We start from the raw sequence: 115343 nt of genomic DNA, 5'->3' as shown, positions 1-115343 counted from the left end.
TCTTTCCTATTTATCCTCTTTATGTCGAGAAGCGATTCTATCGGCATTCCCTCAAATAGAAACTATCTCTCCTGACATCACACAATCAACAAAAGAGATTTTCGGCCATTACCAATGTAATGATGCGATGAAACTTGCCCGCACATTAAAAATACCTCCTAGAACCATTGCTGAATCCATAGTTAATCACATCTCCAAAAATAGTTTCTCCTCTATCGAAATTGCTGGTGCTGGATTTATTAACTTCACATTTTCAAAAGAATTTCTAAACCTAAGTTTACAGTCATATTCTCAAGACCTATCTTTAGGATTTCGTGTTAAAGATCCTAAAAAAGTTGTTATAGACTTTTCTTCTCCAAACATTGCTAAGGACATGCACGTAGGCCATCTACGTTCTACAATTATCGGTGATTGTTTAGCTCGCATATTTACTTTTGTTGGTAATGACGTTTTAAGATTGAATCACATTGGTGATTGGGGAACAGCGTTTGGCATGCTAATTACTTATCTTCAGGAAGAATCCTCTGAGGATATCGAAAATCTTGAAGATCTAACAATTCTATACAAAAAAGCACACGCTCGTTTTGCTGAAGATGCAGAATTTAAGAAACGATCACAAACAAATGTTGTTGCTTTGCAATCAGGAGACCCCAAAGCACTAAAACTTTGGGAACGCATTTGCGAAATTTCTGAACGAGCTTTTCAAAAGATTTACAATGTTTTAGACATTAACATAGAGAAACGCGGGGAATCTTTCTATAATCCTTTTCTTCCTGAGATTATCAAAGACTTAGAAAAGAAAAATCTCATCACAGTTTCCGATAATGCCAAATGTGTTTTTCATGAAGGTTTTTCTATCCCTCTAATAGTACAAAAAAGTGATGGCGGCTACAATTACGCCACTACCGATTTAGCCGCTATGCGTTATCGTGTAGAGAAAGACCATGCGGATAAAATTATTATTGTTACCGACATGGGACAGTCTTTACATTTTCAACTTCTTGAGGCTACGGCATTAGCTGCTGGATACCTTCCTAATAAAGAAGTCTTCTCTCATGTAGGTTTTGGCCTTGTTCTTGATTCCGAAGGGAAAAAATTCAAAACTCGTTCTGGAGAAAATATTAAACTCCAGGAATTGTTAGACATTGCTATAGATCAAGCTGTGGCTACTTTAAAAAAGCACCGTCCGGAGATGTCTGATGCAGAAATTACGGAACGAGCTCCTGTTCTCGGTATTAATGCTATCAAATACGCTGATCTTTCCTCTCATCGTGTAAGCGACTATATTTTCTCTTTTGAGAAGATGCTTCGTTTTGAAGGAAATACGGCAATGTTTATTCTTTATGGTTATGTACGTATCCAAGGAATAAAACGGCGGTTAGGCATTGAAAAACTTAGCTTAGAGTCTACGGCAAATATTCGAGAACCTGCTGAAGAGGCGTTAGCTTTAGCATTATTACGCTTCCCAGAAGCTATTGATATCACTCTTAAAGAGCTCTGCCCTCACTTCCTAACTGACTACCTTTATATGCTTACAAACAAGTTTCATGCTTTTTTCAGAGACTGCCATATTGAAGGATCTCCTCATCAAAAAGAACGTCTCTATCTTTGTGCTCTTGTTGAAAAGACCCTAGCTACGGGTATGCATCTATTAGGGTTACAAACTTTAGATAGATTGTAAGTTTAGAAAGCTACTGGATCCAAGGACAACAAGTGAATCTTTGCTCCCAAAGAATTAAGTTTGTCCACCCAATTGTAATATCCCCGATCTAACAACTGGGTGTTTTTTATTAAAGATGGGCCACCCTCTGCAATGAGGGCTGCCATAATATAGGCAAATCCCGCACGCAAATCGGGAATAACAAGTTGAGAAGCTTTCAGCGGTGTCACTCCGTGAATGACAGCACTATGGGGGAAATTGCCAGTTGCATAACGACAAGCCTTTGAGCTTAAACACTGGTAGAACAGCTCGCAATTAGCCCCCATTTGCTGTAAACCGTGTAAATACCCTAGCCGATTCTCATGCACAGTTTCATGAATCACAGAAGATCCTTCTGCCTGAGAGAGAAGAACTGAAAAAGGTTGTTGCCAATCTGTAAGAAATCCAGGATGTACGTCCGTTTCTAATACAACACCACCTTTTAATGGTTCGTTATAAAAGAATTCGATTCCTGTTTCTGTCACTGAAAACCCTCCTCCTATAGACCGTAAGGCTTTAAGAAAAGGAATCATCAGATATTGCTCGGCATTTTCTACAAAAATGCGTCCCCCAGTAAGCACGGCAGCCATACCAAACGAAGCAACTTCTATCTTATCGGGGATCACCCAATGATCTACATCATAAAAATCATCACAACCAAAAATTTCTATAGTCCTATCATTATCTGTAGTAATCTCCACTCCTGCTTTTTGTAAAAACAAAATAAGATCCAAGATTTCTACTTCTAAAGCAGCGTTCTTGATGATCGTTCTGCCTTGAGCACGGACAGAAGCTAATATCAAATTCTCAGTAGCTCCTACGGAAGGGTAAGGAAGAGTAATATAAGCCCCGATAAGACCTTTAGGGGCAGCAGCTTGATATCCACGACCATCATAGACAACCTTTGCTCCTAGCCGTTCTAAACCGTCAAAATGAAAATTTAGAGTCCTTTCCCCTATAGCATCTCCCCCAACACAGGGGACCATAACACCTTCCGGACAACGAGCTAGTAGAGCTCCTAATAATAAAATAGGAATACGATTTACCCGAGAAAACTGTGCGGACACTTCGGACATATGAATCTCAGGCGTATGAATTTCTATGACTTCTGCTTGTTTATCCCAATGTACTATAGAACCTAAAGAACGGCACAATTCAACAGTTAAACGTACATCTCCTATATCAGGGACATTACGTAAAACGCATTTGCGATCCGATAATAATGACGCAACAAGTAACTTGGTTGTAGAGTTTTTTGCCCCAGATACCCGCACAGAACCTTCTAACACACAACCACCAAAAACTTCAGCTGCTGTCATTTCTTACTCCTCATTATCGCTTTCGCTTCATCTTAAAGAAACGTTAACTCCACCCAAAGTTATTTTTCCACGCAAACTTTTCATTTTTTTAACAAATCTCTCTAATTCACAATAGTTAAAATTATTAAAACAAAAGTTGGTTTAATTATTTAAATAAAACTAGAGATATTAATAAATAATTTGTTTTACAATCTAATTAAAATAGAGTTTTTTTATTTAGTTGTTAAATCATGTCGAGTCCAATTAATAATCAGTCTATAACGAATGTCGCAACTACTACGACCACAACTCCTGTAGTAACGACTTCAACAACCTTCGGGGGACATGTTGTCTCTACTACAGGGACTGAAGCTGCGGAAACAACATCGCAGACTGTTAACACAGCAGCAGAGCAAGCCGTATCTCAAGCAGAGTCCGACTCAGGAGCGGTAGTTTTTACAACTGAAAGAAGTATATCAACAACATCCCCATCTACAGGAAGCGTTGGGACAACTGCTACAGCAGCAAATGTATTAGGGTCTCAGATTCTTGGACTTGGAAGATCTAGAAGCGACAGTACATCCAGTAGTGATAGTGACGCCTTATCTGATATTTCAAGCACACCCTCATCGCAAAACTCAGGAGACATTAGTAGTACAGAAGATCTCGCAAGCGCTTCAGGAGATTTGGACTTAGGAGACTTAGCAGGGCTTCGAGGGACAGAAGCTGCCGACGGTGCGGAAAGACCTGATGGTCCTGGTGGTCTGCCGAGCATGGAGCTACCTAAATATGATCCTACTGACAAAGCCTCTATTATCAGGTTCCTATCCACCCCTTCTGTACAGGCGAAATTACAGACAAAAGCTAATCACATCGTCTACATGGACGAGTCTCGCGGAAGTTTTATTTTCGTAAGAAACGGTGATTGGAGTACTGCAGAATCCATAGCTGTAACTAATGGAAAAACAAAGGAGCCGATTACAGACGTTAAAGATCTAGAAATGTGTATCGCAAAGTTTTGCGTAGGCTACGAAACTATGCAAGCAGATTGGACAAACAACATCCAACCACGCATAGCAGGACAAACCGGAGAAACCGGTAATTATAATCACCTGCTTATGAGCATGAAATTTAAAACCACTGTTCTCTACGGCCCATGGAATGCCAAAGAATCGAGTGGCAATTATACACCTTCTGTATGGCGTCGAGGAACTAAATGTGATTCTGGAGCCATCTGGGGTGATGTTGGTGGTCTGAAAGGAATTAACTGGAATAACGTACAAAGACCAAACGAGGGCACTTTATTCTCTCGAGAAACTCCCTCCCCCACTCAACAGCAACCACAACCTATTCCTTATGCTCAACCTGTTATCAACGTTAACTTGGGAGGCATCAGTACTAGTGTAAACGTAACTGGTGGAACAACAACGACTACCGTCAACTCAACAACTACGCAACCTACAGACACCTCTGGAAATGGTATTAATAATGACCAAAATGTAGACGATGCAAACCTTGACGATGTAGAAACAGAAAGTACCGGCACTCAAGAAGAGCCTAGTATTCACTTCTTTGATGAAGGCAGTGGCGTTGATAACTTGGAACCAGCTCCTCCTGTACCTCCTGGACCTCCTGGACCACCACCACCAACTCAAGGGGGTGTTAATATTACAGGAATGCCAAAAGAAAGCTTGCAGCAAGTTCTGCAAAATGTTCGTCAACATTTAGATACAGTCTATGATCAAAATGGCGCACATCACCAAGGGAACCAAGATTTGGGTACTGTTGTCAGAACATCGGAAAATGGTACCTACAAACCTACAGTATTGTTAAATAATAACCAAGGTGGTGGGGGCGGAGTAGTCCAAAGACGAGAATCTAATGATAATGAAGGTGGCGAATTAGGAAATATCTTGGGTCGTGTCCGTGAGCACTTGGATGTTGTTTATCCCGAGGGCAGTAAAGGAGAGGCAATTGTTGTAAATCAAAATCTAGGGGGGGTAATTCGAGACATTGAAGCAGGCAAAACTCCAAAGCCTACTCAACCTGAAGGAATATTCTTTGCAAAACGAGTGAATGTAGACGAAAATGGAAAGATCGTTGGTAATAACTCCAGAACAGAGACTGGATCACGCACAAATAATTTAATGGGAGCTACATCTGGAGATGGCCCCGGAGGCTTAGAACATTTATTACCTCAGCTACGAGCCCATCTGGATGAATCGTTTGATCCCCAAGGGAACCTAATTACCCCTCAAAAAACAAACGTAGGGAACCTTATTAAAGCCTTCCAAGAGCGGACAGGATCCGGTGGTATTGTTGCACCAGTGCCTGCCCAAGCTACGGTAATTACAAGCAGACCTGTCCAACAACAATCTGCAACAATTTCCGTACTTTCGGAAGCGCAAACAGCCGAGACAGCCGCTCCTCGAGAAGCTCCCGATCTCCATGGTGCTGCTCGAGATGTAGCAAGTAGTTTATCTAACTTATTAGAAACTGCGACTCCCTCGGCGGGCAGGCAAGTATCCACCCCAGCTCCACAACAACAGGTAGCCTCGTCGACTCCTGTAACAGGATCTAGACAAACAGCAGCTTTGACAAGAAGAGAAGCTCCTTCAGGCATTCTCGAAGCAGCTGGGAACGTCACACAAGCGTTAGGTAATGTTGCTAAAAAACTTCAGATGTTCGAACAGGGATCACGACTACTACAAAAAGCTCTTGACAGCGCCGATACTGAATCTACGCAAGGGAAACAGCTAGCTGATGCGGCAAGAAACCTGACCACACAGTTATCCAAAACGTTATCTAAAGCTACGGGATCTCCTCCCCCACCACCTCAACGACGCTCGTAGACTATAGACACCTAAGGCTTTTCTCTAATATAGAAAAGCCTTAGGCCATGTTATGGTATACCTCATCAACATCATCAATCTTCTCTAACCATTCAATCAAAGCAAGATTTGCTTCACCGTCTTGTTCATCGCAATCTACGAGACGTAAAGGAACATAAATCAGCTTTTCCTCAGAGCATGACACACCTAATGCAATTAACTTCTCTTTTACAGAGGCTAATTCTACAGGGTCACAGAGTACAAGGGAATGCTCATCATCATCATTATCAAGATCTTCAGCTCCTACATCAATTACATAAGATAGTAATACAGCCTCATCTATTGAACTCTTAGGAACGTAACATGCTCCCTTACGAACAAAGTTATAAAGAACACTGCCTGGTTCAACCAGAGATCCTCCTCGCTTATTCACAGCTATACGCATATCAGAGGCAGTGCGATTTTTATTATCCGTCATAGCTTCCACGATAATCCCCACACCTCCATGACCATAAAGCTCATAAGTCACATTTTCAAAATTCTTCTGATCTGCAGAAGTTGCTTTCTTCAGGTTTCTTTCAATATTTTCATTGGGGATATTTTGATCTTTCGCTTTTTGTATGACCATACGTAAACGCGCGTTTGTTTTAGGATCAGGACCACCCATTTTCACAGCTGCCATTAACTCTTTTATCGTTCGGGAAAAGATTTTTCCCCTCTTATGATCAGCTCGTTCTTTACGATATTTTGTATTTGCCCACTTACTATGTCCTGCCATCTTTCTTACCTATTCTTGATTTATATCCTTGCAACAATACGTAAATATTTGCTTTTTCCCACGCTATGGCACTTTCATATAACGGAAAACGCTTCTCGCATTCTTTAAATTTCTTCCCATGAAAAATCGTTCTTCCAGAAGGAGAATACTCAAGAGGAACTACGCTATGGACCATTTCATGGTAAATAATATATTCCATAAAAAATAACGGAATATCATCACTATCTAAAGAACGGTGTATGCGTATCAGTTTTTCTTCCTCATGATAAGATCCTAAAACCGCCCTAAGCGCACTACCTGACCGTTCACGACCAAACCACCCGATTTTTAAATTCAAAAAACCTTCAAATAATCTCAAATTTAAATCTTGGTATATTTTCTCTAAATTATACACTTTCCCTGGAGTGTAATCGACAGGAATAGAAGATCTTATAAGCTGAGGACGGACTATTTTTGACGGATTCATGGAACAAGATTTAGAGATAAGACGTGCTCGAAAAAAATTTTTAAGAAGTTTACGAATTTTCTGAAACGACATGCAACACTAGGACTTGCTAATATATTCTAGCAAAACCACCTAAAGTTGTTTTTCCATGATAATTTTTGCAAGATACCCTATCTCATCTTTATAAAAATGCTTTTGTCTTCCCACCTCAATAAAACCAAAACGTTTGTACAATGCTATAGCCGGGTTTTCTTCATACACCTCTAAGTAAAGGATCTCTAAGTGAAAACGTGTCTTTGCTAAGTGACAAAGATTATTCAATAACGCAGTTCCTACACCTTTATTCCGATAAGGTTCACCAACAATAATAGAAACCAATGCATGATGAGATACTTTAATATAAGGGTTTAAAATAAGAGTAGCTACTCCAGCAACTTTGCCCTCATACACAGCAGTCAAGCTGCTATGATAACGATAAAAACCTACCCAAAAGTTTACGCTATCATGAATTTCTTCTTCCGTCTTTAAGGGGAACCCTCGAAGTATCTTAGGATCATTTAACCATTGTCGCATGTACACAGCATCACTAGGAAGTGTATAACGTATATCTAATCCAGGGACTCCTGTGTCTTTGTTCTCTGTCATGAGATTTCTCCATACTCTGCTAAATACGCTTTGATGAAATCGTCTAGCAATTCTCCGTCCATCATAGCCTGAACATTACCAGTCTCATGTCCTGTGCGTACATCCTTGACCAGAGTATAAGGCTGAAAGACATAATTACGAATTTGCGAACCCCAAGCAATTTCTTTTTTATTTTTTCTATCAAGAAGCTGCTTTTCTAAGCGTTCTTGAAGAATTTGTTGATATATTCTCGCCCGTAGCATCTTCATACAACTCTCGCGGTTCTGAATTTGACTACGTTCACGCTGACAAGAAACAATGATTCCTGTCGGTATATGAGTAATTCTTACCGCAGAATCCGTAACGTTAACATGTTGTCCCCCAGCCCCTGAAGATCGGAAGGTGTCTATGCGCAAATCATTCGGACGGATGTCTATCTCTATCTCATCATCAATCTCAGGATACACATCTACCGAAGCGAAACTTGTGTGACGTTTAGCATTACTATCAAAAGGAGAAATACGCACAAGTCTATGAACACCTCGCTCAGCCTTAGTATAGCCGTAAGCATAGTCTCCGGAAAACTTTACAGTAACGTGCTTACTCCCGGCGACATCACCTTCTTGACGATCTATAACTTCTACTTTCCACTGATGTTGTGCAGCCCAACGACAATACATCCTAAAAAGCATTTCTACCCAATCACAGGATTCTGTACCACCAGCACCAGCATTAATTGTTAAGAAACAAGGATTCTTATCGACTTCTCCAGAAAGCAAACGCTGAGTTTCCCACTCTGAAAGGATGTTCTCACAAATAGCGAATTCTTTTTCTAAATCTTCTCGAAGTTCAGGATCCGAAGAAACATCGTCATCATTTAAGAAAAACGCTAAATTATCAACTCTGACTTTGAACTCTTCATAATGGGTAATCTGTCGTTTCAACGACGCGATGCGTTCCGAGACTTTCCCAGCACTCGTGACGTCTTGCCAAAAGTCTTCTTTTAAGGTCTGTTCTTCTAAAATGGAAAGCTCTTGTCTCTTACCTTCAAGGTCAAAGAGACCTCCCGGCTAATGCCAACCCGGTCAACAGGCCTTCTAACCGTTTATCTAAACTTTCATACATTACACTACTCTCAAAAAGGCTTAATATTAGAATTCTAGAGAAGCAAAAACAATAAAGTCAACGTGTCCTACCGCCTAGAATTTTTCTAAAATTTCTTTCTTGGTTACTTCTTATTCCTTACTTTCCCTTAACCCACTCCAGATTGGCATCTAAAGCCTTAATAACGAGTTGTAGAGGAGTGAATTCTGTTTTTTTGTTTTGACGAGAAACCTTCCTGAAAGATAAAAAAGTTGCGATGAAGAGCTTGTGTCTCTTCGTACCACCTTTACTAGGAGTAACCGATGAGTCAAAAAAACAAAAACTCTGCTTTTATGAACCCTGTCAATATCACCTCCGATTTAGCAGCTATCGTTGGCAAGGGCCCCATGCCCCGCACTGAAATTGTAAAAAAAGTATGGGACTATATCAAACAACGTAATCTACAAGACCCCAAGAATAAAAGAAATATTCTTCCCGACGAAGCCCTAGCTAAAGTCTTCGGTTCTAAAAACCCTATCGATATGTTCCAAATGACAAAAGCTCTCTCCTCTCATATCATAAAATAAAGTCAAGAGTTGGCTCTCTTTCAGGATCCTCGTCCTCTAGGACGAGGAGAAAATGTATTTATAGTGTTGCTGTGGTCTTAGCTTCTTTATCCTTAGCTGTTGGGGTTCCTCTAGCTGCCTTTTCATGGGCAAATTTTATAGAGCCGAATTGTCTACAAACATCCTGGTTAACTTGGAAGCTGCCTAAAAAGTACTCTCATCTTCATGGATTGCGCATAGCTCAAATTTCTGATTTACACTTTCATAAATTCGTTCCAAAAAAATTTCTTAAAAAGGTTTCTTTAAAACTGGCCAATTTTTCTCCTGACATTCTCTTGTTTTCTGGAGATTTTCTTTGCCGAGCACAAATCGAAGACCGCCCGCGACTAGAAGCTTTTTTAAATACTTTACATGCCCCTTTAGGGACATTTGCTGTGCTTGGAAATCACGACTACCAATCATACATCTCCCGCAATAGCCAAGGGAAAATAGATATGATTTCGATGAAAAATAGCCAACCGTTAAAAAGAGCTTTCGTTTCAATAAGCCAAGGGCTTTTTGGTTCTAGAAGCTATGAATACGCCCCGAGTCTTGAACAGCAAGAACCTAATACAGAACTTTTACATTTACTAAAAAATACTCCTATTCGCCTACTACATAATGAAAGTCTCCAAATTCCCGATATGTTAAACATAGTGGGATTAGGAGATCTGTTTGCTAAACAATTTGAACCAGAAAAAGCGTTTTTCAACTATAATCCAACCTTGCCTGGCATTATTCTCTCTCATAATCCTGATACTGTGTACCAACTATTAGATTATCCTGGTGATATTATATTCTCTGGCCATACTCATGGACCACAAATTTCTATCCCGTGGCCGAAGTTCGCTAATAAGATTATAAATAAAACTTCTGGATTAGAAAATCCTGATCTAGCTCGGGGCCACTTCTTCTTTTCAGAAGAAAAAAAACAACTATATGTAAATCGTGGTCTTGGAGGGTTTAAAAGGTTACGCTTTTGCTCTCCTCCTGAAATTTGTTGTGTACGGTGTATATATGGATCCTAAATGTTCTTTGATTTTACTTAGTGGGGGTAAGGGAGAACGGTTTGGAGCAAATCAACCCAAGCAATACCTGCCTTTTCAAGGGGAACCTCTCATCCTCCATGCATTAAAAATGGCATTGCGTATCCCCGAAATCTCAGAAATTATTGTTGTTTGCGATGTAAACTACGAAAGTATTTTTGAAGGTTATCCCGTAAAATTCGCCAGATCAGGGACACGTCGTCAAGATTCTGTATTTTCCGGACTACAACAAGTCTCGCATCCTTGGGTTTTAGTTCATGACGGTGTACGACCTTTTATCTATCCCGATGAAGTTACAGAACTTATCACAACAGCACATCAAACGGGAGCCGCAACGTTAGTCTCTAGCGTTCCATATACCATCAAACAACGTAATCCTGTAAAAACTTTAGACCGAGATGCGTTATCCATTGTCCATACACCTCAATGCATCAAGACACAAATACTCTTAGAAGGCCTTGAACTGGCTAATAAAGAGAGAATTACTCTAGTTGATGATACACAAGCTGTGGAACTTCTTAACTTGCCTGTTGCTTTAGTATTCAATAAACATCCACAGATAAAAGTTACTTATCCAGAAGACCTAACCTTAGCTCATGCTTTGTTATGACACAAATCGTTATACTCTTAGCCTACCAGGGAACTGCCTATGCTGGGTGGCAAAGACAACTTAATGATCTCTCCGTACAAGAAGTTATAGAGAATTCCTTAACAAAGGTGGCAGGGAAGCGTATTATTGTGACTTCTTCTGGTCGTACCGACGCAGGAGTCCATGCCTTTGGTCAAGTTGCTCATTTTTCACAACCTGACCACCCACTATTTTCACAAGCTTCAGGCATTAAAAAAATGCTTAATGCTATTTTGCCCAAAGATATAGTTATTCGCGACGTTGTTCTTGGAGACGATAAATTCCACTCGCGATTTTCAGCTATCGCTAAAGAATACCGCTATTTACTAACAAGATCTCCAAAGCCCCTCCCCTGGGAACGTTATTTTTCCTATTATCCACGACATAATCTAAAAACAGATCTTATGCAAGAGGGGGCTAAGTACCTACTAGGGACTCAGGATTTCGCGTCTTTTGCAAATCACGGACGTGACTATACCTCAACTATAAGAACGTTATTCAACTTAGATATTGTAGATAATGGAGAGACAGTAACCATCATCTGTAAAGGCAGCGGATTTTTGTATAAAATGGTAAGAAATATTGTTGGATCTCTATTAGATATTAGCAGGGGAAAATATCCTCCTGAATACATTCAAGAGATATTAATACAGAAAAATCGTAGAAAAGGGCCGCCAGCAGCTCCTAGCCACGCCCTATCTTTATACCACGTATGTTACCCTAAACCCTATAATTGGTTCTGTACTCCAGAGTGTAACATCAACTCTTTAAAAGAAGAAAAATAATAAAAATCCTTATTATAGAAATCTTTGTGACTGTCTCGAGATAATGGCATAATAGCATTCACAGCGATCAGCGTTGCTGGAATACCTGAAAGGGCTCGCAAGCCTTTCACACTATCTTCAAAACCCACAACCTTTTCTCCTTCTTGAACAAAAGCCTGATAGGCATATTGATAGCTGTCAGGATACGGCTTAGGCCGGTCATAGTCTTCTCGTGTTACCCAAAATTGAAACTGATTAAGAATTGGTATAACCTCACAAAAACGCTGCGTCACCACATGTGAAGAATTTGTCACTACTCCGATAGTTTTATTCTCAGCTAATAGGAACTGTAAAAAATCTTCCACACCAGGAAGTAGGGGAGGAACTTCAGTTTGTATTAACTCCTTATAGATACGTTCGCGATCATAAAAACACTGTGGAAAAAAAGACTCGGTATCAGGGAAAAGCTCCAAAAACTTCTGTTTGAAAACTTCTCTTCCTAACATTGAAAATAAATAATATGTAGAGAAATCCATAGAGGTATCTAGTCCACGTTCTCTACACGCTGTTAAAAATGCTCGGTAGTATAAAGGTTCGGTATCAATGACCAAACCATCAAAATCAAAAAAGAACACCTGATAATCATGGATATTCATGGCTACCTTAACTAATATCACCTTGTATTTTTCACTAACTACATACAACAAATCTAAAACATAGTTAAATAAGTTTAGAAGTTAGGCTTTACTTTCTTAAAACAACTACGCGGAATTCTACCCCATGCTTAGGATTCTTATTAATATAAGTTTTGGATTATTGTTATTTCCTCTAATCTGTGCGTGTTCTACTGCAACAGAAACATCACATAGACACATACGCGCAGGAAGAATTACATCACAACAGGGGCACTCTGTCATTATATACCCAGAAATAAAAGCCACCCCCCCACCGAAATACCACTGGCCGACTCCACAACAATCGGTAATTACCGCTTACTCATTTCATTGCCACGGCTCCTTAAGTGCTAAGGAAACAGAACAGGGAACTCTCTATGACTGTGATGGATTAAATCATAGTTTGTGTAAAAAATTTTCTATACACCCAAGAATCATCGACATTACGCGTCTACTACACAAACAGTACCCACTATCTATAGTGGAAGGATTCTGTTGTCATAAACATTTCCGTTTTTTAACAGCTTCCGGGGGATCTCTATCTACCAAGCATCTCTCTGGGGATGCCTCTCTTTTGTTTACAGAGAAAGATATCCGTCTGGAGACACTCAGCTCTATCTTAAGTCCTCTTTATAAAAAAAAATACATCTATCCCTGCTTTATAGATTTCACTACTACGAAGACCACCGTCGGGAATGAGGAATTCCTCATTACCCTAATACCAAAGGATACAGGGAACTACTTATCCATAGAAATGTTGTATGATCTAGAAACAACAAGGCCTATAGAAGTCCCTCCATCTCCCCTAACTTAAGAGATTTCCCTTGCGCTTATTAGAAAAGAAAACGTACAGTGTAGTCTCACTTTGTGCCGGCGTGGCGGAATGGTAGACGCGGTAGACTCAAAATCTACTCTTAGCAATAAGGTGTTGGTTCGAGTCCAATCGCCGGCATAAGTTTTTTTCTTAGTTTTTTCAGGTTGCTAATAAATTCGTTAGTAGTTTTTTTTAAGAAAAGCTATATGCCGAACCGGTTGCTTCCTATGAAAGAACAAGCTCTCCTACTCCTCCTAAAAAAAAAGAAAGGATTTTTCTTAGCTATTCTTGATCTTACAGAAACCGAGACTTCGCTCACTCCCATAGAACTTGAAAAAGTATTGCAGCAGAAAAAAACACTCCTATCTTGTATAGACAAGGTTGATAACGAAATTAAGGAATTTCGGCATAGTTTTACTTCAGTACTTCCCCAAGATATTCAAGATGAGCTCTCCGACATTCGAGGAATCATCACAAGAATCCTTGATACGGATAAACTCAATTATCTACAGAGAAAAAAAGAGTTAGGGATTTATGAGCAACAACGATTGTAAGTCATATTCTTCGACACAGGAGCTGATGGAGATCAAATCTCGCATCACACAATCGTATAAAGAAGCAGACACAATTCTCACAGCAATTCCCGATGGAATTATCCTCATCTCAGAAGTAGGCAATATCCTCATTTGCAATTCACAAGCTCGAGAAATTCTCGGTATTCCTGACGAACTCGAAATACTACACAGACCCTTCACAGATTTTTTCCCAGAAACCTTCTTTGGATTTTCCCTAAATGAAGCTCTCTCATCTCTTCCTTCACCAAAAACTCTACGCCTAACCTTATCAAAAAACGATCAGGATCGCGATGTAGAGATATTCGTAAGAAAAAATTCTTTAAATGGTTTCCTCTTCTTATTAATTCGAGATCGTTCTGAATATAAACAATTAGAAAATGTTATCGAAAGATATAAAAATATTGCAGAGTTAGGGAAAATGACGGCAACCTTAGCGCATGAAATTCGTAATCCTCTGAGTGGTATTGCTGGATTTGCCTCCCTATTAAAAGAAGAACTCCCCTCTCCACGTCATCAACGCATGTTATCCTCTATCATTGATGGAACTCGTTCCCTTAACACACTAGTTTCATCCATGCTGGAATACACGAAATCACAACCGCTAAATCTCAAGGCTATAGACCTACAAGAATTTTTCTCTTCACTCATCCCTCTACTATCGATCACATTCCCCTTTTGTAAATTCGAACGTGAAACCTCGGCCTCTATAGTCCGTTCTATAGATCCTGATAGAATGAATAGCGTAGTATGGAATCTTGTAAAAAATGCTGCAGAAGCCACGGAATCTCCTATGACGTTGACATTACACACATCAGGAGACATTTCGGTAACCAACCCGGGCCAGCTCCCTCAGGAGATTTTTGATAAGCTATTTATTCCTTTTTTCACAACAAAAGCCCAGGGGAACGGTTTGGGGCTAGCAGAATCCTTAAAGATCATGCGTTTGCACGGTGGTGATATTCACGTAGAAAATGCTAACGCGCATGTCACTTTTACTTTAAAACTTCCCTAACCCCAAAACAGATACTTATAGATCAATCGGAGAAGTCCATGTGGCTGGTCGATATCTTCCGGTTAGCATGCCAGCGTAAACGTTAGAAGAGACTGTTCGTAACACACTCTCACTGATATCGCTCATTTCTAAAATCAACGGGCCATTAAGACCACTTCTTGCTTCTAGTAGCCCCTCTACGATTCTTACAAACCGATGCCAAGTAATATTCCCGACACTTTCAAAATTGAGATCCCCTAAAGGATTTGCTGCCCCCGGTGTTGTTCCTTCACTGTGGCCGATACTTCCTAAAACTAAAGGAATCCTACCGGAAAAGTTGGACACAACCTTGAAGAACTGCTGTTCTTCCTCAGATAAGTTATACAATAACCCCCCATTTCCACTGTGCATTTTCTGCAATAGGGAGAATAGGAAACCCGACCATTCTAAGTAGTTGTTAAAAATCTGAAGATTGGTCACATAACTATAGCAAGTAGATAACCATTGAGAAAGTTCCGCAGATGCATCGCGAAGTTCAGAGAACTCGATCGACAACTGATCGAATAGTTCATTTAAACTAGTTTGTTCATCAGCTTCTTGGACCAAATCCCTAGCTCTTTGTGAGATACACTCTATTTGCTCTAGAGTGAAATATCCTAACAGAGAGAAGAACCACTCACGCAAGCAACGTTGTTCGATAACAGCACGTTTTTGCTGATCACTAGCATCAACAGGAAGTTCTGCTTCTAAATACACTCCGGGGCGTAGGCTTCTACAAGAGATTCCTACACCCAAGTTTCCAAAGAATCTTGGAGCTGTGAAAGCTAGCATTTCCATCAAGTCTCCTAAACTTTGTATTGCAGATTTACTTCGCTGCTTAATATTGGAAGATAAGGCAACTAACTGAGAACCTAACATCCGTAAAGCTCCCTCATGACTGTCCTCACCTATTCTCTGTGCGTCTCTAAGAAGACGTTCTAATTGATTATTTTCTAATCTCAAGCGCGAGGTCTCTTCCAGATTACTTAAATGACGCTCCAGCATCTCCTGTTGTAATTTAGCAATCTCCTCTTGCAATCTCTCTTTCTCTTGAGCATGACGGCATCGTAAATCTTGAAGCTCTTTAATAAGTCTCTCTTTTTCTTGTTCATTTTGCTGTAGCAGACCTACATTTATACGATTTTTCTCAATAGCTTCTAACATACCCGTATTGAGATTCAGCTTTTCTTGTTCTAATCTATCAATCTCGGGTCGTAAGACATCCACGGCATGTTTTAAATTCATTTCATTTGTTAAAGCATGCTGTAAACTTTCGAGATTCTCCTCATTCTGAAGAACCGTACCACGCAATTCCTCCGCCTCCATTTTAAGAGCGGCGTTTTCCTCATCTCTGGAAAATATCTCTTTTCTGATTGCAGCGTAGCGTAGTCCCATATCCGTTAACTCTGTACGTGCAATAGCAAGTTCTTCAGACATGTTCATTCGCTCATTGATAACAGCATCTAAATCCGCTGTTAATCTTCGGATTTCCTTTTGAAGAGCCTCGATCTGCGTATCAGAACCAGGATTACTCTCAGTTGTTAAAACAAGTTCTCGCAACTCATCATTTTCCTGTCGTAGACGTTGTTGTTCTTCTTCGTGTTTTTTAAGATCATCTGTTAAACCCCGTATCTGGTGATTTAACACCCTCTCTCTTTGTTCTAAAGCTGCAAACTCTAAGGAACGTCTTTCACTTTCTTGAATTCCCAAAGTGATACGGTTATTCACTTCAGTAGCTTCATCAAGAAGCCCCCTATATTTTATAACTTCCTCTTCCAACTCATGGACAACTTGTTCTTTAACCAATAATGCATTGCGATACCGTTCGATATCCTGTTGGGTGTATTCTCCACCAAGAGGACGATCTCGTAATCTTTCCACCTCCTCATGTAGTGCTTCCACTTCCTGAGTAAGCGCTAAAAGAGTCGCTTCTTTCTCACGTAAATTATTCGTTAACTGATTTATGTTTCCTGAAGAACGCAGGAACATTTCTCTGTATTCACTGTTGAATGTGGTCCGCTCAGCTCTAGATTCGACAACCGCCTCAATTTTCTTATCTAAATCAATACGTCTGCTTGTCAATTCTTCTTCTTGCTTAGCTAAAGAGGTTAATGACCCATAAATTAGAGAAAGACGGACTAATAAAGCATTTCGCTCCTGTAGCAAAGGATGAAGACCATTTACCAACCCTGCACGTTGTTGACCGCTACTCGAGTTCTCTGCAATTTGATCCTCTAATAATCGAATATTTTGATTAAGAACATTTAAAGTAGATTGTAAATCTAAAAGTGCCTCTGTTTGATTAGATTTTTCAATTCCAGTGTCAGCGAGCTGTTGAATTAATAAATCTCTTTCTTGATGTAAGATCAGTAAGCGTTCATCAGGGTTCGCCTCAACCGTTCCTTGTATATGATGATTGTAGGAACGATACAAAAGCTCAAGCTCATCACTAATACGCTCTTGCATTTCACGGAATGCTGATAAATCAGATAAAACAGGATACCTGTTTTCTGTGTTAGAAGATAAAAGACGGTATAAAGCAACTTCCTTCCTACGTAAATCCCTATCAAATTTTGCTAAAAGTGTCTCTCTTTCTTGAATTATTAATTCTGGATTGCCATTAGGGTCAAAACCGTTTATGGCTAAACTACGCGCATTGGTAGTCGCTAACAACCCTTGAAGCTGTGTTTGCAAATCCCGAATGTTCACTTGTTGTACGGTTGTTTTTTTACTCGGCTGCATTGACAAATGCAGTAACAAACTCGTGACTAGTAAAACACCACCAATAGCGATAAATGTTATACCAAAAAGTGCTGGGGTAGTTGGAAGTAAAGTAAGTACTAAAACTCCAGCACAGATGGTAAGCAGAGATAAACAAAATAATCCGATATAAGAAACTCTCTGACATTTTTCTTTCCAGAGGGATGGTATCTCGCCTCTCTCTAAAGGAGTTAAGTCTGAGAATAAAGATAAACGAGAACCTAAAGTTTCTGGAAGCGACGAAGAAACTGAGGTGTTTGATATTGAAGAAGACATGCTACAAACGCCCTAAATAAAAAATAAGCTGAAAAATTTTACAATCTTAAATAACTATAAATCAATCCAAAAAGATTTATTTCTAAGAAATAGATGAAAAATGGAACTAGTTAAATATTCCTTTACGAAGATTTATTTAATTTAGTAATAAGAATTCTTAACTTAGAAACTAATAAACGCCCTATGACTATAGAAAAAGTATTGATAGTAGATGACGAGCCCTTGTTAAGAGACTTTCTTTCGGAGCTTCTTCTAACGAGAGGACTCTCTCCGTTTACCGCTGATAACGTGAAACAAGGCTGTCATAAGATCAAAACAGAGAAGTATGACCTAATTATTTCAGATATGAACATGCCTGATGGGACAGGAATCGACATCATCAAAACCTCTAAAGAATTTGCGCCTCATACACCTGTTCTTGTGATCACAGCCTATGGAACAATCGAAAATGCTGTAAAAGCAATGCATCACGGGGCATTTAACTATCTCACAAAACCCTTCTCATCGGAAGCGCTGTTCGCTTTCATAGCAAAGGCTGAGGAATTACAAAACCTTGTAAATGAGAATCTTTTGCTAAAATCGCAAATTTCCTCAGAATCTCATCCTCTAATCGCCGAAAGCCCCGCAATGAAGGATTTATTATCTAAAGCAAGAAAAGCAGCGGACAGCTCTGCAAACATCTTTATTCATGGCGAATCTGGTTGCGGGAAAGAAGTCCTTTCGTTTTTTATTCATAGAAATTCCCCTAGAGCCTCACGCCCCTACATAAAGGTGAATTGCGCTGCTATTCCGGAAACGTTGTTAGAATCCGAGTTTTTTGGCCATGAAAAAGGCGCTTTCACAGGAGCAACAGTAAAAAAAGCAGGGCGTTTTGAGCTCGCACACACCGGAACCCTTTTACTAGATGAGATCACGGAAGTGCCTATAAATCTTCAAGCCAAACTACTCAGAGCGATTCAGGAGAAAGAATTTGAACACCTTGGAGGGACTAAAACCTTATCGGTAGATGTTCGTATCCTTGCTACATCTAATCGCAATCTTAAAGAAGCTGTAGATCAAAAAATTTTCCGACAAGATTTGTTTTATCGCCTTAACGTTATTCCCTTGTACCTCCCTCCATTAAGAGAAAGGAAAGATGATATTCTCCCCCTATCACAGTACTTTCTAGAAAAATTCTGTAGATTAAATAATAAACCAGTGAAAACACTTTCGGAAAGCGCTAAATCTGCTCTTCTCGACTATCCTTGGCCCGGGAATATCCGCGAACTCTCCAATGTATTAGAGAGGGCGGTAATCCTAGAAAGTCCCACCCACCTGACCGATACTATGCTCGCTCTATCCTAAAAATAGGGAACACTGTCCTAGGGAGTTTTTCTTGAGTTTCTGAGGAACTTCTGCTAAGCTCTCCGATCTCAAAGGTCTCACATCCCTTACTTAAGGGAGCCTTAGGCACCGATAGCTCAATCGGATAGAGTACCTGGCTTCGGACCAGGTGGTTAGAGGTTCGAGCCCTCTTCGGTGCGTTAAAAGTTTTTAGAATAAAGCTTTCCCCTCTTATAATAGCAGATAGGAGAAACTCTTTTTCTTTTTCTGATTTTTCATCTCCATATGTTGTATCAATCTTTCCACCATAAGGAGACAGCATGCACACCCCTCAGCGTCGAGAAACTAAACAAAAAAAAACTCTAAAACATGAGGTTGCCAACCTAGAAATTACAGGCAAGTCCTTTCACGTATCTCAACCACTACGCCAACTCATCATTGAAAAGAGCAATCAGCTACCTCCACTAGATGCTATTCACATAGTGTTGACCTCACATAAAGAGAAACAAGGGACGGAAGTACATCTTACCGCTACGAGAGGGAAAGAGAGATTCCAGGTAAAAACACAACATAACAACCCTTATAGTGCAGTAATTTCGTCTTTCAAAAAAATCCGCACTTTAGCAAATAAACATCAGAAAATACGCCAAGACAAGAAAAAACACGATATAGGTCTATCTAAAAAAGAAGAGCAAATCCTTGAGCTTGAAGAGGATATTCATCTCTACGATGATATATTACCTTTAGAAACTATGGATGCCTGGGACTCTCTAAAGTATTACGGTTATATTCCCGGATCGGCAAAAAAAGTTCTCTGTAGAAAGAAAATCAATCTCCCTGTTCTTTCTGAAGATGAGGCGATTAAGAAATTCGAAGCTTCTCAAAATAAAGTGCTAGTCTTCCTAAACGAAAAAGAGCATAAGATTCAGTTAATCCACAAACAAAACGATGACAATTATGTCCTCATCGAACCGATTATCGCACCAGGATTCCACATCTTTTAATGATCAGGTCACGACGAACACAGATTCTTTAACCATTTTTGACCCAATACGGGATAAAATCTTGGCATCCACACCTGAAGAAAAGGTTCGTCAAGAGCTCATTACTTGTCTCGTTGAGGAATTGCACTACCCCCCGTCCCTAATTATTATAGAAAAAGGTCTTAAGACTTTATTTCCTCTTCTTTCTCGTAAGGAGATACGCCTACCTCGACGTCGTCCAGACCTCTTAGTTATCACACCAGCAACATATACGGATGTAGAAGGGAAAACTTATAACTTAGGAGAGCCTCGCCCCCTGTTGTTGATTGAATGCAAAGCACGAGTGATTAACCAACAAACACTCAACCAATTATTAGGCTACAACTATATTATCGGATCCCCGTGCGTCTCTATTGTTTGCTACAAAAAACAACAAACAGGATTTCTCAATCCCAAAACACAAACTTTAGATTTTTATCCTGGATTACCTTGCTATTCCCAACTTATCTCCTATTATCTAATGCTAAACTCTGTACAACCTATAAACTAAAAATATGCATACCCTGACGCCTGCAATTACTCTCAAAAATCTTCCCCAAGGGAAACACCATTGCATAACTACAATATTTTCCCCCCTAGGACTTCTTACATTTTTTGCAAAGCAAGGGCAATCTTTATACTATGATTTTCGAGACGCTCTAATTCCGCTTTCCTTAGGGATCTACAGTCTTGATCATTCTCCTCCAAAAATGCGCAAACTACTATTTGCGGAAGTGAAAAATACCTTTTCGGCAATAAAATCCGAACTTCCCCTACTACAAGCTGCAGGGAAAATGACACAAAGCATTTTAGGATCACAGTGGCAAGAAAAACCCTCTCAAGAACTTTTTTCTCTTTTTTTAAATTTTCTCCACCGCTTACCGGAAAGCAAAAATCCCGAAATGTTTGCAGCTACTTTCCTACTCAAACTTTTACAATATGAAGGGATCCTAGATCTCTCAACAACATGCGCATCATGTAAAAAAACTATTCTGTCTTCATCTTTTTATCGTCATAAAGGTAGGAAATTCTGCATAGAACACCGCCCAAAATCTGCTGTGATTATAGAAAATGAAGAAGAGCAAATCCTTCACGCACTCGTGCATGCAAAGAGATTTCAAGATCTTCTAAATCTATCAAATTTCCATTTGGAATTTTCAGAAAAGATTACCCTCATGTTTGACAGTGTTTTTCATGAAGATAAACATAAGAAGTTACCGCAGAGTAATGGTTCCACCTGAACCACTCTGCACTTCAAAGACCAGGGTAACAGGAGCTATGCCCACTAAAGAATTATGATAGGTTTTTCTCCAAATTCCTCGACCACGCTTCTCGAAATCCCCTTCCAACATCACCTTACCTTTTGTAGAAACTTTGGTATGAACAATTACCCCAACATTCTTCGGTAAAGTCAATGTGAGAGGTTCTGCTTCGTTACTTAAGGAGATAGTCGCGTTTCTTTCCCATTTACCACGGAAATCCAAGTCCATTTTACATGAGGAGCAAGAGATCATTAAAGAAATCAACTCCGGGTATCTCCCCGTTAACTTTGCTCTTAAAAATCCAAAAGACCCGTTATAAACAATAGATTCTAATTTTGGGAAATCTCCAGACACATCAAAATGCACACGCTTCTTACGCTGAGCATGAATTTCCATAGTTTCCATATCCGGAAACTCTCCAGAAAAATTAAATCGATCTATATGAAATTTTTCATCTTCGGAGATGTAGTGCTCAGAACAAACCGGGAGACTTAATGAGGTTATAAACGAAAATACAAATAGAAAAATAGAAAGAAACCGCAAGGTTTATACCCCAAACTCGAAACTATACTCACTATGAAAATTCAAGATAAAGAAATCAAGGAGAAGAGCCCTATTCGCAACTTCTATTGCGAAAGAGGGGACTCGAACCCCTAAGGAAAGCTCCACTACCACCTCAAGATAGCGCGTATACCAATTCCGCCACTTCCGCAAAAAAGATAGCTTAACGAGGGGATCCCCTTTACCTCAAGAAAAAAAATGTTTCCGACTGAGTAAAAATGAAGTACATTAGAAGAAGCTTGAACAACAACTTTTAGGAATCATGCGTTGTACTGCCCACTGCACAGCTTCGTCTTATAATTTACACGTGCTCTTTCATTTACTTAAAACTCGCTTCCCTACGGTTTTATCTAGGGAGTATGTTTTAGTATCTTCGGAAAATCCTGAAGAATGTGACAAAATTGCTGTATTTTTCCCCTTTGGCGTTGCTGTTTTCTGGGGTTGGGAGGAATTTGAAGAAATTAAAATTCTTCAATCTATTGTTACAGCTTCTCCCGAAATTCTTCCCCAACCGGAGATAGACAGCTACAACTTCCATTATGGGGAAAAATTGCAAATACGTAGAGATAGACTCATCCTAGCAGATTCGCAACTCAATACAAAACTAGCCATATCTTTTGGTCTTGCTCAGTCAGTAAAACTCACTATATTTGAAGCTACCATCTATAAAACTATAGAAGATTCTAAACGCCTTCCCCAAGATCTAGCAACAAAAGGGAAAATTTCTATGCCGAGGAAGGCTATTGCCAAAAAAATTGGCAAACTTTTTTTAGACAAAGCCTCTGTAAATCTCCACTCTGATATTCTTGATGAACCTGACTTTTTCTGGGAGCATCCAGAAACACAACCCATCTATATTGACGTTCTTAACTGCTTAGATATTAACGCAAGAATCAATGTTCTCAATCATAGATTAACCATTCTTGGAGATGTACTAGAAATCTTAAATGACCAACTCAATCACCAACATTCCTCATCACTTGAGTGGACAATCATTTGGCTAATTATGCTAGAAGTTTCTGTGGCTTTACTTAAAGACGTATTCAATGTCATTTAAACAACTGATACAAAACCTGCCTACACATCTATGTTGTAGTCTCATCCATCTTTACAGATGGACAATTTCTCCTCTATTAGGAAGCCCATGTAGGTTTTTCCCAACCTGTTCTCAGTACGCTTTGCAAGCTTTAAAACATCATAAGTGTATTAAAGGGCTCTGGTTGATAATAAAAAGAATAGGAAAATGTGGGCCTTGGCACCCAGGGGGAATCGATCTCGTCCCTATGACGACTTTGGAGGAAGCTTTAGATGTTTCCCAGGTAACAAACGATGATGACTTAGGTGATTCACACGCATAATTTCTTCAATAGTTACGCCAAAACGGCGTGCTATTAACCATAAAGAATCCCCCTCTTTTATAACATAGTCTTCGTAAACAGTTTTTTCCTCTGTCAAACACTCCTCAGCCTTCTTGGCTTCAACAATAAAAGAACGCGGTGTCTCGACAATTCGATTAATAAAATCCTGAGTATAAGGAGATTCCTTAGGGAGAAGATGAACAAATGTTTTCAAATCCTCATCTGTAAACTTATGCAATACCCAATCTTCATCATAAACCAGAAGCAATAAAGCAGCTAAAGGTTCGCCTAAACTTGTATAAGTAAATAAAACTTTTTGTCGTTGTTGAGGGGAAATGGCTGTTGCTCGATTATTCTCGTTACATAAAGAAAAAAAAATCTCCTCCCCATTACGTATAACCATTCTTGCTAAAGAAGCCACGGAAGATACACGCTCTTCAGCACCACAAAGTAATGTTCGCAAATAAAGAAATTCTGGAGTGTGACAAAAATGGTACAAACAATCTTCGTCAACAATACCCTGCTCTAAATTTTTAGAAATAGCAATAAACAACCCTCGTGTAGTGAAAGGATAGCGCTCGAGAGATAAATAACGTCGTACTAAACCGTACTCTTTCTCATCAATATTCGGAAGCAACCATGTTTTCCCCTTACTACGCAACTGAGTGAATGTCAAAGGATGAGAAAGAGCTCCTTCCACATCTACATCATAAGTATGAATAGCGACACTCAACGCCCACAACTTTAATGGTCTCCCATAAAGCAAATGATCCTCATCCAACAAGCGATACAATTCTTCAAGAGAAGCTTCAGATAACCTTTCCAAAAAATCTTCAGGGATTTTTTGCACTCGACAGTTCTTAGCTACTAAAGGACCTGAAAATAACCGTAGTTTATAAATGTCCTTTCTGAAAATGGTTGAGTAAAACAAAAGTAAAAAAACAATATTTAATACTGCGCTTAAAACTAATGCTTGCTTCAGCCATCGAATCGTTTTTCGCCTAGTCATTAAAGATCACCCCAAAAAGCCGAGTTCCTCTCTAAGCATTAAAATACTTGCCACTATACACTCCTCCTCGTAAAATCTGTCACAAAAATGTCTCACCTTTACTATTCATGCGAGTTTCTTTATCCTTATTACAAAGATTTTTTTCTTCCCCCCTCTCTGTCAAACAAATTATAGAAGCTTGTGATCATATAGGCATCGAAACTGAAATAGAAACACTTCTTAGTTGCTCATTCTCTTCAATTATCACAGCAAAGATAATAAAAACTATCCCGCATCCCAATGCGGATAAACTCGTGGTTGCAACCCTTTTTGACGGAAAGCAAGAACATCAAATCGTCTGTGGAGCTCCTAATTGTCGTCCTGATATCATAGTTCCTTTAGCTCTTCCAGGGGCAAAACTCCACGATCACGAAGGAAATCCTTATACAATAAAAAAATCTAAATTGCGTGGCATAGAATCCCAAGGTATGTGCTGTGGCGCCGATGAATTAGGATTCTCTCATCTTCAAAAAACAGAAAGGGGATTATTTGAATTTCCTGAAAACACCCCCTTAGGAGAAAGTGCATGTGCCTTACTTGCTGATACATTTATCGAATTCTCCCTAACTCCTAATCTAGGCCACTGCGCCTCTCTTTTAGGCCTTGCTAGAGAAATTGCGCATGTAACAAATGTGGACTTCATTCTACCTCAAGAGTTTTCATTTTCTCCTTTAGAAATAATTACCAAAGAAAACCCTTCTCATGACCAAAGTATTTGCCCTATTTTCTGCTGTGTAAAAATTTCTGGAGTATTTTCAGAAACCTCTCCTCAAGAGCTACAACATGCTCTCAGTCAACTCAAACAAAAATCTATTAATACCATTGTAGACATCACTAATTACATCATGTTGACTTTGGGGCAACCTCTCCACGTCTATAACGCAAAAACTGTAGATATCGATTCCTTACGAGCTGAAAAAGCAAAAGAAAAACACTGTCTAAAACTCTTAAATAATGAAGAGGTGCTGGTCCCACAAGGAACAGCTATTATCTGTGATAAAAACCATACTGTAGGTTTAGCAGGTGTCATGGGAAGCTTGGATTCTTCCTTCAATGAAGTAACTACAGACATTATTTTAGAAGCCGCGTATTTTCTTCCAAAGGCTATACGCGCCTCTCAAACACATATTCCCCTGCATTCTGAAGCTGCATACCGATTTACACGAGGTATCGATCCGAATAATGTTCTTCCTTCTCTCTACGCGGCCATCCACTACATACAAAAGCTTTTCCCGAATGCTAAGGTGGCTCCCATCCATGTTTTAGGTTCTATACCACAATCTCCTACTCTAACACTACGCACCGAAATGATAGAACAAGTGCTTGGAGTAACTCTTAGTAATTCTCAAGTACACGACGAACTTATCTCTTTAGGCTTTACTGTTACTTCTCAAAACACAGGGATTCTCTCTGTGCATGTGCCTTCGTATCGTCATGACATCCGTGAAGAAATCGATCTTGTTGAAGAAATTTGCAGAACGCAGCCATGGAAAATAGAGAAGAAAAAAACTCCTGCCACTTATAGCCCGATATATGCTTTTAAACGAGAAATTGTAGATTTCTTAGCACAATCTGGGCTGCAACAATTTTTCACTTGCGACCTTTTAGATGTAGAGACTGCAGCATTACATAGGCAAGAACCTGATTATATTTCACTGCAAGGCTCTAAACACGCTACTGTACTAAGAGATTCTTTGCTGCCTGGACTATTAAAAAGCACGGCAACAAATTTAAATAGACAAGCTCCATACGTACACGCTTTTGAGTTGGGGACTATTTACACTAAGAAAGATGCCCAATATCAAGAAACGCAAAGTTTAGGAATTATCCTATCAGGAGAAGCAGAAGAACTATCTTGGGTATTTCATGAGCGTACTTTATCTTTCTATTCAATAAAAGGATGGCTAGAGAGATTATTCCGCCATTTCCATATTTCTTCGGAGACTTATACAATTCGTCCTAGTGAACACCCGAATTTCCATCCCTATCAGCAAGCGGAGCTCTATCTTCACAAGCATATGTTAGGACGATTTGGGACATTACATCCTCAGCTATGTAAAAAAGCTCAAATCAAGCATCCTGTATTCTTTGCGGAGCTCTCCGTGGACTCTCTTTTACATACACAAAAGAAAGCCATACCTCGATACCAGCCCTATCCTATTTACCCCTCTTCATTCAGGGATATAACATTGACCGTTGATGAGTCTGTTCCAGCAGATTCTTTACGGAAGAAACTTTTAAGTTTCCATTCTAAATGGCTTGAAAGTGTTTCCATTATCAGTATATATCAAAATAAGAACCCTACCATGCAAAATAAAAATGTTTCCCTACGTCTCGTATTCCAAGACAAGGAAAGAACATTATCTAACCAAGAAATAGAAGAAGAACATGAGCGTTTACTTGCTATGCTTAACGAGCAACTAGACGATACAAAAGGAACGATCGATTCATGAAACAGCTGCTTTTTTGCATTTGCGCACTCTCCTCTTTTTCATGCTTTACCTATGGGTCTACTCTCAAACAAGATCCTTCAGTTATGAAGGAGACTTTCCGAAATAATTACGGAATTATCGTATCAGGAAGAGATTGGATAAAGCGAGGCTGTGATGGAACAATCACTAAAGTTTTAAAAGATGGATCGACTCTTTATGAAATTTACGTTCAAGGTCTTCTTCATGGCGAGATAACACTCACCTTCCCACATTCTACAACGCTATCCGCAATAAAAACCTATGACCGGGGCAGACTCGTTTCTCATAAAACATTCTTTTCTAATGGTCTCCCATCTCAAGAAGAAGTCTTCCAAGAAGATGGATCTCTTACTGTGACTCGCTGGCCGGATAATAAAAACAACGACACGATCACAGAACCGTATTTTATTGAAACTACCTATCAAGGACGAGTAATTGAAGGCAGCTATTCTTCCTTTAACGGGAAATACACCTCAACTATCCGGAATGGAGAAGGTGTTCGTTCTAACTTCTCTCCAAATAATGTGCTGCTTTACGAAGAAACATTCAACGATGGGGTTATGGTAAAAAGAACCACCTTCTATGCTACCAGAGATCCGGAAACGATTACCCATTATGTTAATGGCCAGCCTCATGGTTTACGTTTAACTTATCTTCCTGGTGGGATCCCTAACACTATTGAAGAGTGGCGTTATGGATACCAAGACGGAACAACAACAGTGTTTAAAAACGGTTGTAAAGCTGCAGAGATTCCTTTTGTAAAAGGATCTAAGGAAGGGTGTGAATTACGCTATAACGAAGAAGAAGTAATAGCAGAAGAAGTATCTTGGAGAAATAACTTGCCTCATGGTATGAGGAAAATCTACGCTGCCGGCGTTTATAAATGTGAATGGTATCACCGTGGACGCCTAGTCTCAAAAACAAAATTCGAGAGACTCAATAATGCGGGATAATGTAGTTTTCCATGTCCGAGAATCTTTACTTAGTTTCTGACGATTCTAAATTTTCTCTATCGCAAGCCTGTTCTCAAGGCTTGCAGATAGCAAAATATCCTCCCTTACAAGTCATCGTTCATTTCCAAAACAATGCTGTTGTAAAAACTCAGTTATCGGTATCTCCAGTATTTTCTTGTTTATTTTTAGGCCCTGGCTCTCATAAAGCTATGGAAGAAATAGTTTTTCTATGTGCGAAATACTCTCAGAAAATAGACATTCCACGTTCTTCTTACATCAATACATCCATTCTAAAGAAACAACAAGAAATGATACTCAACTGTATTGCTACGATTCCTTTCGGGGAAACGCGCACCTATGGAGATATTGCTAAAGCAACAGACACACACCCTCGTGCAGTAGGAGCAGCGTGTAAGCATAATCCTTTCCTTTTGTTTTTCCCATGCCACAGAGTGATAGGAAGTAGTGGCGAACGCCATTACTGTGCAGGAGAACAGATCCAAGACATCCTTCTCAATTTTGAGGGATCTATAAGTTAATCTTGTAATTTAGGATCTAGAGCGTCTCGAATACCATCTCCTATCAATGCTATAGCAATAAGCAAAGCGGTAAGCATGATGGCAGGAGGCCAAAGAATACAGCTTTCTGAAGGAAAAGCTGTAACTCCTTCTTTCATAAGATTCCCCCAAGATGCAGAGCTTTCCTCTCCGAGGCCTAAAAATGTCAACCCTGCTTCGCAGCTAATCATTGCCATCATAGAAAATGGCAGTAGGGAAATAATAGGGACAATTGCATTAGGAAGTATCTGATGCACCATAATGTGATAGTGGCTGTAACACATATTTGTAGCCGCTAACACATAAGACATATTGCGTTGTTTTAAGGTTTCTATTCTGATGTATCTGCTAAATCCAGTCCAACCGAAACATCCAAGCAAGACCGTATCTAAAAATAAGGATTTTTGCTGAGTTATAGAAACAACTAGCATCAAAATAAACAACATAGGCATGGTTTCCCAAATCTCAGTAAATCTAGAAAGAACCATATCCGTAGTTCCGCCAAAATACCCAGAAACTAAACCAATAACCGTACCAATAAATAAAGCGATGGCAACGGAGATCCCTCCGACAACCAAAGCAATACGAATCCCGAAAATTAAAGAGGCTAAAAGATCTTTGCGATTAATTCGTGTGAGCTGCCACCAACGTACATGCTTATTCATCTCACGAGAGCCTCCCGCATCATCTTCCCAATGAAATGAACTCAGCAACGGGCTGATAAGAATGCGGAGTTTTTCAGATTCTTCATTAATCCACGCACGTTTATCTTGAATAAAGTTAATCGTGCTATGAATTTTATTGTATTCCTCAAGAACTCGACGTGTACTTAACAGATGCTTACGGAAAGGTTCTGCTTCTTCTTCTATCGAAGAATACGCTGAAAGTAATCTCTCATTATGATCTTTATTATATAAAGCTAGGTTTAAATCATGTTCGACTCGAGTGAGCGCCATAAGAAAAGGACGATACTCATCTATTGCCTTATACCAAGTTTGTAATGCAGATTCATAAGAAGCATGCAACTTGTGCAGTCTTCGTTGTAAACGCTCCAAACATACCTGCTCATTTTTCATCTGTGAGTAGTACAGCGTTGGTATTTGTGAACCTTTGTACCCCTCATACGCCACACAATACCTTTGTAATTTCTCGTGCTGTAATTTACGGTATTTTGACTTTATCAAAATCCCCAACTGCTCGTACTTACTCATGTATGTCTTTTCTAATTCCCAAGTACGCACATCTTTAGGAAGTAAAATGATATTTTCTATTCTGCTACTAGCAATTTGCGAAAGGATTTTTTCTGCTCGCAGTTTTTTAAGATTCTCATCCCCAGAGGGGTCTTGAATATTCCCTTGATGTACAAAGATAAATCCTATTACTTGAGCAATGGTTAAAATCCCAATAATAGCCCTGCGAGTTCTTCCCCTAAAGAGCTTGCATGCTATAAAGAACAACGGCAGAGTCGCCATCAAAACATTAAAAAAAAGATCTATAGCCTTAGTATAAAAACCTGGGAACCATAAATATCTAAATAGGGGGAAAAATAAAGATCCTTCCCATGTAACTAAAATAGGTTTACTACTCGCAAATAGAGGTGCATATACACCTACAAGTGCTAATGCGATAACAAACTTCCATGACAGTGAGGCGAGGAAATTCTTATGGTATGCCTGAAAGAATCTGCGATAAAAAGAAGTCGGGGATTCCATTATCTAAACCCTCTTACCTCCTAGCTGCACCCTTGGATCTAATAGCACATAGCAAATATCTCCTATTAAATAACCTAATAGAGATAGAGTGGATCCAACGAGGACAGAAAACAATACCACATTATGATCACGATTTAAAATGGCCTGATAGAAAAATCTCCCAAACCCATCGATATCAAACAGAGTTTCTACAACTAAAGCCCCTCCTAATATGGCTCCCAAAGATGAAGCCAATGAAGTAATCAAAGAAGAAGCTGCGTTCTTCCCTACGTGCTTTACAAGAATATCATAACGAGACACACCACGAGCTCGTGCTGCACAAATATAGTCTTCCCCTAGGATTTCTAAAAAGATCGACCTACTTAACCGTGACTGAGAAGCAAATGCCCCATAACTTACAGCACAAAAAGGAAGAAAGCTATGAGCTAAAGTATCTAAAATCTTACCCAAAGAACTCAATTGATTGAAAATTTCCGGAGAGGATTTTAAGCCGCTGTATGGCATAGGAATAGAGGTAAATGGTATGGTTTTATTAATAACAAAATTATCAATAATCCAAGGAACAGCCACAAAGACAGGAACAGAGAATAGAAACAGGAAGATAAAATTCAGCGTATGATCAATCCAACGGTTTCTATTTAACGCCATAATCATTCCAAATACTTGACATAAGATAAACACTAGAGTCATAGGGAAAACTGATAGCGTCAACGAAGAACGTAAACGTTTAACCACTTCAGAAACCACCGTTTTATGCGGATCATTACGTAAGGTTCCAAAATCCAAACGTAAAACACGCGACATATAGCGAGAAAAACGTGTTTCTAAAAAAAAGGTCTTCCAAGAAAAGTGCTTATAGGGAAAGGCTTCCATACCTCCTTCCTTACGGAACCACTCCTTTAAAAAATCTACCTTAATCCCAATATCTTCTTCAGAAAGAAGCTTAACAAGCAAGGCGTTGCTTTTGGAAACTCTTTCATTATAAGCATATTGTTCTGGGGATAAGCCTGGTCCAACTATTCCCTGACGGATAGCTCCACGAATAAATAAGTCTGCGGCAACATGACGATAGGAAGATGTTTTTGTATTGTCGTTAGCTTCAAATAATAATGCAGGCATAATAAATTTTGCCCTATCACCCCAGTAAATCTTTAATTTAGAAAAAGATTGCTTTTTAGATTGCTTGTTTGTGAAGCTATCGACTATTTTTTCTATCCCGCTCTTTACCTTAGCGTGTGAAATAGCAGGACGAGTATTAAAGAAAATGGGTAGAGTCAAGCCATAATGCTCTCGAAACTGTAAATAGCGATCAGGACCTTTGTATGTACGAATCTTATCAGACTTCCCTGCATCTCCAAAGGAATCGACAGATTGATCTTCGATAACATCTCCTGGAGCCGCATTCAATATAATGAAATTAATTGAAATAATTGCAAAAAGCGTCAAAGGAATTAATATGAGACGTTTTAAGATATACTTAAGCACTCTTCCTCCTTCCTGTCTAACCAAACCGTATGAAGATTAACCATTTCGTCTTGAGCGTCGGGGATTAAATCTGTTCTCTGTTTGGGGACAAAGACGTTTTTCACGTAATCTTTATAAAGCAAAGAAAAAGTGCGAGAGTATAGGAAAGCATAAGGAGATTCTTCATGAATAACTTCGTGAAAACGATGGTATAGATCCATACGTTTACTGGCGTCATATTCATAGCTAAGTTGATCTATAATTTTATCAGCTTCGGGATTATGGAAACCAACGACATTGGCTGAGCCTTTTTCCATTGCACCCTCAGAATGCCAAAGGGCTCGGGGGTCCTCTGGAGGAGATCCTAGACACCAGCCTGTAAGCAAGGCATCGAAATTCTTTTCTTCAAATGCTTGGGATAGGTCAGCGGTATCTAATCCTAATAAACTACACTCAATGCCTATCTCTTTACAAACAGTAGCTACATATTCTGCAATAGTGCGGCCTGTTATACTTTTGACATAGTAACAAAGGCGGAAACGAAAAGGAATAACAGCTCCGTCTATCACTTTTTCTCGGATACCATCGCCGTCAGCATCTATCCATCCCTCTTCTTCTAAAATACGCGCAGCCTCTTCTGGAGAATAATGCCAACCTTCGATCTTTTGATTATAGGCAGGAGAAAAAGGCGAGAAGGGCCCGCTAATTACATGAGCGCGACCATCTAAACACTCTTCTATAATCCTGTCACGATCTATGAGCATATTCATAGCGCGTCGCACTTGACGATTCTCAAAAAATAATGAGTAACAATTCCAACCAATGTAAGCGTAAGAGCGATCTGGGTAAACCATCTCACGAATAGCTTCGCCTTTGGAAGCTTGATTTTTATAGGCCGAGGTTTTCATAAAACTCGCTAGATTATCCACGTGATTTGGTGGTAAATAAGCCAAGTCTAGTTTCCCCGATTTGAAGTCCTGAAATAATGAGTCTGAGTTATCTTTAATATAAACATAACGTTTCTCAACTAGAGCTTCTTTAGGGTTATAGTGGTTTGGATTTCTCGTGAAGATCAGTTTTTCATCATCCATTCCAGAAAAATAAAATGCACCACAGCTCACAAGATAGTTAATAGACCAGTGTGAGGAGAAGTTTTGAGCCCATACCGAATCTTTACGATAGGTGTCAGGATCAGAGTCATCTTTAACGATCTTCTCTCCATTAGCAAAATACTGATAAACGAAACGTGGAAGGGGTTGTAGACATAAAGTATTAAAGAAAGCTGAGTAGAGCACTTTCTTCTCCTCTTTGCCCTCTTCATTTACAAGAGTATGTGCTTTCCAGCGCACTATAAATTTTAAATCATTTTCTACTTTGATAGAGACTATATCTTCAAAATATGAACGCAAAGCTACGGCGCGCATCTCTGCAATATAAGGATTCATCACAGCATCATAATAGAATTTGAAATCATAAGCCGTGACAGGATGTGGCTGCATAAAATGATCGGCTAGCTGTACATGTTTAGGGAAACGCAAAGGATCAATAGGTACCCAAAATACATTAGGACGTAAATAAATATGAAATTCACGATCACCAGAGTCGTCTGAAGCCATGTGTTCTTCTATTTTTAAAGCCAGACCGGGGGCAAATTTTTCGTGTTTCCCCACATGAGCATTTGCTAACCCAGGAACGCATAAATCATACAATTTTACGACATAATCATAACCGTTGAAAGGGCTCAAATTATCTGGTTTACCCACATGAGCTGTACGTAAAACGCCTTTAGGAACAAAATCATCTCCGACAAGTTCGTCTAAAGTTTTTTCCATGTAAGGGTCTGGGGAAAGTAGATTAGGATAACGAGGATCTCCAACTTCTATAAAAGCACAACAAGTAGTTGCTGATAAGGAAGAAGAACGTGATGTATTTAGAGATCGCGTAGCATTATTTTGCTTCACGATGCTTAGTAATTCTTGGATGTCTTCTTGTACATCTCGAACATTCATTTTGATCAACTTGATGTCTTTTTCAAGCAAATCAGACGACCAGTATAACAAAACCAAAGAGGCAACGACTACACACTTTAAAATTTTGTCTATTACACACCGTTTATTCATATAAAACAGATCCTCTGCCAAAGACTACTGCACTCTGACAGTTCCTGAAAAACATGTCTTTCAGCCTTTAAGCTTTTCAAGACTCTATCACCCGGCCATTATAGCAAACTCTAACAAAATCAGCTAAAATTTTTGAGATAACAAAGTTTTATCAAAACAACAAAAAAAATATTTACTTGTTAAAAACGTAAAAAGCACCCTAGATTTACTTATAGAAACTCTTTCTTTTTCTAGACAAATTCTATTTCGTTGCCTTCGATACTGTCTAATCGCAAAAATCTAGTAAATTTTTTCTTATAATCTATGCATCACATTGCCATCAGGATGAAGCCAAAGTATGGTGCAGTAAAAATTAGGTACAAAATACGTTACCGTTTACCGACTTTCTATCTTTCCTTCTTCAAAGTTTAAAATACATTCCCAATTAGGTCTTATGAATTAAAGTTTTCTGATATTAAACGTGAATCAAATAAAAACCTAAACATATTACTTGATCTGATCTTAAACAAAAATGAAAGATCTTTTTGAAAAGGTTTTAAATAATCTTCTTTATTAATGCAATAATTTAATCCATGTGGAAACTAGATCTGTAATAGACTATGCGATCCTATTCCTCTTTTAAAAGTTTTAAAATAAAACAGATCGCGGATGTGAATTTATTCTATTTTTCATGACCTAATTGGACAGTAGGATATTAATATGTCTAGAATATGGTCGAGATCCATATCAAGAGCGACAAACCTGTAGAAAACAGTCTTGCAAATCTACACCAGGCAATTTGGCACTTATCAAACGGAAATGGGGAGCTCAAGGACTTATTAAGTTATCTTAAATTGAATACGAGCAAGTGAAATGGACTTTAGGCGAAGTCGTTTGAGATGATGTTCAGAACGAGAAACAGGGGGGCTCCCCCTGTTTCATCAACACAAGTAGAACTCTTAATGATGATGCTCGACAGTGCTATTACCACTTTCTTTGTTTTCAGATTCAGTATCTCGATCACCATTCTCGCTTACTTTTACTTCATCGTTTTCATCAGCAAAAACAGTAGTTCCACAAGCACATGAAGAAGCTAAAAGAAGCGCTAAGATTAATTTTTTCATTTCTATTCTCCTTGTTGTATATGCCAGAAAAAACACCCCTTAACCATATCTAGAAAAACTAAAAACATGGAAAATCGATGCTGGCATAAAGGTTTCTACGGATTCTATGAAAAAACAAGAATAATGCGCAATTAAAAAAACCTAACGATTCGATGTTAATTTATGTACTTCTCACTATTGTACGAATAAATAAATCCCGCATTATCTTATAAACGCAACCGTTAAATTTTACTACTTTTAGGATTTATTTATTCTTAGGAAAAGCTTTCAGGGACTATTTCAAAGGTGTTTGTTAAACCGCAAATAAAATCTCGTCACCCACTATCAGTAAGCGGTTTATGTCTGTAGTACCCATGACCATTCTCATAGACAATCTCTTGTTCTACAGATTCCGTTTTGGAATGAGTGTTATCATTAATTTGCATCTAATCAGAGAAAATAGTGGTCCCACAAGTACATCTAGAGGCTAACAAAAGCCTGAAGATTAATTGGTTCATTTCTATTCTCCTTGTTGTATATGCAAGAAAAAACACCCCCTTAACCATATCTAGAAAAACTAAAAACAGAGTAAGGAGAACAAGTTTGATATAAAAATTGCCGAATATTTTACGAAGAACACGTATAACGGAAGAATTTAAAAAATTACATGCTTCTCACTATAGCAATAGAAAATATATGTTTCATTATCTCGAAAAATTAGATTTGTATCCATGAATCCCTCCCCCCTTTTAGGTCTAATTTTGCCTTTCAATCTTTAGAAGTATAGGGATATCGGGTATGAAAATTTATAAACTTAAAAATAATTTCACGTCTTCAAAATCTCTAGGGAATGTTATTAGAAGTCTGATTGACATTGATAGATTGGTCTATATCTGTGGCAATAAAAAAGGATCCTCTTAGAAAGTGACATTTGGCTAAGAAGATCCTTATAAAGGTATTTTACTCTAAAAACGTGCAGAATCTAATCTCAGAAAGACTTTCTATTCTACTCTAGAGCAAGAACCACCTGTACAGCCGCCCTCTTCTTTACCTTCGTCTCCGCAAGCAACTCTATCCATAGATACTTCAAAACTACATACGCGTGATGTCGCACAAGAAGTTAGTAAAAGTAGGGCTAGCATGAGTTTTTTCATTTTATTCTCTTTATTTTAAGTTAGGTTGATTGTACATATACTCTATTCTATAGCAAGTGGAACATAATCAAATAGATTTCACACCATTTAAGCAAAAAGAGTATCCCTATTCTTCTTTCTGTTGTGGCAATAGATAGATACCGTAAAAAAGTATCAGAATACCCAAAAGTAAAGAAAGTATCGCCACAGGAACGGGCATCAACCCTAATGATACACATCCTTGAATAAACATCTCAGAAATTGCACAGGACGTAAAAGAAAGATAAACCGCTCCGGATCCGCATAATGCCAATACCAGACCAAAAATAGCCACAGCACTTGCTATTTCATAACGTGTGCGAACAGAAAAGCGTGCACGCCAAGAGACACTCATCCTATCACAAAGACCACTGTGCGTCATTGTATTATTACTTACACCAATACTTTTCATAAATAAGATGCTCTATAAACAAGTAGAACTATTATAAATAACAAGAACAAAAATCAATAACTATTATATTCTATACCATAGAATTTGATTAGCTTTCTTGATTTCTTGTAATCTCTTTTCTTTAATTCTTCGTATATACGTAGGCCTTTTGCATTCATCCCTTGTTGAAAATAAAGGATCCCGAGCTTAGTCATCGTCTCTACGTCTGTGGGTTTTAGCTTGAGAATCATCTCATATTCTTGAATCTCTTCCAAGGGCATTTGTAAGTCATGATAACTATAAGCTAATTGGGTGTGGACCCAGGCATTTCCTGGGGCATATTCATTTAAAATTTTAAATTCTTCTATGGCACGCTGAGCCGTTGCAAAAAATTTTTCTTGAACATCTTCTCCATATCTGCCCGGAGGAACCCAGTAACTAACATCAAATTCGGGATATTTTCTAGGATCTGCATACAATCCAGAGAGAGCTACATAAGCATCTGCTAAGGATACATGAGCTCCTAAATCTACAGGAATAGATTGTACGACTTTAATGTAGGCCTCTATTGATTTCTGTAATAAACATTCCCTGAACAAAAAGTAGTCTTTCCAGAAACAAAAACAGCTGAATTTTCTCATGAAGTCATGCTTGGGAAGAAAACTTAGCATACTAGATAAGAGTGTGTATTCTTGATTTTGTAAATCAATAGCAAGTTTGGTTGCCGAGGAAGCTAAATGTGTTTGCTCTTCAACAATGTTATGCTTCCCCTTAAATAAAGTCTGAGCATTTCTTAAATAGTCAGTTGCTAGATTTTCAAAAAAATCTGGTTTCCCCGACAGTATGTACAAACGAACAACAAGACAGACAAATAGGGTAAGAAAAAAACACGCCAAGCAAAATGCTGGAATAATAGTTTTCCCAGAAAACAGAAAAAAATAAAGGAAGACTCCCAACTCCACACCCATTAATAATAAACATCCAAATAACAATAAGCTGTGTCGAATAAGATATTGGCGTAATTTTTGGTGTGTTTTTTTACATAAAGCTTCTAGAGTTGGGAGAGCATTATTTAACTTCATGTATTTTACAAACTCATCTTAATTTTATGGGAAATTATGCAACTAATTGTTTTAATGCAATAGCCCCAATATTATTAAATAATAAAGCTTGTTATGGTTTCAACTTATCTACTAGCAAATTTTGGCGGTCCGCGTCATTCTAATGATGTTGAAGTTTTTTTAACTTCATTACTTACTGATCGTGATGTTACCGGAGGATTCCTTCCTTCCTTCATTCACAAGCGGTTATTTTCATTTATTGCTAAAAAACGCACACCTAAGGTTCTCCCTCAATACAATTGTATTGGTGGATTTTCTCCCATATATCAAGATACAGAGGCTCTTGCAAAAACTCTATCTTCACATTTAGATGCTCCTGTAATTACCTTTCATCGCTATTTACCTGACACCCATCAACAGACAATACAACAGTTAAAAACTCTAGGAGATCTTCCTGTTGTTGGTGTTCCTTTATTTCCACATTTCACTTATGCTGTTACAGGAAGTATTGTGAGATTTATCCACAACCATCTACCATCACTTAATATCTCTTGGGTATCTCATTTTGGGAATCACCCTCAGTTTATTTCATGTATGATTGATCATATTCTGGAATTTTTACAATCTCACGATATCCCTACTAATGACTGTTGTCTATTATTTTCTGCCCATGGGCTTCCTATGAGATATGTGAATAAAGGTGACCCGTACAACGTACAATGTGAGAAATCCTTCGCAGCCATTTCTGAAAGATTACCCGATATAGAAACCTTTCTGTGTTATCAATCTAAATTTGGACCTGGCAAGTGGTTAACACCATCAACAAAAGAGATATGCAAAACACTCAAGACTAATAAAAAACACGTTCTTATTGTGCCTTTTGGATTTACATCAGATCATGTAGAAACCCTTTATGAAATAGAAAAAGAGTACATTTCCATTCTTATAGATAGAAAATACCAAGCTCTACGTATCCCCGCGATTTACCAATCTCCTCAATGGGTCCAATCTTTAGCAACAATTATTAAAAGCACTCGGCATGTAGAGAAAAACAGCTTAATAAAATCGTGATGTTCTAAGGAAGACGGTATTGCTGTTTGATGGTTTGGTACTTGCCCGACCGTATGCTTTTCACTAATCCCATATTAAAACCTTCCAACAAGTTATTCTTCTCACCACGAAGAACTACTAATCTTAGGCCGTCTTGATTCAAAGGCTGGGAAATAATTTTTAAGCGCCCTTTATATGCAGTGTCTATCAATGCTGTGACTTCTATAATAGGAGCTAGCAAAGCATCATAACATCCGGAAGATAAAGCTTCTAAAGCTATGGGGACGTGTTGATAAGGGGTCAAAACTGCATCAGGGATATCTTGGCCGACAAGCATGGAGGCATCAAATTTATATACCCCAATAAGTTTACCACGCAGGTCTTGGATGGATTTGTAGGGAGATCCTTCAGCAACAACAAGTACCGGACCTGTCAGCAGTATCGGTTCAGAAAATTGATAATGATCCAGCATCTCTGCTGTCGGTAGTATCGATGTGAAAGCTCCGGCAGTTTTTTGATCATCAAGATTTTCAAAAAGATGAATCCAATCTTGATTTATAACATTAATATTAAGGTTCTCACGGTAATTGACCTCGGATACAAGATCATTCAAGAAAGCGTTGATATTTGCTGTGTAAATTCCAAATTGTTTGGGGAACCAAGTAGTATCTCTTCCTACTAATAATTCTTTCTTTTCTCTAGAACAACCTAAGAAAACCAAAGGAAGGAAACACAAAAGAGCTAGGAAATACAGTTTTAAGGAATTCTTGATTTTCACGCTAACTCACGCCTCGGATTCCAGACTTATTTTTCGCATCATATTCTACACAAGAAATTTTATCCAGCATGCTCTCCAAGATAAATTTTGAATAAAAACTTTTCGAAAGAATGGCCTAGGGGCTAAAAAATCTGTTTATCAAAACAGAAAACATACTAGCTGTTTAATATTAAGAATTTTATAGAGAAATTTTTCATAATTCTAATTAGAACTATCTTCGAGAAAATATTCTGATAAACATGTGCCCCCCAGTTTCCTATTACGTTTTAGTATTAGACCTTCAACAAGAATAGGTTCTATAGAAGCATTTTCTAAAAATAAGCAGCCTTGTTTATCTAAAATCCCACCTACAACAATATCACGCAATACTGCGGCAAGATAGCTATCTTCAAGATTATAGGGAGGATCTATGTAAATGAGGTCAAAAGACATGTTCTTTTTGGCCAACCGTTGAATTGCTGATCTTGCCTCTTGTTTTATAATTGTAATCGGCAAATTAGGATTCAAAAGTTGGCTATTTGCACGAATTAATCGAACAGATTGTGCAGAAGAATCTACAAAAGTTACCGAAGAAGCCCCGCGACTTAAGGCTTCAAACCCCACAGATCCCACTCCAGCAAAAAGATCTAAAAATATAGCGTCCTCAACATAGACAGAACAGATGTTAAACACGGCCTCTTTTACCACGCCACAAGTCGGACGAACTGAAGGATTAGAGAAAGTTTTTAAAGACTTTCCTTTGTATTTGCCAGCAAGAATTTTCAAATTATAACCTGAGGGGTAAAATCTATATAATCAGCAGCCACTAATCTATATTCTATAGTACGAATTTGTCCAAATCCCTCTAAGGGGGCACGCACTTTATGCATATGACCAAATAGACAATGAGAAACTCTTCCATCAGCTTCTAGCATCTGTGAGACGGGTCCCGAAGATCCATCACTACTAATGGGCGGATAATGCGTCATAACAATAATTTGATCGATATCCTTAGGGACAGCTTCTAAAGCTCTTTGCAATCTTCCCAGTTCCCTTAAGAAAATTTTCTCATCTTTCTCGCTATATTCCCGAGATTTTTCAGGAAGTGAAGATTGGAAACATTGCGAAGCTATTCTTATAGTGGGGCTATCCCAAAGTCTTACACCTACAACAGCCATGTTCGGTTGTATTATGGAAAAACCTTGAGCTAGATAGTACAAGTTTTCAGGAAGTACTTGCGCTATTTTAGTTACTGATGCAGAACTCCAGTAATCATGATTCCCACGAATCATGTACTTAGTTCCTGGAAGAGATCCTAGAAAGGAGAAGTCTTCTTTCGCTTCTTCAATATGCATCGCCCAAGAAATGTCTCCCGGAAGCAAAACGATATCCTCGGATGAGACTGTCTTTTGCCATCTTTCACGGATTTTTTCGTGATAGGAAGCCCAAGGCTGACCAAAAACTTCCATTGTCTTTTCTGGGACTCCAATAGCCAAATGTAAATCCGCTATACCATATATCTGCATAAATCAGGGTAATCCGTGGACTATCAATGTAAGAGGATATTCTACTCGATATCGTGCTAAAATCTCGATAGAGAAAAACAGGAAAAGTATTTTATTAATTATACAAATCTTCCATCAAAATATATAATTATTAGGAATCCTAGTTCCCCGAGGAATGATAATAATTCCATCCCTAACAACTAGCTTCCCATCTGGAGAATCATAATCTTTATATCCTTTAACATTAGTCAATTTCACTCCGTGGCCGATCCTACAATTCTCATCAATAATTGTTTTATAAATCTCACAATTATCACCTATACCTAAAGGAGTCTGCAACGTATTCCCATAGCGGTCGTTCCCCATAACAATAGAATGGTCGATAACAGAATTTTTTCCTATCACACCACGAATTCCCACAACACTATGAGATACCTTACTAGAATCGATAACAGCGCCTTCACAAAGCAAAGAATTCGAAATCATAGAATCAGAAACTATAGTCCCAGGAAGATGATGATTTTTACTATAGATCATTCCTCTATCATCGTAACAGTTCAAGCCACGAACTTGGGGTTTTGGCCTTTGAGTTAAAGCAATATTTGCTTCGTAATAAGATTCGATGGTACCAATATCAGTCCAATAACCATCATAAAGAAAAGTTTTTACAGAGCCCCGTTTTATTTGTGCTTGAATAAGATGCTTACCAAAGTCATCACCTTGCTCTTCTAGAAGTAGTTGGAACAGACTTTCTCTTCGAAAAAGGTATATTCCCATATTCCCTAAAAAATTGCCGTGTTGAGGATCTAGCTTATGTCTATGACAATCCATTGGTGAGAGTCGGAAACGATTTAGGATCTCTTTTTCCTGAGGTTTTTCATAGAAATCTAAAAGATTTCCATCTTTATCTATTTGTAAAACACCCATTCTCAAGGCATCTTTTTCTTGTATTGGCTGAGCAACGATTACCATGTCTGACTGTGCATACAAAGCGTAATCTACTATCCTACGGAAATCCATATTATATAGTTGATCTCCGGACAAGACTAGAAAATACTCTATCTCCGTATCTTCCAGATAGAGAAGATTTTGACGAATAGCATCTGCAGTCCCCTGATACCACACTTGACTCCCATCTCGGCCCTCAGGAGCAAGGAGATGTATCTGATCTTGAAGTACACCGTGATAAAAATAGGTCTTCATGAGGTGCTGTTGTAAAGTATACGTAAGATACTGACCTATCACAAAAATCTTAGAAAATCCCGAAGCTATAGCGTGTGAAATAGGCACATCGATTAATTTATACCTACCTCCAAAAGACACAGTTGGTTTACAACGCCAACATGTGAGAGGAGATAATCTCCTTCCTTCACCACCGCATAAAACAATAACACCAACCTTATCTCGATAAAAATGAGAAACTTGATAACTTGAGGGATAGCCCTGAAAATCATTTTCTATCATTTGCCCTGCCTTCTGTAATTCCAATTTTAAATTAGAATCAAATAAAAAGACTACACAAACTAACTAGAATATAATTATGTTAAATTAATAATAAAACCAAGCTTTTGTTATTTAACAAAATAAAAACGAATAATGTTACAAACTTTCTAAAAGTGCAGAAGCTATGGCCGCGTCCGCTTCTTTTAATTCGCATTTGGACAGTAAAGACTGAACTAATTCTTCAAGAGTAAATACTGATCGTAATTTTATCCCTGCATCTTTCAAGGCATCTGCTCCCCCGACCTGTCGATCTAGAAAAACCAAAGATTCTCGAATATTTAAACCTTCATCTTCTAGAGCCTTAGCTGTTTCTAAAATTGATTGACCTGAAGCGACAACATCGTTAATTACTAAGCACGTTTGCCCAGGAGAAAACAGTCCTTCAACTTTTATTCTATCTGTTTGGCTCGATCGTTTTAGCTCTTTCCTCCTCAATACCATGGAGATATTGTATTTCAGAGATATGCAGGTAGCTAAAGCAAGAGCAGTATAGGGAACACCACATAATAAGCTACTATTAAAAGAAGGGCGTAGACGCCAAATCAGAGAAGCTATAGTTTGTAAAACATTGGGACAAGAAATAACTAGACGCATATCGACATAAATAGGAGTTTTTTGACCATCTGATAGATTGAAGTCACCGAATTGTATTGCGCCTATACGATATAGGTTAATCACAGCATGATCACGAAGTTGCTTTTCTTCAAAGCTCATCATTACCAAGTATCCTCTCGTTTTTTTGACAAAATACAAAAACTCTCATTATAAGCACAAAGATATGCTTATTCGTTTATTTTTTGGTATTCCTCTATCTAAGGGACTAGAGAAAATTCATGAGTATCCCTTAACTGTGGCTATCTTTCAAAGAAAAGAATACTTAGGAATCTATAGCCCTGCGCAAGCTTCTTTACCAGTTGCAAAACTCCATACATATTACCAACAAGCTCAGGAAATTCTAGAAAGAGTATTACAAGAAAAATATCTCGCTAGGGAAGAGACTTCCCTGCTGGTTTTTCCTGACATTCTCATTGGCAAATAAGTCTCATCTAAAAAACTATTTCGAAGTCCGTACTTTATTGCCGATTACAACAATAGAGCAATTCTCTATTGATACGAACAAAGACTATGAAACTATTTAATTGATAAAGATCAATCACCTTAGGATCTGCTAAATCGTAAAGTGGAGAACAAGATCTACAGTCTTATAGCTAAGACTGTAGGCTTCAGGATTCTCACCTAACATTTAGATGGTTCTAAAAAATAGAAATGGAGTGACCTCTCAGCCTATTCTTTTAAAGAAAGTAAAAATTCTGCGTTACTATTTGTCTTTTTTAATCTACCTAACAACAGATGCATAGCGTCAATAGCAGTAAGATCAGCAATTGCCTGTCGGAAAAGGTAAACTTTTTCTAATTCACTAGGGTGATAAAGTAATTCTTCTTTTCTTGTACCACTCTTAATAAGATCAATTGCAGGATAAGTTCTTCGATCAGAAAGACGACGATCTAGTACCAGTTCCATATTTCCTGTACCTTTGAACTCCTCAAAAATGACTTCATCCATTCTAGAACCAGTATCTATCAACGCAGTAGCTAGGATGGTTAATGATCCGCCGCCTTCGATATTTCTTGCTGCTCCGAAAAATCTCTTAGGCTTATGTAGAGCACTAGCGTCTACGCCTCCTGTTAAAATCTTTCCAGAATGTGGTTGCACGGTATTGTAAGCTCGCGCTAAACGTGTAATAGAATCAAGAAGGATCACTACATCCTTGCCATGTTCAACTAAACGTCGAGCCTTTTCTATAACCATTTCTGCAACTTGAATATGTCTTTCAGGCTGCTCATCAAACGTAGAAGCAACAACTTCACCACGCACCTGTCGAATCATATCAGTAACTTCTTCTGGGCGCTCGTCAATTAACAAAACAATGAGAACAATATCAGGGTTATTGACTGCAATAGCGTGCGCTATGCTCTGTAAAATTACTGTCTTTCCAGAACGTGGAGGAGCCACAATAAGTCCCCTTTGCCCTTTCCCTATGGGTGCCGTAAGATCTAACAACCGTTCAGCGAGGTGCTCCTTCCCCATTTCCATAACAATTCTTTCATTCGGGTATAGAGGGGTCAAGTTTTCGAATAAAACTCGTTCCTTAGCTTTGTCTGGGGTAGATCCATTAATCTTATCTACCTTTAATAGGGCAAAATACTTTTCCTTATCTTTTGGAGAACGTATTGTGCCTATAATTGTGTCTCCCTTCTTCAAATCAAATCTGCGGATTTGAGCCGGGGAAACATAAATATCTTCAGCAGAAGGGAGATAGTTATAAGTAGGTGATCTTAAAAAGCCAAACCCATCAGGAAGAACTTCCAAAACCCCTTCCCCGATTAAAAGCTCATCTGAACGTTCAGACTTTGCTTTAACGATCTCAAATACCACTTGAGATTTAGTGAGAGACCCGATGTTCTTCACTCCATATTGACGAGCCAATACATTAAGCTCTTCAATTCCCATCCTTTGCAATTTGGCAATTTTTGTAATAGTTACAGGCTGGTTTTCATTAACTACATCTGCAACTACTGCACATTCTCCCGCAAAAGACTTCTCTTGCACCCCAGGACACGCATGTTTTCTATTCTCTTTGACCTTTGGCAAGACTTCTGAAGAACGTTCTTCTTTCATAATGCTCCCTTTAAAGCGTAAAAATATTCTTCAACTTTATGACGTAATTCTTCTTTAGTACCGTTATTTTCTATAATAATATCGGCATGCATCATTTTTTCCTCATGAGAAGAAAACCGTGCACATCTCTGATAAAAATTTAAATCAGAACAATTAGTTTTTTTGGTAAACCTTTCCCTACGAATATTCTCATCAGCTGTAATTAGAATTACACGATCAAACCATCTCGCATAATGTATTTCGTACAACAAAGGCACCTCAGCAATGAACAGAGGGTACTTTCGCTCTTTAGCGACTTGACAATACTGCTCTTCAATAATTCGACAAACTTCAGGATGTAAAATAGCTTCTAAAGCTTGCAGCAGATCTAAATTACCAAAAACTTTTTCTGCTATGACTTTTCTATCAAATGTATTGTCAATAACAACTTCTGGCCCCAGGAGATCTATAACGCGACGACCTATATGCGAGTGAGGAACAAGGAAACTATGCGAAACTTTATCAGCACTAATTACATAGGTCCCCAACTCTTGAAAAACCCTACACGCCTCAGTCTTTCCTGAAGAGAGATCCCCTGTAATAGAAACTTTTAGTAATTCTAACATTCTGCCCAATTTTTTCCAATTAAGATATTCACAACTAATGGGACAGATAAAATCATTGCAGATTCCATTATATCTCGCACTAAAGTTTGCACTTCTTCTTTTTCTTCCTCAGGGACTTCAAAGATCAATTCATCATGTATTTGTAACAGCATACGGCTTCTTAATTTGCGTTTTTCCAACGCATCAGCAAGTTGTAGCATAGCTAATTTTATCAATTCAGCCGCGCTACCTTGAATGCGGGTGTTAACGGCAAGACGACCAGAAGCCGCACGAGAGTTAGAAAACTCTGTCCAACTATCTATTATTCTTTCTCGTCCCAGTAACGTCTTTACATGCAAATTTTCACAAGCTTGGCTTATCGTTTCATTAATAAAACGAGCTACTGCAGGATAACGATCAAAGTATGCATCTATTAACTTTTGAGCTTCAGAAACACTGATTTTTAGAATCTTAGAAAGTCCATAAGCTTGTTGCCCATAGATAATACCAAAATTTACAGTTTTTGCTTGCATGCGCTGTTGCTTGGTGACTTCTTCTAAAGGGACATGAAATACCTGAGAAGCTGTAAATGTGTGCACATCTTCTCGCGACTCGAACGCTAACCTCAACGACTCATCTTGACTCAAATGCGCCAGGAATCTTAACTCAATTTGAGAATAATCTGCAGATAAAAAATAATTATTCTGACGCGTATCACAGAACGCTTTTCTTAATAATCTCCCTCGCTCAGAGCGTATAGGAATATTCTGTAAATTTGGATCCTGACAAGCCAATCTACCTGTTACTGTTCCCATCTGATTAAATGTCGGGTGTATCCTAGAAGTATGAGGATCTATTTGCCTAGGCAGAGCTTTAACATAGGTAGATAGTAACTTCTCAATAGATCTAAATGCTAAAATTTTTTCAACAATTTCGTGCTCTCCTAATAAGGCTTCCAAAACTTCTGCCTTAGTAGATCGAGCTTTATCCATAGGTGTTAGGCCCAATTTATTATATAAAACATCCGACAATTGCTTAGGAGATTTAATATTAAAAGAAGTCCCAGCTACTGTGTAAATATCATCAGTAAGAATTGCCAACTCCTCTGATAAAGTTCTCTCAAGCTCTTGAAGATCGTCCACATCTAGTGGCATCCCATTTCTTTCAATAGTAAATAGGACTTTTTCTAGGGGCATTTCCATGTTGAAAAATAGATCTTCTACTCCTTTTACCTTCAATTCTTCTAACAGCGATTGTTTTATTTTAGGCAGATGAGAAACAAATTCTCCAAAATGTTCGGCAGGTTTGGCAGGAGATTTCAATATAGGGAGACTTAATTGTCCCCATTCCTTGCCATACTTACCTGCAGACTTCACTAACCCGTGATCAACAAGAAGTGTTTGGTAAGAAATCTTAGCTCCACCGTTGATCAAATGTTCCGCTAAGGCTAAATCAAGGGCTATATTACTAATGTGAATACCAGCATTTCTTAACGCATGATTATCCCTCTTGATATTATAACCATAAAATTCAGTATCTTTTCTTTTAAAGAAATTTTTTAATGGAGTGATGACATCGTCTTGAGCATTTTCTATATCAACGTAATAAACTTGTTCATCGCAGGCTAAAGCGACTCCCATTAATGTAAGAGAGGGAAGAAAATTCCCCTTATACCCCACAGAAAAAGCAACACTCTTTCCCTGTAAAGTAGACAAAACACGAACTAGTGGCTTACTACTATTAATTATCTCAATATCTATGTTTGACGCTTCCTTGACTGGTTGCACTAAGGTTTTAAAACCATGCCGCATATAGAAGGTATTAATTTCTTCCTGACGCACCTTATGTAGAGGAAACTCAAATCCACTTATGCTTATAGGAAGAGGTATATTGTTATCTAATACAGCGAGGTCCTTACTTAATAACAATACATCTTTTTGCTCAGAGATCATTTTATGAGTGGAACCTGTCAATTCATCAAGATGTTCCAAAATACCTTCAACAGAATCATATTTTTGTAACAGAGCTGTAGCTTTTTTAGGTCCACAACCAGATACTCCAGGAATATTATCCGAGGTATCCCCCACCAAAGCTAGATAATCGGATATTCTACTCGGGGGGACACCGTAGATATCTACAACACTATTTTCATCGACAGGAGGCCTATCTTTCCAAGGATTCAAGGCAACAACATTCGGGCCTACAAGTTGAAGTAGATCTTTATCTGCAGTACATAGGCAAACTTCACATCCCTCTGAAACTGCCTGCTTTGTGATACTAGCTATAACATCATCAGCCTCGACGCCTTCTATTTCTAAATAACGCAACCCGAGTAAATTACAATATTCTTTAACTACAGGAATTTGTTGGTAGAGATTTTCATCTTTTTTCTCCCGATGAATTTTATAATCAGCATAAATTTCTCTACGACTTTTTTTGTTGTTTGGACCATCAAACACAGCCACCATATGATTAGGAGAGAATTCTTTAATTAATTTATTAATAGAACGAATAAAGCCAAAAACAGCCTGAGTTCCTTCTCCTGAAGAATTTTTCATATCAGGGAGAGCAAAATATGCTCTAAAAACAAATCCCGAAGCATCTAAAATAAAGATCTTTCTCACTAATTCTCTCCGCCCTATTAATCAGAATCACGAATCTAAGTAGTAAAATGTATTTCTGGAATTATCTAAACTTGGGAGCAACTCATGTTGAATCTTTCCCGTGATTAAAGGGCTGTTCGTTATTGATGACATAACTTTTTTCAACCAGCCATCACCGCCTAAACCGATCACGCGGTAGTTATTTTCAATTTTGCAATCGGCTACTAAATCTTGTAACACTTGTTGTTTAGTTACGTTCGCCACATCAATGTAACCTTCTTCTAAAGCCTTTTCAGGTGAATATAAACGGGCACCCAACACACTAACAAGCTTATCTTTAGTTAATAGCGGCCGATTTGTTACCACAATATCAACAAATTGACCATAAAGATAATCTATAATTTCTTGACGAATTTCACGATCTTTAGCTGTCCACTCTGTATAAGGATTCATAGGGGCCTTATCTTTGCCAGCTATAAGCAAATCGCTTTGGACACCATAACGAGATAAACCTTCTTTTACATTAAAATATGGCCCTGAAAGCACTCCTATAGACCCTATTAAAGAAGACGATGTAGAATAAATTTTATCCGCAGCACAAGCAACATAATACCCACCAGAAGCACAAAGACCGTTTACAAAAATGTAAACAGGACATTGAGTGCGCTGTTTCCAAAACTGAATTATTGAATACACGCGAGAAATTTCGAACACCTCTCCTCCAGGGCAGTCCATATCAATTATTATGCCCTTCACTCTGCCTTTGTACGGTGTGGAATCTAATGTTGTAATTGCCTCTTGAATTATTTTTGCTGTATGTTTGCTAGAAGCAATAACATCCTTCATTTCCAATACAGCAATAATCGGAGCATCTTTGCCAACATCTTTGACCTCTCCCTTAGCGTCAGGCATATTCACAAATTGCGAGTCATTCATTCCAGAGGTAGAAACAACCAACATTAAAGTAACAAAGAAGGCAAGAACTACACCTAGAGATAAACCTAGAATTGATAGGAAGCCTTTAGACACAAAATGCCAAAACGTTTTCATAAACACCCGTAAGGTCAAAAATTTATAGAACAAATACAATAAAGTATGTGAGGGAAGGCTTAAAGATCAAAAAAAATATGAATAAAAAGGGCTTTTACGCCCTTTAAATTATAGCGTAGCCACTTCTTCTTGATTAGAATTTGCTCCAGTAGTCTTACTGATAGCCACATCTGACACTATGGAATCTGCTTCTAAACTCGCAGCAACAGCATCAGCTTCTTTAATGTTGTACTCTCTTCCTATGAAAGCAACAACAGCTATCCAAACGACCATAATTAAAAGAAGCACTACAGCAATCACATTGAGACTTGCTGCAACAGATGAAAAGATAATCAAAAGCCCCTGATAAATCAATGAGCCTCCTGATTTCCCTATCCGAGATACAACACCGTCAATAGCAGCTTTACCAAAGTTCTTCTGATCATTAGGCAAGGGAACAAAAGCCATTTCCTTAGTTTGATCAAAGAATGTGAATTTAGCAGCACGAGAAAATACGTTTTGCATGCCACCTATCCACGCAGCTATCACCAAAGGCGCTGTATTGAAAAGACCACCAAAAATCAGAACATCTTGCTTAACAGCAAATATAGCCCCAAAGAACAACACGCCTGTTACCAACATAACTATTGGCGTAGTCAATGCTCCTACTGTCCAACCCCACTTCCGGATACTTTGTCCAGTAAGGAAAATAGCAGCCAAAACGGAAACAATCCCTATCAAAGTGGTAATCCTACTCATATAGCTATTGAATTCAACGTGAGAACTATAAATTTGGCTAACTTGATCTTTCCAAACAACTTCGAATAAGTGAATAACAAGGTTGTACGATAAAACTATAATCGCAAGACCTAACAAGTATCGAGAACGAATAAGATAAAGGAAAAGATTCTTCGCCTTAGCTTTCGTCTTTTTCTTAGCCTTTGCACTAGCTACACTCTCTTCAACTTGAGGCAACTCTTCTGTTACAGGTCCTGAAGATGAATGAGCTGAGAAATTATAGGTATGTTTTGTGAGAAGGTGAACTTTTCTATAAAGCCAGATCATACTTAATCCAGCTAAAACGATTAAAATGGTGAGATTAAGCATAACCTCATGCCACTTATCCTTTACGAAAGGACAAACAAAGAACGTGTGCCGTCCCATCCAATAGGAAATTTCTCCAGCAAATACGGAAGATAGATTTAACCCCGTATTAATTAAGGCATAAAACCGTCCCGCTTCCTTGATACTAGTTACTTCATTAGCTAGCCCCCAAAAGAGGGTTGAAAGAATTACTGAACTCCATAGTTCTGACATGACATAGTAGAGGCTATAGCTCCAATAGCGAATCATGACAATAAACCCACGTAGTCCTTGTGGCAGTAATTCTTGTAATTTATCCGCAACAGAATGCAAGTGTATAGCATCCCCCATCGGATAAATAACTACGGCAAATAAGAAAAAGAAACCTAGAAAAGTACCTATGAAGGAATAAAAAACGGTGTCTCTTGGACACCGATTACTTAACCAACCGTACACCATAGTAACGATAACGGCTCCAGGCACTATCCCCCAAACTTTCAAGAACGGTATAACTTCCGCACCCGCGTCAGACCCTACCACCACTAAAGTATCTTTCATACTTTTCAGGAGGCAATAATTAAATCCCACGAAAAAGGCTAGCCAGAAAAGAGGAATAAATTTTGGAAATTCTGATCGATATATGGGGCAGAAGTACGCCCGCAGTCTTGAAAAGGGTTTCATCTCTGATGACTGCATAAACTCCTTCCCAAAATTATAGAGCATAAAGATTTGTAAACAGATGGTAAATCATGCCTAAAAGATTTTGAACCTATACAGTTCTTATAATACTTGTTGCTGAGCAAACGGCAAGGCATATTTAAAAGACTACAACAAAATGCAAAGGACCATTCTAGCTAAACACAGCCTAAAACACAAGCTGTTCCTTCGAGATTCTTTTTCCCTTATTTAAAGAAAAGAATTACCACAACCTCTAGTGAAAACACTGTTTTCTGTAATCTATTACTCTCTCTAGAAAGTACAGAAACCCAAGGACAATCAGCGGTGCTAGCCCGATTACAGGAATCTGCACACCTGCAGTGACCCCAAGTAAAATGATAAATTGAACTACTGTGAAGATCTTTCCAAAAAAGAGGGCTCGGTAATCATATCCCTTCCATCCTCTAACAATACAAAGGTAAATTGCAAATAAGACAAGAAATATATCTCTAGCAAAAATAAGGAGGAGGTGCTCAGGAGAAAGGGATCTTTCCCAATAAAGAATGGCTACACAGACAAACACAAAGAATTTATCAGTGATAGGGTCCAACATAGAACCGAAGCGACTAGTAGCTTTGTAGCGACGAGCAAGATAGCCGTCTAACACATCGCTGGCCATGGCTCCCAAAATTACTAATAGACGTAGATGAATCTTTTCTTGGTAAAAGAATAGGGCTAGCCACACACGTGATAGAGAAAGTAAGTTACAAAATTGTCTCATGATTTTGGCTAACGCGATCTTTATTAAGGAATCTTATAAATAATCTAAAAGAGCTTATTATAGGATAAGCCAACTCTACAGGCAAGAAGAGAGTTCTTTTCCTTAATGGCTACCTGCTAGATTACCTTCATGGATACCTATTTGATATTTTAGAAAATTTTTAAAGAAAAAGAGCAACTAGTCAATTTTATTACGAACTCTGTTGAAAAAACGGAAAGAGAGGGATTCGAACCCTCGGTACCCTTTAGGGGTACGCGTCCTTAGCAGGGACGTACTTTCGACCACTCAGTCATCTTTCCTTAAGTCAAGGAGTATATAGAGTTCCCTAGTGAAAAACCTTACCGTCCTCCTGTTCAATGAAGTAGAATAATTCCTATCTTTAATGAAAGCAAGTTAACTTTTAGGCCATGGTTTCTGGCTTATCTTTTAAATCCCATAGAAAAGAGTGGGATAAGCAAAAGCTCAGTTCTAAAAGAAGAGGCTTATTCTATTGCAAGCTAGTATTAGTGATCTAGTAATTTCTATCGCTTATTTTTCAGCTTCCTCTAAACGCTTAACGGAAACTTTATTGGTTTCGCAAGCTTTATAACTTGAGCATATATTTTCGATATCCTAACCTGATCTCTAACAATGCCTGCACTTAGATCATGTCATAAAAACCATGTCAACTCAAATAGAAAAGACTCCTCCCCCTACCCTACCTAGCCCACCTAATTCTAAAGAATCAGAAATGATTGTTCTAGGTTGCATGTTAACAGGAGTTAACTATCTTAACTTAGCAGCTAACCAGCTTAATGAAGACGATTTTTACTATCTTGAACATAAAATCATTTTTCGAGTTCTTCAGGATGCCTTCAAACATGATAAACCCATAGATGTGCATCTGGCTGGAGAAGAACTTAAAAGAAAAAATCAACTCTCGGTAATCGGAGGTCCTGGCTACCTAATCACTTTAGCAGATTTTGCAGGAACAGCAGCCTATATTGAAGAATATATCCAGATCATTCTTTCTAAATCGATCTTAAGAAAAATGATCCAAACTGCTAAGGAAATAGAGAAAAAAGCTATAGAAGAACCAAAAGACGTTGCTGTTGCTTTAGATGAGGCTCAAAATGCTTTATTTAAAATCAGTCAAACAACCTCTCTCTCACAATACGTTCTCGTTGCTGACAAACTGCAAGGCTTGACCTCTTCTCAAGACAAACCTTTCCTTATACAGCTACAAGAGAAGCAAGAGTTTTTTCAACAATACGCTCAAAGCGGCGATGCCTTACCTATCTCTGGTATTCCCACGCATTTCATCGATCTCGACAAAATGATTAATGGTTTTTCCCCATCGAATTTAATGATTCTTGCAGCCCGACCTGCTATGGGGAAAACTGCTCTTGCTTTAAATATCGCAGAAAATATGTGTTTTCAAAATCAACTTCCCATAGGAATTTTTTCTCTAGAGATGACTGTAGATCAGCTAATTCACAGAATCATATGCTCTCGGTCTGAAGTAGAATCTAGAAAAATCAATGTTGGCGACTTATCTGGACAAGATTTTCAACGTATTGTTTCTGTTGTAAACGAAATGCAACAACACACCTTGCTTATAGATGATCAACCCGGATTAAAAGTGACTGATCTTCGCGCCCGAGCTAGAAGAATGAAAGAAAGTTATGATATTCAATTTTTGATTATTGACTACCTACAGCTTCTTTCCGGATCAGGGACCTTACGTTCTGTAGAAAGTCGTCAAACTGAGATCTCTGAGATTTCAAGAATGCTAAAGACTTTGGCAAGAGAGTTAAATATTCCTATTCTCTGTTTATCACAGCTATCTAGAAAAGTAGAAGACAGAACTAACCACAGACCTATGATGAGTGACCTCAGGGAAAGTGGAAGTATCGAACAAGATTCCGACTTAGTTATGTTCTTATTGCGTAGAGAATACTATGATCCAAATGATAAACCTGGAACAGCTGAACTGATAGTGGCTAAAAATCGTCATGGTTCCATAGGTTCTGTGCCTTTAGTTTTCGAAAAAGAACTTGCAAGATTTAGAAACTACGCCGCTTTTGAATTCAATGGTTAAAAACAAAAGTTTTTATAATTTCAGCTTTGTATATTTTATAAAAATTCCAATCTAGGAATATTAAACAAATTCGTTCTATTTCTTTGACCAGCTAGGACAAAATCGTTAGTGGACCACAAAATATCTTTGTAGTAACATTTTTCCTATTGTTTCCTGTGAGAAAAATAGATGCCGCAAACCTAAGGTTTACTTAGTGTGTTGAGATTGTGGATAAGTACAACAGAGAAACAAAGTGTGCTTAATTAATTTTAGGTATCGAAGGAATGGTTGTAGTTTCAATCCAACTATTCTAGTGATTTTTTCCTAATTGAGAAAAAATCTTACCACACACATATTCATACGCTAACAAATAAAAAAGACTATGTCATCTGTTAAGAAAAAACGAAGACTTAAAATCGCTAAACATAAGCGTAACAAAAGACGCCGAAGAGACCGTCATAAAAATAAATAATTGCTAGTTTATGTGGACTCATCCAATTAATTACGATGTCATTGTAGTTGGAGCTGGGCACGCAGGTTGCGAGGCTGCATTTTGTTCTGCAAAAATGGGGGCCTCCGTACTAATTCTATCTTCAAACTTAGATACTATTGCTAAGTTAAGTTGTAACCCTGCTGTTGGTGGTATCGGAAAGGGGCATATTGTGCGAGAAATCGATGCTCTGGGCGGTATCATGGCAGAGGTTACTGATCAGTCTGGGATACAATTTCGTATCTTGAATCAGACAAAGGGTCCGGCCGTCCGTGCGCCAAGAGCTCAAGTTGATAAGCAAATGTATCATATTCATATGAAACGCTTATTAGAGAGATCTCCTGGCCTACATATCATGCAAGGTACAGTTGAGTCTTTGCTGGACAATGAGAATGTTATTCAAGGCGTCACAACAAAAGAGGGTATTGCTTACTTAGGGAAAACAGTTATTCTGTCTTCCGGGACGTTTATGCGTGGTTTAATTCATATTGGGGATCTTAATTTCCCTGGAGGGCGTCTTGGAGATCCTGCAGCAACAGGATTATCACTAGCATTAAAAGAACGTGGTTTCCCAATCAGTAGATTAAAAACAGGCACGCCTCCACGTTTGCTTGCTTCCTCTATAGATTTTTCTGTAACCGAAGAACAACCCGGTGATCCAGGCGTAGGTTTTGTGCACAGAAATGAGCCATTTGTCCCCCCCTTACCTCAAGTATCGTGTTACATTACCCACACTACAGAAAAAACTAAGGATATTATTGCGGCCAACATTCACCGTTCAGCTCTTTATGGAGGACGCATTGAAGGCATAGGCCCACGATACTGTCCATCTATTGAGGATAAAATTGTAAAATTTGCGGATAAAGAACGTCATCATATCTTCATAGAACCTGAAGGAATTCATACTCAGGAAGTCTACGTAAACGGTCTGTCTACGTCTATGCCTTTTGATGTACAATACGACATGATCCGTTCAGTCCTTGGGTTAGAAAATGCTATCATCACTCGTCCTGCTTATGCTATTGAATATGATTATGTTCATGGAAATGTTATTTACCCTACCTTAGAAAGTAAGCTAGTAGAAGGCTTATTTTTATGTGGACAGATCAATGGAACAACGGGATACGAAGAGGCTGCAGCTCAAGGATTGATCGCTGGTATTAACGCGGTAAACAAAGTACTCAAAAAACCTGCTTTTATTCCTTCGCGGCAAGAATCTTATATTGGAGTTATGTTAGATGATCTGACAACTCAGATATTGGACGAGCCTTACCGTATGTTCACAGGGAGAGCAGAGCACCGTCTTCTTCTAAGACAAGATAACGCCTGCTTACGTTTGTCTCACTACGGTCGTGATTTAGGATTATTAAGTAAAGAGCGTTACGAGATTTTTGAAAATCAAAAACAAATTATAGAAGAAGAAAAACTACGTTTAAGCAAGACATTTAAAAAGTATGGGAATTCTGTCGTTTCCTTAGCAAAGGCTCTGTGTCGTCCAGAAGTATCCTACGACACGCTTAAAGAAGCATTCCCTGAAGACATTCGGGACTACGGTTCTACGCTTAACGCTTCATTAGAAATGGAAATTAAGTACGCAGGATACATAGATCGCCAGAAAGCTTTAATTCATAGTCTATCAAAATCAGAGAATATGATTATTCCTGAAGATATAGACTACCAAAGTATTTCTTCTTTAAGTTTAGAAGCGAGAGAAAAGCTAGCAAAATTTACCCCAAGAACTATAGGGTCTGCATCAAGAATATCAGGAATCGCCTGTGCTGATATTCAAGTGTTGATGGTTGCTGTAAAAAAACATGCTCACCAATAAGTGTATTTTCTTAAATCTATCCGGGAAGACTATCTTTGAGCAACTGCAAATAGAAGAAGCCCTTCTTCGTAACTACAAAGAAAACGTTTGTATTATTAATTTTAATACGCCGGAAGCTGTAGTTCTCGGCATTTCCAGGCAACCTAGTGAAGACCTTTATATCTCCGAATTACGATCTGATAATATACCTATAATTAAGCGCTACAGCGGTGGTGGCACAGTATTTATCGATAACAACAGTTTATTCGTAACCTGGATTATGAATTCCTCCCAACATATGGTGCATTCTCAAGATCTAATGCAATGGTCTTACGGTATCTATGCTCCTATCTTCCCAAAGACATTTGCCCTACATGAAAATGATTATACCTTGGGAGAGAAAAAAATTGCGGGTAATGCTCAATATATCCAGAAATCTCGTTGGGTGCACCATACGACATTTCTCTGGGATATGGATATAAATAAACTCTCACGTTATTTACCAATACCCCAAAAGCAACCATCATACAGAAAACAACGTCTACACCAAGATTTTCTGACAACTATTCGTCCGTGGTTCCCTACTAAAGAAAGTTTTTTCAACCAACTAAAAGCCTCCGCAAGTAGTAGTTTTGTCTGGGGAACTCTTTCAGAAAATGAACTGAAAGAAATCTTAGAAAAACCACACAGGAAATCCACAATCTTACTGTAAAATTATTTCTGATTACGCAGCAGAATTCACTATTTCGACTTTGCTGAAGAAATAGTTAATTTCTATAGAAGCGTTTTCCAAACTATCAGAACCATGGACTGCATTAATTCCTATAGACTCACCAAACTGAGCACGAATAGTTCCTGGAGCAGCTTCTTGAGGATTTGTGGTCCCCATAATTTCTCTATTACGAGCTACAGCATTATTACCTTCAAGAACCATCACCACTACAGGACCAGAAATCATAAAATCTACTAACTCTTGGAAAAACGGGCGCGATTTATGAACAGCGTAAAAGCCTTCTGCCTCTTTCACCGATAAATGCAACATTTTCATAGCAGCTATGCGAAATCCTGATTTTTCAAAGACAGCAATAATCTCACCAATATGAGCCTTACCAACAGAATCAGGTTTGATAATTGATAGCGTTTGTTCCATGTATATATAATCTCCTTAAACAACATGTAGTAAATGGTGGAGGAAATTATACCACTATTTTCAGGAAAGTCTAGCTCTTGTTCAACCCCTGTAAATTCTTTTTTAAAGCAATAGGAAGAATTTCTGCTATTGACGCATGATCCGGGAGCTCGCTCATAGCTTCGGCGATCATTCTCTCTGCCGAGGATTTTGGATAGCCTAATGCTGCTAAAGCTTGTATTCCCTCTTCCATACAAGAAGATTTTGCTGGTTCCCAAGAAGCAATTATTTGTGAATCTAAAGGGAGTAAGTCTGCAAGCTTTTGCTTCAAATCTACCATAAGTTTCTCCGCTGTTTTCTTACCTATACCCGGAACAGAAGCTATAGCTTTTATATCCTCAGCACGAGCTATAGAACACAATTTACTAAGAGAAAATGTATTTAAAATCGCCAAACCTGTCTTAGGTCCCACTCCTGAAAATGAAATTAACATACGAAAACACTCGCGTTCTCCACGAGTATTAAATCCATAAAGAACATGCTCAGTTTCACGAACAACAGTATAAGTATAAACTATAAGCTCTCGGTGTAGTTGACTTGACAGTTCGATAAGCCATCTATCAGGAGCAAAAATACTAAATCCTAATCCCTGACTTTCAATCACCATAGTTCCTGAACTGATATAAGTAAGCACACCACGAATATAGTCGTACATCATCGAACTCCCAAACAAGTATACGCAGAAGTATGCGCGTGGCATATCGCTAATGCAAATGCATCTGCAATATCCTCACAATTCGAATCTAAAACATCAGGAATATTTAAAATCTTGCTAACCATAAGTTGCACTTGCTGTTTACTTGCATTTCCCTTACCTACAACAGCTCTCTTAGCCACATTGGGAGTATATTCAAAAACGGGAATATCTCGTAAAGCAGCAGCTAAAACAAGTACTCCTCGTCCCATGCCTAACTTTATAGCACTTTGAGGATTCTTATGAACATATTGGGTTTCCAGCACAACAGCATCGGGAGTGACATTATCTAATACTCCTGATAATGTTTGAAAAAGCTGCTTATAACGTTGTGTTAACGAATCTTTGGAAGATAACCGAATAGACCCATAACTATGGGCTCGGATCTTGTAACGCTGCTCAACAAGGATAATTGCATACCCAGAAACTAAAGTTCCAGGATCTATCCCCATAATCAATTGCGTCATAAACAAGTCCGTATGTAGGCTTCTAAAAAGTTCCCCTAATGGGATATGTAGAGTTTATTCTATGTTAGTTATATATAATTACAACTAGAAATTCTTACGTAAGATTTCTAAGAACCACATTGTGATTCCTGAATACATTGACTACAGTCTAAATCTCTTCCTAGAAGTCGTTTTAAATGAGACACATTCAAAACATCCTCAAGTCCCAACTGCTTACTAAGAGTCTGTATATGGCAGTGCTGCTCTTCAACAAGGTCTTGTAACAGGGCTATCTCTTTCTTCTTCTGTACTAATTCATCGTGAATCTGTACGATCTTTTGCGCTTCTACATTTGTATAATCAGAATTTCTGTAGTATTGCAGCTCTAGATTTAACCTTGCTATTTCTTCTTGATACTTTGTAGTTGGATCCTCTTGTAACAGACATTCTGCATGCCTTTGTTCAAACATATCTGTTTCAGGGATCCTAGATAAGGTTACCTTGTCTAACTGTTCCTCGAGGATCTTAATTTTATGTTCATAACAGAGACGCCTTCCTTCACTAATCTCTGTTTGTTGAACACTTTCTACCAAATCTCGTTTCAACTCATCAATGATATCATTTTGGTGACGAACTTGTTGCAACTTCTCAGCAAGGCGATGTTGTAACCAATTGTTTTCATTTTTCAACTTCTCAATTTCAGAACTTCTCATCTCATCTCGAGATGTAAATTCTTTCTCTAAAGCTGAAAATCGATACTTCCATTCAGAATGCATATCTTGCCCGTTAGAAAGGACTGCTTGCACAACTTCTGATTTATTAGAAAGAAGTTGTCCACTCATTTTGCTACAAATGTCTGCTAAAGCAGTACATGCGTATTCCCATTCCATAATGTCTGCATCTTTCCATCGACAGAGCAACAGAAGCATAGATCTCGAATATATGTCGTAATGATTTGAGGAAGAACGGGTGGAGTTGCTAGACCACATAGAAGTTAGATGCAGCTTAATTGCCAATAAGAGCCGCCGCAAAGGATACCTCTAAGATATTAATTAGATTTTTCTGGCTTATAGCACAGGAGAGAGTTATTGTCTCAACTTCACAGCCAAGAAAAAGAAATCAGAAAAATATAGAAAATCTAAGTTTATATTTCCTAGTGTGAATACAAAACTTTAGAGTGTCATAAAAAATTAAATGAAGATAAAAAATCTAATAACCTTCTCTATATGCAAAAATGAACACATAGATTTGAGTTAAGATCTAAACAAAAAGAAAAGCTGCTCAGAACAAGACTCGAACTTGCACGGGCCTACGCCCAAGGGATTTTAAGTCCCTAGTGTCTACCATTCCACCATCTGAGCAATAATGAAGAGTCGCATCAATTATTAACTAAATAAATGACAAGACTCGAATTATAATTTCTGGACGCCTTTGCTTGAAAGAAAAAACCAAAAATACAACTCAGAATCTTATCAAATGCTACTTTCTAGATCAATGGTTTTCAAAGAGAAGACGAGTAAAAATACCCTAAAGAATCGTTACTCATCTTCTGTTGGGGAAGACGAGGGCAAAGACTGTTCGCAAGCGGTCGCTGTCTCTATTTCTTCTTCAGGGAAAATAATTGTCTGATCACCTGACAATAAAGCATTTATTACATCGGAACTTTCAGTAACTAATGCTTGTAAAGATTCATCCAAATCCGCTGAGGTCGCTGTAGGATCATCAGAGACGGCTTGAGAAATGATCTCAGAAATTAATTTCGCTGGAGGAGGTAATAACGAAAACTTCTTCTGCTCACCCAACTTATTTTCCTGAGATTCTTCCCAAAGTTCTTCCGTAACAGTATCAATAATCTCTTGAGACGATCCTACTACTTCCGATACTTCCTTATTAGTTTTTTTACGCCCTTGTTTTTTCTTCTCTTTCCATTTATCTCCCTTATGCTCCTTTTTCTCTTTTCTAGTTGTAGAATGAGGAGCAGGTGCAACAGGAGTTTCTAATGGAGTTTCAACTGCAATGGTTTCCGAAGTGCTTTCTTCCACAACTGTTACAGGAGCTGCTTTAGGCAACTTAATTAAAGCTTCTCGACCTCCTGCAATTTTAATACCACGATCTAAACCTACAGCTTTAAGATTGATCTTAGTATCTCGGACTTCCATTACTTCATAATCGCCAGCAGGAACGATAAACGGTTTGCTGTGATCACAATTGCGGAAAAAACACGTATTCCCTAAAGAGATCACTTCAACTGCTTCAACAACAAAAGGATCTTGAGAAAGATGCTTGGTGTTACGAACTGACAGTTTGTACCCTTCCCTCGAAGTAATAACAGTTTCAATAACTGGATCTCTTGTAAAATACACGAATTTAACCTTTTATTTAGAGTTCTTTGCTACATACTCTAATAAATCAACTATGCGGGTTGCATATCCTATTTCATTATCATACCAAGCAACTAGTTTGAAAAAGCGATCGGTTAACGCTATTCCTGCGCCAGCATCAAATATAGAAGAATATTCGCATCCTATAAAATCAGAAGAAACTACTTCTTGATCTGTATAACCTAAAATCCCACTTAAATGAGTTTCTGAAGCCTCTTTAACAACCTTACATATTTCTTCATATGTCGTTGACTTCTGCAATCTTACAGTAAGGTCAACTACAGAAACATCAGTCACAGGGACTCTAAACGCCATTCCAGTTAATTTATTCTTGAGTTCAGGCAAACATAGAGCAACAGCTTTCGCAGCTCCAGTAGAAGCAGGAATGATATTTTGAAAAGCGCCTCTACCACCTCTCCAATCTTTTTTTGAAGGACCGTCTACAACGCTTTGCGTAGCTGTAGCGGCGTGTACGGTGGTCATTAGCCCCTCTTCTATACCAAAACTATCCAATAAAACCTTAGCTAAGGGAGCAAGACAATTTGTAGTACAGGAAGCATTAGAAATAACTAAATCTTTTTCAGGATCAAATTTATGTTCATTTACTCCCATTACAAATGTTGGGACATCACCTTTTGCAGGAGCTGTAATCAAAACACGTTTAGCCCCAGAATCGAGATGTTTTGCTGCATCTTCTTTTTTAGTGAACAAACCGGTACTTTCAATGACAACATCTACACCTAAATCCTTCCAGGGAAGCTTTTGAACGTCAGATTGAGCCAACAATTGAATTCTACGACCATCAACAACGAGACAACCGTTTTCATAAGATACTTCTGATGGGAAACGGCCGTGAGTAGAATCGTGTTTAAATAGGTATGTTAAAGCCTCTCCTGGGACAAGATCATTAACAGCTACAACTTCGATAGAAGAATTTCTTTTTAAAAATTGTCTTAAAACTAATCTTCCTATCCGACCAAAACCGTTAATTACAACCTTCATCGCTCTTGCCTAGTAGTCAGTATTACAAAAAAAACAGTCTAATTAGCTAAAAATTCTATAATACACTTTTTTGCATTATCACCAACTCTATTTTGCATTTTCAAAATACGAGTGTAGCCACCATTTCTAGAGACAAAACGAGAGCCTAATTCATCGAATAGCTTATTGATCACCTTACGATCTACGTTATAAACCGACAAGTCACCACCTTTAGCCTGACGAGCTTCTTTGCTTGTCAACTTATTGTATCGAATCATTAGCCTAGCAACAGCTAAACGTCTTGCAGCCAATGTATTTTTCTTAGCCAAAGTAATCATCTTATCTGCACAACGACGCAACTCCTTTGCTTTAGGCAAAGTAGTTTCTATTCTTTCTTGGTAGATTAGAGATTTTAACATGTTAGCTAACATACAACGATTATGCGCAGAAGTACGACCAACTCTAAATTTCTTTCTAGCGTGTTGCATATACTTAATTATCCCTTACCGTTTTTAGACCGAATCTTATCGGCATACCACTTCATTTTTTCTTTTACGTTGTCCAAACCAACGCCGAACTGACTAAGATCCATTCCCAATTCTAACTTCATTTCTTTTAACTTGTTCTTAATCTCACAAAGAGACTTTTTACCAAAGTTTCTGAACTGTAGCAAGCGAGGTTCTGGCATAATAACCAACTCACCTATGGTTTCAATGTTTGCATTAGACAAACAGTTCGTGGATCTTACAGATAGCTCGATCTCGTTAATACCCAAAACTAACTTATGAAGAATATCGTCTTTATTTTCTTTTTCGATAGAAATGGCTTCTTCAAAGACTATCTTCTTCTCATCCATTTTTTCAAAAATGGAGAAATGTTTGGTTAAAATTTGTGTAGAAAAGGCTAAAGCCTCTTTAGGAGATACTCTACCATCTGTTTCTACATGCAAAATCAAACGATCGAAATCTGTATCTTGACCAACACGAGTGTCTTCTACAAAGTAATTAACCAAGACAACGGGTGAGAAAGCTGCGTCTAAAACAATTTCATTTACACCCTTATCCTCAAGAATAATTCTTTCAGATGTAGTATAACCTCTGCCAAAAGCAACTCTTAAAGTAATATCTAATTGCATAGGCTGTGTTACAGTGAAAATCACATGATCGGGGTTAACAGATTCAAACCCGCCTTCTTGCAACAAATCAGCCAATGTAACAGCCTTTTGACCACCGCAGGCAGCCAAATCAGAGGCGTCTATAGAAATTCTAGACTTTAATAATTGAGTACGACGACCATTTTCACTATCTTGGAAAGGATATTTCTTTAATAAAGCTCCTTTCAAATTCAAGATAATATTTGTTACATCTTCTATAATTCCGTTAATTGCCATGTACTCGTGAAGCACACCAGTCATAGAGAAAGAAATAATTGCAGGAGCCTCCAAACCTATGAGTAGCGCTCTTCTCAAAGCATTACCTAAGGTATGCCCCATCCCCCTTTCTAAAGGCTCTGCTATAAAACTCGCCTGCTTATCAACCGATCCCCCGCTACCTTCTACAGCCATCATTTTGACTGACTCTGGCAATTCAAATTTATCGTAAAGTAAATTTTGTGAACAATCCGACATCCCTTTCTCCTCCCCTAAAACTACACTCTGCGCCTTTTTCTAGGCCGACAACCATTGTGAGGAACAGGAGTTTCGTCACGGATGACAGAAACAACTAAACCAGCGGCTATGAGAGCGCGGACTGCAGATTCTCTACCAGCTCCGGTGCCTTTTAAACACACTTCGACTTCCTTAAGTCCAGAATTCATAGCAATTTTTGCAGCGTCTTGTGCAGCCACCGTTGCAGCAAAAGCAGACGACTTACGAGATCCGGAATATCCAACTTTTCCAGCTGAAGCCCAAGAGATAGTATTCCCTGCAGGATCTGTTATAGACACAATCGTATTGTTGAAGGTAGCCTTAACATGAACAACGCCTGAAGGAATATTCTTTAACTGTTTTCTTTTTACGCCTTTTTTCTGCGCTTGATGTTTAACCAAAACACGTTCTCCTAAAAAAATTATTTCTTCTTACCTGCGACCGTTTTACGCTTACCTTTGCGCGTGCGAGAATTTGTTTTTGTTCTCTGTCCTCTTACAGGCAATGAAAGACGATGTCTTTGCCCACGATAAGCGTGAATAGAGATCAATCTTTTAATGTCTGACTGCACACGACGTCGCAAGTCCCCTTCAACTACATAATCTGATTGTAGGAGAGAATTGAGGCGGCCTATTTCCTCCTCCGTCAATTCAGCAGCCCTAGCTTCAGGATTTAATTGCAATTTTGCAATAATCTCTTCAGAAAGAGCTGGCCCTATACCATAAATATATGTAAGACTTATTTTTAGTTTTTTCTTCGCAGGAATATCAATTCCAATGATGCGTGGCATACGCAGGGCCTCCCTTAAAGTAGTATAAGCATCTTAGGTCAAAAATTGTTATTTTTCAATGCCTTCCTTTGACACGATCTTTTTTCAAAAAACTATCGTACCGACGCATAAGTAAAAAGGCATCCACTTGTTTCATCGTATCCAAAACCACACCAACCACGATCAACATTGCTGTACCGCCCAAAAAATAACTCACATTAGTATCTACATTAAGAACGCGTCCCAAAATAGATGGCAAAATGGCAATAACAGCTAGGAATACCGCTCCTAATAAAGTAACGCGGTTCATGGTATATTCCAAATACGTTTGTGTAGGCTTCCCTTGTCGAATTCCAGGAATAAAGGCATTATTCTTTTTCATTTCAGAAGCAATTTGTTCCGGATGGAACTGTGTTGCTGTCCAAAAATAAGTAAAGAATATTATAAGCAGAACGTAACATGAAGAATATACCCAGCTACCTGGGGATAACATCATAGCGACTCGCTTAAACCACGAAGAATCCGAAGACATGAATTGCCCTATAGTCGCAGGGAACATTAGCAAAGACGAAGCAAAGATAACAGGTATAACGCCTGCATAGTTAACCTTTAACGGCAAATAGGACCCTCCTCCAGGGATTTCTCTCCTACCAATTACTCTACGTGCGTATTGCACGGGAATTTTTCTCACACCTTCTATAATCAATATCGTTGTGACAAGAACAAATACAAAAATCAAGCACAACAACAAGAGTGAGAACAAACCTAATTGAGAAGGATCTTGCGAACCAAGGTTGAGCTTATTTACTATTGATCCCAAAACAGATGGGAACGAAGCTAAAATTCCAAGGCTAATAATTAAGCTAACACCATTCCCAATACCCCTATCAGAAATCTGTTCGCCTATCCACATGAGCAACAATGTTCCTGTTGTCATAACAATAACTGTTGTCAGATAGAATATCCAAGGAGCTCCGAATAACTTAGATGACAACAAAGTTGGAAGAACAATACCAGGAATCGACATGTTCATTTTTAAAGCAAACTTAGCAAAAAGTAGCGATTGTATAAATGCTAATCCAATTGTAAATAAACGAGTTAATCTACCTATCTTTCTTTTACCTTGATCAGGGCTTTCCCGCATTTCCCTTTGTATAGATGGCATAAATACTAGGAGAAGTTGCACTATAATAGATGCTGAAATGTAGGGGACCACACCTAATGCAATAACCGTCATTTGAGCAAAGGCTCCTCCAGAAAAAATATCAGCTAACTGAAATAAATTCTGACTAGAACCTAGTAATTGTTTAAAATAGGCTACAGCGCGTTCTCCGTTAATTCCTGGAACAGGGATGAACACGCCAACCCGGCAGGCCGCAAGCAAAGCAAATGTAAAAAATAACTTTTTCCTTAACTCAGCAATGGAAAATATCTGTCGTAAAGTTGTCATAGTCGAGCCTGAAAATTCTTATCTTTAAGCAACACCAATAAGGTTTCGTACTCCTTGAGACAACACTACGTTAGCGTCCTTCCAGATAAACGTTTTCTCTAATTCGCCTTTAACGATCACTTTTACTCTAATCGCGTGCTTATCTATGGCTTTTTTCTGTTTCAAAGCTTCTAAAGTAATTTCTTCTCCCTCGTTGAACAAAACATTCAAACGTTGAGTCGTGATTTCTTCTACACATTTATCAAAACGTGCGTGAGAAAATCCTCTCGTAGGGACTCTTCTATAAAGAGGAACTCCGCCCCCTTCATAACCAAAGCGACGTTTATAACCAGAACGGCTTCCGTCACCTTTATGGCCTCGGCAACTTGTCTTACCGTGACCAGAGCTAGGCCCGCGGCCTAATAGTTTTGTTCTTCTCTTACGCGGTGAAGGATCTTGTAACGATTCTAATTTAATCATGTGTCACTTTTCTCCTTGTTAAAACGTCTTTCCTGCTAGAAAGACTCAAGAGAGCTTTAAAAGCAGCCTTTACTTGGTTCATAGGGTTATTTGAGCCCAAACTTTTAGCAACAATATTCTTAACCCCAGCCATTTCCAAAATCAAACGAATTCGAGAGCCTGCCACAATTCCAGTTCCTGGCTTAGCAGGCTTCAAAAGCAGTTGAGCTCCGTCCTGATCAACTAGAACCTCATGAGGAATAGAGTCACCTTCCAAAGATTCAATGGTGATTAGATTTTTTCTAGCAGCTTCTCCGCCTTTACGAATAGCATCTGTTAACTCATTAGCTTTGGCAAAACCGTAGCCCAAGCGTCCCTTACCGTCACCCACCAAAATAAGCGCGGAAAAACTAAATTTACGACCGCCCTTGACCACTTTTGAACAACGATTGACAACAAGAACTTTCTCCTCTAGCTGATCTTCTTTGTGAGAATTCTTTGATAACGTCATCTCTTTAAACCTTCATTAAAACTGTAATCCGCCTTCCCTAGCACCGTCAGCTACCATGGCAATAATTCCATGATACTTGAAAGGGCCGCGATCAAAAACAACTCGATCTACTTGAAGACTTTTCCCTATCTCGGCAATTTGAACTCCTAACGCTTTAGCAACGCCTTGATTCTTTTTAATTAATCCGGCAGCCTTATTTGATTTGGCCATAGTTGAGACAGAAGCCAAAGTTTTGCCAATAGAGTCATCAATTAATTGTACATAGATATGCTTGTTAGTTTTCACAACAGACAAACGAGGCTTCAAAGAAGAACCTCTCAAGACTTTACGCACTCTTAAAGCCCTACGAACCTTTTTTTCAGACTTCTTGAATAACGAATTTTCCATAACTTAACTCTGCCTTGCTATACTATTTTTTACCTGTTTTTGCCGCTTTTCCAGCCTTGCGACGGACATATTCGTTTTCATAGCGGATACCCTTACCTTTATAGGGCTCAGGTTTACGTTTAGCACGGATATTAGCAGCGAATTCCCCAACTAGCTGTTTATTTATCCCCTTCACAGATATTAAAGTATTCTTTTCAACACTAACTTGAATATCTGAAGGGATAGGGATCTTCGTAGGATGAGAAACCCCAATAGACAAATCTAAAATAGACCCCTGAACGGAAGCTCTAAAACCAACCCCAATCATTTCCAAACGCTTCTCGAATCCTACACTAACCCCTTGAACCATATTGGAAATTAACGCCCAAAATAAACCTTGCATGCGACTCGGTCTGTCAACCACATGAGGGGCAGGGTGAACAAAAATCTCCTTACCTTTTATGTCGATGACTACTTCTGGAGCCAATACTTGTTTTAAAGAGCCCTTAGGACCTTTTACTAAGATTTCATTATTTTGAATGGAGACCTCTACTCCTTGAGGGAGCACAATAGGGTCTCGAGCTTTACGAGACATTCCTTACCGTCCTATAAATTCTTTTATCCTGTTACCAAACTAAACAGAGTAGTTCACCACCAATATTTTTAGCCCGAGCTGTTGACCCGTCCAAAACTCCTTGCGATGTGGAGAGAACGGAAATACCCATATTTCCGAAAACATAAGGAATCTTCGCTGCAGGGACATAAACCCTTCTAGAGGGCTTAGAAACCCGCTTTAATTGGCGTATCACAGGCTTACGGTCATTAGTATATTGTAAAAAAATACGCATTGTACGCTTACGATGCTCTTCTTTCACCAAATAATGTGCTAAAAATCCGTGTTGTTTCAGAATTTTTACAATCGCTTCACGCATTTTGCTGTGTTCTAAATCTACGTACAAATGCTCTGCCTTCAAAGCATTTCTGATCCTTGTTAATAAATCGGCTATAGTATCACTTGTCATGCCCATACTGATCTTATATCTCCCCTATTGAGCCTTCTTAAAGCGCAAACCCATCAACTCTAAAAGAGCGGTGCATTCTACATCTGTTTGTGCTGTAGTTACCCAGGTAATATTCATTCCTTGGGTTCTCTTAACGCGATCTAAATCCACTTCAGGGAAAATCTGCTGATCGTCCAGTCCTAATGAATAACATCCGCGTCCATCTCCTTTACTTGAGAAACCACGAAAGTCGCGAATTCTAGGAGAGACAATGTTACAAAAACGATCCATAAAATCGTACATACGTTGGCTACGTAGTGTTACTTTTGCTCCTATGCCTTGTCCTTCACGAAGCTTGAAGCCAGCGATAGAATTTCTAGCCTTTGTCACCAAGGGTTTTTGTCCAGAAATCATAGAAAGTTCTTCTAAATGAGCTTGGAAAAGATTTTTATCTTTAGCAGCTTCTGCAAGACCCATACTTATTACAATTTTTTTAAGAACAGGGATTTGCATGGGATTGCTATATCCAAACTTTTCTTGGAGGGTCTTTCGGATCTCTTCGGTATATAGTTTTTTTAACCTGCTCATATTAACCTTTTCTCTCTTTCACAGAACGATATAGCTTGGAGGTGCCATCAGGAGATTTATTCCACAACTCTCGTCCATTCTCAGTAACTTTGACAGAAAGTTTTGCTGGAGCTCCGTCTATACTTAAACGAACGTTAGAAATATGTATCGGAGCTTCAATACTAATCCTTTTACCTTTTGGATTTTCTTGACTACGCTTGATATTTTTCGTACGAACGTTGACTCCTTCAACGACCACTTTATTTTTTTCTCTGAGACAAGATAAAACTTTACCTTGTTTGCCTTTGTCGTTCCCGGCTAGCACATAAACAGTGTCGCCAACACAAACACTACGTCTTTTCATATCTTTTCTTATCCTTAAATCACCTCAGGAGCCAAAGAACTAATTTTCACAAAGCCACGATCGCGAATTTCTCGAGCTATCGGACCAAAAATTCGTGTTCCTTTGGGATTTCCTTTTTCATCGATAATTACACAGCTATTAGTATCGAATTTCAAAGAAGAACCATCTTTTCTAAGAATATTGCGGCGCGTTCTAACTATTACAGCTTTAACCACATCACCCTTTTTTACAGAGCTATCAGGCTCAACATCTCTAACAGAACACACAATGACATCACCCACTGTAGCGTAACGTCTTCGAGAACCGCCTAAAACTTTAAAACACTTTACTCTTTTAGCCCCAGTATTATCGGCAACTTTTAATTGACTTTCTTGCTGAATCATAACTGTATCTACCCAATGTTGCTAATCTACCAAACTAACTTACACGCTCAACAACACGCCATCTTTTTAACTTAGATAGAGGTCGTGTTTCTTGAATTTTAACTTTATCGCCTTCAGAAACACCTAGACCATCATGCGCATAAAACTTCTTAGAGTCTCTAACAACTTTGGCATACTGAGGATGAGAATATATCCTTTCAACTCGAACAACCACGGTTTTATCCATTTTTGACGAGACAACAACACCAATTTTGGTTTTTCTAAGGCCTCTTACTTCACTAGCCATCGACTTTTCCTTCTTTTTCTTGTTTGACCGTCATAGATCGAGCTATGGTTTTCTTATACATAGAGAACAAGTGCGTCTTTACTGCTTTATTTTGTAAAGCGGCCTCGGCTCTTAAAGAAAAAAGAGCTTTCTTATTTTCATGGATAAACGCGTCCAACTCAACTAGACTTTTTTGTCTAAGCTCAGCTAATAATTTCTTCTTTACTGCCATATAAACTTATACCCTTTCAACCCGCTTAACAAAACGTGTTCTTATTCCCAATTTTGCTGCAGCTCTTCTTAAAGCGTCCTGAGCATCTTCTCTTGAAACATTAGCAACTTCAAAAAGAATCCTCCCTGGGCGAACTACTGCTACCCAATGATCTGGAGCGCCCTTACCTTTACCCATACGAGTCTCTGCAGGCTTTTTAGTTACGCTTTTATCTGGGAAAATACGAATCCAAACTTTTCCCCTACGTTTTAAATATCTATTGATAGCAACCCTGCAAGCTTCTATTTGCCGACTAGTTACCCAGCCTCTTTCCAAGGTCTGCATTCCAAATTCGCCAAAGTCAACAAAAGTAGCCCCCTTGCTTAGGCCTGCAAATTGACCTTTTTGCTGTTTGCGAAATTTTGTTCGTTTAGGCATCAACATAATAATTCACACACTCTTATTTACAGCTACTGTACCACTGGAGCAGAAGCACCAACATTGGAACTAGCTGTAGAGGCTTTTTCCCCAAGATTAATCCAAACTTTTACGCCGATAATTCCGTAAGTAGTTGCTGCAGATGCTGTGGCGTAATCAATATCAGCTCTCAACGTATGTAGAGGAACACGACCGTTTTTATACCATTCAGAACGAGCAATTTCAGCGCCTGCTAATCTTCCAGAAACCTGTATTTTAACACCTACAGCTCCTGCATCCATAACAGACTGCATAGCTTTTTTCATTGCACGTCTAAAAGAAACACGGCGTTCAATTTGTCTAGCAATATTGTCTGCAACTAATTTTGCATTCAATTCGGGGCGTTTAATTTCTGCGATTTCTACCCAAACTTCTTTACCAGTAAGCTTTCTTAGCTCTTCTTTTAAAAGATCTACCTCAGCGCCTTTTTTTCCGATAACTAGTCCTGGACGAGCTGTCTGGATTGTAACTTCAATCTTACCGCTCATACGTCTCACAACAAAGCCCGCAGCCCCTTGACAAGAGGGTTTTTTTCTTAAGAATTCTCGAATTTTAACATCTTCAATAAGAAATTTACCAAACTCTTGCTTGTTTCCGTACCAAAGGGAGCGCCACTTCTTGGTAACGCCTGTACGAAAACCGATTGGACATCCTTTCTGACCCATAATTTCTCCTACCGCTCCTTCTCACCAACAATAACAGTTAAGTGGCTAGTGCGTTTTAAAATTGGGGATCGGCCTCCCCGACTTTTTGATTTAGCTCGCTTATATACAGGGCCTGCATCCACTCTGACTTCGATAACGTTTAATTGCTCACGTTTTACATTGTCATGAAGCTCAGCATTAGCTACAGCGCTATCCAAAACTTTTTTTAGACATCTTCCAGCTTTCAACTGAGAAAAACTCAACTGCTGCTGAGCTTCCGTAACACTTAAATTTCTCATAAGCCCAGCGGCTAGTCGGGCCTTGCGAGGCTGAACCCGTATGTAGCGGGCGGTCGCTTTAAACATGACTTGTCTCCTTTAGACTTACCCTTTCTTCACGGGATGACTTTTAAATATTCTTGTTGGAGAAAACTCTCCCAACTTATGCCCTACCATAGTTTCCGAAACAAAAACCGTTAGAAACTTTTTCCCATTATGAACCTCAAATGTGTGGCCTATCATTTCAGGGGTAATCATAGAACGACGAGACCAGGTTTTAATTGGAGTCTTTTTCTCCAATAAGTTCATAGCACGTACTTTTTTTATTAGACTGTGATCAACAAAAGGACCCTTTCTTAACGATCTACTCATAATCCCTATTTCCTACGATCTTTAACTATCCACTTATTGCTTTTACGCTTATCACGAGTTTTTAATCCTTTCGTGACTTTACCCCAAGGAGTACGAGGAATATAACCGTTATGACGGCCTTCACCACCTCCATGAGGGTGATCAACAGGGTTCATAGCAGTACCACGAACAGTTGGACGAATACCTTTCCAACGTTTTCTTCCTGCTTTACCATCAACACATAAATTGTGATCTGAATTAGAAACTTCGCCAATAGTAGCTCTACAACCTTCATTTAACATGCGAAATTCGCCTGAAGGCATTTTTAATGTAACATATCCCGGAGTTTTAGCAATAACCTGAGCAGCCAAACCTGCTGATCTTACCAATTTCCCTCCAGAATAGGGTCTCATCTCAATATTATGAACAGTTGACCCTAAAGGCATGCTTTTTAAAGTCATACAACAACCCAATTTGAAAGGGCTGCCTTCTCCCGAGATCACTTGATCTCCTCTTTTTATGCCTTTTGGAGCAAGTATGTAACGCTTTTCTCCATCAGCATAACTCAATAAAGCAATGTAGGCAGAACGATTTGGATCGTACTCAACAGAAACTACCTTAGCTTCAATACCATCTTTATTGCGCTTAAAATCGATAACTCGATACAGGCGCTTAGCCCCTCCACCACGATGACGGCAGGAAATGTGACCTAAATTATCACGACCACCGGAACTCTTTTTGAAAAATGATAGCTTCTTATTTGGTCGAACGCTTTTTCTAGTTTTTTTCCCTGACAACTCTCCCTGTGTGGTCAGCTCATCAAAAGCCGGAAGAACCAACTGTCTAGTCCCTGGAGTTACTGGCTTAAACTTTTTAAACATGTTTTTCTTCCCTCTAATATATTACCCGATAGAATGGCCTTCATAGAAGGTCACAACTGCCTTCTTAAATCCAGCAGTCTTTCCTTTTCGCTTTCCGCGAAACATTCGGGCTGGCTGAGGCTTCACACATATCGTGTTTACACTTTTAACTTTTACTTTTTTATCCGCATAAATAGATTCCAAAGCTTGAGCAATTAAAGGCTTAGTAGCGTTACAATCCACGATAAACGTATATTTTGGATGCTTACAGTAACTACCTTTCTTTTTGCCCTCACCATTCCCAAGACTTAAACCTTCTAGTGTTTTAGCCTTCTCGGTTACATAATGCCGTTTGATTACATCATAAGGATCTTTCATGTCCTAAAATTCCCTTTTAATCTTTCATTCCAGAAATAAGATGCCCGGAGAGTCTATTAAGAGCCTTTTCGGAAACCACTATATTGCGGGCAGAGACTAGGTCATATCCATTGATATTCATTCCATACGTAAAACCGCGCACAGCAGGCAAATTACGCAAGCTTAGTCTTAAACTTTCGTTATTTTGAGCATGCTCTAAATCATCGATAAAAAGCACACCACGACATTCCACATTACAGGATTTTAAAAATCTCAAAGCTTCTTTTGTCTTTGGAGAAGTTAAACTGCTGGTGAACACACTGTCATCAGCTACAATCAAACGATTCGCTTGAATCTTTTGAGATAGCAACAAACGAATTGCTGCTCGTTTCTCTTTTTTATTAATGCGAACATGTTGATCAAATTTAGGCTTAGGGCCGAAAACAATACCCCCTCCTCGAAACTGAGGAGACGCTAAACACCCTTGACGAGCATTTCCCGTACCTTTCTGTCTAAAAGGCTTTTTAGTAGAATGACTTACTTCTGAACGATTTCTCGTACATGCGGACCATTGCCTCTTGTTGGCGCGGATCGCCACAAGATAGTCCTTCACTAATTGAAGTCCACTTCCTTCCTCAGCAAAAAAGGCATCTGGCAATTCCACCTCTCCTGCCTTATTCCCAAAAAAATCAAACTTTGATAATAAAACCATTAGGACCTCTTCTGTATTACCCTTTTGCTCTGGAAGAACGCCTGACGACAACAACAGAACCTCTAGGGCCAGGAATTGCCCCCTTCACTAGCAACACTTTTTTCTCTAAATCTATTTTTACCACTTCTAAATTCTTAACGGTTACATTCACAGTACCCATATGGCTAGGACGCTTACTTCCTGGGAAGCACCGTCCAGGAGTCGATCGCATCCCTATAGAACCGGCATGACGATGGAATCCTGAACCGTGGCTTTGAGGACCTCCACGGAATCCAAATCTTTTCATGACTCCTTGAAATCCTTTGCCTTTAGAAACACCGCTAATATCTACGGAAGAGACGCCTTCAAAGACTTCCAAACCAAACTCGCTTCCTAAAGAAACCTCATTAACGGCTTCTTCTGAAAGGCGAACTTCCTTTAACAGACGAAAAACACGAGAACCAGACTTTTTAAAATGCCCGAGACTGGGTTTATTCACACGTTTTTGCAATGTTTTTGTTGGGACATTGATTTCATTGGCGCCCATTTGAATAGCGTTGTAACCATCTGTTGAATCAACTTTTATCTGAGTAACAACATTGGAACTCATGCTAATTACTGAACACGCAACTAGATTTCCATCTTTGTCAAAGACATGAATCATGCCTTCCTTTTTCCCCATTAAACTAAGCTGAGATCGCATATATAATTACCCACTAATACAATGGTTGTCCGCGCTCAGGCGAGAGCAACCAGGCAAATCGTTATAGCATTTTTATTCGTAGAATTCCCTAAAAAGAAAAGGAGCCTTTTCCTTAAGAAAATAAAGGGACAGGTTATCAGAGGGAGAAGATTTTTACAATAAGAAAAAACGGGAATGCCTTAATGAGAGAAAGATAAAAAGTTCTTATAAAATCTTAGTTTGCTAATAAATAAAAAAATCGCTTCTAGGTTTTCTAGAAGCGATTTACAATATTGTCGAAATTGACAAATCTTTTTCTTACGAATGAGCCCACGCGGTGTAAAGACCGATACCACTAGAAATTGCAACAGCTCCTGATGTTACCGCCAATCGAACTGCAGCAGTGCATGGGAAAGGAATTAATTTGACGATATCTGCTATTAATTCAAATGCTTTTTCTAAAATCGATAGTATAGCTTTTTTAACAACCGCAAGATGTGACTCTCTTAATTCTCGAGACACTTGATTATAAACATCGGCCGTCAAAGCCTCGCCAACTCTAGCATCTTCTAATCCCGCAACAGCACGTTGATATGCACGGTTTTCATACATTAAGGAAGCAGCTCCCCCGATAACACTGGCAGCGTGGTTGGCTGTCATCATGTATGTTACGGCATCGCCAAATCCTGCTTTCATTTCTTTAGAAAGGAAAGATTGGTGCGCGAGCTTGTTTGCTAACAGGACCGGGCGACATACGCCGAATGTTCCAATATATGTAGCCGAACCGACTGCAGAACACCCCTCGCTAATCGCGGCTAATACATGATCGCTCTTAGTCAGATAGATTTTGTTATAAGGCAGCCCCTTCTCGGGGTTGCCCAAATCGTGGTCAGATTCTGAAGAGAAACATTTCTTGACGTGAGCAAAGCAATTCTTTGAAGAGTTAATGCAACCGGGGATTGCGCCGTTAAACACGTTACCTAAAGCCACAACAGATCTAGCTGTACTTAAAGTTCCGGCCACATTTCTAGCTGTCTCAAGAGAAGCTCCCATATTTCCTGAACTTTCAATAACGCCACAACTAAACTCAGAAACTGATTTAGCAAATTTAAAGGCTTTATCTAAATTTTTAGTACCGCCAACAAAACGTGCTAGATGATTATCTCCGTTAGTAAAAAACAGCTTCAAGCAATTGCCAGCTACACCTTTGCCGGTTTTTTTCGCTGCTGTTTGCATAAACACGTTTCGGCCTGCCATAACAAGGGCAGTCACTTGTGGTGTTACAGATGCCATATTCACCTCCCTAAAATTAAAAGGTTTTTCTTAGCAAAATAAAGATTTTAAGCCCCAATTATAACATAAAAGCAACTTAATAAACGAATTATCTTGACTAAAATCGAAATTAAGAACTTAAGTTAAATGATAATTTTAATTTATGCCCGGAGTGCCCGTTCAAAAAACTTTTTGAATCCATCACCCCTTTGCCTTCAGGTTGGACTTCTCTCAGGCAAATGGCACCTTCAGCACACGCAACAAGAAGCTCTTGTTGATCTGACAAGATAATATCCCCTGGATCGCCATAAACACCCCTACTAGAAAAAAGAGAGGCTTTACGAACAACCAAACGCCTTTCTGGTTTATCTTGATAAGAATAGAGCGTCCAAGCTCCAGGAGCTGGAGTGACACCCCGTATTTGAGCATACACCTTCTCTGCAGGACGATCCCAAAGAATAAATCCTTCTTCTTTTGATAGCTTTGGAGCTATAGAGGCTTTGGATGAATCTTGTGGCGTATGAGTGATTGTTCCATCAGAGATTTGTTGTAAAGTTTGTATTAAGATGTCCCCACCTTGATTAGCCAAAGCTTCGGCAAGCTCTCCTGCTGTCATATCAGGCCCTACCGGGATAATAGACACGTTGGCAACATCTCCGGTATCCATACCTGCATCCATACGAATTACAGTATTTCCTGACTGTGTGACACCGTCCATAATGCAACGCTGTATAGGAGCAGCCCCACGGTAAGCTGGTAATAGGCCTGCATGCAAATTATAACAGCCATATTTCGGAATATCCAAAACCGTTTGCCTTAGAATAGCTCCGTAAGCAACAACAATAAAAACATCCGCCTCAAAATCTCGTAATTGTTTGATAAATTGTGGATCCGAAGCCTTTTCTGGTTGTAAAAGAGGGATATTCTTGGATAAAGCTAACGTTTTAACAGGAGAAGGAATAAGTTGGGACGAACGTTTTTGCGGTTTATCTACACGAGTAACAACAGCGATAACATTTACTTGATGATGTAATAAATCCCCTAAAACTGTGGCAGCAAATTGTGGCGTGCCAAAATAAACAACCTTAAGATTCAACCAGAGCTCCTTCTTTATCTACGCCCTCCTCTTGGAAAGCCTCTTTAGCAGCTCCACGCTCGATTCCACGTTTACTTGAATTCTGACAAAAATGAATAAAATTTTGGACTTCGGGAATGTGGCCGTACTCTTCTTGAGCTTCTAATAAAGCTTCAAAGAAGCCGTCCTCAGAACGATAAACTTTCTTAAACACCTTGATCAAAGCCAAACGTGTTTCAAAACCAACCTGCCGTCTCTGTAAACCAACTTTATTTATTCCACCTAACTGATAGGGATTCCCTGTGCCTATAGTATATGGCGGAACATCTCTTCGAACACCACTTAAAGCTCCGACCATAGCGTGCGCACCAATACGAACAAACTGATGGACACCAACCATACCGCCAATAATAGCGTAATCTTCTACCACAACATGACCAGCCAATTGCGCATGATTACTTAAGACCACATAATTGCCAATTGTACAATTATGAGCTACATGAGCCCAAGGCATGATAAGACAATTATTTCCTATAGAAACTGTTGTTCCTTCAAATGTAGAAGAGGTAATAATAGCGAATTCTCGAATTTCACAATTTTCCCCTATGGTAACATAGGTCTTTTCGCCCTGATATTTTAAATCCTGAGGTTTGTTACCAATCATAGCGGACGGCCAAATCGTTGTACCTCTGCCTATAGTCGTGTGCCCATCAATATAAGCATATGATTTAACAACTACATCATCACAAAGGGTCACCGTAGATTTAATAACAACATAAGGCTCAATAACAACATTCCTTCCGATTTTAGCCCCGGGTTCGATAATTGCTGTTGGGTGAATGTTCGTCATACGTCTCCGTTAATCTAAAGATTTCTTGTCTACAAGAGCAAAGCTTAGTTCTCCCTCAGCAGCAACCTGAGAACCCACACAAGCTCGTACCGAAGCTTTCCCTCCCTTCGACGAAATCAATGAAAATTCAGCGCTCAATGTAAGAACGTCGCCGGGCTTAACTGCCTGACGAAACTTCGCTTTTTGTATCCCCAAAAACAAAGCCAGTCTTTTATTTCTGTCATTTTCTAAAACTAAGCCCAGCAAAACTCCGGCTGCTTGCGCTAAAGATTCTAATATTAACACTCCTGGCATGATAGGCGCTTCGGGGAAATGCCCTACAAAAAAAGGCTCGTTTATTGTTACATTTTTTTGAGCAACAATGGACCGTCTCTCTAAATCATAAGACAACACCTTATCCACAAGCAAAAAAGGATAACGATGTGGGAGTAAGTTTAATAATTCTCGTAATTTAATTACAGACGACTCTTTCATTTAGCACTCGTTTCTTAGGGTTGTAACACTTCTAAAATCTTTCTACCCAAAGCAATGTTTGAAGAATGTCCCGATCCCACAGCAACAATATGAGCAACAAAAGGTCTGCCTACTAAAGATAGATCACCTATCAAATCCAAAATCTTATGCCTTACGGGCTCATCTGAAAACCGTAACTGGCCGAGACTAATAACACCATCATCTTTAAACACTACAGCATTTTCTAAACATCCGCCTCCAATCAAACCTCTCTCCATTAAAAAACATAGCTCATTGTATAGAGCGAATGTTCTACAAGGAGCTATTTCTTTACGAAAAGACTCTTCCGTTATAACAAAAGAACGGTACTGTGTCCCTATGGTAGGACTTTGCGGATAATGTAGAGTGTAAGAAATCTTCAGCTCATCACAAGGAAATGCAGCAAGAAAAGTATCCTGCGCTTGATAGTACACAGGCTGCGATAGCCTAGCAATGGTGACCTTATCATTCTGTGTACAAACCCCTGCATCATCTATTAACTGCATAAAAACATGAGAACTTCCATCCCCGATGGGGATTTCTTCTTCATCACAACGGACTATAACATTATCAATATTACTCGAACGCAAAGCAGCCATGAGATGTTCAACAGTAGCAATGATAGAATCTCCTGAAGACAAGGTAGTACTGCGACCTGTATTACATACATGAGGAAGTAATGCGGGGATATGTTCCCCTAAAAGATCGGAACGGGAAAAGACTATTCCAGTGTTTTCTTTAGCAGGTTCTAAAGTTATAGTCGCGGACTTTCCAAAGTGAATTCCCACACCTGAATAACGTACTTCGCGCCTTAACGTTCTTTGAGCTCGTTCTAACATGCAAAAACCTGACAAAGAGTGTTCGTATATTATCCTTTTTCTTTTTTAGCAAGCAAGCGATATCCAAAATAACATCCCATACATCCTATAGACAACAAAGATAGCAAAATCATAGGAAGATCTCCCCATAATGCATACAAAGTGGAATAATTTTGAAGGGGAAGAGCTACTTGTAATACTCCCGGGGATGCTTTTCTAGAATGCGTTTCATAAGGCAACATTTTTATAATCCTTCCCAAGGCGTCTGCTGCAACAGTAACTCCGGTATGACAAGAGCGGATACAAGGCATGCCCAACTCTTGATTTCGCAAAATCCCATGATAAAAATGTACTTGTGGAAGCCTTGATAAAGGATACCAGCCATCGTTAGTCAAGTTTACAAGGAGCTTAGCCCCTTCTTTCTTATAGTTACGCAATAAGGATCCAAAAGTCTCCTCATAACAAATAGAAACCCCCATTTTAGGCAAGCTATTGATCTCAATTACTCCGGGACGTGTTCCGGGAAGACGTTGACAGGATAATGCATATTCAGGGAAATATTTCTTACATACTGCCCAGCCAAGTTTGCCCCCAGGGATGTATTCTCCTCCAGGCACTAAGACTCGTTTATCATATCCAACTAGCTCTCCATGTTGAGAGATACATTCTGCTGAGTTGTACAGGTGTAGTTTAGATTCTCGTTCTTCCCAACGTTCTAATCCCATAAGAATCGGACAATCAAAATGGTCTGAAAGAGCCTGCATCCAATCTATATTTGCGAGTAGCTCATCTTGATGTTTAAAGTGTGTCAAAGGAGAGAGTATGATTTCACTATCATCGTAAGGATAAATCTTTCTATCTCTTCCAAAAGGGACCGAAACCTCAGGGAAAATAAGAAGATCTATGGGCTTTCTTACAACAGAAGAAAGACTAATTAATCTTTGCCACGCCATAGCTGGCGAGCCTGACCACGACCCTTCTAAAAGAGTTGATGAGGCAGGTTGTACAACAGCAACATGCAGACTCTCTTCATTTGAAAAAGTAGTTTTGAGGTATTCGTAATGTAGTCCGCCTAACATATACGGAACTAGTAAACATCCCAACCATGCAAATCGAGAAAACCTCTTTTTTAATAACACTTGATAAAAACTTATTCCGGTAGCGACTATAAAGAAACTCTCTCCAGACCAACCAAAAAAACCGCCAAACTGTCGTCCATAGGCACTAGCAGTAATTGGCCAACCCAAGTAGTCCAGAGACATTCCTGAGCAAAAATAGTAGAATCTTACCATTTCGATGGCAATCCACAAACCTGGTAAACACCAGAGAATTTTGCCATGGTTTTTACGTATCACATAGAATAATAGAGAAGAAAAAGCAGTGAATAGTAGGGCGAGTAAGCTAGTTAGTACACCCCAAACGATGTAAATAAATTTCCCCACATATAAATCGGAAAGCATCCAAGAAAAATGCACTCCATTTATAGTGGCAGACCAAAGAAATAATAAAAATGCTAGATATTTCCAAGAAAGATAAGGTGGTTTTTGTGGCTCTAAGCTATACCACAAAAGTCCGTAACCTATAGCACTTCCTAATAAAGAGAAAAACCAGCTCAAATCAGGTTGAGCGAAAGCTATGAGAATCCAGGAACAAAAAAAACTAAGAATTCTGAACAAAACGTTCCTATTTATTCATATTCAACCGAGATTGTCTACGCTGATTAGCTTCATCATAGCGACGTTTTTCTTCGGGGGTCTCAGGAACAACCTGATGAACAGGAGTAGGAGCGTTATTCTCATCTACAGAAACAAAGGTAAAATAGGCAGAAGTAATATGACGCCTCTCTTGTTTATAGATATTTTCTGCCCACACTTTAACCCCAACTTCTAACGAAGTTTTCCACGTACGATTAACAGCGGCCTTACAAATTAGATTCTCTCCCATATATGCAGGAGCATAAAAACACAGGGCATCAACAAAAGCTGTGACACAAATTCTTTCGGCATGCCTTTCAGCAACTACAAGAGCTAAACGATCTAACAAACTCATTAACAAACCACCAAATACAGTGTTATTTGCGTTTAGATCGTTCGGGAAAATTTTATAGATATGACCGTCTATACAACTAAAAGATACGGGCTTTTTCTTAAGCATTAAAAATTCCCCTAGGAAGAGACAACGTTCTCTACTTTTTGTTGGATAGTATCTTGAGGCCTAAAGAAAATCAAGAGATTACTTGAAGAGCGGTTTCTATTTTTTACTAGCTGGAATTTCAAAGATTTCAAATAAACTTTTACAAAACAAAAGTGTTCTACAATCCAATAAATGGGTTATTGACTTGCGTAAAACCTATTCCTTTTTGTCTATGTTTGATCTCATGTCTTATAGAAAAGAGTAAATCGGGATCAAAATCCATTTTAGATGCCCACTGCAAATAGGAAAGGGGGATTTCAGAGAAACAACGTCCTTTATGTTTTCCTAAAGGCATATATTTCATCTTTATCGGTTTTGATAGCATTTGCTTTAGTTGTTCTATCGTGCGGAAACGCTTACAGAAGTGTTTGAAAATACTGATATTGATCTCAACATCTTTCATAGCGCGATGATTACCGTCATAAGGAACATTAAAGTGTACAGCTAGGGATTCCAAAGAATTATTAGGGCTGTCTCCGTATTCTTTAGCCAATCTCAAGGTGTCGATAATGTAATACTTAGATAAGAAGCTCTCCCCTATCCTTTCCGCTTCTTGACTCAATACCTGGAGATCAAATCCTACGCTATGGCCTACTATATAGTCTCCCTCTTTCAGAAAAGACTTAATCTTTGGAAATACTTCAGCAATCCTAGGTTGATCTTTTAACATCGCATTAGAAATATGATGTATTCTCTGTGATTCGGCAGAAATTACACGGTCAGGATTGATTAAAGTTTCCATAGAATCAATCACGCCATCAAAAGTGAAACGCATCGCAGCAAATTCAATAATACGATCTTTCTTTACATCCAACCCAGTCATCTCACAATCTAAGCAAACAAAAACTGTATCTTTTAGTAAAGTCATGATCCTATTTTATTCCTTCAGCAATTTTAACAATATCGATGGCGGGGCATCTATGCTAACTTCTCTTTGAACAGTGGTTAGCGCATGAATCTGCACCTGTATCATCTCTCGAAATTGCGGCAACCTTATGCTTTCTGGCCATTCCACGCATAGAATATCATCCTCGTCAGCATCTTGAAAAAGATCTGATTGATTTTCCTTAATGGCATCTATCCGATAAAAATCATAATGGCAGATTCTTCGTGGTTCATTACCATATACATGCAAAAGAGAAAATGAGGGGCTAGCAACCTCTTGAGCTAAAGCATCTCCTAAATACCCTTGTACAACACCGCGCACAAATTCTGTTTTCCCTGAACCATAATCACCGAACAATAACAAAACAACTCCTTGAGGAAGTATTTTGCCAAGTTCGGCACCTATATCTATAGTTTCTTGAGAAGAATTAGTTACTCTTCTGTATCTACCCATTGACTAATATACACATGAAAGGCTGTATCGTCCGCTAAGCTTTCGATAAACTCAGCAATTTTGTCTTCCACGAGAGCATCTTGCAGTAAAGATAAGAAAGTACCTTCCAATTGAAACTTGTTTTGATTTTGTACTTCTTCCAAAGTCATCGGACGCAAGTATGAAGAGGAGAAGTCTTCTATAAGCGCTGGTAGACTGTGGAAAAGCTTTCCCGTGATAGCAGAAGCAAAAACAGTTTTAACAATTGGCTCTTTAGGAGGAGCTATATACTCTTTGATCATATTTGGGTCATCGGACACAAGGAAACGCTTTACGCGCACACCGCTTTGACGCTCTGTATTTTGAGGGCAGGATGACAGCCAATCGTAAATAGCATCCTGAGGATCAGCATACACGTTGTCAGCAAATACTTTCCCAGTGAAAGGACATATATAGATTCTTTTTGTCTGTTCGTTAACTTCTGGTTTCCCAGAGCAAATTTGTATCTCTGTTTCGCGCCAAACCTTTTTATCTTCCTCGAGAATTCGAATGGCATCTTCTGGAGTTTTAAAAATTATTTTGTCGCGGACAAAAACCACAGGATTTATATTTAAAGCTTGTTCTAGATAAAATAGATACGTAGCCAACAATTCTGGTGCTTTTTGTTTTCCCAAAAACTGGAGAAGTTTCTGCTTGATACTTCCAGAAATATTCATGCCCATCCCTTTTTCAGCTAATGAAGCAAATTAAAAGTTTTCTTGGCTTACTGAAGAGAAAGTATTTTCTAAAACAATAAACGCAAGAATAGTTTAGCTCTGTTTCACATTAAATCAACCATACTAGCATAATATGAGGATTATGTTGAACATAAAGCTACTAGCCTCCTTCCACCTATAAAAAGGTGGTGTTATTATTCGCAATATAGAGAACATTCGATATTCTTGATAACACTTCTGAAACTATGTTTGATGAGTATTTATATGTGTATTATCTACTATACATCTGGAATGCATATTAAAAATTTGTCTAGAATCCGCCAATACAACAAGTGAATATTATACTTTCTTCATAGTGACGCTTCTTCTATACACATCCTCCTCTCTCAAGAGAAGAACATGGAAATTAGATCCCTTTTTCTTTGAAAAAGTTTCTGAATTGTGTTTTTTTTTATCTACGTCTACAATCTGCCTTCATGCAGCTATGGCGGAACCGGTAGACGCGCTAGATTCAGGTTCTAGTGAGCTTAAGCTCATGGAAGTTCAAGTCTTCTTAGCTGCAAATAAAATTCAAAACGAATGCCCCGAACTTATTGGAGAATTATGGTCAAAATTGTATCTGCTGAAAATTTCAATTCCTTCATTGCCTCAGGCCTAGTACTTATAGATTTTTTTGCTGAATGGTGTGGTCCTTGCAAAATGCTAACCCCCGTATTAGAAAGTCTTGCAACAGAGGTACCTTCAGTACTCATCGGGAAAGTTAATATTGACGACAGTCCTGCTCCAGCAGAACAATATGGAGTTTCTTCAATCCCAACTTTAATTTTATTCAAAGACGGAAAAGAAGTAGACCGTACGGTTGGATTGAAAGATAAGGATGCATTAATTAAATTGATTAGCCAGCACTCTTAATTCCCAGTACGGATACACGTACTTTGATTATTTTGTCGAACTGCTTCAAAAAGTACTACACCCACAGTGGTTGCTAAATTTAAAGACCTGATTCCAGGTTTCATAGGCAGGTAATACGAGTGGTTGTAGTATTTTTTTAATACTTCTTCTGGTAAACCTTTGGACTCAGATCCAAACACGTACACACCATCCATAGGGAGAAAAACATCACCGTAGTATTGTGTACCTTTAGTTGAAAGACAGAAAACCTTATCTTCATCGACACCAGATAACACTTCATCTAAAGAGTCAACAACGGACAGATTTACCTTATCCCAGTAATCCATCCCCGAGCGTTTAACAAATTTATCTAATAAAGAAAACCCTAGGGGCCTCACCAAAATCAATTCAGCACCTAGAGCTATACAAGTCCTTCCTATATTCCCCGTGTTTTGGGGAATATCAGGATTATAAAGAACTACCTTCATGAAGCTGTGTTTTTGTCCTCTGTGTCTTGTAATGCAACAGTATCTTCTGTAGTTTCAATTAAATTAATTTCGAAAATTAACAAAGAATTTGGGGGCAATTGGCCAGAAGTTCCGTAAGCAAGGTCGGGGTGAATGTAGAGAATACGAGTTTCGCCTTCCTTCATTCCCTGCATTCCTAAAGAAAATCCGGGTATTGTTTGTGCTAAAGGAAGCAGAATAGGCTCTTTATTAGCTTCAGAGCTACTAAAGACTTGACCATTGATAAAACTCCCCTTGTAATGAAGGAGTGCTGAAGGTTTCCCCGATATAGCTTTCCCCGTTCCTTCTTTAACGATACGGTACTGTAATTTATCAACTTGTACTTCTACGACACCTGCATTCTTCTTATTTTCTTGTAAGAATTTTTCGGCTAGGGAGAGGTTTTCTTTTGCTTTTTTCTCGAAAACCAATTGTTGTATTTCTGCCATTTTCTCCTCATATTCGGATTCAGTTAAAGGTGCGCTTTTGCATTCTAATTCAGCCTGCAATCCTTTAGCCACTTCAGCGATATCCATTACGATATCCTCTGATTTGCGTAATTGTCGTGCTAACAAATGACCAAAAGTACGCGATATCTGTTGATTTACAGACAGTTGTGAATCACTGGCAGTGCTTTCCTCCCCAACTTGTGTTTTAGGGCTCTCATTTTGAGAACTCTGATCACAGGAAGCAATGGAAAAGGACACAACCATTGTTATTATAATTAAATACCATTGTTTTTTCATATTTTCTCTCCTATGGTTGTAGCCTAGACGCTCACATGGTATGGCGCCATGCACCTAAAATAGGTATAAAATTATTTAAGAAGTTACCTTAATATTTAGCTCTTTTAATTGGGAAGTCATAATTTCCGCAGGAGCATCCATCATTAAATCCGCAGCTTTCTGAGTTTTTGGGAAAGCTATTACTTCTCTAATACCTTCCGCCCCCGTCAATATCATCATAATACGATCTAAACCTAAAGCAATTCCTAAATGTGGAGGCGTTCCAAAACTTAGGGCATCTATAAAGAAGCCGAATTTTTCTTTTATACTCTCTGGAGATAACTCTAAAATAGAAAATATTTTATTTTGTAAATCCGCGTTATGAATACGTTGTGACCCTGAAGCGATTTCATATCCGTTAAGAACTAAGTCATAACTGGAAGATCGTACCGATAAAGGATCTTTATCCAACAAAGGAATATCCTCATCTAAAGGTGAGGTGAATGGGTGATGCTCTGAGCATATTTTCCCATCTTCTTTAGCAAATAAAGGAAAATCTGTAATCCAAACAAAGTTGTATTGCGCTTCATTGTACAAGTTGCGCTCTTTAGCTATCAATCTACGTAAATGATCCAAAGATTGATTGGCCACATCTTCTGGAGCTGCTATCAAAAGTAGGATATCATTATCTTCAGCCCCAAAATCAGCAAACATTGCTTGAAATACTGCTTCAGAAGCAAATTTCGCTACATTAGAAGCGACGCCACTCTCTTGTTTTTTGATCCAAACCAGTCCCATAGCACCGTAACGCTTAACAAATTCTGTGTAAACATCAAGCTGCTTACGAGAAATATCCGCTCCGCCGGGCACACAAAAACCCTTTATTGTGCCTCCTTGAGCAAGCTGATCTAAAAATATGGAGAATGAAAACTCTTTTGCATGTTCCCGACAATCATGAAGCTGCAAACCAAATCTAAGATCTGGTTTATCAGTACCATATAAATTTTTAGCTTCTTGATATGTCATTCTCGGCAATGGAAGGTCTATTTTAATTCCTTGAACAGCAAACATCTCTACCACTAACTGTTCAATTATAGGGAAAAGATCATTGGGAGTAGCGAAACTCATTTCAATATCAATCTGAGCAAATTCAGGCTGACGGTCGGCTCGAAGATCTTCATCTCTAAAACAAGTAGCTATTTGGAAATACCGATCGAGCCCCCCAACCATAAGAATTTGTTTAAATAGTTGAGGCGACTGAGGCAAAGCATAAAAACTTCCGGGATATATCCTAGAAGGGACAAGATAATCCCGAGCTCCTTCGGGAGTAGATTTACCTAAAATTGGAGTAACTACCTCGGTAAAACCCTGTTTATCCATATACTGACGACAAGCCATCATCACTTTATGACGATAGACTAATCGATCTAAAATTTGACCCCTACGCATATCTAGATAACGATACTCTAGACGCAACTCTTCATTAACGTGAATATGATCATCTGATATAGAAAAAGGGAGTTTTTTGGCTTTCGATAAGACATCTACTTTTTCAATATCTACCTCAATCTCCCCTGTGGCTAAATTCGCATTTTCCATGCCTTCTAAACGTCGGCACACCGTTCCCTCTATGGATAAAACCCACTCTGAACGTACAGAATCAACTAACTGGTGTAATTCCGGTTTTTCGTCTTCACGACACACTATCTGTGTGATTCCAAAACGATCTCGCAAGTCTATAAAAACGACTCCCCCGTGATTACGATAACGATGCACCCATCCAGACACACGGACACGTTCTCCTACATTGCTTAGGGATAATTCATTACAACGATGTGTTCTGTATTTCATATAGCAACCTTTGCTCTACCTCTTGCTTTGAACCAGAGAACTCTTTGTGCAAAGACATATTTTTAACTGTCAATTGCTCTGAAACCAACTCTCTTTCTCCCACGGGACAAACAAAAGTGGCTTTCTCCGCATCTGCTATTTTTAAAGCAGTTTTTAATTTCTTATGCGTCCAATCCACTTCTGTAGGGATTCCTAAGCTACGTAAATGCTGTGCCCAAACAAAACAAAAAGAGTCGGCTTGCGACTCAACCGGGATCAAACGCAATTTGTGAGAGGATAGCGGTGTTAGATTCCCTTGAGCTAATAAAGTCTGAATCACCCTCTCTAAACCAACTCCAAAACCACAAGCAGGAGTCGATGGTCCTCCAGAAGAAGCAATCAGGCCGTCGTAGCGCCCTCCTCCTCCCAAAGCATAGGAATAACCTCCAAATGTCGTGATAGCTTCAAAAACTACATCAGTATAGTAATCTAAACCACGCACAAGCCTTGGGTTAATATCATACGAAATGTTTAAAGAACCCAAAGCAGAAAGAATTTCATCAAAATATTTGCGATCATCATCAGAAATATAGTCAAGAATAGGTGGCGCGGATTTGATAATCTCTTGGTCTTCTGGCTCTTTGGAATCCAATATCCTCAGTAGATTTGTATTAAACCGTTCTTTACTTAGCGAGGATAAAGAACTTAAATGATCATGGAAGTATTCTCGCAAAATCTTATCGTAGTGTTTGCGTGTAACCTCCCCACCTAAAAAGTTCAATTGCACTTGCATGTGTTGCAAACCCACAGCAGAATAAAAATGCCAAAGTAAAGCAAGAATTTCAGCATCGCGAAGAGGATGGCGTACCCCTATAGCTTCTACCCCAAATTGATGATGCTGACGATACCTTCCTGACTGTTGCCTTTCATAACGGAACATAGGCAGAATATAATAAAACTTATTATCATCACGTTGATTCATAGGATTATCTATGAACGAGCGCACTATGGGGGCGGTTCCTTCAGGACGCAGTGTCAATGACCGCCCTTTCTTATCCAGAAAGGTATACATTTCTTTTTTTACAATGTCACTCTGTTCTCCGACATGCAAAAATACTTCCGACTTTTCAAAAACAGGCGTACGGATTTCTGAAAACCCATATAAACCACATACGTCATGAATCACATCCTCGACCCGATGCCATAGAGAAGTGTGTCTCCACATATGTTTCGCATCCGTAATGTAAGGGAATATATCGAACACCCCTTTGGGCAAAGCTACTTTCACCGTATGTCTTTAATTTAATTGAACAACTTTAAGAGTAGAATATCCAAAATTCGGATAAAGAGCAAAATTAAACCCTTCCTATGTGAGAGTCAAAAGATTCACCGAATAGAGGCTCTAAGACCTCTTGACGAGGAAACTCACATTCGCCAACATATGTTTGTAATATTTTTTTCCAAATTTTTGTCTCATAAGAACGCGCTTCTTTATTGTCTCCAGCTCCAATAGGGGCTAGAAATAAACTAATAAATACCACACTCATTCTCTTCATAACAAGACTCTTGGAGCTAAGACGCCATCTTCCAAAAATGAAGATGAAATCCGCGAAAGCAAACTTCAGTATTATTACATCAATCTATACTAAAATAAGTAACTGAAAACTACAATTAATCAATGTTTACAGGAACTACAAGATGTTATTACATTCTTGTTTTTTTCATTGCTCATATGCTAACCTCAGGTCTTCTCTATTCTACTGAAATTATATTAAATATTTAAATATGAGATCTTACGATGAACATTTGGACCAAATTCTTTCAGCCCCCCAAGCACATTAAAGAACTTGATAATCCAGAATTAGTCAAAAAACAATACAAGTATTGGAGAATCCGCATCTTCTATAGCATGTTTATAGGGTATGTCTTCTATTATTTCACAAGGAAGAGTTTTACCTTTGCCATGCCAACACTAATGACGGATCTTGGCTTTGATAAAGCGCAACTCGGGATCATCGGAAGTACTTTATACATCAGTTACGGTGTTAGCAAATTTGTTAGCGGCGTTATATCTGACCAGTCCAATCCTCGTTATTTTATGGCGCTGGGTTTAATTGTTACAGGATTCACTAATATCTTCTTCGGGATGTCTTCCTCGATCCTGTTATTTGCATTATGGTGGGGGCTTAACGGTTGGTTTCAAGGTTGGGGCTGGCCTCCATGTGCCCGTTTATTAACTCACTGGTATTCAAAATCTGAAAGAGGAACTTGGTGGAGTGTATGGAGCACTTCTCACAATATTGGTGGAGCGTTAATTCCTATTCTTACGGGATTTGCTATTGATTGCTGTGGTTGGCGCGGAGCTATGTTTATCCCCGGTGTACTATGTATTCTCATGGGATTAGTTTTAATTAATCGCCTTCGTGACACGCCACAATCCCTAGGTCTTCCCTCTATTGAAAAATTCCGAAAAAAACAGGAATCTCAAAAACACGAAGAAACCACTGCAGATATTTTAGAAGAAGAAGCAGAAAAAGAGCTTTCTACTAGAGAAATCCTCTTTACTTATGTTCTGAAAAACAAATGGATCTGGTTATTGTCCTTTGCTTCATTTTTCATTTATGTTGTCCGCATGGCCGTAAATGATTGGAGCGCTTTATTCTTGATCGAAACAAAGCGTTACGTAGCTGTTAAAGCAAATTTCTGTGTTTCTCTATTCGAGATTGGCGGACTTTTTGGCATGTTAATTGCTGGGTGGTTATCTGATAAAATTTCCAAAGGCAAACGCGGTCCTATGAATGTTGTGTTTTCTTTAGGATTGCTCTTCTCAATTTTAGGTATGTGGTACAGCCGTAATCAAGATATGTGGTGGTTAGATGGCTCCTTCCTTTTTGTTATTGGCTTTTTCTTGTTTGGTCCTCAAATGATGATAGGGTTAGCAGCTGCTGAACTGTCACATAAAAAAGCTGCAGGTACTGCTAGCGGCTTTGCAGGATGGTTTGCTTATTTCGGAGCCGCGTTTGCAGGTTATCCGTTAGGGAAAATAGCTCAAGATTGGGGCTGGAGAGGTTTCTTTATTGCCCTTCTAGGCTGTGCTTTAATTGCTTTGGTTTTATTCCTTCCTACATGGAATGCCTCAGAGAGAAGTTTGCAAACTAGAAAATAATGCGGGTTGACACGAAGGCTACTTGTGACTTGGATACCTCTTCATTGTCATTCTCAATACTCCATTCTAGATGCTACAAGCTCTATTAAGAGCTTTGTAGCAAAAGCAAAAGAGTATCAAATTCCTTCCTTAGCGTTAACAGATCATGGGAATCTCTACGGAGCGATTGAGTTTTACAAAGAGTGCCAACAAAACGATATTAAGCCAATTATTGGCTGTGAAGTCTACGTCGCTCCCTCATCACGTTTTGATAAAAAGAAAGAGAAAAAAAGCCGTGTTGCCAATCACCTCATTCTGTTATGTAAAAACGAACGAGGCTATCGTAATCTTTGTCTATTATCTTCCTTAGCTTTTACTGAAGGGTTTTATTATTTTCCTAGAATAGACAGGGATCTTCTTAGCCAACATGCTGAGGGGTTAATTTGTTTATCCGCGTGCCTTTCTGGTTCTGTAGCACAAGCCGCATTAGAATCAGAAGAGGCTCTAGAAAAAGATCTCCGCTGGTATCAAAATTTATTCGGGGAAGATTTTTACAGTGAAATCCAACTGCATAAAATGTCTGAGGAAAAAATAGCTTCTCTGGGTGAAGAATGGTTGAAACATGAGTATTATCAGTTTATTGATTCCCAAACAAAGGTAAATCAGGCTGTATTAGATGCAAGTAAACGTTTAGGAATTCGATCGGTAGCTACAAACGATATTCACTATATTCACGCTGACGACTGGTTAGCTCATGAGATTCTCCTCAATGTCCAACTAGGAGAAACCATAAGGATAGCAAAGCAGAATACATATATCCCCAACCCTAAGAGAAAAACTTTCCGTAGTAGGGAATATTATTTTAAATCCCCTGAAGAAATGGCAATGTTATTTGCCGATCATCCTGAAACGATTACTAACACCTTAGAAGTTGCTGATAAATGCAACCTAAATTTAAATCTTTCAAGCAAACACTACCCTATTTATGTTCCTGAGTTTCTAAAAGATAAGCAAAACTATACTGAAGAAGAACGTTACGCAGCTTCTTCAGCTTTTCTTCGAGAACTCTGTGAAAAAGGCTTGTCTACAAAATACACTCCAGAGAAGCTTGCTCATATCTCGAAAAAGTTCCCCGATCGCGATCCCTTAGAATTAGTCAAAGAACGCTTGGAAATGGAAATGTCTATCATCATTCCTAAAGGAATGTGTGACTACCTGCTGATTGTTTGGGATATTATCCATTGGGCAAAAGATAACGGTATTCCTGTAGGGCCCGGTCGTGGGTCTGGAGCAGGTTCCGTTATGTTATTCCTGTTGGGAATCACAGAAATAGAACCTATTCGTTTTGACTTATTTTTTGAGAGATTCATTAACCCAGAAAGGTTATCCTACCCTGATATCGATATCGATATCTGCATGGCGGGACGTGAACGCGTTATTAACTATGCAATAGAACGTCATGGGAAAGATAATGTTGCACAGATTATTACTTTTGGAACTATGAAAGCCAAAATGGCTGTAAAAGATGTGGGTAGAACTTTAGATGTTGCCCTTTCTAAGGTTAATCACATTGCCAAGCATATTCCAGAGCTGAATACTACATTAGCAAAAGCCTTAGAAACAGACCCTCACCTAAACGAATTGTATACTAATGATGCTGAAACAGCTCAAGTTATCGACATGGCAATGCGTCTAGAAGGATCTATCCGCAATACAGGAGTTCATGCGGCTGGAGTGATCATTTGTGGAGATCGCCTAACGAATCACATCCCCATTTGTATTTCTAAAGACTCTACCATGATCACCACACAATTTTCCATGAAGCCGGTGGAAAATGTAGGCATGCTTAAAGTAGACTTCTTAGGATTAAAAACCTTAACTAGTATTCACATAGCCATTCGCGCAATCGAAAAGAAAACTGGAAAGTTATTAGAAATGGCATCTCTACCCCTGGATGACAAAACGACATTTGCTCTTTTGCATCAAGGGAAGACTATGGGTATATTCCAAATGGAATCAAAAGGAATGCAGGAATTAGCAAAAAATCTCCGTCCTGATTCTTTTGAAGAAATCATAGCGATAGGCGCTTTGTATCGTCCAGGTCCTATGGACATGATTCCCTCATTCATCAATCGAAAGCACGGGAAAGAGATCATAGAATACGACCACCCCCTGATGGAGGGCATTCTCAAAGAAACCTATGGGATTATGGTTTATCAAGAGCAAGTTATGCAAATTGCAGGCTCCTTAGCAAGCTATTCCTTGGGAGAAGGTGACGTCTTACGTCGTGCTATGGGTAAAAAAGACATCGATCAAATGCTTAAAGAGCGAACAAGATTTTGTGAACGAGCATGCAAAAATGGTATTGATGCTGAGCTAGCAACAACTATTTTTGATAAAATGGAAAAGTTTGCTTCTTATGGATTTAATAAATCTCATGCGGCTGCTTATGGGTTAATCACCTATACAACTGCGTATCTCAAAGCGAACTATCCTAAAGAGTGGTTGGCAGCTCTTCTTACCAGTGATTCTGACGATATTGAAAAGGTAGGGAAACTGATCCATGAAGCGCATAGCATGGATATCTGTATCCTTCCTCCTGATATCAATGAATCAGGAACAGATTTTGTTGCTACAGATAAGGGCATTCGTTTTGCTATGGGGGCCATCCGAGGTATAGGGAAAGGCCTTGTAGAAAGTATTATAGAAGAGAGAGAGAAACACGGTCCTTATCAAAGTATTCGAAATTTTATTCAACGCTCTGATTTAAAAAAAGTTACTAAAAAACACACAGAAAACTTAATCGATGCAGGATGTTTTGATGTTTTTGAACCAGATAGAGACGTTGCTCAAGCAACTTTAGAAGCCCTATACGATAGTATATCTAAAGAAAAGAAAGAGGCCGCTACTGGTGTAATGACTTTCTTTTCTTTAAATACTATGCATCAAAAACATCCTATCGCCTTAACTCCTGCTACTAGTGTTGTCCGTAGATCAAAAAAAGAAATACTTAAAAAAGAAAAAGAACTTTTAGGGATCTACCTTACTGAGCACCCGATGGATGCTGTTAAAGATATTTTACCTCGGCTTTCGGTGATAAGTCCTGGAGAATTTGAAAATCTTCCTCATGGAGCAGTAATTCGGACAATATTTATTATTGATAAGGTAACGACACGGATTTCCTCAAAAGGTCAAAGAAAATTTGCTTTATTACGTGTTAACGATGGCGTAGATTCTTATGAACTGCCGATATGGCCAGAAATGTATGCTGAGCAGCAAGAACTTCTAGAAGAAGATCGTTTAATTTACGCTATTTTATCTATTGATAAACGTAGCGAATCTTTACGCTTGTCTTGCCGATGGATGAGAGACCTGTCTCTTATTAATGAAGATCTCATTCAAGAATGCGACGATATGTTTGATAAAATCAAAAGTCAAATGCAAAAAATGTCGTATTTAAATTTAGAAACTAATAAAGACTCGAATCGGGGGAAAACATCAACCATGTCAAAGTCTACTGATCACAGGTCTCAGGCTCCCATAGTTAAGCTATCTTTAGATCTTGAGCAACTACGCCACAGCCATTTATGTGCGTTAAAACAAATAATTCGCAAATATCCTGGATCTCGCACACTCTCTCTAGTTTTTACCAAAAACAATGAACGTGTAGCCTCTATCTCTCCGGACGCTGATTATTTTGTCTCTGAAGATACTAGCGGTCTTCAAAAAGATTTGGAAAATTCCCAACTTCCTGTTCGATTCATTGCTGTTTAAATATCCTGAAATGGCTTACCCGTGACTGCATTAATATACTCTATACGGACACTATTATCTGTAGCAACCAGTGACACCTTATACACAGGCACGTAAACAACCACCTTATCTAATATTAGGAAGTTATCCCCGAAAATCATTTCAGCAAGGTTACTTATACGATCTTCTGAAAACTGTGGAGATACAATAGAGGACCCTCGAGGTCTTCTTAGCCATACTGGAGACGACTGGATCGTTGTTGTACAACCTTTAATTGGTTGAAGTTGTTGGAAATGACTACCTATTTGACTCCCCGTAGAGAAAATCAATTTCTTTTTTTGACAGGCTCGGATTACTTTATCTGCGCGGATATTTTTCATAGACAAAGCGTGAGTTAAAGATTCTTTAGACGCCGCTCCCCCCAGATTTGCCAAAGCTTGCATAACATTTACGTCTTGCTTGCCAGCTTTTAGCATCAAGCACTCTCTAAATCCTTTAGAACAATTCCATGTCCCGGTATTGAGGACCATTTCACCATTCGCTAAACTCCAAAGGATAGCTCCTTCCTGGCTCACCATAGTTTTCTTAACAATATCTTCTCGAGAGAAACGCACATGCATCAGTGTATGAGGGACAAAAGTCAACTCCACAGTAGCATTCCCCTCTTGATGTTCAGGAAAGAAAGTTAATACTTGCTCTGGAGAAAATTTTCTCTCAAAAACCCGTAATCTCTCAAATCCAGACACCTTGCGAACAAACCGGCAGCTCTTTTCAAAAACATCAACGCTATAATTTGCGGTTACTTGCATGGCTTTATGAGCACAAGGCACATTATCCCATAAAAAAACTCCACAAAAAAGAGATGCAACAAAAGTACCAAAGTACAAAACTAACTTTTTCATAAAAAACCTTTTTATTTATTTTACTAAATAAAAAAATGTTTTATCAAACAAAAAAAATATATTTTGTAAATAAAACAAAAACAACGGATTTGACAAATTCTCTTTTTCTTTTCTATGATGACGTTTTGTTATCGTAGCTTCATGCCGGATTTATGAAATCTGTTTTACAGTTTGTTGTTTTTTTACTACTTTTATCTTCTGGCTGCTATGCCAGACCGATTTCTTTTGAGCCTTTTTCTGGCAAATTATCTCCTCAAAAGTTTACACCTAAGTATTCTCCTCAAGAATATCTTTCCGAAGGAAAGCACTATTTAGAACAACAACGTTATCGCAAAGCCTTTCTTTGCTTTGGCATGATTACACACCACTTCCCACAAGATCCTTTATACTCTGAAGCTTTATACTTAACGGGAGTTTGTTACTTTAAAAATGATCAGCCAGACTTAGCTGAAAAAGCTTTTTCCGCGTATTTACAACTTCCTGACGCTAATTACTCTGAAGAATTATTTTTAATGAAATATTCTATAGCAAAGAGCTTTGCTCAAGGAAAACGTAAACGCATATTCCTTTTAGAAGGGTTTCCTAAACTTGCGAATGCCGACGCAGATGCTATACGTATTTATGACGAGATCCTCACGGCTTTCCCTAATAAAGATTTAGGAGCTCAGGCGTTGTATCTTAAAGGGGACCTTCTTGTTACTAAAAAAGATCTTCCCGAAGCGATTAAGACATTTAAGAAGCTAACATTACAATTCTCTGCTCATCCTCTATCTCCAAAATCTTTTGTGCGTCTTTCAGAAATTTATCTTATGCAGGCACAAAAAGAACCTCATAACGTGCAATATTTAAACCTTGCAAAGATTAATGAAGAAGCTATGGGCAAACAGCACCCCAACCATCCTTTAAATAGCATTGTTTCCGCGAATGTACGATCTATGTGTGAGCGTTATGCTTTAGGACTATACTCTACAGGAAGATTTTATGAGAAAAAGAAGAAGCCTCATGCAGCAAGTATCTATTATACTACCGCTATAGAAAACTATCCTGAGTCATCTTTAGTAGCTAAGTGTCATAAACGACTAAATAGAATAACAAAGCATTCTTCTTAGTTTTAAGATGTTTTCTATGCGTATTTTACTTTTTTTTCTGTTTTCTTGTTGGTCCAGTTTAGGACTATCTTCTTGCTCCGGGTATTCTATTCTACGTTCTTCAGGTGCTTTATCAGATTTAGGACGTTCTATACTCTCTGAAGGTATTTATCTTTCTCCTATCGATAAGGACTCTCTAGGGCAATTGACATCAGCTCTCATGTATGAACTAGGGAAGCGCTCTCTCCCTGTACGCAATGGAGAAAGTTGCGCTCGCTATTTGCTTAAAGTGCAACTCTTGAATGACGTTGACGAGAATACAGGTTTTACGTATGCCCCAAATAAAATTGATGATGAAACCCCAAGACATTTTATTGTTTCTAGTGAGGGGCGCTTATCCTTGTCTGCGAAAGTACAACTTATTGACAGACATTCGGGACAAGTCATAGTCGATGACTGTATAGCAAAAAAATCAGTCTCTTTTGATTTTGAACCTGATTTAGGCGTAGTGAATGCTCATCAGTTTGCCTTAGGTCAATTTGAAATGCATAATGAGGCTGTTAAGAGCGCCTGGCGTGTGCTGTACACTCATTTAGCCGAGACTATAGTTCAACAGGTATATTATGACCTCTTCTGATGGAGAAGCAGTCTTTCCGGCACTCCTTAGTGAACTTCACAATATGCTAGACTTCGTTAAAGGGACAGAACAACTAAAAACATTCCCAAAAGAAAAGCTTTTAAAATTAGAGTTAGCTTGTGAAGAACTGCTTGTTAATATCATCTCTTATGCATACCAAGAAGCCCCAACTCCAGGATCTATAGTCATCTGTTGCCATGGGGATAAAGACGCCTTACATGTCACAATTAAAGATCACGGCCCTTCTTTTAATCCTCTAACTGCAACTATTGATATTCAAGATCAATTACCTTTAGATCAACGAAAACTCGGTGGGTTAGGAATTTTCTTAGCAAAAAACTCGGTGGATGAATTTCAGTATGAAAGACATGGGGATGCTAATATTGTACATCTAAAAATCCACAATAATTAGTCAATCTTGATTAAAACGGAAAGAGCGTAACATACTTTCAGTATCTTGTATATCCTGCAGATATATCTGAAGTGCTTCAAGAATCAAAGTGGATTGGTTATACTCTCCGGAAGCCTGAAATGCCATTTCTGGAGTATAGTCTCCTTTAGAATGGTATAAAGCAATATACCCTCGAGTGACTGGTTCTCCTTGAACTAGCTCTGGGACTAACCAAACAGCAAAATCTGCATTAAATAAAGTGAGTTTATCTGCGGATTCTGCAATGATGAAATTACTAATAGGAAGCTCTCTAATAGAGTCCATTTTAAGTTCAGACGCAGAATGAGACAGGACATCGGCTATATCCATAAAGCCCTCAGGAAACGCCGTTCCTTTGTTATGAATAGAACGACGGTAAAAATCCTCTAAAAAATCCAAACTCATAACGTTTTCCCTCTCATTTATGGTAATTCTTTATTTTAAGAGGCGTCAAGAGCTTTCTCGGGCTTGCTTGAAGATTTCTATCTAAGTAACAAGCTATCAAACCACCTAAGATGATAAGAGTTTTTTTTAGATTTGCATTGATTCCTTTACTGTCAGGATTATTTACACATCCTTTGTACGGACAAATAGTATTTCCTGAAACACGAGGAAATGCAGTAGCGGTTGTTCATACAGAAACAGGTAAAGTACTTTATGCTAAGGATATAGATAAAAGAATCTATCCTGCGAGCATGACCAAGATCGCGACCGCTTTATTTATCCTGAAAAAACACCCAGATGTTTTAAATCGCTTTATTATGGTAAAGCCTGACGCCATTGCTTCGATCACTCCTCAAGCGAAAAAACAATCAGGATACCGCAGTCCTCCGCATTGGCTAGAGACTGATGGTGTAACAATACAACTACAAAATAAAGAAGAGGTATCCGGCTGGGATCTATTCCATGCGTTATTGATTTGCTCAGCCAATGATGCTGCTAATGCTCTGGCTATGGCTTGCTCAGGATCTGTTGTAGAGTTTATGAAGCAACTCAATAATTTCTTGAGCGAAATTGGTTGCGACCGTACCCATTTTAATAATCCTCATGGCCTGCATCACCCCGATCACTACACAACAGCAGGTGATTTAACACGTATTATGCGTGAGGGATTAAAAGAACCATTATTCCGTCAGGTTATTCGAACTACCAATTACAAAATGGCTCCTACTAATCTCAGCCAAGAGAGAATTCTAAATCTTACAAATAAGCTGATTCTTCCAGGATCTACTTATTACTACCCTCCGGCTTTGGGGGGAAAAACAGGAACAACAAAAGATGCAGGGAAAAACCTCATCTTTGCGGCAAAAAAACATGGTCGATCGATTATCACCATAGCTGCTGGTTACTCTGCTATGAGCGAACTTTATGAAGATGTTATCGCTTTATGCGAAGGTGTTTTCAATGAACAACCGCTACGAAGGTACCTCATTCCTCCTATAGAAAAATATACCCTACGTCTCGGTATCTTAGGGAAAGTCTCTATTCCTCTACCTCAGGGGGTCTATTATGATTTCTATGCTTCTGAAGGTGAAGAACCTAAAACAATCTCTTTTGTTCCTCATGCAACAAAACTCCCTATTCATAAAGGAGATCTTCTAGGGCATTGGGTATTTCGCAATATTTCTGGGGAAAGGGTCCGTGCTGAACCTTTATATGCCTCTGATACCATCTACCCCTCTGTCGCACAAAAAATTCGTTTGTATACTAAGCGTATAATTACTTCATATAGGACGTATATTGTTCTAACACTCGTTCTGCTTTACTACAGAAAAACTCGAGTACACCGGCGCAAATCCTCTCGATATTATCTATAATGCAACTCTTTCTTTTAGCTTATGGAAAACCTGATTTTTGCATAAACTACTCAGGTATATTATTATAATAACAAGGAATACCATGTATAAATACTCCGTTGTTGGCTTACTTGCTTCTATCTTTCTGCCTATAGTCGGAGCTGGGGAGGACAACTCCAGAGTTCCAGTATCTACTATGTTATGTATTTCTAGAAACGAGGCTCGAGAGTCATCTTCTTGGCATTTTTGGAAAGATCCAAAAGTAGTGAGAGAAGAACAACATGTCTACTTTCTAAAACAGGTAATCCTTGCATTAAAGCGACCTGAAATTTGGAATGATCCGTTAAATCTTCTGCATATTTTGTTGCAATTTGATAAATTTCCAGAGGCATCAGGAGAATGTCATAACTTATTGCTAGTCATTATCAAACATAGGGTTATGGCACTCACCATGAACATGGGATAAGCTCGCAACCCTATACAGAAACTTGGCTGCGCTTACGAACAAAGTGAGCCGAAAAAAAGCCGTCTCCGCTGTCTGGCGAAAGAGTGGTGCGCATATGATGTGCTTCTTCCCACCCCAAAGAATTCATAAAAGCGACTTGCTTTTCATTTTCTTCGGACAATAGAGAACAGGTAATGTAGACAAGCTTGCCTCCTGGTTTGACGTAACGTACAGCGTCTCTAAGGATCTTTCTTTGCACATATGAGAATGTAGTGAGTAGTTTCCTAGAAAACTGGCTTTTCTTTTCCGGATGACGACGGTATACCCCTGTTCCTGTACAAGGAGCATCAACAACTACAATAGAAAAGCTATTTTTTCTGAGATGTTGTTGGCCTATAGAGAAATTTCTAACTCCTGCTCTACGTAAACGCTGTTTTGCCTCTTCCAAAATATCCTTTCGGCTATCATGTAAAACAATATGATGCGCCCTCTCAGCAAAAATAAGACTTTTCCCACCAGCTCCGGCACAAAAATCTAAAATACGATCCTTTTTGCTTATCGGAATATCTAGGGTAATTTTCTGTGAAGATTCATCTTGGATTTCAAATAAACCACGATGAAATGCTGCGCTATGCTGCAACGGATAACGCTTAGCAAAACGCAATGAACCGGGTACGGATCCCGGCTCGCTAGGATATTCTAAACACTTTTGTAGATCTTCTACTGAGGTTCTTCGTGTGTTCACACGAATAGTACAGGGGGCTTCCTTAAGAAAAATCTCCGAGAGTTCCTTAGCACGTTCTTGGCCGTAATCTTCTGTCAAACATGCAGCAAGATCATCAGACACAGAATACTTTACCGGCCAGGGAAGATCATGATACTTCTCAATATCATCTAAAGCTCCTTCTTCTACTTTAGCAACTAAAGTTTCTGGAGTTATCTCCTGATTATCTCGTTGAATCAGAGCTTCTAACAGCCGCCGATGACGAAGAATAGCGAACACACGCGCACTGATCCACTGACGATCTTTAGAGCCTAAAGAATGGTGTTGTTTAAAATATAGAGCTACACGATTAACCTCACCAATAGGTGTGGTATACAGCTCATTGAGTAATGTGTATAAATGATGTAGACGAAAAGGAACCATGGAGAAAAGTATACATTGTTGTGCGTTATTTTCCTCTGAAAAAACTGTAAAAAAAATAACTAGAGCACTCTCATCTGCAAAGTAGAGAACAATCCCTACAACAGCATAGAAAATATTAGAATTTTTTAAATATGCACGAGATTTGCTGCCAAAACGTCGGTTCTGGCGTGTAATAGTTAATACTTTTTTTCAATAAAGAATAGACCTTTTCATCGAAATCTAAAAGCCAGCGCATAAGAAGCATCTGCATCATTTTCAACCATAGTCCGGGACTACAATCGCGAATGCTATACATTCTCCCGATTTGTTCTGGAGTCGCTTCATTGACAATTGCAGCAGCAGTTTTTAGATCTTCTGATACGATACGCCGAAGAATTTCTGCAAGAAATCCTTGAGCAGCGTTTGCTTCCTTCGGGGAAAATTCTGCAACCTCTTGCCAGGTATTCACCATAGCTTTCCCCTGCGGAGTGAATAATAGAGAACCTACCAATGAGTTAGTCAACATATCAGAAAGAGAGTTTGTTATAACACCCCCGATGACTGCTTGGAAATCTTCTCTACTTATTGCGTAGAGATTCTTTAGCTCTGACAATAATTTGAAGCTTCTTTCTGACAAAGTCTTCAAGGGAGCAGCTTTCTCAGCAACGAATTGATCTAGCAGTTCTAAGCTTAAGGGAAGATAAGTTGCCTGGCTTTCTAAAAATGTCATTAAAGCCTCCATAATCACTTGAGAAGAAGACTCTGCAGTCATGATCTCTTTTACAGACAAGCTCACATCATCGCTCTCGGAATGGATTTCTACATCGTGGGTAAAATCTTCCCAGGAAGAAAAATTCGTTTTCTCGTTTGCAAATACGGAACTTGCTACATTGGAAACTTTATTTAAAGGGCGTTGGCGTTCTAAGACAATGATATTCTTTAACATCAGGAGCTTTTTGACGACGCTCTTCTTTCTTTCGAAAGTATCTTTACGAAATATCTTATAGAGAATACGTGTGTAAGGCAGTTCCTGACGTAGGCGCATATCGATAATAGAAAGAAGTCTTCCTGACAGAGCGTAAGAAATTAATGAACGGGAAAAAAGCTCTTGAATAACTTTTTGGATTGTCTCTTTCACAGCGTCCTGATCCGGACAAAGAGCGGTGTTTATAGGCCAGGTTTCTAAAAGATGTTGTTTTTTATTATAAACAAGAGTCCGAGACTCATCACGAATAGCTAGTTCGACAACACGCAAATAATAGTCTGTAGAAAATCGAGAATCTAACATCATAGGAGAACAAAGCCCTAACGTTTTTCTTGCTTATTCTCTAGAGGAAATATTATTGCATTATTTTTATTCGAGGAAAATAGAGCCCCTAGAGCTGTTAGTCTATGTATCTTGCCTCAAGATTTTCTAGTATGAATTCCAATATGATCTATTTATCTTCCCTTACTTTGTTTGATAGGAAAAGAAAAAGTTGCGTATCATATCGTTAAGTTTTTGCTCATATTCTCTAGGATTACTTAGGTAATCCTCTGCGAAAGAAGGTAGATTAGCTTCAACAATATCTCCTACCACATCATAATTGATGATAGGAATTCCAAGATTCATTTGTTCGGTATCACTCGTCCATAAGTTGAGATATTCGGCCATTAACGTTGTATGAGTGTAACGCAAAGAAGAAAGAATTTGTCTGACTATAACTGTTTCTTCATATCCCTTACTTGCGAGTGCATCGAGACGAGAGGCTAAATCTAAAACAAGTGTGTAATCAGAATCAGCTTGCGCTAATGTTTCTATAGCCTCTTTGCACCTTACTTTTTCATTGTAGGGTAGAGTAGATAGTTTTGTGATTCCTCGAACTGTAGCTAAAGGATCTAGCACCTGCCCTCCATTCATAATATCGTAAAAAGACGACACTATCACTCCAGCTTCTACAGCGCTTGCCATAGGAGCTGTTCCCAATGCTGTTGAGGAATTATATTCTTTATTTCCTAATTTACAGGAGATTTCTTTTTCTGCAGACCATTTACAAGCCATACGCAACATCAAGGCCAACGCCACAGTTACTTCAGGCCCTTCAGGATCCATACCACAGAAATCAATAGAAGACTCTGCTTTTTTTCTGCAGATACTGAAGCACATTTTCTCAAAAGTTTTTAAGAAAAATTGTCTTATGGACGCGCAACATCCCGCTGTAGTTTCTGGGGCAGCTTTAGCTTCCTTGATAGCTTCTTCCGGCAACTCTGTTTCATTAAATAGTGCCACGTAACTTTTAGAAAAAGACTTACCTTTTGAAAAACGAGGTGTTCCTAATCTAGTATACCATAGCCTGTGAACTGCTTGACGAATTCTAGATAGTATACTTCTAAACAATCCCTCTTGAGTCTCTGAATGTACCCTGCCTTGCAAGTCACTATTCATCCCTTCGGAAGCATTAGCTTCGGGGATACCGTGTTGGGGATCCTGTTCGTCTAATATAGAACCTACACGGTCGGAGATACGCTCTTTTAAATCAAGATCATCCCCCTCACCTTCTACTGAAAATTCCTTATCTGTAAATAGGTCTTTCCAAGGAGGTTCTACGCCCCCACCGCCTGAAATTGGTGCTCCCATAGCTAATCCTTACTTAATCCTCTGGCAAACTACAAGCATCACAAGCTAAGATCGAAGTTGTTCTTACATAAGCTTCTGAGCTTAAAAATTTCATTAAATCTAGAGCTCCTGTATTCCAACGCCTCTCTACTTGAACTGAATTAGGATCGTATTTCCCAACATTAGCAAAGGCAAATCCATTCGCTATCGTTCTCATAGTGACTTCTCCCTTACCAGCAAACGAAGACCAAAACCTTATCATACCGTTAGGGCTAGTCTCTCTTAGAAAATTTAAATCACGAGCTAGAGATTGCAAAGGGGCTTGCCAGTCATAACTTTCTTCGGGATCTCCGTATTCATCTATAAGCTGATCAATATAATTAACAAAATCCTCTTTGGGACCTAACTTAGGCCCTTCTAAACCCATACGCACCAATACCGGAAGAAGTACTGATTCTCCATCTTGTCTTTGTTCTTTCTCTCCCAGGTCCCATATAGATCGAGATAACGAAATAGCAGTCTTTAGGGGGAATTCATTAATTCCAGGTCGCAAAACACTCATTTCCTGTTGCGCCTCTAGGCGAGTCTGGCCCAACCTAGATGCTACTGTCTGTAAACACGCAAGTTTATACGCTATCGGCTCGTGTTGTTCGTGATTTGTCCAGCGTTCCCTAATCTGGCTAGATAACTTTGCCAATTGTTCTTGTTTTGTCGCATGGTGTGCTTCTAGCTCAGCTTTTAATTTATCTGCTATTTCAGAAGAAATTTCTACCGAGCTACTACTTGCTCCTGAGTCATTAGAGCCTGAGCTAGAAATAGAAGACGTACTATCCTGACGTTGTAATTTCGGTTTTGTTGGTCCTACTGCTGGAGGTTGAGGAGCTTTACGTTTGAGAGACCGTGTAGTACTACTTCCTGAAGCAGTTTGAGATGTGCTTGATTTAGTGACTGAGGACGCCGGATTAACACCTCTCAGCGATGTTCTTACAGATGAAGAAGTTGGCGGTGGTGGTGGTGGGGTATTTGGACGCTTTGGCCCTGAAGCTTGATCTGGTACCTTTGGAGTATCTACTTTAAGTCCTGGAGTATAACCTTTCTTTTGTAATCTTCTAGCAGCACCCTCTGTTGATCTTGCGCTATCCAAAGAACTATAGCTCTTTTCACTAGACCCAACACTGCCAAAAGATGAGACACTCATTGTATCAGGTTCCCAGCCACTTATATCCATGGATGAGGCGTAAGAAGCTTCAGAAGATTGGTGACTACTAGTTACGGATGGTGTAGGAATAGATTCTCGGGAATTTGCTTTTGAGGAAGAACTACCTAATATACTGGAGAAGAAATTCCTTACAGCAGATGTGATTCTTGATAAGAAGCTAGAGCTTTCATTGGTATTATTTTGGGTAGAAATGTCATGGGATCCTACTACTCCGGATGGACTTTTACCAGCATTTTGAACATCCTCGTGCTGATTATGAGCTCCGGAAATCCATAGATCATTATTATTACGACTGTGACCACTTGGATTAATTCCCATAGCTTTTCTCCATAATAGTTCCACTATTTAATAATTATAATTTTAAAATTAAATTTAATTAATATGCATGCTTTTATTAAAGCATAAACAAAAATCAATACAATTAATTAATAATAAATAGAATTAAGAATTAATTAGAGAATACGCACTAAAACTTTGTAAATGTGCGTCTTAAGACTTTTATCAATGCAAGATAGGTCGGAGATTTAAGTTGAGCTTGAGAATCGCCTAACCCTTACTAATCAATGAGTTAGGGAATAGTTTCACTTTAATGATAAAAGGAAATAATATTCTAATTATATGAGGGAAAATAAAAAGCTATTTTGGTAAAGAATCTCATTTTTACAAATAGTAACAGAAACATTCATCTAGAAATAACTGATGAAGATTTAAGCATAAAGCTGGATTCAGCTTTATGCTATTAAAGAGAAACCTTATTGAAGCGTCTTGAAAACAAGAGCTTGAAAAAGTTTAATCTTGTGATGGAGACAGAACTTCGGTTCCTGGTAAAAAACCTTTCTCTAGGAATTCTAAAGACGCACCACCACCTGTAGATACGTGTGAGACTTGTGCTGCGCATCCGGCCAAAGCAACAACAGCAGCAGCATCCCCACCCCCCACTACTGTAATTGCAGAAGGATGTCGTGCTAAACAATTAGCAATAGCCATGGACCCCTGATCAAAAGGAGGAACTTCATAAACACCAACAGGGCCGTTCCAAAATACGGTTGATGAGGCATCGATTATTTTACAAAATTCTTGAATAGTTTTTGTTCCTATATCCAGACCTTCAAGATCTTTAGGGATCCCTTGATCTATAGAGACTTCACTCCAAGGAACTGCGGGAGCACAGGCTTTGGCAACCTTCACATCTATAGGAAGAACGATACGCACATTACGCTGCTCTGCAATTTTCAGAACACGACGTGCAAGTTCTATGCCAGATTCTTCAACCAAGGAATTCCCTACAGATCTTCCTAATGCTTTTAAAAAAGTAAAACACATTCCGCCTGCTAAAAGTAGGTTATCCACTTTAGAGAGTAGGGCTTCTATAACGCCGATTTTTGAAGATACTTTAGAACCACCCAGAATCGCAGTAAAGGGACGCTTAGGAGAAATTAACAGGTGCTGTCCTAAAAACTCGAGTTCTTTTTCCATAAGAAGACCCGCCGCAGATCGCCCTGGGAAAGCTTGGGGAACCGTGTACACAGAGGCATGTTTTCTGTGTGAAGTTCCAAAAGCATCATTCACATAAAAATCCCCATAGGAAGAAAGTTCTGCAGCAAAAGCAGGATATTCTTCAGGATGTTCTTCCCCTGGATGAAAACGAAGATTCTCTAATAACAACACTCGTCCCGGAGAGATTTGTGCTACTGCCTGACGGGCAACTTCTCCTACACAATCGGGGGCTAACGGCACGTGATGGCCTAGGTAACCTTCTAAAACTTCAACAACAGGCTGGAGAGAATATTTTTCTTCGAAACCATTTCCTTGAGGGCGACCCAGATGACTCATTAAAATTACAGCAGCGCGCTTTTGCAATAGATAATTAATTGTCGGCATCGCACTACGAATGCGGATATCATCAAGAATCTTCCCATCTTTTATAGGAACATTAAAATCTACACGGACTAAAACCTTTTTTTCTTCTGGGGAGAGTTCCCTGACTGTCAATCTATCCATATACCTTAAGAAACTATCTAAGATGATTTCCCTATTTTTACTGGAAGAGCGCTCTTAAAGCAAAGAAAAATAGAATAGAGAGAATCGCTCCTGCTGGAAGAGTGATAAACCATGACATGATAATATCTTTAATAATATTTAAATTAATGGCGTGGATACCCCGAGCTAAGCCTATACCTAAGACAGCTCCGACAACCACATGTGTTGTCGATATGGGTAAACCTATAGCTGAAGCGAAAGCAATAGTAACAGCAGAACTTAAACCCACAGAAAAACCTCTTGAAGGTGTGAGTTCTGTAATCTTACATCCTACAGTTTCAATTACTCGCCATCCCCAAATAGATAACCCTATAATCAATCCCACACCACCAAACGCCATAAGACCTATCAACGTATAGGAAGAATATACTTGAGGATATACCTGTCGTAAAACTCCAGCAACCGGAGCTATGGCATTAGCAACGTCGTTAGATCCGTGAGCAAAAGCCATAAAACATGCGATAATAATTTGTAAGTAAGCAAAGATTCTTTCTACGATAAGATACTTTCTACCATAGTTTCCCCCGCATGTTTTTAAACGACAAAGTAAACTCCCTGATTTAGGCGAAGCAGAAATAAAAGAACAATGTGGCGTATGCACATATTTAAACATAATTGCATAAGCCATACTCCCGACTAAGAACACTAATACCAAAGCCCAAGATAAAGGAATCAACCGGGTGACTACCCCTCCGCAAACAATAATAATCCCTAAAACGACTATGACAAAAGCAGCAAGAAAAGGGGCTATGCGAATCATCGCTCCTACAGGGTCATTCTTATAAAGAATATTCCTACGTATAAAAGAGAAGATCATATACGCGATGCATCCTCCCATTAACGGAGAGATTACCCAGCTAATTAAAATTGCCCCTATAGATCCCCAGTAAATCACTGTTCCTTTACCAAGAACAAGACCAAAACCTATCACCGCTCCAACTATAGAATGGGTTGTAGAGACAGGCCATCCAAAATAAGAGGCTAATTGGAGCCAAACTCCCGTAGCTAACAAGGCTCCTGTCATACCATAAACGTAATCCCCAGAAGCTATTAAAGGATCTGAAACAGAAACAATATGACTTTCTATGGTTCCTGCTACACGATCTCCTAGGAATAATGCTCCTAAAAATTCAAAAATAGCGGCAATGACTACAGCTTGTCGTAGTGTTAATACTCCGGATCCTACACTTGGGCCAACAGCATTGGCAACGTCGTTAGCTCCTATATTCCAAGAGGTGTAGAAACCGCATAAAAGAACAAAAATCAGTAAGGCAAGCATGAAATATTACTTTTCTTCCAGCGTCATGTTAACTCGATGAGCAAGCTTCTCCGCACTATCGGATATGCCCGCTACACGCTTAATTACCTGCAGCCATAAGTAAAACTCTTTTTCAGAAATGGTAAATTCATCGGAAAAGAATATTTGCATGATCTCTCGTTGAATGACATCACACTCGTGTTCTGCTTTCGCCACGCGACTTACTAGGAAACGTGCCTTATCAGCTTTACGTCCTCCGAAAGAACTTTCTAGTAATTTATTGAATTCTTGTATGACCGTCATAGTAAGGTCAAAAGTTTCGACACTTTTATGTAAGAACTGAAAAAAGATCTTCTCAAACTCCGGATAAAAATGTAGCTTTCTAACAGTAAGCAAAATAGCGACATCCTCAGAAACATCAGCTATGCTATCTTGTATAGAAATAATTTCCAGTAACCCTGCCCGAGATATAGGCATAAACAAGCCTACAGGAAGGTGATTCCGCATATCATTTTTTATACAATCTGCTTGATATTCCTTATCAGAAATACTCTTAGCTATTGTTTGTACCTGTTTGTAATCCCCATCACGCAAAGCTGTAAAGATCGGCACCATTTGCTGAACGCAGAATGCTACAACTTCTAAATGTGCCTGCAACGGGGCAAAAGGAGACTGTCCGAACAGACGAGCAAGGGTTTGCATAAGAATACCTTTTTAGTAATAATAACGAGCTTTAATGATCTTGTAAATGACTTATGACTCATCCACCTATCTTACAAGTTAAGGATCTATCGGTAAGTCTGCATAAACGTCGGGAACATTACCCTATTGTTGAGTCATTGTCTTTTGATCTGCATAAAGGGAAGACGTTAGCGATTATTGGAGAATCCGGTTCAGGGAAATCGGTAACAGCTCAAGCTCTTATGCAGTTATTACCCTCCCCACTATTTTCTACATCGGGGGAAATATTATTCCATGGGAAGGACTTATTAAAAGCCCCTCGAGGTATCTTACGTTCTATCTTTGGAACAAAGATTTCTATGATTTTTCAAAATCCTCAATCTTCATTAAACCCTGTTTTTACAATAGAACAACAATTCCAAGAGCTTATCCGCACACACTTACACCTACCTGCTAGAGAGGGGAAAAATAAAATTATTCAAGCTCTTACAGATACAGGATTTCATAATCCCGAACTCTGTTTAAAGCTCTATCCTCATCAGCTATCAGGGGGTATGCTGCAAAGAGTTTCCATTGCTATGGCTTTACTTACCTCTCCAGAAATTCTAATTGCCGATGAGCCAACAACAGCTCTTGATGTTTCTGTTCAATACCAGATCTTACAATTACTCAAAGGCTTACAGGAAAAACTAGGAATGGCCTTGCTTATCATTACCCACAATATGGGCGTCGTTGCCGAAACTGCAGATAACGTACTCGTTCTTTATGCAGGCAGACTGGCTGAGTGTGCTCCAGTAAAGGACATTTTCCACAATCCTTGCCATCCTTATACTCAAGATCTACTCGCTTCTCGTCCTTCATTGCAAAGTGAAACATTTATGACAATTCCTGGGCAGCCTCCCCACTATAGTGCCCTGCCTTCTGGATGCTACTACTACCCTAGATGCTCAAAAGCTTATGGAAAATGTAAAGTAGAATCTCCAGAAGCTCGGCATGTGACAGAAGGACATAAAGTAAGGTGCTGGTTATATGAATGACCCCTTAGTACAAGCTAATCAACTAAAAAAATATTACTATAAACGGACCAGCTGGTTTCGAAAAAAAACAATAGCAACGCGAGCCATTGATAATGTTTCTTTTTCTATACCTTCGGGAAAGATTGTAGGACTAATTGGGGAATCGGGATCAGGGAAAACAACATTAGCCCTAGCCTTGTCTGGGTTGCTATCGTTAACATCCGGTTATTTATCTTTCGACAATACTCCAATTAAGCTCCATTCTAGACATGACTTAAAAAAACTACGCTCTTACGTGCGTATGGTTTTCCAAAATCCCAAAGCCTCTTTAAATCCTAGAAAAACAATTTTTGACAGCTTAGGTCACGCCCTTATCCATCATCGGATCATTACAAAAGAGAAACTCCATTCTGTAATTGGAGAAACTTTAGAACGTGTAGGATTATCAGCTGATTATTTTTATCGTTATCCGCATCAACTCTCAGGAGGTCAGCAACAGCGCGTATCTATAGCCCGAGCATTGCTAGGAACTCCTAAGCTTATCATATGTGATGAGGTAGTTTCTGCTTTAGATCTATCCATGCAAGCACAGATTTTGAATATGCTCTCCAAATTACAAAAAGAACTGCAGATGAGCTACCTGTTTATTTCCCATGATTTAGCTGTTGTACGATCTTTTTGCTCAGAGGTGATCATCATGTATAAAGGAAAAATAGTTGAATCGGGAGCCACAGAAGATATTTTCTTAAACCCTAAACATCCTTATACTCAAATGCTGCTTAATTCGCAGCTACCTGACTTACCAGAAAATCGCAGCGTTGAGCATAAACTAAAATCCTTTCAAAAAAATACATCAGAGAATCCCTCGCCAACAGGATGTGTGTTCTATAATCGCTGTCCTAAACGACAAAAAACCTGCCTTCAAGGACCTATCCCAGAACAAACAGAAGGGAACAAACATACATATCTATGTATTCTTTAAAAGATGGATAAAAAAGACCTGAGGCTCTTTTTATAAAACTACGATTTCTTCAACAGCCATTCTTCTAACTGTTTGAGTTGTTCTTCATCTTGAACATGCAGTGACACACTATAATGAGAACCTTGAGATTTGACTGTTACTTTATACCCCAAAGATTGACTAAGACGTTCTTGCATTTCATGATAGTGTGAAGATGTAGCACGAGCCTTTACTTGCTCTTTAGAAGCGTGTGTTGTTAACACTTCTCCAGACAACAGCTTCTTTGCTTCTTGTTCGGCTTCTCGGACAGCAAGACGTTGTGAGATAATCTTTTCAGCAAGAATTTCTCGCAAATTAGGATCTTCGAGGGTAAGAATGACTTTAGCATGGCCTAAAGTTATCTCCCCAAGATAAAGGCTTTTTTGAATAGACTCAGATAGAGAAAAAAGACGTAGGTAATTTGCTACTGTAGAGCGTTTTTTCCCTACTCTTAAAGCCACCTTATCTTGAGTTAATCCAAAAACATTGATGAGCTTTCTGAAAGCCTCTGCCATTTCCATAGGGCTAAGATTTACACGCTGGATATTTTCTATAAGAGTAGCTTCTGCAGCTATATCATCTGCAACTACTTGCTTGAGAACAACAGGTATCGTAGTGTATCCAGCAAGTTGTAAAGCCCTCCAGCGGCGCTCTCCTGCTATTAATTCATAATATAAAACTCTATCCCCACTACGAATTTCACGAACCACAGGAGGATGAATTAAACCTACCGATTTTAACGATGCAACTAATTCCTGAAGTTCAGATTCGGAAAACACTCGACGAGGTTGAAAAGGGCTTACCCGAATGTTGTCGATAGCCACTTCTATTATTGTATCTTTATTGATAACTCCGCTCACAAATTACCTTCGCTATTTTCCTATTATCTCCGAAACATTTTCAGTCGCATAGAGATGTCATTTATCCCAACTTATTTTAAGTAAAAATAGTATCACAGAAGTTTTTCTATCAAAAGAGCTTGTGGAAGTGAAGTGCTTTTTTTAGTGTTTTCCACTGTTAGAGCATCTTAAATCAAGGAGTTTACGAAAAAAATTTTTCCAGATACACTAAGGACATCAAGCGCTTTACACCTAAAATCATGAAGAATTTACTATCCTTAGTATGGAAAAGGGTTTATTCCTATTCGTTTACCCTTACATTTCTAATTACCCTATCCATATTTCTCACGGGAAAGATCGTTTATAATCTTCAAAAAAATGATCGCGAAAAACATGAAAGTATTCTTCTTCTTACCAAAACCGCAGAATCTGCGGTTTTTCAAGGGTTCATACCTCCTAAAACCTCCCTGCCAATGTTAGAACGTGCTTACCGTATGGGTGGTGACTCTGTAAAACCTTATGCCGGTTTTCTATCTTCATGTTTCTATATCCATAATGAACCTTTACGCGGCGCGTATTATGCAGGGCTTGCCTTCGGTAGTGGATCGCATTTCCGCATGCCTTCACCCGCTCAGGTACTATTAAAAGAAATTGCAGATGCTCAAGCTACTGAAGACTATCAAACAGCTTTAGAAAAATCTTCTCAGCTTCTTCAATTCGCTGCATCTTCTGAAGATTATCCGACGTTACGCTTCCTTACTCTATTAAGAATTATAGAAATCAAAGAAATCTTAAATCAAGACACCTCCGTAGATTTCGAAGAACTCAAAACGCTACCGTTGTTCAAAGAATTTGAACAATTCTATAAAGATGGAGAGTGGACATTAACTAAACGTTTTGGCAAAAAGCACTAACTGCCTATTTATACCAAGGATTCGCATGCTTTCTTCTGTAGACACTCAAGAACTTTCTAATGCTACAACGGAATCGCCGATTGCTACACAAACCACAACAGAACCTTCCCCTCAACATCCCCCGAAAGTGCTCTCTGGATCCTTAGTTATCTATCCCTCTGAGGATAACAAACCGGCATCTTAAGGCAGGCGTATGCTGATTGTTTTAGCTTTCCGCCAAGTTTTCTTTTCTAAACAGCCACACTTATTAGAAAAATTACTCCGGTATTTATTACTTCTTAAACAGTCTTATCCCTTAGTGCTCCCCGGAGAACCAATCAACAAGTTATCCCTTATGATAACTTTTGATTATGCCTCTGTGGATTTCTATGCTCATATCTTCCCTTTCCTACAGACTCATAATATTCCAGCCGTTGTGGGAATTGCTTGGAGATATGTTGCTGAAAATTCTGCTCAAACTCTTCCTCTTTCATATCGTTTAGCCCCTAGCGAAGCCTTGGCTTTCCAAGATGAAGTATTTGCAAAACATCAACCATTTTGCTCACAACAAGAGTTACAGGCACTCGCTGATTCTCCTTTTATACAACTAGCTTCATCAGGATTTGCTATTCGAAATTTACAGAATAAACCGCCCTATCTCGCTACAGAAATCTTCCTATCAAAGTATTCTATAGAAAAAGCCTTGGGGCAAAAACCTCTAGGATTTTTCTACCCTTTTGGCAAATATGATCACGTATGCGAACAAACAGTAAAGAAGTACTATCCTTTTTCTTTTGTTTTAGGTGATATCATAAATATGAAAAACAAGAACCACAGGATTTATCGTCTAGATATGACGCGTTCTGCGTACACATTGCCTAGTCCTATCCATAACCCACACTATGTCAAAAACTGGTTAATAGATAGATGTCAACAAATGCGTTTACGTTGGCACCCTTATTCTAAAGAACACATCGAATTTCAAGGAAGCTCCCCTCAATAAGAACTATACTCGCACTTTATTCAAAATAACACGTAAAGCTGACAAGAAAGTATCAATATCTTCCTTATCATTATATAATCCCAATGACACTCTAAGAACATGACCCAAATTCCATCGGGTCATGGCAGGTTGTGCACATTGATGCCCTGTACGGACGGCTATCCCTTGAAGATCCAATAAACAACCTATATCGAAAGGATGCGCACCTTCAACCTTGAAACTTATCAAAGCGCCGCGAGTTTGATCCACCTCTGGCCCTAATATCTGCATACCCGAAATTGTCATCAATTCTTTGTACAAATAATACGTCAACTCTTCTTCTTTCTGATATACGGAGTCTGGCAAAGATTGTAAGTAATCTATAGCTGCTCCTAATCCTAAAATAGAAGCTATAGGCGGTGTTCCCGCCTCAAATTTTAACGGTGCGGGAAGATATTCTGGACGTTCACTATCATAAATGGAGACCATATCGCCTCCACCTTCTACAGGAGGAAGCTTTTCTAACAACTCCTTCTTACCATACAACACTCCTAAACCTGTAGGCGCATACATTTTATGACCTGAAAAAGCATAGAAATCTACATCCCAATCAACAACATCTACAGAAGCATGAGCTACTCCCTGTGCTCCGTCCACAGCTACATACGCACCATATTTATGAGCGAGACTGGCTATTTCCTTTAGAGGTTGGATACACCCTGTAACGTTATTCACGTGGGCTATGCTTACAAACACAGCCCCTGCTTTGAGCAAGGCCTCTAAGTGTTCTAAATCTATATAACCCGAATTGTCAACAGCAACTTTTTTAACACAAGATCCACGTCTACGGCAGGCTAATTCCCATGACAATACATTTGCATGATGCTCTACTTCAGAAACCAACACCACACCACCCTCAGGAATGAAAGCGTCATTTGCGGATATGGCTAATAGATTCAATGCTGCTGTAGTTCCCCGAGTAAAAATTATCTCTTCATCATATGCAGCTTGTATCCATTCGCGAACTTTCCCACGAACAGCGTTATAATTTGTCGTCGTCACCTTCGAAGAAGTATAAACATTACGATTTACGGTAGCATAGGTACTACTGTAAAAATCTGTAATCGCGTCTATCACTTTCTTAGGTTTATGCGTAGTAGCAGCAGAGTCAAGGTAAATGTAGGACTCCCCCTGAAGCTTTTTATTAGAAAAAATAGGAAAGTCTTCTTTTATCCTAAACACCATCTATAGAATACTCCTTAGTAATTTCTTGAGATTGCATTTGCTCGGACAGTTTAGGGAAAACCTCTGGACATGGTTCTATAGATAAAAATCCTTGAACCAGCTTTTTTTGTGCTTCCTCTCGCGTCATTCCTCGCGATTGCATATAAAATATCTGTTGAGGATCTAATGGTCCTACAGTAGCTCCGTGAGAAGCTTTGACATCATCAGTAAGAATTTCTAATCTTGGAAAGGTTGTTACACAAGCATCATCACTAAGCAACAGAGTATCATGTTTTTGATAAGCATCGGAAAACACCCCATGGGTTGTGATATGAATACCTCCCTCAAAAAGAAAATGACCAGAAGACAATATCGATTTGATATTCTGTCTTGATGTTGTCCTCTCAGCATCATGATACATTAGGTTTCTTACCCAAGTCTTTTTTGGAGATAGGGCAGAAACTAAAGATTCCCCATGAGCGCGATTTCCTATCATTGAAAAGGTATTGTCAAACCATCCATAACCACCCACATGTTCTTGCAGATGTTGATGTATAGAACAAGCTCCTTGCTCCTCGATAGTCGCTATATGCGCCCAACTTACCCTCTCTTCATTAATGTACTTAGGCTGCATCATTAAAGACAGTTCCGCGCCTTCAGATACAAATACCTCCGTCAGACCGTTTACAATAGCAAAACTTTCAGCAACACCGCTTTCTCTCTCAGTATGATGAGATACAAATACACGACAGCTAGAATGCTTCCCTACAATCACAATAATCCTTGGAGAGTAGATCACCTTATCACTTTTAGAAGTCGAAGAACATATATGACGTATACATATAGGCTCATTCACCTGAAATTCTTCGGGAATATAAATAACCACGCCTTCTTCTTGAGCACACACGGAATTAAGAAATGCTAGGGGATGCGTATCCAAGGTGTATTTTTTAATAAACGCGGAAAAGACAGACCGAGCTTCTTTTAATGTCATCGATAATACTCCCTCAGGCAGTTGAGAAAGTGATGACTCATATTTGCCATTAATTAAAATGCATTCACAAGACAAAGAGTTCTTATGGTGTAACCAGTGTTGTTTTGTTGTTTCTGACCCTCCATTAGCAACATGATAGTCCTCAGGAGACTCTGCCAAATTTTTAAACCATGGGTAACTACGAAAAATCGCTTTGAAAGACTCTAATTGAGAGTATTTCTCATAATATGCTTGAGCTGCTTGATGAATAGGAGAGTCCTTAACTATAGGAAAGGTATGCTCTAAAAAACCTAACATATTTACCCCCAAGAAGAGCGTGCCAAGACTTCGTGATAACTCTTTTCTTCTAGCTCTCGCATTAAAGAAACCCCTCCTGAACAGGCTATCTTACCTTCTAAAAGAATATGTACATGGTCAGGCTCGAGAAGACTGCCCAACTTGGGGTTATGCGTAACTATGCAGATGGCACTTTTAGGATGGAGTTCGCGATATTTCTCAATGGTTTTACATATGAATCT

At 38.9% G+C, this 115343-nt stretch carries 121 protein-coding genes and 6 tRNA genes (2 of these 127 cut by a window edge); 40 read left to right on the top strand and 87 right to left on the bottom strand.

Annotation, left to right across the window (positions count from 1 at the left end):
* Positions 1-1681: the 3' portion of an arginine--tRNA ligase gene (gene argS, locus E1N70_RS02885; protein ID WP_131744046.1), read on the top strand. Its footprint begins 8 nt before the window's first position; only the last 1681 of its 1689 coding nucleotides appear in the window; its start codon lies beyond the left edge, outside the window; it ends in the stop codon at positions 1679-1681.
* 2 nt (positions 1682-1683) lie between these two features.
* On the opposite strand, the gene murA is transcribed toward argS, so the two are convergent.
* Positions 1684-3018 (bottom strand): UDP-N-acetylglucosamine 1-carboxyvinyltransferase, encoded by a 1335-nt coding sequence (gene murA / locus E1N70_RS02880; protein WP_131744045.1) that lies wholly within the window; start codon positions 3016-3018, stop codon positions 1684-1686.
* A 230-nt stretch (positions 3019-3248) separates the two neighbouring features.
* Here murA and tarP point away from each other — a divergent pair, with 230 nt between their 5' ends.
* On the top strand, positions 3249-5849 hold the full coding sequence (tarP, locus tag E1N70_RS02875; RefSeq protein WP_131744044.1) for a type III secretion system actin-recruiting effector Tarp: 2601 nt from the start codon (positions 3249-3251) through the stop codon (positions 5847-5849).
* A 40-nt stretch (positions 5850-5889) separates the two neighbouring features.
* On the opposite strand, the gene E1N70_RS02870 is transcribed toward tarP, so the two are convergent.
* The 4 genes from E1N70_RS02870 to prfB all read right to left on the bottom strand — a co-directional run bounded on the left by E1N70_RS02870 (position 5890) and on the right by prfB (position 8800).
* Positions 5890-6606, bottom strand: a complete 717-nt coding sequence (locus tag E1N70_RS02870) for a YebC/PmpR family DNA-binding transcriptional regulator (RefSeq protein ID WP_131744043.1) — start codon at positions 6604-6606, stop codon at positions 5890-5892.
* Entirely contained in the window at positions 6593-7144 is a 552-nt protein-coding gene (locus E1N70_RS02865; protein ID WP_131744042.1) for a M48 family metallopeptidase, read from the bottom strand. Before E1N70_RS02865 ends, E1N70_RS02870 begins: the two co-directional genes overlap by 14 nt.
* A gap of 39 nt (positions 7145-7183) precedes the next feature.
* Positions 7184-7696 carry a GNAT family N-acetyltransferase gene (locus E1N70_RS02860; RefSeq protein WP_131744041.1) on the bottom strand — a complete coding sequence of 171 codons (513 nt, stop codon included), beginning with the start codon at positions 7694-7696 and terminating at the stop codon, positions 7184-7186.
* A protein-coding gene (prfB, locus tag E1N70_RS02855) for a peptide chain release factor 2 (RefSeq protein ID WP_165478212.1) occupies positions 7693-8800 on the bottom strand; the annotation gives its coding sequence in 2 pieces (ribosomal slippage) (positions 7693-8730 and positions 8732-8800; 1107 coding nt in all). Before prfB ends, E1N70_RS02860 begins: the two co-directional genes overlap by 4 nt.
* A 281-nt stretch (positions 8801-9081) precedes the next feature.
* Here prfB and E1N70_RS02850 point away from each other — a divergent pair.
* The 4 genes from E1N70_RS02850 (at position 9082) to truA (ending at position 11822) form a co-directional block, all read left to right on the top strand.
* Positions 9082-9345 carry an SWIB/MDM2 domain-containing protein gene (locus E1N70_RS02850; RefSeq protein WP_131744039.1) on the top strand — a complete coding sequence of 88 codons (264 nt, stop codon included), beginning with the start codon at positions 9082-9084 and terminating at the stop codon, positions 9343-9345.
* A 71-nt stretch (positions 9346-9416) separates the two neighbouring features.
* Positions 9417-10391 carry a UDP-2,3-diacylglucosamine diphosphatase LpxG gene (lpxG, locus tag E1N70_RS02845; protein ID WP_131744038.1) on the top strand — a complete coding sequence of 325 codons (975 nt, stop codon included), beginning with the start codon at positions 9417-9419 and terminating at the stop codon, positions 10389-10391.
* Positions 10381-11019, top strand: a complete 639-nt coding sequence (ispD, locus tag E1N70_RS02840; protein WP_165478211.1) for a 2-C-methyl-D-erythritol 4-phosphate cytidylyltransferase — start codon at positions 10381-10383, stop codon at positions 11017-11019. Before lpxG ends, ispD begins: the two co-directional genes overlap by 11 nt.
* A complete protein-coding gene (gene truA / locus E1N70_RS02835) occupies positions 11016-11822 on the top strand; it encodes a tRNA pseudouridine(38-40) synthase TruA (RefSeq protein ID WP_131744036.1) in 807 nt (268 codons plus the stop codon). The genes ispD and truA overlap by 4 nt, the downstream gene beginning before the upstream one ends.
* On the opposite strand, the gene E1N70_RS02830 is transcribed toward truA, so the two are convergent.
* Positions 11765-12457: an HAD family hydrolase gene (locus tag E1N70_RS02830; protein WP_131744035.1), complete on the bottom strand. Its 693-nt coding sequence runs from the start codon at positions 12455-12457 to the stop codon at positions 11765-11767. The genes truA and E1N70_RS02830 overlap by 58 nt on opposite strands.
* 124 nt (positions 12458-12581) lie before the next feature.
* On the opposite strand from E1N70_RS02830, the gene E1N70_RS02825 reads away from it, so the two are divergent.
* The 4 genes from E1N70_RS02825 to E1N70_RS02810 all read left to right on the top strand — a co-directional run bounded on the left by E1N70_RS02825 (position 12582) and on the right by E1N70_RS02810 (position 14876).
* Positions 12582-13289 (top strand): hypothetical protein, encoded by a 708-nt coding sequence (locus E1N70_RS02825; protein WP_208638293.1) that lies wholly within the window; start codon positions 12582-12584, stop codon positions 13287-13289.
* A 55-nt stretch (positions 13290-13344) separates the two neighbouring features.
* A tRNA-Leu gene (locus E1N70_RS02820) sits at positions 13345-13427 on the top strand.
* 89 nt (positions 13428-13516) lie between these two features.
* Positions 13517-13843: a hypothetical protein gene (locus E1N70_RS02815; RefSeq protein ID WP_208638304.1), complete on the top strand. Its 327-nt coding sequence runs from the start codon at positions 13517-13519 to the stop codon at positions 13841-13843.
* A gap of 25 nt (positions 13844-13868) precedes the next feature.
* On the top strand, positions 13869-14876 hold the full coding sequence (locus E1N70_RS02810; RefSeq protein WP_208638303.1) for a two-component system sensor histidine kinase NtrB: 1008 nt from the start codon (positions 13869-13871) through the stop codon (positions 14874-14876).
* Between the two features lie 15 nt (positions 14877-14891).
* Here the strand turns inward: E1N70_RS02810 and E1N70_RS02805 are convergent, their stop codons facing one another.
* Positions 14892-17930 (bottom strand): hypothetical protein, encoded by a 3039-nt coding sequence (locus E1N70_RS02805; protein WP_131744032.1) that lies wholly within the window; start codon positions 17928-17930, stop codon positions 14892-14894.
* A 183-nt stretch (positions 17931-18113) separates the two neighbouring features.
* On the opposite strand from E1N70_RS02805, the gene E1N70_RS02800 reads away from it, so the two are divergent.
* The 5 genes from E1N70_RS02800 to recO all read left to right on the top strand — a co-directional run bounded on the left by E1N70_RS02800 (position 18114) and on the right by recO (position 21516).
* Positions 18114-19274 carry a sigma-54-dependent transcriptional regulator gene (locus E1N70_RS02800; RefSeq protein ID WP_131744031.1) on the top strand — a complete coding sequence of 387 codons (1161 nt, stop codon included), beginning with the start codon at positions 18114-18116 and terminating at the stop codon, positions 19272-19274.
* A gap of 105 nt (positions 19275-19379) precedes the next feature.
* Positions 19380-19453 (top strand) — tRNA-Arg (locus E1N70_RS02795).
* 120 nt (positions 19454-19573) lie between these two features.
* Positions 19574-20257, top strand: a complete 684-nt coding sequence (locus tag E1N70_RS02790; protein ID WP_131744030.1) for a sigma 54 modulation/S30EA ribosomal C-terminal domain-containing protein — start codon at positions 19574-19576, stop codon at positions 20255-20257.
* Positions 20211-20786, top strand: coding sequence for a type I restriction enzyme HsdR N-terminal domain-containing protein (locus E1N70_RS02785; protein ID WP_208638292.1), 576 nt, complete (start codon positions 20211-20213; stop codon positions 20784-20786). Before E1N70_RS02790 ends, E1N70_RS02785 begins: the two co-directional genes overlap by 47 nt.
* A 4-nt stretch (positions 20787-20790) precedes the next feature.
* A complete protein-coding gene (gene recO / locus E1N70_RS02780) occupies positions 20791-21516 on the top strand; it encodes a DNA repair protein RecO (protein WP_131744028.1) in 726 nt (241 codons plus the stop codon).
* Here the strand turns inward: recO and E1N70_RS02775 are convergent.
* Both E1N70_RS02775 and E1N70_RS02770 read right to left on the bottom strand, forming a co-directional pair.
* The gene (locus E1N70_RS02775) at positions 21490-22080 is read right to left on the bottom strand and encodes a hypothetical protein (RefSeq protein ID WP_131744027.1); all 591 of its coding nucleotides are present in this window, start codon (positions 22078-22080) and stop codon (positions 21490-21492) included. The genes recO and E1N70_RS02775 overlap by 27 nt on opposite strands.
* Positions 22081-22167: 87 nt before the next feature.
* Positions 22168-22249 (bottom strand) — tRNA-Leu (locus E1N70_RS02770).
* A 111-nt stretch (positions 22250-22360) separates the two neighbouring features.
* Here E1N70_RS02770 and E1N70_RS02765 point away from each other — a divergent pair.
* Both E1N70_RS02765 and yidD read left to right on the top strand, forming a co-directional pair.
* Positions 22361-23155: an RMD1 family protein gene (locus E1N70_RS02765; RefSeq protein ID WP_131744026.1), complete on the top strand. Its 795-nt coding sequence runs from the start codon at positions 22361-22363 to the stop codon at positions 23153-23155.
* Positions 23145-23456, top strand: coding sequence for a membrane protein insertion efficiency factor YidD (yidD, locus tag E1N70_RS02760; RefSeq protein ID WP_131744025.1), 312 nt, complete (start codon positions 23145-23147; stop codon positions 23454-23456). Before E1N70_RS02765 ends, yidD begins: the two co-directional genes overlap by 11 nt.
* Here the strand turns inward: yidD and E1N70_RS02755 are convergent.
* The gene (locus tag E1N70_RS02755) at positions 23380-24465 is read right to left on the bottom strand and encodes a LysM peptidoglycan-binding domain-containing protein (protein ID WP_131744024.1); all 1086 of its coding nucleotides are present in this window, start codon (positions 24463-24465) and stop codon (positions 23380-23382) included. The two genes, yidD and E1N70_RS02755, sit on opposite strands and share 77 nt — an antisense overlap.
* Before the next feature lie 107 nt (positions 24466-24572).
* On the opposite strand from E1N70_RS02755, the gene pheT reads away from it, so the two are divergent.
* From pheT to E1N70_RS02740, 3 genes are read left to right on the top strand one after another with little or no spacing between them, the layout of a single operon-like run.
* Positions 24573-26957 carry a phenylalanine--tRNA ligase subunit beta gene (gene pheT / locus E1N70_RS02750; RefSeq protein WP_131744023.1) on the top strand — a complete coding sequence of 795 codons (2385 nt, stop codon included), beginning with the start codon at positions 24573-24575 and terminating at the stop codon, positions 26955-26957.
* Entirely contained in the window at positions 26954-27928 is a 975-nt protein-coding gene (locus E1N70_RS02745; RefSeq protein WP_131744022.1) for a toxin-antitoxin system YwqK family antitoxin, read from the top strand. Before pheT ends, E1N70_RS02745 begins: the two co-directional genes overlap by 4 nt.
* A gap of 11 nt (positions 27929-27939) precedes the next feature.
* Positions 27940-28467 carry an MGMT family protein gene (locus E1N70_RS02740; protein WP_131744021.1) on the top strand — a complete coding sequence of 176 codons (528 nt, stop codon included), beginning with the start codon at positions 27940-27942 and terminating at the stop codon, positions 28465-28467.
* Here the strand turns inward: E1N70_RS02740 and E1N70_RS02735 are convergent.
* The 7 genes from E1N70_RS02735 to E1N70_RS02715 all read right to left on the bottom strand — a co-directional run bounded on the left by E1N70_RS02735 (position 28464) and on the right by E1N70_RS02715 (position 37508).
* Positions 28464-30197: an ABC transporter permease gene (locus E1N70_RS02735; protein WP_131744020.1), complete on the bottom strand. Its 1734-nt coding sequence runs from the start codon at positions 30195-30197 to the stop codon at positions 28464-28466. The genes E1N70_RS02740 and E1N70_RS02735 overlap by 4 nt on opposite strands.
* A 3-nt stretch (positions 30198-30200) precedes the next feature.
* Positions 30201-31682 (bottom strand): ABC transporter permease, encoded by a 1482-nt coding sequence (locus E1N70_RS02730; RefSeq protein WP_131744019.1) that lies wholly within the window; start codon positions 31680-31682, stop codon positions 30201-30203.
* Positions 31664-33781 (bottom strand): ABC transporter substrate-binding protein, encoded by a 2118-nt coding sequence (locus tag E1N70_RS02725; RefSeq protein WP_131744018.1) that lies wholly within the window; start codon positions 33779-33781, stop codon positions 31664-31666. The genes E1N70_RS02730 and E1N70_RS02725 overlap by 19 nt, the downstream gene beginning before the upstream one ends.
* 938 nt (positions 33782-34719) lie before the next feature.
* Positions 34720-34884: a hypothetical protein gene (locus E1N70_RS05115; protein WP_165478210.1), complete on the bottom strand. Its 165-nt coding sequence runs from the start codon at positions 34882-34884 to the stop codon at positions 34720-34722.
* Between the two features lie 980 nt (positions 34885-35864).
* Entirely contained in the window at positions 35865-36017 is a 153-nt protein-coding gene (locus E1N70_RS05110; protein ID WP_165478209.1) for a hypothetical protein, read from the bottom strand.
* A 106-nt stretch (positions 36018-36123) separates the two neighbouring features.
* Positions 36124-36447 (bottom strand): hypothetical protein, encoded by a 324-nt coding sequence (locus E1N70_RS02720; protein ID WP_131744017.1) that lies wholly within the window; start codon positions 36445-36447, stop codon positions 36124-36126.
* A gap of 53 nt (positions 36448-36500) precedes the next feature.
* A complete protein-coding gene (locus tag E1N70_RS02715; RefSeq protein WP_131744016.1) occupies positions 36501-37508 on the bottom strand; it encodes a tetratricopeptide repeat protein in 1008 nt (335 codons plus the stop codon).
* A 93-nt stretch (positions 37509-37601) separates the two neighbouring features.
* Here E1N70_RS02715 and hemH point away from each other — a divergent pair, with 93 nt between their 5' ends.
* The gene (hemH, locus tag E1N70_RS02710; protein WP_131744015.1) at positions 37602-38558 is read left to right on the top strand and encodes a ferrochelatase; all 957 of its coding nucleotides are present in this window, start codon (positions 37602-37604) and stop codon (positions 38556-38558) included.
* Between the two features lie 4 nt (positions 38559-38562).
* Here the strand turns inward: hemH and E1N70_RS02705 are convergent, their stop codons facing one another.
* From E1N70_RS02705 to E1N70_RS02685, 5 genes are all read right to left on the bottom strand, one after another.
* Complete coding sequence (locus E1N70_RS02705; RefSeq protein WP_131744014.1) at positions 38563-39315, bottom strand: transporter substrate-binding domain-containing protein; 753 nt, start codon at positions 39313-39315, stop codon at positions 38563-38565.
* A 201-nt stretch (positions 39316-39516) separates the two neighbouring features.
* On the bottom strand, positions 39517-40080 hold the full coding sequence (gene rsmD / locus E1N70_RS02700) for a 16S rRNA (guanine(966)-N(2))-methyltransferase RsmD (protein WP_131744013.1): 564 nt from the start codon (positions 40078-40080) through the stop codon (positions 39517-39519).
* Positions 40077-40820, bottom strand: a complete 744-nt coding sequence (locus tag E1N70_RS02695) for a metallophosphoesterase (protein WP_131744012.1) — start codon at positions 40818-40820, stop codon at positions 40077-40079. Before E1N70_RS02695 ends, rsmD begins: the two co-directional genes overlap by 4 nt.
* A 114-nt stretch (positions 40821-40934) precedes the next feature.
* Positions 40935-42263 carry a glucose-1-phosphate adenylyltransferase gene (glgC, locus tag E1N70_RS02690; RefSeq protein ID WP_131744011.1) on the bottom strand — a complete coding sequence of 443 codons (1329 nt, stop codon included), beginning with the start codon at positions 42261-42263 and terminating at the stop codon, positions 40935-40937.
* Positions 42264-42398: 135 nt separating this feature from the next.
* Positions 42399-43019 carry an orotate phosphoribosyltransferase gene (locus E1N70_RS02685; RefSeq protein WP_131744010.1) on the bottom strand — a complete coding sequence of 207 codons (621 nt, stop codon included), beginning with the start codon at positions 43017-43019 and terminating at the stop codon, positions 42399-42401.
* Positions 43020-43080: 61 nt separating this feature from the next.
* Here E1N70_RS02685 and E1N70_RS02680 point away from each other — a divergent pair, with 61 nt between their 5' ends.
* The gene (locus tag E1N70_RS02680; protein WP_131744009.1) at positions 43081-43341 is read left to right on the top strand and encodes a hypothetical protein; all 261 of its coding nucleotides are present in this window, start codon (positions 43081-43083) and stop codon (positions 43339-43341) included.
* A gap of 245 nt (positions 43342-43586) precedes the next feature.
* Here the strand turns inward: E1N70_RS02680 and rho are convergent, their stop codons facing one another.
* The 7 genes from rho to E1N70_RS02645 all read right to left on the bottom strand — a co-directional run bounded on the left by rho (position 43587) and on the right by E1N70_RS02645 (position 52017).
* Positions 43587-44981 carry a transcription termination factor Rho gene (gene rho, locus E1N70_RS02675; protein ID WP_131744008.1) on the bottom strand — a complete coding sequence of 465 codons (1395 nt, stop codon included), beginning with the start codon at positions 44979-44981 and terminating at the stop codon, positions 43587-43589.
* Complete coding sequence (coaE, locus tag E1N70_RS02670; RefSeq protein ID WP_131744007.1) at positions 44978-45586, bottom strand: dephospho-CoA kinase; 609 nt, start codon at positions 45584-45586, stop codon at positions 44978-44980. Before coaE ends, rho begins: the two co-directional genes overlap by 4 nt.
* Positions 45580-48189: a DNA polymerase I gene (polA, locus tag E1N70_RS02665; protein ID WP_131744006.1), complete on the bottom strand. Its 2610-nt coding sequence runs from the start codon at positions 48187-48189 to the stop codon at positions 45580-45582. Before polA ends, coaE begins: the two co-directional genes overlap by 7 nt.
* A 27-nt stretch (positions 48190-48216) precedes the next feature.
* Positions 48217-49218, bottom strand: a complete 1002-nt coding sequence (locus tag E1N70_RS02660; protein ID WP_131744005.1) for a S49 family peptidase — start codon at positions 49216-49218, stop codon at positions 48217-48219.
* 108 nt (positions 49219-49326) lie between these two features.
* A complete protein-coding gene (gene npt2, locus E1N70_RS02655) occupies positions 49327-50976 on the bottom strand; it encodes an NTP/H+ exchange transporter Npt2 (RefSeq protein ID WP_131744004.1) in 1650 nt (549 codons plus the stop codon).
* Positions 50977-51211: 235 nt separating this feature from the next.
* The gene (locus tag E1N70_RS02650; RefSeq protein ID WP_131744003.1) at positions 51212-51718 is read right to left on the bottom strand and encodes a CDP-alcohol phosphatidyltransferase family protein; all 507 of its coding nucleotides are present in this window, start codon (positions 51716-51718) and stop codon (positions 51212-51214) included.
* Between the two features lie 211 nt (positions 51719-51929).
* Positions 51930-52017, bottom strand: a tRNA-Ser gene (locus E1N70_RS02645).
* A 362-nt stretch (positions 52018-52379) separates the two neighbouring features.
* Between E1N70_RS02645 and dnaB the strand changes: the two genes are divergently transcribed.
* The 4 genes from dnaB to E1N70_RS02620 all read left to right on the top strand — a co-directional run bounded on the left by dnaB (position 52380) and on the right by E1N70_RS02620 (position 56786).
* Positions 52380-53798, top strand: a complete 1419-nt coding sequence (gene dnaB / locus E1N70_RS02640; RefSeq protein WP_131744002.1) for a replicative DNA helicase — start codon at positions 52380-52382, stop codon at positions 53796-53798.
* Between the two features lie 361 nt (positions 53799-54159).
* Positions 54160-54249, top strand: a complete 90-nt coding sequence (locus E1N70_RS05280) for an AURKAIP1/COX24 domain-containing protein (protein ID WP_072667724.1) — start codon at positions 54160-54162, stop codon at positions 54247-54249.
* A 10-nt stretch (positions 54250-54259) separates the two neighbouring features.
* Positions 54260-56095 (top strand): tRNA uridine-5-carboxymethylaminomethyl(34) synthesis enzyme MnmG, encoded by a 1836-nt coding sequence (mnmG, locus tag E1N70_RS02625; protein ID WP_131744001.1) that lies wholly within the window; start codon positions 54260-54262, stop codon positions 56093-56095.
* Positions 56082-56786, top strand: coding sequence for a lipoate--protein ligase family protein (locus tag E1N70_RS02620; RefSeq protein ID WP_131744000.1), 705 nt, complete (start codon positions 56082-56084; stop codon positions 56784-56786). Before mnmG ends, E1N70_RS02620 begins: the two co-directional genes overlap by 14 nt.
* A 12-nt stretch (positions 56787-56798) precedes the next feature.
* On the opposite strand, the gene ndk is transcribed toward E1N70_RS02620, so the two are convergent.
* The 40 genes from ndk to E1N70_RS02420 all read right to left on the bottom strand — a co-directional run bounded on the left by ndk (position 56799) and on the right by E1N70_RS02420 (position 82809).
* Positions 56799-57224 carry a nucleoside-diphosphate kinase gene (gene ndk / locus E1N70_RS02615; RefSeq protein WP_131743999.1) on the bottom strand — a complete coding sequence of 142 codons (426 nt, stop codon included), beginning with the start codon at positions 57222-57224 and terminating at the stop codon, positions 56799-56801.
* A 70-nt stretch (positions 57225-57294) separates the two neighbouring features.
* A complete protein-coding gene (gene ruvA / locus E1N70_RS02610; protein ID WP_131744155.1) occupies positions 57295-57918 on the bottom strand; it encodes a Holliday junction branch migration protein RuvA in 624 nt (207 codons plus the stop codon).
* Positions 57918-58424 (bottom strand): crossover junction endodeoxyribonuclease RuvC, encoded by a 507-nt coding sequence (gene ruvC, locus E1N70_RS02605; RefSeq protein WP_131743998.1) that lies wholly within the window; start codon positions 58422-58424, stop codon positions 57918-57920. Before ruvC ends, ruvA begins: the two co-directional genes overlap by 1 nt.
* Positions 58425-58531: 107 nt before the next feature.
* The gene (locus tag E1N70_RS02600; RefSeq protein ID WP_208638302.1) at positions 58532-59293 is read right to left on the bottom strand and encodes a hypothetical protein; all 762 of its coding nucleotides are present in this window, start codon (positions 59291-59293) and stop codon (positions 58532-58534) included.
* Between the two features lie 388 nt (positions 59294-59681).
* Positions 59682-59764: transfer RNA gene (locus tag E1N70_RS02595), tRNA-Leu, on the bottom strand.
* A gap of 177 nt (positions 59765-59941) precedes the next feature.
* Positions 59942-60766 (bottom strand): GrgA family transcription factor, encoded by an 825-nt coding sequence (gene grgA / locus E1N70_RS02590; protein WP_131743996.1) that lies wholly within the window; start codon positions 60764-60766, stop codon positions 59942-59944.
* Between the two features lie 12 nt (positions 60767-60778).
* Positions 60779-61786: a type I glyceraldehyde-3-phosphate dehydrogenase gene (gene gap, locus E1N70_RS02585; RefSeq protein ID WP_131743995.1), complete on the bottom strand. Its 1008-nt coding sequence runs from the start codon at positions 61784-61786 to the stop codon at positions 60779-60781.
* 38 nt (positions 61787-61824) lie between these two features.
* The gene (gene rplQ / locus E1N70_RS02580; protein ID WP_131743994.1) at positions 61825-62253 is read right to left on the bottom strand and encodes a 50S ribosomal protein L17; all 429 of its coding nucleotides are present in this window, start codon (positions 62251-62253) and stop codon (positions 61825-61827) included.
* An 8-nt stretch (positions 62254-62261) separates the two neighbouring features.
* Positions 62262-63392 (bottom strand): DNA-directed RNA polymerase subunit alpha, encoded by a 1131-nt coding sequence (locus tag E1N70_RS02575; protein ID WP_131743993.1) that lies wholly within the window; start codon positions 63390-63392, stop codon positions 62262-62264.
* A gap of 20 nt (positions 63393-63412) precedes the next feature.
* Positions 63413-63811 carry a 30S ribosomal protein S11 gene (gene rpsK / locus E1N70_RS02570; protein WP_006342788.1) on the bottom strand — a complete coding sequence of 133 codons (399 nt, stop codon included), beginning with the start codon at positions 63809-63811 and terminating at the stop codon, positions 63413-63415.
* A 20-nt stretch (positions 63812-63831) separates the two neighbouring features.
* Positions 63832-64200, bottom strand: coding sequence for a 30S ribosomal protein S13 (gene rpsM, locus E1N70_RS02565; RefSeq protein ID WP_006342787.1), 369 nt, complete (start codon positions 64198-64200; stop codon positions 63832-63834).
* Positions 64201-64255: 55 nt separating this feature from the next.
* Complete coding sequence (secY, locus tag E1N70_RS02560) at positions 64256-65629, bottom strand: preprotein translocase subunit SecY (protein ID WP_131743992.1); 1374 nt, start codon at positions 65627-65629, stop codon at positions 64256-64258.
* A gap of 24 nt (positions 65630-65653) precedes the next feature.
* Entirely contained in the window at positions 65654-66088 is a 435-nt protein-coding gene (gene rplO, locus E1N70_RS02555; RefSeq protein ID WP_006342785.1) for a 50S ribosomal protein L15, read from the bottom strand.
* Complete coding sequence (rpsE, locus tag E1N70_RS02550; RefSeq protein WP_006342784.1) at positions 66081-66578, bottom strand: 30S ribosomal protein S5; 498 nt, start codon at positions 66576-66578, stop codon at positions 66081-66083. The genes rplO and rpsE overlap by 8 nt, the downstream gene beginning before the upstream one ends.
* 15 nt (positions 66579-66593) lie before the next feature.
* A complete protein-coding gene (rplR, locus tag E1N70_RS02545; RefSeq protein WP_131743991.1) occupies positions 66594-66965 on the bottom strand; it encodes a 50S ribosomal protein L18 in 372 nt (123 codons plus the stop codon).
* A gap of 22 nt (positions 66966-66987) precedes the next feature.
* Complete coding sequence (gene rplF, locus E1N70_RS02540) at positions 66988-67539, bottom strand: 50S ribosomal protein L6 (protein ID WP_131743990.1); 552 nt, start codon at positions 67537-67539, stop codon at positions 66988-66990.
* A gap of 31 nt (positions 67540-67570) precedes the next feature.
* Positions 67571-67972, bottom strand: coding sequence for a 30S ribosomal protein S8 (rpsH, locus tag E1N70_RS02535; protein WP_006342781.1), 402 nt, complete (start codon positions 67970-67972; stop codon positions 67571-67573).
* Between the two features lie 18 nt (positions 67973-67990).
* Positions 67991-68533 (bottom strand): 50S ribosomal protein L5, encoded by a 543-nt coding sequence (gene rplE, locus E1N70_RS02530; protein ID WP_131743989.1) that lies wholly within the window; start codon positions 68531-68533, stop codon positions 67991-67993.
* A gap of 1 nt (position 68534) precedes the next feature.
* The gene (rplX, locus tag E1N70_RS02525) at positions 68535-68876 is read right to left on the bottom strand and encodes a 50S ribosomal protein L24 (protein WP_014944720.1); all 342 of its coding nucleotides are present in this window, start codon (positions 68874-68876) and stop codon (positions 68535-68537) included.
* A gap of 14 nt (positions 68877-68890) precedes the next feature.
* Positions 68891-69259, bottom strand: coding sequence for a 50S ribosomal protein L14 (rplN, locus tag E1N70_RS02520; protein ID WP_006343773.1), 369 nt, complete (start codon positions 69257-69259; stop codon positions 68891-68893).
* 34 nt (positions 69260-69293) lie between these two features.
* Complete coding sequence (gene rpsQ / locus E1N70_RS02515; protein WP_006342777.1) at positions 69294-69545, bottom strand: 30S ribosomal protein S17; 252 nt, start codon at positions 69543-69545, stop codon at positions 69294-69296.
* Positions 69538-69756 (bottom strand): 50S ribosomal protein L29, encoded by a 219-nt coding sequence (gene rpmC / locus E1N70_RS02510; RefSeq protein WP_131743988.1) that lies wholly within the window; start codon positions 69754-69756, stop codon positions 69538-69540. Before rpmC ends, rpsQ begins: the two co-directional genes overlap by 8 nt.
* A 6-nt stretch (positions 69757-69762) precedes the next feature.
* Complete coding sequence (gene rplP, locus E1N70_RS02505) at positions 69763-70179, bottom strand: 50S ribosomal protein L16 (protein WP_131743987.1); 417 nt, start codon at positions 70177-70179, stop codon at positions 69763-69765.
* Positions 70180-70205: 26 nt separating this feature from the next.
* The gene (rpsC, locus tag E1N70_RS02500) at positions 70206-70877 is read right to left on the bottom strand and encodes a 30S ribosomal protein S3 (protein ID WP_131743986.1); all 672 of its coding nucleotides are present in this window, start codon (positions 70875-70877) and stop codon (positions 70206-70208) included.
* 8 nt (positions 70878-70885) lie between these two features.
* Positions 70886-71221, bottom strand: coding sequence for a 50S ribosomal protein L22 (gene rplV, locus E1N70_RS02495; protein WP_131743985.1), 336 nt, complete (start codon positions 71219-71221; stop codon positions 70886-70888).
* 18 nt (positions 71222-71239) lie between these two features.
* Positions 71240-71506: a 30S ribosomal protein S19 gene (gene rpsS, locus E1N70_RS02490; protein WP_006342772.1), complete on the bottom strand. Its 267-nt coding sequence runs from the start codon at positions 71504-71506 to the stop codon at positions 71240-71242.
* A gap of 5 nt (positions 71507-71511) precedes the next feature.
* Positions 71512-72366: a 50S ribosomal protein L2 gene (gene rplB / locus E1N70_RS02485; RefSeq protein WP_131743984.1), complete on the bottom strand. Its 855-nt coding sequence runs from the start codon at positions 72364-72366 to the stop codon at positions 71512-71514.
* A 21-nt stretch (positions 72367-72387) separates the two neighbouring features.
* Positions 72388-72723, bottom strand: a complete 336-nt coding sequence (locus tag E1N70_RS02480) for a 50S ribosomal protein L23 (protein ID WP_006342770.1) — start codon at positions 72721-72723, stop codon at positions 72388-72390.
* Between the two features lie 16 nt (positions 72724-72739).
* The gene (gene rplD, locus E1N70_RS02475) at positions 72740-73414 is read right to left on the bottom strand and encodes a 50S ribosomal protein L4 (protein ID WP_131743983.1); all 675 of its coding nucleotides are present in this window, start codon (positions 73412-73414) and stop codon (positions 72740-72742) included.
* Between the two features lie 16 nt (positions 73415-73430).
* Positions 73431-74096 (bottom strand): 50S ribosomal protein L3, encoded by a 666-nt coding sequence (rplC, locus tag E1N70_RS02470; protein WP_131743982.1) that lies wholly within the window; start codon positions 74094-74096, stop codon positions 73431-73433.
* Positions 74097-74393: 297 nt separating this feature from the next.
* Complete coding sequence (locus tag E1N70_RS02465; RefSeq protein WP_131743981.1) at positions 74394-75368, bottom strand: CT529 family inclusion membrane protein; 975 nt, start codon at positions 75366-75368, stop codon at positions 74394-74396.
* Positions 75369-75477: 109 nt separating this feature from the next.
* Positions 75478-76443 carry a methionyl-tRNA formyltransferase gene (gene fmt / locus E1N70_RS02460; protein ID WP_131743980.1) on the bottom strand — a complete coding sequence of 322 codons (966 nt, stop codon included), beginning with the start codon at positions 76441-76443 and terminating at the stop codon, positions 75478-75480.
* Positions 76433-77272 carry an acyl-ACP--UDP-N-acetylglucosamine O-acyltransferase gene (gene lpxA, locus E1N70_RS02455; protein WP_131743979.1) on the bottom strand — a complete coding sequence of 280 codons (840 nt, stop codon included), beginning with the start codon at positions 77270-77272 and terminating at the stop codon, positions 76433-76435. Before lpxA ends, fmt begins: the two co-directional genes overlap by 11 nt.
* A gap of 9 nt (positions 77273-77281) precedes the next feature.
* Positions 77282-77746, bottom strand: coding sequence for a 3-hydroxyacyl-ACP dehydratase FabZ (gene fabZ, locus E1N70_RS02450; RefSeq protein WP_131743978.1), 465 nt, complete (start codon positions 77744-77746; stop codon positions 77282-77284).
* Between the two features lie 14 nt (positions 77747-77760).
* Positions 77761-78603: a UDP-3-O-acyl-N-acetylglucosamine deacetylase gene (lpxC, locus tag E1N70_RS02445; RefSeq protein WP_131743977.1), complete on the bottom strand. Its 843-nt coding sequence runs from the start codon at positions 78601-78603 to the stop codon at positions 77761-77763.
* A 29-nt stretch (positions 78604-78632) separates the two neighbouring features.
* The gene (gene lnt, locus E1N70_RS02440) at positions 78633-80258 is read right to left on the bottom strand and encodes an apolipoprotein N-acyltransferase (protein WP_131743976.1); all 1626 of its coding nucleotides are present in this window, start codon (positions 80256-80258) and stop codon (positions 78633-78635) included.
* A 7-nt stretch (positions 80259-80265) separates the two neighbouring features.
* Positions 80266-80736 (bottom strand): acyl-CoA thioesterase, encoded by a 471-nt coding sequence (locus E1N70_RS02435; protein WP_131743975.1) that lies wholly within the window; start codon positions 80734-80736, stop codon positions 80266-80268.
* 157 nt (positions 80737-80893) lie between these two features.
* A complete protein-coding gene (locus tag E1N70_RS02430; RefSeq protein ID WP_131743974.1) occupies positions 80894-81643 on the bottom strand; it encodes a putative quorum-sensing-regulated virulence factor in 750 nt (249 codons plus the stop codon).
* 9 nt (positions 81644-81652) lie between these two features.
* Positions 81653-82114 (bottom strand): tRNA (adenosine(37)-N6)-threonylcarbamoyltransferase complex ATPase subunit type 1 TsaE, encoded by a 462-nt coding sequence (tsaE, locus tag E1N70_RS02425; protein ID WP_131743973.1) that lies wholly within the window; start codon positions 82112-82114, stop codon positions 81653-81655.
* Entirely contained in the window at positions 82093-82809 is a 717-nt protein-coding gene (locus E1N70_RS02420; protein ID WP_131743972.1) for a DUF2709 domain-containing protein, read from the bottom strand. Before E1N70_RS02420 ends, tsaE begins: the two co-directional genes overlap by 22 nt.
* Positions 82810-83287: 478 nt before the next feature.
* Between E1N70_RS02420 and E1N70_RS02415 the strand changes: the two genes are divergently transcribed.
* A tRNA-Leu gene (locus E1N70_RS02415) sits at positions 83288-83371 on the top strand.
* Positions 83372-83412: 41 nt separating this feature from the next.
* Entirely contained in the window at positions 83413-83721 is a 309-nt protein-coding gene (trxA, locus tag E1N70_RS02410) for a thioredoxin (protein ID WP_131743971.1), read from the top strand.
* On the opposite strand, the gene E1N70_RS02405 is transcribed toward trxA, so the two are convergent.
* The 5 genes from E1N70_RS02405 to E1N70_RS02385 form a co-directional block, all read right to left on the bottom strand.
* Positions 83718-84188, bottom strand: a complete 471-nt coding sequence (locus E1N70_RS02405) for a tRNA (cytidine(34)-2'-O)-methyltransferase (RefSeq protein ID WP_131743970.1) — start codon at positions 84186-84188, stop codon at positions 83718-83720. The genes trxA and E1N70_RS02405 overlap by 4 nt on opposite strands.
* Complete coding sequence (locus tag E1N70_RS02400; protein ID WP_131743969.1) at positions 84185-84952, bottom strand: FKBP-type peptidyl-prolyl cis-trans isomerase; 768 nt, start codon at positions 84950-84952, stop codon at positions 84185-84187. The genes E1N70_RS02405 and E1N70_RS02400 overlap by 4 nt, the downstream gene beginning before the upstream one ends.
* A gap of 75 nt (positions 84953-85027) precedes the next feature.
* Positions 85028-86782 carry an aspartate--tRNA ligase gene (gene aspS, locus E1N70_RS02395; protein ID WP_131743968.1) on the bottom strand — a complete coding sequence of 585 codons (1755 nt, stop codon included), beginning with the start codon at positions 86780-86782 and terminating at the stop codon, positions 85028-85030.
* Positions 86757-88049 carry a histidine--tRNA ligase gene (hisS, locus tag E1N70_RS02390; protein ID WP_131743967.1) on the bottom strand — a complete coding sequence of 431 codons (1293 nt, stop codon included), beginning with the start codon at positions 88047-88049 and terminating at the stop codon, positions 86757-86759. The genes aspS and hisS overlap by 26 nt, the downstream gene beginning before the upstream one ends.
* A 67-nt stretch (positions 88050-88116) precedes the next feature.
* The gene (locus E1N70_RS02385) at positions 88117-88317 is read right to left on the bottom strand and encodes a hypothetical protein (protein WP_131743966.1); all 201 of its coding nucleotides are present in this window, start codon (positions 88315-88317) and stop codon (positions 88117-88119) included.
* Between the two features lie 242 nt (positions 88318-88559).
* Between E1N70_RS02385 and pgtP the strand changes: the two genes are divergently transcribed.
* Both pgtP and dnaE read left to right on the top strand, forming a co-directional pair.
* Entirely contained in the window at positions 88560-89927 is a 1368-nt protein-coding gene (gene pgtP, locus E1N70_RS02380; protein WP_131743965.1) for an MFS transporter, read from the top strand.
* Positions 89928-89951: 24 nt separating this feature from the next.
* Entirely contained in the window at positions 89952-93680 is a 3729-nt protein-coding gene (dnaE, locus tag E1N70_RS02375; protein ID WP_131743964.1) for a DNA polymerase III subunit alpha, read from the top strand.
* Here dnaE and E1N70_RS02370 read toward each other — a convergent pair.
* Positions 93677-94561, bottom strand: a complete 885-nt coding sequence (locus E1N70_RS02370; RefSeq protein WP_131743963.1) for a hypothetical protein — start codon at positions 94559-94561, stop codon at positions 93677-93679. The two genes, dnaE and E1N70_RS02370, sit on opposite strands and share 4 nt — an antisense overlap.
* Positions 94562-94713: 152 nt before the next feature.
* Here E1N70_RS02370 and E1N70_RS02365 point away from each other — a divergent pair, with 152 nt between their 5' ends.
* The 3 genes from E1N70_RS02365 to E1N70_RS02355 are packed head-to-tail and all read left to right on the top strand — an operon-like array spanning position 94714 to position 96698.
* Positions 94714-95670 carry a tetratricopeptide repeat protein gene (locus tag E1N70_RS02365; RefSeq protein ID WP_131743962.1) on the top strand — a complete coding sequence of 319 codons (957 nt, stop codon included), beginning with the start codon at positions 94714-94716 and terminating at the stop codon, positions 95668-95670.
* Between the two features lie 16 nt (positions 95671-95686).
* Complete coding sequence (locus E1N70_RS02360; protein ID WP_131743961.1) at positions 95687-96286, top strand: globin family protein; 600 nt, start codon at positions 95687-95689, stop codon at positions 96284-96286.
* Positions 96273-96698, top strand: a complete 426-nt coding sequence (locus E1N70_RS02355) for an ATP-binding protein (protein ID WP_131743960.1) — start codon at positions 96273-96275, stop codon at positions 96696-96698. Before E1N70_RS02360 ends, E1N70_RS02355 begins: the two co-directional genes overlap by 14 nt.
* Here E1N70_RS02355 and E1N70_RS02350 read toward each other — a convergent pair whose 3' ends face one another.
* Positions 96699-97121 carry a hypothetical protein gene (locus tag E1N70_RS02350; protein ID WP_131743959.1) on the bottom strand — a complete coding sequence of 141 codons (423 nt, stop codon included), beginning with the start codon at positions 97119-97121 and terminating at the stop codon, positions 96699-96701.
* A gap of 110 nt (positions 97122-97231) precedes the next feature.
* On the opposite strand from E1N70_RS02350, the gene E1N70_RS02345 reads away from it, so the two are divergent.
* Both E1N70_RS02345 and E1N70_RS02340 read left to right on the top strand, forming a co-directional pair.
* A complete protein-coding gene (locus E1N70_RS02345) occupies positions 97232-98533 on the top strand; it encodes a D-alanyl-D-alanine carboxypeptidase family protein (RefSeq protein WP_131743958.1) in 1302 nt (433 codons plus the stop codon).
* A gap of 82 nt (positions 98534-98615) precedes the next feature.
* Positions 98616-98978, top strand: a complete 363-nt coding sequence (locus E1N70_RS02340; RefSeq protein WP_131743957.1) for a hypothetical protein — start codon at positions 98616-98618, stop codon at positions 98976-98978.
* Between the two features lie 10 nt (positions 98979-98988).
* On the opposite strand, the gene E1N70_RS02335 is transcribed toward E1N70_RS02340, so the two are convergent.
* The 7 genes from E1N70_RS02335 to E1N70_RS02305 form a co-directional block, all read right to left on the bottom strand.
* Positions 98989-100104 (bottom strand): RsmB/NOP family class I SAM-dependent RNA methyltransferase, encoded by a 1116-nt coding sequence (locus tag E1N70_RS02335; RefSeq protein ID WP_131743956.1) that lies wholly within the window; start codon positions 100102-100104, stop codon positions 98989-98991.
* A gap of 115 nt (positions 100105-100219) precedes the next feature.
* Positions 100220-101374, bottom strand: a complete 1155-nt coding sequence (locus tag E1N70_RS02330) for a hypothetical protein (RefSeq protein WP_131743955.1) — start codon at positions 101372-101374, stop codon at positions 100220-100222.
* 159 nt (positions 101375-101533) lie between these two features.
* Complete coding sequence (locus E1N70_RS02325) at positions 101534-102700, bottom strand: TmeB family type III secretion system effector (RefSeq protein WP_131743954.1); 1167 nt, start codon at positions 102698-102700, stop codon at positions 101534-101536.
* 13 nt (positions 102701-102713) lie between these two features.
* On the bottom strand, positions 102714-104216 hold the full coding sequence (gene semD, locus E1N70_RS02320; RefSeq protein WP_131743953.1) for a SemD/SinC family type III secretion system effector: 1503 nt from the start codon (positions 104214-104216) through the stop codon (positions 102714-102716).
* 471 nt (positions 104217-104687) lie between these two features.
* On the bottom strand, positions 104688-105899 hold the full coding sequence (locus E1N70_RS02315) for a phosphoglycerate kinase (RefSeq protein WP_131743952.1): 1212 nt from the start codon (positions 105897-105899) through the stop codon (positions 104688-104690).
* 37 nt (positions 105900-105936) lie between these two features.
* Positions 105937-107217, bottom strand: coding sequence for an inorganic phosphate transporter (locus E1N70_RS02310; protein ID WP_131743951.1), 1281 nt, complete (start codon positions 107215-107217; stop codon positions 105937-105939).
* Positions 107218-107223: 6 nt separating this feature from the next.
* Positions 107224-107898 (bottom strand): TIGR00153 family protein, encoded by a 675-nt coding sequence (locus E1N70_RS02305; protein WP_131743950.1) that lies wholly within the window; start codon positions 107896-107898, stop codon positions 107224-107226.
* 53 nt (positions 107899-107951) lie between these two features.
* Between E1N70_RS02305 and E1N70_RS02300 the strand changes: the two genes are divergently transcribed.
* Both E1N70_RS02300 and E1N70_RS02295 read left to right on the top strand, forming a co-directional pair.
* Entirely contained in the window at positions 107952-108914 is a 963-nt protein-coding gene (locus E1N70_RS02300; protein ID WP_131743949.1) for an ABC transporter ATP-binding protein, read from the top strand.
* The gene (locus E1N70_RS02295; protein WP_131743948.1) at positions 108907-109875 is read left to right on the top strand and encodes an oligopeptide/dipeptide ABC transporter ATP-binding protein; all 969 of its coding nucleotides are present in this window, start codon (positions 108907-108909) and stop codon (positions 109873-109875) included. Before E1N70_RS02300 ends, E1N70_RS02295 begins: the two co-directional genes overlap by 8 nt.
* A gap of 38 nt (positions 109876-109913) precedes the next feature.
* Here the strand turns inward: E1N70_RS02295 and E1N70_RS02290 are convergent, their stop codons facing one another.
* Positions 109914-110753, bottom strand: a complete 840-nt coding sequence (locus E1N70_RS02290; protein ID WP_131743947.1) for a ParB/RepB/Spo0J family partition protein — start codon at positions 110751-110753, stop codon at positions 109914-109916.
* Positions 110754-110992: 239 nt separating this feature from the next.
* On the opposite strand from E1N70_RS02290, the gene E1N70_RS02285 reads away from it, so the two are divergent.
* From E1N70_RS02285 to E1N70_RS02280, 3 genes are read left to right on the top strand one after another with little or no spacing between them, the layout of a single operon-like run.
* Positions 110993-111646 carry a hypothetical protein gene (locus E1N70_RS02285; RefSeq protein ID WP_131743946.1) on the top strand — a complete coding sequence of 218 codons (654 nt, stop codon included), beginning with the start codon at positions 110993-110995 and terminating at the stop codon, positions 111644-111646.
* A gap of 25 nt (positions 111647-111671) precedes the next feature.
* Positions 111672-111830, top strand: a complete 159-nt coding sequence (locus E1N70_RS05105; RefSeq protein ID WP_165478202.1) for a hypothetical protein — start codon at positions 111672-111674, stop codon at positions 111828-111830.
* Between the two features lie 9 nt (positions 111831-111839).
* Positions 111840-112628 (top strand): polysaccharide deacetylase family protein, encoded by a 789-nt coding sequence (locus E1N70_RS02280; RefSeq protein ID WP_131743945.1) that lies wholly within the window; start codon positions 111840-111842, stop codon positions 112626-112628.
* Positions 112629-112631: 3 nt separating this feature from the next.
* On the opposite strand, the gene E1N70_RS02275 is transcribed toward E1N70_RS02280, so the two are convergent.
* The 3 genes in view from E1N70_RS02275 to sufC are tightly spaced (at most 2 nt apart) and all read right to left on the bottom strand, a layout consistent with a single transcriptional unit that may run on beyond the window.
* Positions 112632-113852: a SufS family cysteine desulfurase gene (locus tag E1N70_RS02275; RefSeq protein ID WP_131743944.1), complete on the bottom strand. Its 1221-nt coding sequence runs from the start codon at positions 113850-113852 to the stop codon at positions 112632-112634.
* Positions 113842-115122 carry a Fe-S cluster assembly protein SufD gene (sufD, locus tag E1N70_RS02270; RefSeq protein ID WP_131743943.1) on the bottom strand — a complete coding sequence of 427 codons (1281 nt, stop codon included), beginning with the start codon at positions 115120-115122 and terminating at the stop codon, positions 113842-113844. Before sufD ends, E1N70_RS02275 begins: the two co-directional genes overlap by 11 nt.
* A gap of 2 nt (positions 115123-115124) precedes the next feature.
* On the bottom strand, positions 115125-115343 hold the final stretch of the coding sequence (sufC, locus tag E1N70_RS02265) for a Fe-S cluster assembly ATPase SufC (RefSeq protein ID WP_131743942.1). The gene runs 549 nt beyond the window's last position; 219 of the gene's 768 nt are visible here — the last part of the coding sequence; its start codon lies off the right edge, out of view; it ends in the stop codon at positions 115125-115127.

It is taken from the genome of Chlamydia buteonis (assembly GCF_900634605.1).
GTDB classification, from domain to species: domain Bacteria; phylum Chlamydiota; class Chlamydiia; order Chlamydiales; family Chlamydiaceae; genus Chlamydia; species Chlamydia buteonis.
The sequence above is the reverse complement of the archived record's forward strand: the minus strand, read 5'-3'. Positions and strand labels throughout refer to the sequence as shown.

What these genes read in the sequence shown, in the direction of transcription:
- murA (WP_131744045.1), bottom strand. Translation starts at nt 3,018, where the DNA reads ATGACAGCAGCTGAAGTTTTTGGTGGTTGTGTGTTAGAAGGTTCTGTG.
- tarP (WP_131744044.1), top strand. Translation starts at nt 3,249, where the DNA reads ATGTCGAGTCCAATTAATAATCAGTCTATAACGAATGTCGCAACTACT.
- E1N70_RS02870 (WP_131744043.1), bottom strand. Translation starts at nt 6,606, where the DNA reads ATGGCAGGACATAGTAAGTGGGCAAATACAAAATATCGTAAAGAACGA.
- E1N70_RS02865 (WP_131744042.1), bottom strand. Translation starts at nt 7,144, where the DNA reads ATGTCGTTTCAGAAAATTCGTAAACTTCTTAAAAATTTTTTTCGAGCA.
- E1N70_RS02860 (WP_131744041.1), bottom strand. Translation starts at nt 7,696, where the DNA reads ATGACAGAGAACAAAGACACAGGAGTCCCTGGATTAGATATACGTTAT.
- E1N70_RS02850 (WP_131744039.1), top strand. Translation starts at nt 9,082, where the DNA reads ATGAGTCAAAAAAACAAAAACTCTGCTTTTATGAACCCTGTCAATATC.
- ispD (WP_165478211.1), top strand. Translation starts at nt 10,381, where the DNA reads ATGGATCCTAAATGTTCTTTGATTTTACTTAGTGGGGGTAAGGGAGAA.
- truA (WP_131744036.1), top strand. Translation starts at nt 11,016, where the DNA reads ATGACACAAATCGTTATACTCTTAGCCTACCAGGGAACTGCCTATGCT.
- E1N70_RS02830 (WP_131744035.1), bottom strand. Translation starts at nt 12,457, where the DNA reads ATGAATATCCATGATTATCAGGTGTTCTTTTTTGATTTTGATGGTTTG.
- E1N70_RS02825 (WP_208638293.1), top strand. Translation starts at nt 12,582, where the DNA reads ATGCTTAGGATTCTTATTAATATAAGTTTTGGATTATTGTTATTTCCT.
- E1N70_RS02815 (WP_208638304.1), top strand. Translation starts at nt 13,517, where the DNA reads ATGAAAGAACAAGCTCTCCTACTCCTCCTAAAAAAAAAGAAAGGATTT.
- E1N70_RS02810 (WP_208638303.1), top strand. Translation starts at nt 13,869, where the DNA reads ATGGAGATCAAATCTCGCATCACACAATCGTATAAAGAAGCAGACACA.
- E1N70_RS02805 (WP_131744032.1), bottom strand. Translation starts at nt 17,930, where the DNA reads ATGTCTTCTTCAATATCAAACACCTCAGTTTCTTCGTCGCTTCCAGAA.
- E1N70_RS02800 (WP_131744031.1), top strand. Translation starts at nt 18,114, where the DNA reads ATGACTATAGAAAAAGTATTGATAGTAGATGACGAGCCCTTGTTAAGA.
- E1N70_RS02790 (WP_131744030.1), top strand. Translation starts at nt 19,574, where the DNA reads ATGCACACCCCTCAGCGTCGAGAAACTAAACAAAAAAAAACTCTAAAA.
- E1N70_RS02785 (WP_208638292.1), top strand. Translation starts at nt 20,211, where the DNA reads ATGTCCTCATCGAACCGATTATCGCACCAGGATTCCACATCTTTTAAT.
- recO (WP_131744028.1), top strand. Translation starts at nt 20,791, where the DNA reads ATGCATACCCTGACGCCTGCAATTACTCTCAAAAATCTTCCCCAAGGG.
- E1N70_RS02765 (WP_131744026.1), top strand. Translation starts at nt 22,361, where the DNA reads ATGCGTTGTACTGCCCACTGCACAGCTTCGTCTTATAATTTACACGTG.
- yidD (WP_131744025.1), top strand. Translation starts at nt 23,145, where the DNA reads ATGTCATTTAAACAACTGATACAAAACCTGCCTACACATCTATGTTGT.
- E1N70_RS02755 (WP_131744024.1), bottom strand. Translation starts at nt 24,465, where the DNA reads ATGACTAGGCGAAAAACGATTCGATGGCTGAAGCAAGCATTAGTTTTA.
- pheT (WP_131744023.1), top strand. Translation starts at nt 24,573, where the DNA reads ATGCGAGTTTCTTTATCCTTATTACAAAGATTTTTTTCTTCCCCCCTC.
- E1N70_RS02745 (WP_131744022.1), top strand. Translation starts at nt 26,954, where the DNA reads ATGAAACAGCTGCTTTTTTGCATTTGCGCACTCTCCTCTTTTTCATGC.
- E1N70_RS02740 (WP_131744021.1), top strand. Translation starts at nt 27,940, where the DNA reads ATGTCCGAGAATCTTTACTTAGTTTCTGACGATTCTAAATTTTCTCTA.
- E1N70_RS02735 (WP_131744020.1), bottom strand. Translation starts at nt 30,197, where the DNA reads ATGGAATCCCCGACTTCTTTTTATCGCAGATTCTTTCAGGCATACCAT.
- E1N70_RS02725 (WP_131744018.1), bottom strand. Translation starts at nt 33,781, where the DNA reads ATGAATAAACGGTGTGTAATAGACAAAATTTTAAAGTGTGTAGTCGTT.
- E1N70_RS05115 (WP_165478210.1), bottom strand. Translation starts at nt 34,884, where the DNA reads ATGAAAAAATTAATCTTAGCGCTTCTTTTAGCTTCTTCATGTGCTTGT.
- E1N70_RS05110 (WP_165478209.1), bottom strand. Translation starts at nt 36,017, where the DNA reads ATGAAAAAACTCATGCTAGCCCTACTTTTACTAACTTCTTGTGCGACA.
- E1N70_RS02720 (WP_131744017.1), bottom strand. Translation starts at nt 36,447, where the DNA reads ATGAAAAGTATTGGTGTAAGTAATAATACAATGACGCACAGTGGTCTT.
- E1N70_RS02715 (WP_131744016.1), bottom strand. Translation starts at nt 37,508, where the DNA reads ATGAAGTTAAATAATGCTCTCCCAACTCTAGAAGCTTTATGTAAAAAA.
- hemH (WP_131744015.1), top strand. Translation starts at nt 37,602, where the DNA reads ATGGTTTCAACTTATCTACTAGCAAATTTTGGCGGTCCGCGTCATTCT.
- E1N70_RS02695 (WP_131744012.1), bottom strand. Translation starts at nt 40,820, where the DNA reads ATGCAGATATATGGTATAGCGGATTTACATTTGGCTATTGGAGTCCCA.
- glgC (WP_131744011.1), bottom strand. Translation starts at nt 42,263, where the DNA reads ATGATAGAAAATGATTTTCAGGGCTATCCCTCAAGTTATCAAGTTTCT.
- E1N70_RS02685 (WP_131744010.1), bottom strand. Translation starts at nt 43,019, where the DNA reads ATGATGAGCTTTGAAGAAAAGCAACTTCGTGATCATGCTGTGATTAAC.
- E1N70_RS02680 (WP_131744009.1), top strand. Translation starts at nt 43,081, where the DNA reads ATGCTTATTCGTTTATTTTTTGGTATTCCTCTATCTAAGGGACTAGAG.
- rho (WP_131744008.1), bottom strand. Translation starts at nt 44,981, where the DNA reads ATGAAAGAAGAACGTTCTTCAGAAGTCTTGCCAAAGGTCAAAGAGAAT.
- coaE (WP_131744007.1), bottom strand. Translation starts at nt 45,586, where the DNA reads ATGTTAGAATTACTAAAAGTTTCTATTACAGGGGATCTCTCTTCAGGA.
- E1N70_RS02660 (WP_131744005.1), bottom strand. Translation starts at nt 49,218, where the DNA reads ATGAAAACGTTTTGGCATTTTGTGTCTAAAGGCTTCCTATCAATTCTA.
- npt2 (WP_131744004.1), bottom strand. Translation starts at nt 50,976, where the DNA reads ATGCAGTCATCAGAGATGAAACCCTTTTCAAGACTGCGGGCGTACTTC.
- E1N70_RS02650 (WP_131744003.1), bottom strand. Translation starts at nt 51,718, where the DNA reads ATGAGACAATTTTGTAACTTACTTTCTCTATCACGTGTGTGGCTAGCC.
- dnaB (WP_131744002.1), top strand. Translation starts at nt 52,380, where the DNA reads ATGTCAACTCAAATAGAAAAGACTCCTCCCCCTACCCTACCTAGCCCA.
- E1N70_RS05280 (WP_072667724.1), top strand. Translation starts at nt 54,160, where the DNA reads ATGTCATCTGTTAAGAAAAAACGAAGACTTAAAATCGCTAAACATAAG.
- mnmG (WP_131744001.1), top strand. Translation starts at nt 54,260, where the DNA reads ATGTGGACTCATCCAATTAATTACGATGTCATTGTAGTTGGAGCTGGG.
- E1N70_RS02620 (WP_131744000.1), top strand. Translation starts at nt 56,082, where the DNA reads ATGCTCACCAATAAGTGTATTTTCTTAAATCTATCCGGGAAGACTATC.
- ndk (WP_131743999.1), bottom strand. Translation starts at nt 57,224, where the DNA reads ATGGAACAAACGCTATCAATTATCAAACCTGATTCTGTTGGTAAGGCT.
- ruvA (WP_131744155.1), bottom strand. Translation starts at nt 57,918, where the DNA reads ATGTACGACTATATTCGTGGTGTGCTTACTTATATCAGTTCAGGAACT.
- ruvC (WP_131743998.1), bottom strand. Translation starts at nt 58,424, where the DNA reads ATGACGCAATTGATTATGGGGATAGATCCTGGAACTTTAGTTTCTGGG.
- E1N70_RS02600 (WP_208638302.1), bottom strand. Translation starts at nt 59,293, where the DNA reads ATGGAATGGGAATACGCATGTACTGCTTTAGCAGACATTTGTAGCAAA.
- gap (WP_131743995.1), bottom strand. Translation starts at nt 61,786, where the DNA reads ATGAAGGTTGTAATTAACGGTTTTGGTCGGATAGGAAGATTAGTTTTA.
- rplQ (WP_131743994.1), bottom strand. Translation starts at nt 62,253, where the DNA reads ATGCAACACGCTAGAAAGAAATTTAGAGTTGGTCGTACTTCTGCGCAT.
- E1N70_RS02575 (WP_131743993.1), bottom strand. Translation starts at nt 63,392, where the DNA reads ATGTCGGATTGTTCACAAAATTTACTTTACGATAAATTTGAATTGCCA.
- rpsM (WP_006342787.1), bottom strand. Translation starts at nt 64,200, where the DNA reads ATGCCACGCATCATTGGAATTGATATTCCTGCGAAGAAAAAACTAAAA.
- secY (WP_131743992.1), bottom strand. Translation starts at nt 65,629, where the DNA reads ATGACAACTTTACGACAGATATTTTCCATTGCTGAGTTAAGGAAAAAG.
- rplO (WP_006342785.1), bottom strand. Translation starts at nt 66,088, where the DNA reads ATGATTAAATTAGAATCGTTACAAGATCCTTCACCGCGTAAGAGAAGA.
- rpsE (WP_006342784.1), bottom strand. Translation starts at nt 66,578, where the DNA reads ATGACGTTATCAAAGAATTCTCACAAAGAAGATCAGCTAGAGGAGAAA.
- rplR (WP_131743991.1), bottom strand. Translation starts at nt 66,965, where the DNA reads ATGGAAAATTCGTTATTCAAGAAGTCTGAAAAAAAGGTTCGTAGGGCT.
- rplF (WP_131743990.1), bottom strand. Translation starts at nt 67,539, where the DNA reads ATGTCTCGTAAAGCTCGAGACCCTATTGTGCTCCCTCAAGGAGTAGAG.
- rpsH (WP_006342781.1), bottom strand. Translation starts at nt 67,972, where the DNA reads ATGGGCATGACAAGTGATACTATAGCCGATTTATTAACAAGGATCAGA.
- rplE (WP_131743989.1), bottom strand. Translation starts at nt 68,533, where the DNA reads ATGAGCAGGTTAAAAAAACTATATACCGAAGAGATCCGAAAGACCCTC.
- rplX (WP_014944720.1), bottom strand. Translation starts at nt 68,876, where the DNA reads ATGAAAAGACGTAGTGTTTGTGTTGGCGACACTGTTTATGTGCTAGCC.
- rplN (WP_006343773.1), bottom strand. Translation starts at nt 69,259, where the DNA reads ATGATTCAGCAAGAAAGTCAATTAAAAGTTGCCGATAATACTGGGGCT.
- rpsQ (WP_006342777.1), bottom strand. Translation starts at nt 69,545, where the DNA reads ATGGCTAGTGAAGTAAGAGGCCTTAGAAAAACCAAAATTGGTGTTGTT.
- rpmC (WP_131743988.1), bottom strand. Translation starts at nt 69,756, where the DNA reads ATGGCAGTAAAGAAGAAATTATTAGCTGAGCTTAGACAAAAAAGTCTA.
- rplP (WP_131743987.1), bottom strand. Translation starts at nt 70,179, where the DNA reads ATGTTGATGCCTAAACGAACAAAATTTCGCAAACAGCAAAAAGGTCAA.
- rpsC (WP_131743986.1), bottom strand. Translation starts at nt 70,877, where the DNA reads ATGGGTCAGAAAGGATGTCCAATCGGTTTTCGTACAGGCGTTACCAAG.
- rplV (WP_131743985.1), bottom strand. Translation starts at nt 71,221, where the DNA reads ATGTTTAAAGCGACCGCCCGCTACATACGGGTTCAGCCTCGCAAGGCC.
- rpsS (WP_006342772.1), bottom strand. Translation starts at nt 71,506, where the DNA reads ATGAGTAGATCGTTAAGAAAGGGTCCTTTTGTTGATCACAGTCTAATA.
- rplB (WP_131743984.1), bottom strand. Translation starts at nt 72,366, where the DNA reads ATGTTTAAAAAGTTTAAGCCAGTAACTCCAGGGACTAGACAGTTGGTT.
- E1N70_RS02480 (WP_006342770.1), bottom strand. Translation starts at nt 72,723, where the DNA reads ATGAAAGATCCTTATGATGTAATCAAACGGCATTATGTAACCGAGAAG.
- rplD (WP_131743983.1), bottom strand. Translation starts at nt 73,414, where the DNA reads ATGGTTTTATTATCAAAGTTTGATTTTTTTGGGAATAAGGCAGGAGAG.
- rplC (WP_131743982.1), bottom strand. Translation starts at nt 74,096, where the DNA reads ATGCGATCTCAGCTTAGTTTAATGGGGAAAAAGGAAGGCATGATTCAT.
- E1N70_RS02465 (WP_131743981.1), bottom strand. Translation starts at nt 75,368, where the DNA reads ATGGCATCTGTAACACCACAAGTGACTGCCCTTGTTATGGCAGGCCGA.
- lpxA (WP_131743979.1), bottom strand. Translation starts at nt 77,272, where the DNA reads ATGACGAACATTCACCCAACAGCAATTATCGAACCCGGGGCTAAAATC.
- fabZ (WP_131743978.1), bottom strand. Translation starts at nt 77,746, where the DNA reads ATGAAAGAGTCGTCTGTAATTAAATTACGAGAATTATTAAACTTACTC.
- lpxC (WP_131743977.1), bottom strand. Translation starts at nt 78,603, where the DNA reads ATGTTAGAACGAGCTCAAAGAACGTTAAGGCGCGAAGTACGTTATTCA.
- E1N70_RS02435 (WP_131743975.1), bottom strand. Translation starts at nt 80,736, where the DNA reads ATGCTTAAGAAAAAGCCCGTATCTTTTAGTTGTATAGACGGTCATATC.
- E1N70_RS02430 (WP_131743974.1), bottom strand. Translation starts at nt 81,643, where the DNA reads ATGACTTTACTAAAAGATACAGTTTTTGTTTGCTTAGATTGTGAGATG.
- tsaE (WP_131743973.1), bottom strand. Translation starts at nt 82,114, where the DNA reads ATGGGTAGATACAGAAGAGTAACTAATTCTTCTCAAGAAACTATAGAT.
- E1N70_RS02420 (WP_131743972.1), bottom strand. Translation starts at nt 82,809, where the DNA reads ATGAATATTTCTGGAAGTATCAAGCAGAAACTTCTCCAGTTTTTGGGA.
- trxA (WP_131743971.1), top strand. Translation starts at nt 83,413, where the DNA reads ATGGTCAAAATTGTATCTGCTGAAAATTTCAATTCCTTCATTGCCTCA.
- E1N70_RS02405 (WP_131743970.1), bottom strand. Translation starts at nt 84,188, where the DNA reads ATGAAGGTAGTTCTTTATAATCCTGATATTCCCCAAAACACGGGGAAT.
- E1N70_RS02400 (WP_131743969.1), bottom strand. Translation starts at nt 84,952, where the DNA reads ATGAAAAAACAATGGTATTTAATTATAATAACAATGGTTGTGTCCTTT.
- aspS (WP_131743968.1), bottom strand. Translation starts at nt 86,782, where the DNA reads ATGAAATACAGAACACATCGTTGTAATGAATTATCCCTAAGCAATGTA.
- E1N70_RS02385 (WP_131743966.1), bottom strand. Translation starts at nt 88,317, where the DNA reads ATGAAGAGAATGAGTGTGGTATTTATTAGTTTATTTCTAGCCCCTATT.
- pgtP (WP_131743965.1), top strand. Translation starts at nt 88,560, where the DNA reads ATGAACATTTGGACCAAATTCTTTCAGCCCCCCAAGCACATTAAAGAA.
- E1N70_RS02370 (WP_131743963.1), bottom strand. Translation starts at nt 94,561, where the DNA reads ATGAAAAAGTTAGTTTTGTACTTTGGTACTTTTGTTGCATCTCTTTTT.
- E1N70_RS02365 (WP_131743962.1), top strand. Translation starts at nt 94,714, where the DNA reads ATGAAATCTGTTTTACAGTTTGTTGTTTTTTTACTACTTTTATCTTCT.
- E1N70_RS02360 (WP_131743961.1), top strand. Translation starts at nt 95,687, where the DNA reads ATGCGTATTTTACTTTTTTTTCTGTTTTCTTGTTGGTCCAGTTTAGGA.
- E1N70_RS02355 (WP_131743960.1), top strand. Translation starts at nt 96,273, where the DNA reads ATGACCTCTTCTGATGGAGAAGCAGTCTTTCCGGCACTCCTTAGTGAA.
- E1N70_RS02350 (WP_131743959.1), bottom strand. Translation starts at nt 97,121, where the DNA reads ATGAGTTTGGATTTTTTAGAGGATTTTTACCGTCGTTCTATTCATAAC.
- E1N70_RS02345 (WP_131743958.1), top strand. Translation starts at nt 97,232, where the DNA reads ATGATAAGAGTTTTTTTTAGATTTGCATTGATTCCTTTACTGTCAGGA.
- E1N70_RS02340 (WP_131743957.1), top strand. Translation starts at nt 98,616, where the DNA reads ATGTATAAATACTCCGTTGTTGGCTTACTTGCTTCTATCTTTCTGCCT.
- E1N70_RS02335 (WP_131743956.1), bottom strand. Translation starts at nt 100,104, where the DNA reads ATGGTTCCTTTTCGTCTACATCATTTATACACATTACTCAATGAGCTG.
- E1N70_RS02330 (WP_131743955.1), bottom strand. Translation starts at nt 101,374, where the DNA reads ATGATGTTAGATTCTCGATTTTCTACAGACTATTATTTGCGTGTTGTC.
- E1N70_RS02325 (WP_131743954.1), bottom strand. Translation starts at nt 102,700, where the DNA reads ATGGGAGCACCAATTTCAGGCGGTGGGGGCGTAGAACCTCCTTGGAAA.
- semD (WP_131743953.1), bottom strand. Translation starts at nt 104,216, where the DNA reads ATGGGAATTAATCCAAGTGGTCACAGTCGTAATAATAATGATCTATGG.
- E1N70_RS02315 (WP_131743952.1), bottom strand. Translation starts at nt 105,899, where the DNA reads ATGGATAGATTGACAGTCAGGGAACTCTCCCCAGAAGAAAAAAAGGTT.
- E1N70_RS02310 (WP_131743951.1), bottom strand. Translation starts at nt 107,217, where the DNA reads ATGCTTGCCTTACTGATTTTTGTTCTTTTATGCGGTTTCTACACCTCT.
- E1N70_RS02305 (WP_131743950.1), bottom strand. Translation starts at nt 107,898, where the DNA reads ATGCAAACCCTTGCTCGTCTGTTCGGACAGTCTCCTTTTGCCCCGTTG.
- E1N70_RS02300 (WP_131743949.1), top strand. Translation starts at nt 107,952, where the DNA reads ATGACTCATCCACCTATCTTACAAGTTAAGGATCTATCGGTAAGTCTG.
- E1N70_RS02295 (WP_131743948.1), top strand. Translation starts at nt 108,907, where the DNA reads ATGAATGACCCCTTAGTACAAGCTAATCAACTAAAAAAATATTACTAT.
- E1N70_RS02285 (WP_131743946.1), top strand. Translation starts at nt 110,993, where the DNA reads ATGAAGAATTTACTATCCTTAGTATGGAAAAGGGTTTATTCCTATTCG.
- E1N70_RS05105 (WP_165478202.1), top strand. Translation starts at nt 111,672, where the DNA reads ATGCTTTCTTCTGTAGACACTCAAGAACTTTCTAATGCTACAACGGAA.
- E1N70_RS02280 (WP_131743945.1), top strand. Translation starts at nt 111,840, where the DNA reads ATGCTGATTGTTTTAGCTTTCCGCCAAGTTTTCTTTTCTAAACAGCCA.
- E1N70_RS02275 (WP_131743944.1), bottom strand. Translation starts at nt 113,852, where the DNA reads ATGGTGTTTAGGATAAAAGAAGACTTTCCTATTTTTTCTAATAAAAAG.
- sufD (WP_131743943.1), bottom strand. Translation starts at nt 115,122, where the DNA reads ATGTTAGGTTTTTTAGAGCATACCTTTCCTATAGTTAAGGACTCTCCT.